The 115343-nt window shown below is 58.1% G+C and carries 109 protein-coding genes, 1 tRNA gene and 2 pseudogenes (2 of these 112 only partly in view); 59 read left to right on the top strand and 53 right to left on the bottom strand.

Going from position 1 to position 115343, the window contains the following annotated elements:
• Positions 1 to 1416 carry the 5' portion of a SulP family inorganic anion transporter gene (locus C8265_RS08690; RefSeq protein ID WP_108483598.1) on the bottom strand. Its footprint begins 189 nt before the window's first position, so only the first 1416 of its 1605 coding nucleotides appear in the window; its start codon is at positions 1414 to 1416; its stop codon lies off the left edge, out of view.
• A 229-nt stretch (positions 1417 to 1645) separates the two neighbouring features.
• Between C8265_RS08690 and C8265_RS08685 the strand changes: the two genes are divergently transcribed.
• Complete coding sequence (locus tag C8265_RS08685; RefSeq protein ID WP_108483642.1) at positions 1646 to 2518, top strand: S-methyl-5'-thioadenosine phosphorylase; 873 nt, start codon at positions 1646 to 1648, stop codon at positions 2516 to 2518.
• Between the two features lie 23 nt (positions 2519 to 2541).
• A complete protein-coding gene (locus C8265_RS08680) occupies positions 2542 to 3075 on the top strand; it encodes an adenine phosphoribosyltransferase (protein WP_108483597.1) in 534 nt (177 codons plus the stop codon).
• 9 nt (positions 3076 to 3084) lie between these two features.
• On the opposite strand, the gene C8265_RS08675 is transcribed toward C8265_RS08680, so the two are convergent.
• The 10 genes from C8265_RS08675 to coxB all read right to left on the bottom strand — a co-directional run bounded on the left by C8265_RS08675 (position 3085) and on the right by coxB (position 12031).
• Complete coding sequence (locus tag C8265_RS08675) at positions 3085 to 4503, bottom strand: FAD-binding oxidoreductase (RefSeq protein WP_108483596.1); 1419 nt, start codon at positions 4501 to 4503, stop codon at positions 3085 to 3087.
• 36 nt (positions 4504 to 4539) lie between these two features.
• Entirely contained in the window at positions 4540 to 5124 is a 585-nt protein-coding gene (locus C8265_RS08670; protein ID WP_164512303.1) for a GNAT family N-acetyltransferase, read from the bottom strand.
• The gene (locus tag C8265_RS08665; protein WP_108483594.1) at positions 5124 to 6386 is read right to left on the bottom strand and encodes a M16 family metallopeptidase; all 1263 of its coding nucleotides are present in this window, start codon (positions 6384 to 6386) and stop codon (positions 5124 to 5126) included. The genes C8265_RS08670 and C8265_RS08665 overlap by 1 nt, the downstream gene beginning before the upstream one ends.
• Positions 6383 to 7765 (bottom strand): threonine synthase, encoded by a 1383-nt coding sequence (gene thrC, locus C8265_RS08660; RefSeq protein WP_108483593.1) that lies wholly within the window; start codon positions 7763 to 7765, stop codon positions 6383 to 6385. Before thrC ends, C8265_RS08665 begins: the two co-directional genes overlap by 4 nt.
• Before the next feature lie 5 nt (positions 7766 to 7770).
• Positions 7771 to 8448 carry an SURF1 family protein gene (locus C8265_RS08655; protein WP_108483592.1) on the bottom strand — a complete coding sequence of 226 codons (678 nt, stop codon included), beginning with the start codon at positions 8446 to 8448 and terminating at the stop codon, positions 7771 to 7773.
• A gap of 98 nt (positions 8449 to 8546) precedes the next feature.
• Positions 8547 to 9347, bottom strand: coding sequence for a cytochrome c oxidase subunit 3 (locus C8265_RS08650; RefSeq protein WP_108483591.1), 801 nt, complete (start codon positions 9345 to 9347; stop codon positions 8547 to 8549).
• Between the two features lie 38 nt (positions 9348 to 9385).
• Complete coding sequence (locus C8265_RS08645; RefSeq protein ID WP_108483590.1) at positions 9386 to 9934, bottom strand: cytochrome c oxidase assembly protein; 549 nt, start codon at positions 9932 to 9934, stop codon at positions 9386 to 9388.
• Entirely contained in the window at positions 9931 to 10131 is a 201-nt protein-coding gene (locus C8265_RS08640; RefSeq protein ID WP_108483589.1) for a hypothetical protein, read from the bottom strand. The genes C8265_RS08645 and C8265_RS08640 overlap by 4 nt, the downstream gene beginning before the upstream one ends.
• Positions 10131 to 11057: a heme o synthase gene (gene cyoE / locus C8265_RS08635; protein WP_108483588.1), complete on the bottom strand. Its 927-nt coding sequence runs from the start codon at positions 11055 to 11057 to the stop codon at positions 10131 to 10133. The genes C8265_RS08640 and cyoE overlap by 1 nt, the downstream gene beginning before the upstream one ends.
• 101 nt (positions 11058 to 11158) lie before the next feature.
• Positions 11159 to 12031, bottom strand: a complete 873-nt coding sequence (gene coxB / locus C8265_RS08630) for a cytochrome c oxidase subunit II (protein ID WP_108483587.1) — start codon at positions 12029 to 12031, stop codon at positions 11159 to 11161.
• Between the two features lie 181 nt (positions 12032 to 12212).
• On the opposite strand from coxB, the gene tldD reads away from it, so the two are divergent.
• The gene (gene tldD / locus C8265_RS08625) at positions 12213 to 13634 is read left to right on the top strand and encodes a metalloprotease TldD (protein WP_108483641.1); all 1422 of its coding nucleotides are present in this window, start codon (positions 12213 to 12215) and stop codon (positions 13632 to 13634) included.
• On the opposite strand, the gene cueR is transcribed toward tldD, so the two are convergent.
• Genes cueR through C8265_RS08575 form a run of 10 tightly spaced genes read right to left on the bottom strand, consistent with a single transcriptional unit; the run spans position 13631 to position 26840 of the window.
• Positions 13631 to 14014: a Cu(I)-responsive transcriptional regulator gene (gene cueR / locus C8265_RS08620; protein WP_108483586.1), complete on the bottom strand. Its 384-nt coding sequence runs from the start codon at positions 14012 to 14014 to the stop codon at positions 13631 to 13633. The two genes, tldD and cueR, sit on opposite strands and share 4 nt — an antisense overlap.
• Positions 14015 to 14053: 39 nt before the next feature.
• The gene (locus C8265_RS08615; RefSeq protein ID WP_164512302.1) at positions 14054 to 15061 is read right to left on the bottom strand and encodes an alginate lyase family protein; all 1008 of its coding nucleotides are present in this window, start codon (positions 15059 to 15061) and stop codon (positions 14054 to 14056) included.
• Positions 15058 to 17805, bottom strand: coding sequence for a tetratricopeptide repeat protein (locus tag C8265_RS08610; RefSeq protein ID WP_108483585.1), 2748 nt, complete (start codon positions 17803 to 17805; stop codon positions 15058 to 15060). The genes C8265_RS08615 and C8265_RS08610 overlap by 4 nt, the downstream gene beginning before the upstream one ends.
• Positions 17806 to 17810: 5 nt before the next feature.
• Positions 17811 to 19133, bottom strand: coding sequence for an alginate O-acetyltransferase AlgX-related protein (locus tag C8265_RS08605; protein WP_108483584.1), 1323 nt, complete (start codon positions 19131 to 19133; stop codon positions 17811 to 17813).
• Positions 19134 to 19148: 15 nt separating this feature from the next.
• The gene (locus C8265_RS08600; RefSeq protein ID WP_126623158.1) at positions 19149 to 19907 is read right to left on the bottom strand and encodes a hypothetical protein; all 759 of its coding nucleotides are present in this window, start codon (positions 19905 to 19907) and stop codon (positions 19149 to 19151) included.
• A gap of 11 nt (positions 19908 to 19918) precedes the next feature.
• Positions 19919 to 21460, bottom strand: coding sequence for a right-handed parallel beta-helix repeat-containing protein (locus tag C8265_RS08595; protein WP_164512301.1), 1542 nt, complete (start codon positions 21458 to 21460; stop codon positions 19919 to 19921).
• Positions 21444 to 22922 (bottom strand): mannose-1-phosphate guanylyltransferase, encoded by a 1479-nt coding sequence (locus C8265_RS08590; RefSeq protein ID WP_108483581.1) that lies wholly within the window; start codon positions 22920 to 22922, stop codon positions 21444 to 21446. Before C8265_RS08590 ends, C8265_RS08595 begins: the two co-directional genes overlap by 17 nt.
• Before the next feature lie 25 nt (positions 22923 to 22947).
• Positions 22948 to 24000: a hypothetical protein gene (locus C8265_RS08585; protein WP_108483580.1), complete on the bottom strand. Its 1053-nt coding sequence runs from the start codon at positions 23998 to 24000 to the stop codon at positions 22948 to 22950.
• A 31-nt stretch (positions 24001 to 24031) separates the two neighbouring features.
• Positions 24032 to 25507 carry a glycosyltransferase gene (locus tag C8265_RS08580; protein WP_240611022.1) on the bottom strand — a complete coding sequence of 492 codons (1476 nt, stop codon included), beginning with the start codon at positions 25505 to 25507 and terminating at the stop codon, positions 24032 to 24034.
• 13 nt (positions 25508 to 25520) lie between these two features.
• Positions 25521 to 26840, bottom strand: a complete 1320-nt coding sequence (locus tag C8265_RS08575; protein ID WP_108483579.1) for a nucleotide sugar dehydrogenase — start codon at positions 26838 to 26840, stop codon at positions 25521 to 25523.
• Positions 26841 to 27134: 294 nt separating this feature from the next.
• Here C8265_RS08575 and C8265_RS08570 point away from each other — a divergent pair, with 294 nt between their 5' ends.
• Positions 27135 to 28040 carry a heparin lyase I family protein gene (locus C8265_RS08570; protein WP_126623157.1) on the top strand — a complete coding sequence of 302 codons (906 nt, stop codon included), beginning with the start codon at positions 27135 to 27137 and terminating at the stop codon, positions 28038 to 28040.
• A gap of 33 nt (positions 28041 to 28073) precedes the next feature.
• Here C8265_RS08570 and C8265_RS08565 read toward each other — a convergent pair whose 3' ends face one another.
• From C8265_RS08565 to C8265_RS08545, 5 genes are read right to left on the bottom strand one after another with little or no spacing between them, the layout of a single operon-like run.
• Positions 28074 to 28760, bottom strand: a complete 687-nt coding sequence (locus C8265_RS08565; RefSeq protein WP_108483577.1) for an ABC transporter ATP-binding protein — start codon at positions 28758 to 28760, stop codon at positions 28074 to 28076.
• The gene (locus C8265_RS08560; protein ID WP_108483576.1) at positions 28757 to 29500 is read right to left on the bottom strand and encodes an ABC transporter ATP-binding protein; all 744 of its coding nucleotides are present in this window, start codon (positions 29498 to 29500) and stop codon (positions 28757 to 28759) included. The genes C8265_RS08565 and C8265_RS08560 overlap by 4 nt, the downstream gene beginning before the upstream one ends.
• Positions 29493 to 30470, bottom strand: a complete 978-nt coding sequence (locus C8265_RS08555) for a branched-chain amino acid ABC transporter permease (protein ID WP_108483575.1) — start codon at positions 30468 to 30470, stop codon at positions 29493 to 29495. The genes C8265_RS08560 and C8265_RS08555 overlap by 8 nt, the downstream gene beginning before the upstream one ends.
• Complete coding sequence (locus C8265_RS08550) at positions 30467 to 31387, bottom strand: branched-chain amino acid ABC transporter permease (RefSeq protein WP_108483574.1); 921 nt, start codon at positions 31385 to 31387, stop codon at positions 30467 to 30469. Before C8265_RS08550 ends, C8265_RS08555 begins: the two co-directional genes overlap by 4 nt.
• 45 nt (positions 31388 to 31432) lie before the next feature.
• Positions 31433 to 32569 carry an ABC transporter substrate-binding protein gene (locus C8265_RS08545; protein WP_108483638.1) on the bottom strand — a complete coding sequence of 379 codons (1137 nt, stop codon included), beginning with the start codon at positions 32567 to 32569 and terminating at the stop codon, positions 31433 to 31435.
• A 173-nt stretch (positions 32570 to 32742) separates the two neighbouring features.
• On the opposite strand from C8265_RS08545, the gene C8265_RS08540 reads away from it, so the two are divergent.
• A complete protein-coding gene (locus tag C8265_RS08540) occupies positions 32743 to 33657 on the top strand; it encodes a Gfo/Idh/MocA family protein (RefSeq protein ID WP_108483573.1) in 915 nt (304 codons plus the stop codon).
• Here the strand turns inward: C8265_RS08540 and C8265_RS08535 are convergent.
• Complete coding sequence (locus tag C8265_RS08535) at positions 33644 to 34657, bottom strand: LacI family DNA-binding transcriptional regulator (RefSeq protein ID WP_108483572.1); 1014 nt, start codon at positions 34655 to 34657, stop codon at positions 33644 to 33646. The genes C8265_RS08540 and C8265_RS08535 overlap by 14 nt on opposite strands.
• Positions 34658 to 34769: 112 nt before the next feature.
• Here C8265_RS08535 and hisD point away from each other — a divergent pair, with 112 nt between their 5' ends.
• From hisD to C8265_RS08500, 7 genes are all read left to right on the top strand, one after another.
• Complete coding sequence (gene hisD / locus C8265_RS08530) at positions 34770 to 36077, top strand: histidinol dehydrogenase (protein ID WP_108483571.1); 1308 nt, start codon at positions 34770 to 34772, stop codon at positions 36075 to 36077.
• Positions 36078 to 36080: 3 nt separating this feature from the next.
• A complete protein-coding gene (locus tag C8265_RS08525; RefSeq protein WP_108483570.1) occupies positions 36081 to 36833 on the top strand; it encodes an SDR family NAD(P)-dependent oxidoreductase in 753 nt (250 codons plus the stop codon).
• The gene (locus C8265_RS08520) at positions 36830 to 37825 is read left to right on the top strand and encodes a zinc-dependent alcohol dehydrogenase (RefSeq protein ID WP_108483569.1); all 996 of its coding nucleotides are present in this window, start codon (positions 36830 to 36832) and stop codon (positions 37823 to 37825) included. The genes C8265_RS08525 and C8265_RS08520 overlap by 4 nt, the downstream gene beginning before the upstream one ends.
• 5 nt (positions 37826 to 37830) lie before the next feature.
• Entirely contained in the window at positions 37831 to 38337 is a 507-nt protein-coding gene (gene comD / locus C8265_RS08515) for a sulfopyruvate decarboxylase subunit alpha (protein WP_108483568.1), read from the top strand.
• Positions 38334 to 38888, top strand: coding sequence for a sulfopyruvate decarboxylase subunit beta (gene comE / locus C8265_RS08510; RefSeq protein WP_108483567.1), 555 nt, complete (start codon positions 38334 to 38336; stop codon positions 38886 to 38888). Before comD ends, comE begins: the two co-directional genes overlap by 4 nt.
• Before the next feature lie 130 nt (positions 38889 to 39018).
• On the top strand, positions 39019 to 40143 hold the full coding sequence (locus tag C8265_RS08505; RefSeq protein WP_108483566.1) for an alpha-hydroxy acid oxidase: 1125 nt from the start codon (positions 39019 to 39021) through the stop codon (positions 40141 to 40143).
• Positions 40144 to 40374: 231 nt separating this feature from the next.
• A tRNA-Met gene (locus C8265_RS08500) sits at positions 40375 to 40451 on the top strand.
• Positions 40452 to 40970: 519 nt separating this feature from the next.
• Here the strand turns inward: C8265_RS08500 and C8265_RS08495 are convergent.
• The 3 genes from C8265_RS08495 to C8265_RS08485 form a co-directional block, all read right to left on the bottom strand.
• Positions 40971 to 41731 (bottom strand): IS5 family transposase gene (locus C8265_RS08495; RefSeq protein WP_420818854.1). Its coding sequence is split into 2 segments (ribosomal slippage): positions 40971 to 41404 and positions 41404 to 41731, totalling 762 coding nucleotides; the frame shifts between segments, so codons are not numbered across the junction.
• Between the two features lie 117 nt (positions 41732 to 41848).
• Positions 41849 to 42982: a Fic family protein gene (locus C8265_RS08490; protein ID WP_108483564.1), complete on the bottom strand. Its 1134-nt coding sequence runs from the start codon at positions 42980 to 42982 to the stop codon at positions 41849 to 41851.
• Positions 42983 to 43100: 118 nt separating this feature from the next.
• A complete protein-coding gene (locus C8265_RS08485; protein ID WP_108483563.1) occupies positions 43101 to 43379 on the bottom strand; it encodes a DUF4172 domain-containing protein in 279 nt (92 codons plus the stop codon).
• 514 nt (positions 43380 to 43893) lie between these two features.
• On the opposite strand from C8265_RS08485, the gene C8265_RS08480 reads away from it, so the two are divergent.
• The 4 genes from C8265_RS08480 (at position 43894) to C8265_RS08465 (ending at position 47802) form a co-directional block, all read left to right on the top strand.
• Positions 43894 to 44838 carry a polysaccharide deacetylase family protein gene (locus C8265_RS08480; protein WP_108483562.1) on the top strand — a complete coding sequence of 315 codons (945 nt, stop codon included), beginning with the start codon at positions 43894 to 43896 and terminating at the stop codon, positions 44836 to 44838.
• Entirely contained in the window at positions 44838 to 45830 is a 993-nt protein-coding gene (locus tag C8265_RS08475; RefSeq protein ID WP_108483561.1) for a GNAT family N-acetyltransferase, read from the top strand. Before C8265_RS08480 ends, C8265_RS08475 begins: the two co-directional genes overlap by 1 nt.
• Before the next feature lie 62 nt (positions 45831 to 45892).
• Positions 45893 to 47008 carry a glycosyltransferase family 4 protein gene (locus C8265_RS08470; RefSeq protein ID WP_108483560.1) on the top strand — a complete coding sequence of 372 codons (1116 nt, stop codon included), beginning with the start codon at positions 45893 to 45895 and terminating at the stop codon, positions 47006 to 47008.
• 11 nt (positions 47009 to 47019) lie between these two features.
• Positions 47020 to 47802 carry a YdcF family protein gene (locus tag C8265_RS08465; RefSeq protein WP_108483559.1) on the top strand — a complete coding sequence of 261 codons (783 nt, stop codon included), beginning with the start codon at positions 47020 to 47022 and terminating at the stop codon, positions 47800 to 47802.
• A gap of 12 nt (positions 47803 to 47814) precedes the next feature.
• On the opposite strand, the gene nusG is transcribed toward C8265_RS08465, so the two are convergent.
• Positions 47815 to 48327 carry a transcription termination/antitermination protein NusG gene (gene nusG, locus C8265_RS08460; RefSeq protein ID WP_108483558.1) on the bottom strand — a complete coding sequence of 171 codons (513 nt, stop codon included), beginning with the start codon at positions 48325 to 48327 and terminating at the stop codon, positions 47815 to 47817.
• Between the two features lie 262 nt (positions 48328 to 48589).
• On the opposite strand from nusG, the gene C8265_RS08455 reads away from it, so the two are divergent.
• From C8265_RS08455 to rfbA, 24 genes are all read left to right on the top strand, one after another.
• Positions 48590 to 50095: a recombinase family protein gene (locus C8265_RS08455; protein WP_276308497.1), complete on the top strand. Its 1506-nt coding sequence runs from the start codon at positions 48590 to 48592 to the stop codon at positions 50093 to 50095.
• A gap of 74 nt (positions 50096 to 50169) precedes the next feature.
• Positions 50170 to 51048 (top strand): ParB N-terminal domain-containing protein, encoded by an 879-nt coding sequence (locus tag C8265_RS08450; protein WP_206050313.1) that lies wholly within the window; start codon positions 50170 to 50172, stop codon positions 51046 to 51048.
• Between the two features lie 14 nt (positions 51049 to 51062).
• Positions 51063 to 52142 carry a plasmid partitioning protein RepB C-terminal domain-containing protein gene (locus C8265_RS08445; RefSeq protein WP_108483556.1) on the top strand — a complete coding sequence of 360 codons (1080 nt, stop codon included), beginning with the start codon at positions 51063 to 51065 and terminating at the stop codon, positions 52140 to 52142.
• A 392-nt stretch (positions 52143 to 52534) separates the two neighbouring features.
• Positions 52535 to 52903, top strand: coding sequence for a MarR family EPS-associated transcriptional regulator (locus tag C8265_RS08440; protein WP_108483555.1), 369 nt, complete (start codon positions 52535 to 52537; stop codon positions 52901 to 52903).
• Between the two features lie 40 nt (positions 52904 to 52943).
• Positions 52944 to 54248, top strand: a complete 1305-nt coding sequence (locus tag C8265_RS08435; protein WP_108483554.1) for a UDP-glucose dehydrogenase family protein — start codon at positions 52944 to 52946, stop codon at positions 54246 to 54248.
• A gap of 14 nt (positions 54249 to 54262) precedes the next feature.
• Positions 54263 to 55273: an NAD-dependent epimerase/dehydratase family protein gene (locus tag C8265_RS08430; RefSeq protein WP_108483553.1), complete on the top strand. Its 1011-nt coding sequence runs from the start codon at positions 54263 to 54265 to the stop codon at positions 55271 to 55273.
• Between the two features lie 8 nt (positions 55274 to 55281).
• Positions 55282 to 56544, top strand: a complete 1263-nt coding sequence (tviB, locus tag C8265_RS08425) for a Vi polysaccharide biosynthesis UDP-N-acetylglucosamine C-6 dehydrogenase TviB (RefSeq protein WP_206050312.1) — start codon at positions 55282 to 55284, stop codon at positions 56542 to 56544.
• Between the two features lie 28 nt (positions 56545 to 56572).
• Complete coding sequence (locus C8265_RS08420) at positions 56573 to 57328, top strand: N-acetyltransferase (protein ID WP_108483551.1); 756 nt, start codon at positions 56573 to 56575, stop codon at positions 57326 to 57328.
• The gene (locus C8265_RS08415) at positions 57325 to 57747 is read left to right on the top strand and encodes a sugar 3,4-ketoisomerase (protein ID WP_108483550.1); all 423 of its coding nucleotides are present in this window, start codon (positions 57325 to 57327) and stop codon (positions 57745 to 57747) included. The genes C8265_RS08420 and C8265_RS08415 overlap by 4 nt, the downstream gene beginning before the upstream one ends.
• Positions 57744 to 58841 (top strand): DegT/DnrJ/EryC1/StrS family aminotransferase, encoded by a 1098-nt coding sequence (locus C8265_RS08410; RefSeq protein WP_108483549.1) that lies wholly within the window; start codon positions 57744 to 57746, stop codon positions 58839 to 58841. The genes C8265_RS08415 and C8265_RS08410 overlap by 4 nt, the downstream gene beginning before the upstream one ends.
• A gap of 246 nt (positions 58842 to 59087) precedes the next feature.
• The gene (locus C8265_RS08405; protein WP_108483548.1) at positions 59088 to 61019 is read left to right on the top strand and encodes an acyltransferase family protein; all 1932 of its coding nucleotides are present in this window, start codon (positions 59088 to 59090) and stop codon (positions 61017 to 61019) included.
• A 71-nt stretch (positions 61020 to 61090) separates the two neighbouring features.
• A complete protein-coding gene (locus C8265_RS08400; RefSeq protein WP_108483547.1) occupies positions 61091 to 61885 on the top strand; it encodes a DegT/DnrJ/EryC1/StrS family aminotransferase in 795 nt (264 codons plus the stop codon).
• Positions 61882 to 63387, top strand: a complete 1506-nt coding sequence (locus tag C8265_RS08395) for an O-antigen translocase (protein ID WP_108483546.1) — start codon at positions 61882 to 61884, stop codon at positions 63385 to 63387. Before C8265_RS08400 ends, C8265_RS08395 begins: the two co-directional genes overlap by 4 nt.
• Positions 63372 to 64436 (top strand): glycosyltransferase family 2 protein, encoded by a 1065-nt coding sequence (locus C8265_RS08390; RefSeq protein ID WP_108483545.1) that lies wholly within the window; start codon positions 63372 to 63374, stop codon positions 64434 to 64436. The genes C8265_RS08395 and C8265_RS08390 overlap by 16 nt, the downstream gene beginning before the upstream one ends.
• A gap of 2 nt (positions 64437 to 64438) precedes the next feature.
• Positions 64439 to 65485: a glycosyltransferase family 61 protein gene (locus tag C8265_RS08385; protein ID WP_108483544.1), complete on the top strand. Its 1047-nt coding sequence runs from the start codon at positions 64439 to 64441 to the stop codon at positions 65483 to 65485.
• Positions 65482 to 66570, top strand: a complete 1089-nt coding sequence (locus C8265_RS08380) for a glycosyltransferase (protein WP_108483543.1) — start codon at positions 65482 to 65484, stop codon at positions 66568 to 66570. Before C8265_RS08385 ends, C8265_RS08380 begins: the two co-directional genes overlap by 4 nt.
• A complete protein-coding gene (locus C8265_RS08375; RefSeq protein ID WP_108483542.1) occupies positions 66567 to 67772 on the top strand; it encodes a glycosyltransferase in 1206 nt (401 codons plus the stop codon). Before C8265_RS08380 ends, C8265_RS08375 begins: the two co-directional genes overlap by 4 nt.
• Positions 67676 to 69766, top strand: coding sequence for an asparagine synthase (glutamine-hydrolyzing) (gene asnB / locus C8265_RS08370; protein WP_338065779.1), 2091 nt, complete (start codon positions 67676 to 67678; stop codon positions 69764 to 69766). Before C8265_RS08375 ends, asnB begins: the two co-directional genes overlap by 97 nt.
• Entirely contained in the window at positions 69763 to 70842 is a 1080-nt protein-coding gene (locus tag C8265_RS08365) for a glycosyltransferase family 4 protein (RefSeq protein WP_108483540.1), read from the top strand. Before asnB ends, C8265_RS08365 begins: the two co-directional genes overlap by 4 nt.
• The gene (locus tag C8265_RS08360) at positions 70842 to 71912 is read left to right on the top strand and encodes an EpsG family protein (RefSeq protein ID WP_108483539.1); all 1071 of its coding nucleotides are present in this window, start codon (positions 70842 to 70844) and stop codon (positions 71910 to 71912) included. The genes C8265_RS08365 and C8265_RS08360 overlap by 1 nt, the downstream gene beginning before the upstream one ends.
• Positions 71913 to 71940: 28 nt before the next feature.
• Positions 71941 to 72501, top strand: coding sequence for a dTDP-4-dehydrorhamnose 3,5-epimerase (rfbC, locus tag C8265_RS08355; protein WP_164512300.1), 561 nt, complete (start codon positions 71941 to 71943; stop codon positions 72499 to 72501).
• A gap of 6 nt (positions 72502 to 72507) precedes the next feature.
• Positions 72508 to 73569 carry a dTDP-glucose 4,6-dehydratase gene (rfbB, locus tag C8265_RS08350; protein WP_108483537.1) on the top strand — a complete coding sequence of 354 codons (1062 nt, stop codon included), beginning with the start codon at positions 72508 to 72510 and terminating at the stop codon, positions 73567 to 73569.
• On the top strand, positions 73566 to 74420 hold the full coding sequence (gene rfbD, locus C8265_RS08345) for a dTDP-4-dehydrorhamnose reductase (RefSeq protein WP_108483536.1): 855 nt from the start codon (positions 73566 to 73568) through the stop codon (positions 74418 to 74420). Before rfbB ends, rfbD begins: the two co-directional genes overlap by 4 nt.
• On the top strand, positions 74417 to 75289 hold the full coding sequence (gene rfbA / locus C8265_RS08340) for a glucose-1-phosphate thymidylyltransferase RfbA (protein WP_108483535.1): 873 nt from the start codon (positions 74417 to 74419) through the stop codon (positions 75287 to 75289). The genes rfbD and rfbA overlap by 4 nt, the downstream gene beginning before the upstream one ends.
• Before the next feature lie 43 nt (positions 75290 to 75332).
• On the opposite strand, the gene C8265_RS19955 is transcribed toward rfbA, so the two are convergent.
• From C8265_RS19955 to C8265_RS19735, 4 genes and pseudogenes are all read right to left on the bottom strand, one after another.
• Positions 75333 to 75461: a hypothetical protein gene (locus C8265_RS19955; protein WP_338065778.1), complete on the bottom strand. Its 129-nt coding sequence runs from the start codon at positions 75459 to 75461 to the stop codon at positions 75333 to 75335.
• 31 nt (positions 75462 to 75492) lie between these two features.
• Complete coding sequence (locus C8265_RS08330; RefSeq protein ID WP_108483533.1) at positions 75493 to 75750, bottom strand: hypothetical protein; 258 nt, start codon at positions 75748 to 75750, stop codon at positions 75493 to 75495.
• Positions 75750 to 75974 (bottom strand): annotated as a pseudogene (locus tag C8265_RS08325) (YcbK family protein); the annotation flags it as partial. The gene C8265_RS08330 and the pseudogene C8265_RS08325, both read right to left, overlap by 1 nt.
• Positions 75968 to 76243: pseudogene (locus C8265_RS19735) on the bottom strand (hypothetical protein); the annotation flags it as partial. The pseudogenes C8265_RS19735 and C8265_RS08325, both read right to left, overlap by 7 nt.
• A 128-nt stretch (positions 76244 to 76371) precedes the next feature.
• On the opposite strand from C8265_RS19735, the gene C8265_RS08315 reads away from it, so the two are divergent.
• The 5 genes from C8265_RS08315 to C8265_RS08295 are packed head-to-tail and all read left to right on the top strand — an operon-like array spanning position 76372 to position 78213.
• Positions 76372 to 76554, top strand: coding sequence for a DUF6900 domain-containing protein (locus C8265_RS08315; protein WP_108483636.1), 183 nt, complete (start codon positions 76372 to 76374; stop codon positions 76552 to 76554).
• Between the two features lie 33 nt (positions 76555 to 76587).
• Positions 76588 to 76800, top strand: a complete 213-nt coding sequence (locus C8265_RS08310) for a hypothetical protein (RefSeq protein WP_108483532.1) — start codon at positions 76588 to 76590, stop codon at positions 76798 to 76800.
• A 32-nt stretch (positions 76801 to 76832) separates the two neighbouring features.
• Positions 76833 to 77138 (top strand): hypothetical protein, encoded by a 306-nt coding sequence (locus C8265_RS08305; RefSeq protein ID WP_108483635.1) that lies wholly within the window; start codon positions 76833 to 76835, stop codon positions 77136 to 77138.
• Positions 77135 to 77587, top strand: coding sequence for a hypothetical protein (locus C8265_RS08300; protein WP_240611020.1), 453 nt, complete (start codon positions 77135 to 77137; stop codon positions 77585 to 77587). The genes C8265_RS08305 and C8265_RS08300 overlap by 4 nt, the downstream gene beginning before the upstream one ends.
• 44 nt (positions 77588 to 77631) lie before the next feature.
• A complete protein-coding gene (locus tag C8265_RS08295; protein ID WP_108483531.1) occupies positions 77632 to 78213 on the top strand; it encodes a DUF3489 domain-containing protein in 582 nt (193 codons plus the stop codon).
• Positions 78214 to 78222: 9 nt separating this feature from the next.
• On the opposite strand, the gene C8265_RS08290 is transcribed toward C8265_RS08295, so the two are convergent.
• The 12 genes from C8265_RS08290 to C8265_RS08235 form a co-directional block, all read right to left on the bottom strand.
• On the bottom strand, positions 78223 to 78429 hold the full coding sequence (locus C8265_RS08290; protein ID WP_281501377.1) for a DUF7220 family protein: 207 nt from the start codon (positions 78427 to 78429) through the stop codon (positions 78223 to 78225).
• The gene (locus C8265_RS08285) at positions 78429 to 79691 is read right to left on the bottom strand and encodes a site-specific DNA-methyltransferase (protein ID WP_108483529.1); all 1263 of its coding nucleotides are present in this window, start codon (positions 79689 to 79691) and stop codon (positions 78429 to 78431) included. Before C8265_RS08285 ends, C8265_RS08290 begins: the two co-directional genes overlap by 1 nt.
• Before the next feature lie 476 nt (positions 79692 to 80167).
• Positions 80168 to 80557 (bottom strand): helix-turn-helix domain-containing protein, encoded by a 390-nt coding sequence (locus tag C8265_RS08280; RefSeq protein WP_108483528.1) that lies wholly within the window; start codon positions 80555 to 80557, stop codon positions 80168 to 80170.
• Between the two features lie 84 nt (positions 80558 to 80641).
• Positions 80642 to 80902, bottom strand: a complete 261-nt coding sequence (locus C8265_RS08275) for a Txe/YoeB family addiction module toxin (RefSeq protein WP_338065780.1) — start codon at positions 80900 to 80902, stop codon at positions 80642 to 80644.
• A gap of 5 nt (positions 80903 to 80907) precedes the next feature.
• Complete coding sequence (locus C8265_RS08270) at positions 80908 to 81159, bottom strand: type II toxin-antitoxin system Phd/YefM family antitoxin (RefSeq protein ID WP_108483526.1); 252 nt, start codon at positions 81157 to 81159, stop codon at positions 80908 to 80910.
• Between the two features lie 146 nt (positions 81160 to 81305).
• Complete coding sequence (locus tag C8265_RS08265; RefSeq protein WP_126623156.1) at positions 81306 to 81713, bottom strand: Fic family protein; 408 nt, start codon at positions 81711 to 81713, stop codon at positions 81306 to 81308.
• Entirely contained in the window at positions 81710 to 81955 is a 246-nt protein-coding gene (locus tag C8265_RS08260) for an AbrB/MazE/SpoVT family DNA-binding domain-containing protein (protein ID WP_108483524.1), read from the bottom strand. The genes C8265_RS08265 and C8265_RS08260 overlap by 4 nt, the downstream gene beginning before the upstream one ends.
• Positions 81956 to 82072: 117 nt before the next feature.
• Positions 82073 to 82684, bottom strand: coding sequence for a hypothetical protein (locus C8265_RS08255; RefSeq protein ID WP_108483523.1), 612 nt, complete (start codon positions 82682 to 82684; stop codon positions 82073 to 82075).
• Between the two features lie 86 nt (positions 82685 to 82770).
• On the bottom strand, positions 82771 to 83736 hold the full coding sequence (locus C8265_RS08250) for a helix-turn-helix domain-containing protein (RefSeq protein ID WP_108483522.1): 966 nt from the start codon (positions 83734 to 83736) through the stop codon (positions 82771 to 82773).
• Positions 83733 to 84128 carry a VRR-NUC domain-containing protein gene (locus tag C8265_RS08245; protein ID WP_108483521.1) on the bottom strand — a complete coding sequence of 132 codons (396 nt, stop codon included), beginning with the start codon at positions 84126 to 84128 and terminating at the stop codon, positions 83733 to 83735. Before C8265_RS08245 ends, C8265_RS08250 begins: the two co-directional genes overlap by 4 nt.
• The gene (locus tag C8265_RS08240; protein WP_108483520.1) at positions 84125 to 84403 is read right to left on the bottom strand and encodes a hypothetical protein; all 279 of its coding nucleotides are present in this window, start codon (positions 84401 to 84403) and stop codon (positions 84125 to 84127) included. Before C8265_RS08240 ends, C8265_RS08245 begins: the two co-directional genes overlap by 4 nt.
• Positions 84400 to 84675, bottom strand: a complete 276-nt coding sequence (locus tag C8265_RS08235; protein WP_240611018.1) for a helix-turn-helix transcriptional regulator — start codon at positions 84673 to 84675, stop codon at positions 84400 to 84402. The genes C8265_RS08240 and C8265_RS08235 overlap by 4 nt, the downstream gene beginning before the upstream one ends.
• A 522-nt stretch (positions 84676 to 85197) precedes the next feature.
• On the opposite strand from C8265_RS08235, the gene C8265_RS08230 reads away from it, so the two are divergent.
• Entirely contained in the window at positions 85198 to 85875 is a 678-nt protein-coding gene (locus tag C8265_RS08230) for a hypothetical protein (protein WP_108483519.1), read from the top strand.
• A 22-nt stretch (positions 85876 to 85897) separates the two neighbouring features.
• Here the strand turns inward: C8265_RS08230 and C8265_RS08225 are convergent, their stop codons facing one another.
• A complete protein-coding gene (locus tag C8265_RS08225) occupies positions 85898 to 87157 on the bottom strand; it encodes a tyrosine-type recombinase/integrase (RefSeq protein WP_108483518.1) in 1260 nt (419 codons plus the stop codon).
• Positions 87158 to 87839: 682 nt separating this feature from the next.
• Between C8265_RS08225 and C8265_RS08220 the strand changes: the two genes are divergently transcribed.
• From C8265_RS08220 to C8265_RS08185, 8 genes are all read left to right on the top strand, one after another.
• Positions 87840 to 88565, top strand: coding sequence for an ImuA family protein (locus C8265_RS08220; protein WP_240611017.1), 726 nt, complete (start codon positions 87840 to 87842; stop codon positions 88563 to 88565).
• Positions 88525 to 90000 (top strand): Y-family DNA polymerase, encoded by a 1476-nt coding sequence (locus tag C8265_RS08215; RefSeq protein ID WP_240611016.1) that lies wholly within the window; start codon positions 88525 to 88527, stop codon positions 89998 to 90000. The genes C8265_RS08220 and C8265_RS08215 overlap by 41 nt, the downstream gene beginning before the upstream one ends.
• Entirely contained in the window at positions 90000 to 93329 is a 3330-nt protein-coding gene (locus C8265_RS08210; protein ID WP_108483515.1) for an error-prone DNA polymerase, read from the top strand. The genes C8265_RS08215 and C8265_RS08210 overlap by 1 nt, the downstream gene beginning before the upstream one ends.
• Positions 93330 to 93566: 237 nt before the next feature.
• Positions 93567 to 94469 carry an L-threonate dehydrogenase gene (gene ltnD / locus C8265_RS08205; protein WP_108483514.1) on the top strand — a complete coding sequence of 301 codons (903 nt, stop codon included), beginning with the start codon at positions 93567 to 93569 and terminating at the stop codon, positions 94467 to 94469.
• A gap of 3 nt (positions 94470 to 94472) precedes the next feature.
• Positions 94473 to 95732, top strand: coding sequence for a 3-oxo-tetronate kinase (gene otnK, locus C8265_RS08200; RefSeq protein ID WP_108483513.1), 1260 nt, complete (start codon positions 94473 to 94475; stop codon positions 95730 to 95732).
• Positions 95729 to 96379 (top strand): 3-oxo-tetronate 4-phosphate decarboxylase, encoded by a 651-nt coding sequence (otnC, locus tag C8265_RS08195; RefSeq protein ID WP_108483512.1) that lies wholly within the window; start codon positions 95729 to 95731, stop codon positions 96377 to 96379. Before otnK ends, otnC begins: the two co-directional genes overlap by 4 nt.
• On the top strand, positions 96376 to 97143 hold the full coding sequence (locus C8265_RS08190; protein WP_108483511.1) for a hydroxypyruvate isomerase family protein: 768 nt from the start codon (positions 96376 to 96378) through the stop codon (positions 97141 to 97143). Before otnC ends, C8265_RS08190 begins: the two co-directional genes overlap by 4 nt.
• Before the next feature lie 178 nt (positions 97144 to 97321).
• Entirely contained in the window at positions 97322 to 98806 is a 1485-nt protein-coding gene (locus C8265_RS08185) for an inorganic phosphate transporter (protein WP_108483510.1), read from the top strand.
• A gap of 7 nt (positions 98807 to 98813) precedes the next feature.
• Here C8265_RS08185 and C8265_RS08180 read toward each other — a convergent pair whose 3' ends face one another.
• The 5 genes from C8265_RS08180 to C8265_RS08160 all read right to left on the bottom strand — a co-directional run bounded on the left by C8265_RS08180 (position 98814) and on the right by C8265_RS08160 (position 103810).
• Positions 98814 to 100376: a phospholipase D-like domain-containing protein gene (locus C8265_RS08180; protein ID WP_108483509.1), complete on the bottom strand. Its 1563-nt coding sequence runs from the start codon at positions 100374 to 100376 to the stop codon at positions 98814 to 98816.
• A gap of 248 nt (positions 100377 to 100624) precedes the next feature.
• Positions 100625 to 101590, bottom strand: a complete 966-nt coding sequence (locus C8265_RS08175; RefSeq protein WP_108483508.1) for an SLAC1 anion channel family protein — start codon at positions 101588 to 101590, stop codon at positions 100625 to 100627.
• Positions 101591 to 101604: 14 nt separating this feature from the next.
• A complete protein-coding gene (locus tag C8265_RS08170; protein ID WP_108483507.1) occupies positions 101605 to 102090 on the bottom strand; it encodes a bacterioferritin in 486 nt (161 codons plus the stop codon).
• Positions 102091 to 102130: 40 nt separating this feature from the next.
• Positions 102131 to 102496, bottom strand: coding sequence for a DUF5368 domain-containing protein (locus tag C8265_RS08165; RefSeq protein ID WP_108483506.1), 366 nt, complete (start codon positions 102494 to 102496; stop codon positions 102131 to 102133).
• A 12-nt stretch (positions 102497 to 102508) separates the two neighbouring features.
• Positions 102509 to 103810, bottom strand: a complete 1302-nt coding sequence (locus tag C8265_RS08160; RefSeq protein ID WP_108483505.1) for an NAD(P)/FAD-dependent oxidoreductase — start codon at positions 103808 to 103810, stop codon at positions 102509 to 102511.
• On the opposite strand from C8265_RS08160, the gene C8265_RS19305 reads away from it, so the two are divergent.
• From C8265_RS19305 to C8265_RS08135, 5 genes are all read left to right on the top strand, one after another.
• Positions 103809 to 104189, top strand: coding sequence for a hypothetical protein (locus tag C8265_RS19305; RefSeq protein ID WP_126623155.1), 381 nt, complete (start codon positions 103809 to 103811; stop codon positions 104187 to 104189). The genes C8265_RS08160 and C8265_RS19305 overlap by 2 nt on opposite strands.
• A 94-nt stretch (positions 104190 to 104283) precedes the next feature.
• Positions 104284 to 112710 carry a glycoside hydrolase family 94 protein gene (locus C8265_RS08150; protein WP_108483503.1) on the top strand — a complete coding sequence of 2809 codons (8427 nt, stop codon included), beginning with the start codon at positions 104284 to 104286 and terminating at the stop codon, positions 112708 to 112710.
• A 97-nt stretch (positions 112711 to 112807) separates the two neighbouring features.
• Positions 112808 to 113149: a zinc ribbon domain-containing protein YjdM gene (locus tag C8265_RS08145; RefSeq protein WP_108483502.1), complete on the top strand. Its 342-nt coding sequence runs from the start codon at positions 112808 to 112810 to the stop codon at positions 113147 to 113149.
• A 111-nt stretch (positions 113150 to 113260) separates the two neighbouring features.
• On the top strand, positions 113261 to 114715 hold the full coding sequence (locus tag C8265_RS08140; RefSeq protein WP_108483501.1) for an MFS transporter: 1455 nt from the start codon (positions 113261 to 113263) through the stop codon (positions 114713 to 114715).
• A 110-nt stretch (positions 114716 to 114825) separates the two neighbouring features.
• A protein-coding gene (locus C8265_RS08135) for an MBL fold metallo-hydrolase (protein WP_108483500.1) crosses the window boundary here: on the top strand, positions 114826 to 115343 show its 5' portion. Its footprint extends 388 nt past the window's final position; only the first 518 of its 906 coding nucleotides appear in the window; it begins with the start codon at positions 114826 to 114828; the stop codon falls past the right edge of the window.

Here is a 115343-nt window from a genome sequence, read left to right as displayed (position 1 = left end):
GGTCAGGGCGGATTGGTCGGCAACCCGGCTGTCGGCAAAATCAACGATCACCACTTCAGGGTCGGCCTGCGGCGTGAACAATTCGGTGAACCCATCGGTCGAGCCAAAAAACAGCGGCCCCTGCACCTGATATACCTTGGCCCCTTCCGGCGTGACATAGGTTTTGGCGTGAATTCGGCTGGCATTCTGCCAGGCATAGGCCAAGGCCGACACGATCACACCCACCACAACCGCCGTGGCCAGATCGGTCAGCACCGTAACCACCGTAACCAGCACAATCACAAACGAATCGGTCAGCGGCACCTTGCGCAGGATCATCAGACTGTTCCAGGCGAAGGTGCCAATCACCACCATGAACATCACCCCGACCAAAGCGGCCAGAGGGATGATTTCAATTACCGGGCTGGCCACCACGATAAACGTCAGCAAAAACAGCGCCGCCGCCACCCCGGCAATGCGCGTGCGCCCACCGGATTTGACGTTGATCATCGACTGCCCAATCATCGCACAGCCGCCCATGCCACCGAAAAAGCCGGTCACGGTATTGGCCACACCCTGGGCCACACATTCCTGACTGGCCCCGCCGCGGTTGCCAGTGATTTCACCCACAAGGTTCAGGGTCAGCAAACTTTCGATCAGACCAATCGCCGCAAGGATCAGCGCATAAGGTAAAATAATCGCAAAGGTTTCATAGGTCAGCGGCACCATGGGAATGTGAAAGCTGGGCAAACCGCCCTGAATGCTGGCCAAATCACCCACGCGCGGCACGTCGATGCCAAAAATGATCACGATTCCCGCAACAATCCCGATCCCGGCCAAAGGCGCGGGAATGGCCGAGGTCAGGCGCGGCATCACCCAGATGATGAACATGGTCAGCGCGGTCAGACCCAGCATCACAACCAGGGGCCAGCCTGACATCCACTGTCCACCGGTCATCCCATGCGCGCCCACCTCGGCCGTGCCTGGCACCTGAAACTGGGTCAACTGGGCCAGAAAAATCACGATGGCCAGCCCGTTCACAAAGCCCAACATCACCGGATGGGGCACAAGGCGAATGAATTTGCCCCATTTCATCACCCCGACGAAAATCTGGATTGCCCCCATCAACACAACCGTCGCGAACAGATATTCCACCCCGTGTTGCGCCACGAGTGATACCATCACCACCGCCAAAGCGCCCGTCGCGCCCGAAATCATGCCAGGCCGCCCGCCGATCAGCGCCGTGATCAGCCCGACGATAAACGCCGCATAAAGCCCCACCAACGGATGCACCCCTGCCACAAAAGCAAAGGCCACCGCCTCGGGGACCAGGGCCAGGGCCACGGTCAAACCTGACAAAACCTCGATCTTGATGCGGTTGGCGTTCAGATCGACACTGGTTTCGTCACGTTTGAAGGCTTCGCCAAATGCTGCCATGAGTGATCGCGCCACAGATGTACCTCGTCATGAATTTCGGGATTTTTTGATATGTTGCGCCGCCATATCAACACGGGGCGCAAAAGGCACGGCCTTTTTTCACAGTTCCCGGCGCTGTATCCCACGTTTCAACTGCCGAACGTATTTTCAGCGGTTGAGCAACCCAAGGTTTGCATCCGCCGCCCGGCGCGCTAAACCGGTCAACGGATCACATCGAATGGGAGAGATCATGGCGCAGACAATGCTGGGAATCATCGGCGGTTCGGGCCTGTATGACATCGACGGGCTGACCGATGCCAAATGGGTCACTGTCACCGGCCCCTGGGGTGCGCCATCCGACGATATCCTGACCGGCACCCTGGATGGCGTGGCCATGGCGTTTTTACCCCGCCACGGGCGCGGTCATGTCCATTCGCCCAGCACCGTGCCCTATCGCGCCAATATCGACGCGCTGAAACGGTTGGGCGTTTCCGATGTGATTTCCGTATCGGCCTGCGGGTCGTTCCGGGAAAACATGGCACCGGGCGATTTTGTGATCGTCGATCAATTCATCGACCGCACCTTTGCGCGCGAGAAATCGTTTTTTGGCACTGGCTGTGTTGCCCATGTCAGCGTGGCGCACCCCACCTGCCCCCGTCTGGGCGCAGCCTGTTTGCAGGCGGCGCGCGATCAGGGCGTAACCGTGCATGACGGCGGCACCTATCTGGCGATGGAGGGGCCGCAATTTTCATCGGTTGCCGAATCCAAGATGTATCGCGAATGGGGCTGTGACGTGATCGGCATGACCAATATGCCCGAGGCGAAATTGGCCCGCGAGGCCGAGCTGTGCTATGCCTCAATCGCGATGATCACTGATTATGACAGCTGGCATCCCGATCATGGCGCGGTCGACATCACCGCGATCCTCACCACATTGCAGGGCAATTCGGCCAACGCCAAAGGTCTGGTTGCCCGCCTGCCCGCCCTTCTGGGGGGCAACCGCGCGCCCTGCCCCCATGGGTGTGACCACGCATTGGAATATGCGATCATGACCGCGCCAGAAAAACGCGACGCCGCACTGGTTGGCAAACTTGATGCGGTCGCGGGCCGCGTTCTTGCCTGATTCACCCTTTGAAAGATTGTACCATGGCCAAAACTGTTCGCGATTACATTCGCACCATCGTTGATTTCCCCCATGAAGGTATCCTGTTTCGCGATGTCACCACCCTGTTTGCCGACCCGCGCGGGTTTCGCATGTGTGTCGATCAGATGCTGCATCCCTACGCCGGGCAAGACATTGATATGGTGATCGGGCTTGAGGCCCGGGGGTTCATTTTGGGTGGTGCGATTGCGCACCAATTGGGCACCGGGTTTGTGCCAGTCCGCAAAAAGGGCAAATTGCCCGGCACCACGATCAGCCAGGATTACAAACTGGAATACGGTGAGGCGATTGTCGAAATTCACGACGATGCGCTGAAACCCGGCGACAAGGTGTTGGTGGTGGATGATCTGTTGGCCACCGGCGGCACTGCCGGGGCCGGTATTTCGCTGATCCAACGTCTGGGGGCCGAAATCGTCGGCTGTGCCTTTATCGTTGATCTGCCTGAATTGGGCGGGCGCAAGGTGCTGGAGGATCTGGGCATGGATGTCCATGCCCTGTGCACATTTGACGGAGCGTAAGGCAGAGCCCTAACCGCGCAAAACCGCGCCGGGGTTCATGATGCCCTGGGGGTCAAGCGCGGCCTTGATCGCGCGCATGGCGGCCAATTTTGCCGGGTCGCCATAGCGTTCCAATTCCGGCACCTTCAACCGGCCAATGCCATGTTCGGCGCTGAATGATCCATCCATTTCCGCCACCAGATCGTTGATGCAATCCTTTAGGGTTTGCACCTGATTTGCATGATCGCCCGCACGCCCGCCTTTGGGCGCGAAGATGTTATAATGCAGGTTTCCATCGCCAAGATGGCCAAAACTATTGATCCGAAATTCGCCGATTTTGGCGATCTCCGCCTTTGCCCGCACCACAAATTCCGGAATCGCCGAAAGCGGCAGGGAAATATCGTTGGAGATAATCGCGCCGACGCGTTTGTTCGCCTCGGGAATGGTTTCGCGGATCGTCCAGAATTCATCGCGCTGTGTCAGCGAACTGGCAATTACCCCGTCTGTCACCAAATCCTGCTCGGCGCCCGCCTCAAAAATCGTTTCCAACAGCGCCGAGGGGTCTTGCGCCGCGCTGGTGCCCAGATCAATCAGCACCATCCATTCCGGGATTTCGGCAAAGGGTTGGCGGACCGGCAAATTGGCCTCGGCCAGAAACTCTAACCCCATGCTGTTGATCAATTCAAACGCCGATACGGTGCCGCCGCTGATGTCTTGTGCCAGAGATAGCAGCGTCAGCGCGGCGGCGGGGCTGTCAACCACCATCAGGGCCGCACCCTGGCGCACCGGGCGCGGCGACAGGCGCAGCGCGGCGGCGGTAATCACGCCCAACGTGCCTTCGGCCCCGATAAGCAGATGGCGCAGATCGTATCCGGTGTTATCCTTGCGCAATCGCCGCGCCCCGTGAAAGATGGAACCGTCAGGCAGCACCGCCTCAACCCCAAGGCACAATTCGCGCGCATTGCCATAGCGCAGCACATTAACCCCCCCGGCATTGGCCGACAGATTGCCACCGATACGGCACGTCCCCTCTGATGCCAAAGACAGCGGAAACAATCGGTCTTCCGCCTCGGCCGCGGCCTGAACATTGGCCAGAATCGCGCCCGCCTCAGCCAACAACACGTTTTCTTCGGGATAGATCGCGCGGATCGCGTCCATTTTCTCTAGCGACAGCAGGATCGGCGGCGCACCATCGGGCATGACCTGACCCCCAACCAATCCGGTGCCCCCGCCCCATGGCACAACGCCAATGCGGTGCTGCGCGGCAAAGCGGATCACCTGAGCCACCTGTTCGGTGTTGGCGGGCCGCACGGCACAGCCCGCGTGCCCGTGCCATTTGCCACGGGGTTCTTCCAGCTCGGCCGGGGTGGCGGGACGCACCGCGCCCGAAGGCAGCAACGCGGCAAGTTCGGTGGCAAGAGCCGGTGTCATCGGGGTAAGCATGGGCATATCAAATCCTACATGGTGCGGCGCTGCAACTGTTGATTATCCAACGGTGGTGCGGCCCCGCCGGTCACTGCGCAAATTGGAATAGAGCACGTGGTTGCACCATCTGCCGTTGATCTGCAGATAGCTTTGCGCGACACCTTCGTATTTGAAACCACTGCGTTCCAATGCCGCGCGCGATGCGGCGTTTTCGGCCAGGCACGCCGCCTCGACCCGGCTGATATCAACAACGTGAAACGCGTGATGTACCAATCCTGCGATGGCTTCGGCCATGTATCCCTGTCGGGCGTATTCGGCCCCGATCCAGTATCCCAATGTGCCCGATTGGGCCGGGCCGCGCCGGATGTTGTCCAGCGTGATCGCACCCAGCAGGGTGTCATCATCGCGCCGGATCAAAAACAATGGCATCGCCGTGCCATTGTGGATTGATCGCTGCGCCCAATAGACACGATTGGTAAAGCTTTTCCGCGTCAGATGGTCGGGCGACCAGGTCGGCTCCCATGGGATGAGAAAATCGGCGCTTTCCCGGCGCAGCGCGCTCCACGGGCGGTAATCGCCATGGTTTGGGGCGCGCAAGGTCAACCGTTCGGTATCGATGCGAACCTTGCGCCGCGACAAAAGCATCAGGCGGCAAGCCTTGCCGTGAGGGCGTCAAGCGTTGGCGCATTCTTGACAGGACCATAAAGCGCCATCGCCGCCGCCTTTTGCCCGGCCAGTTGCGCCGCGAAATCGCGCACATCACCGGTCGTCACCGCATCGATCCGGGCAATCGTTTCATCCAGATCAGGCACCCGATCCCAGATCGCAATCAACCGCGCCAGACGTTCGGCGCGCGACGATGGGCTTTCCAGCCCCATCAACAACCCGGCCTTCATCTGGGCCCGGGCACGGGCCACTTCCTCGGGGGCCATATCGGCGGCGGCACGGCCCAGTTCATCAACCGTCAGTTCGGCCAATTCGCCGATCTGGCCCGCACTTGTGCCGGCATAGACCGTGATCATGCCGGTATCTTCATAGGCGCCGGCCTGTGCAAAGATCGAATAGCACAGCCCACGCTTTTCGCGCACTTCCTGAAACAGCCGCGATGACATGCCGCCGCCCAACGCACTGGCATAAATCTGCGAGGTAAAGAACGCCGGGTCGCGATATCCCGGTGCCTCAAAGGCCAAGGTGAAATGCACCTGTTCCAGTTCACGCGCCTCACGGCGTTCCCCGCCGGAAAAGACCGCCGGCACAAAAGGTTTGGATTTGCGCGGTGCCAGATCGCCAAACAGTTTTTCCGCCGTTTTGACGATGGCATCATGATCCACAGCGCCGGCCGCGGCCAGGATCATCTCACCGGGGGCATAGCGTTCTTTGACAAATCCGGCGAGATCCGATTTCGAAAATGCGCTGACCCGTTCAGCCGGGCCCAAGATTGAGCGGCCAATCGGTTGATCGGGATAGGCCACCTCTTGCAACCAATCAAACACGATGTCGTCCGGCGTATCCAGTACCTGACCGATCTCTTGCAGGATCACGCCGCGCTCAATCTCGATCTCTTGGGGGTCAAACACCGGGTTCAGAACGATATCGGCAATCACATCCAGTGCCAAAGGCACGTCAGGTTCCAACACCCGGGCGTAATAGGCTGTCATTTCGCGGCTGGTATAGGCGTTGATATAGCCGCCGACATCCTCGATCGCCTCGGCAATCTGCAAGGCACTGCGCCGTTTGGTGCCTTTGAAAGCCATATGTTCCAGAAAATGCGCGATGCCGTTTTGTTCGGCCCGTTCGTGCCGCCCGCCCGCCGTGATCCAAACCCCGACCGAGGCTGACATAAGCCCCGGCATATGTTCTGTCACGATACGCAGTCCATTGGACAAGGTGTGGATTTGTACGGTCACTGGGAAATACGCTCGCGAATCAGGGATTGGATGGCAGACAGGGTGTTTGGCACCCGTGTCACGCGTTCGGGCCGGTCAAACAGATCGGCCATGCGCGGGGGCAGCGGCGGACGTGTGCCTGTGGCCGCCTCAACCGCATCGGGAAACTTGGCAGGATGGGCCGTGGCAAGGGTGATCATCGGAATCGCCGGATTCAGATGTTCACCGGCCACCTTGACCCCAACGGCGGAATGGGGGCACAGGGTTTCGCCGGTGGCGACGTGGATGGCGCGGATTGTGGCGGCGGTTTCTGCCTCGTCACACCGGCCCGAATCGAAATGTTCACGCAGGGATTGCAGCGCGCCTTGCGACACGGTGAACCCGCCTTGGGCCAATTCATCCATCAACTGGCGCACTGCCCCACCATCGCGGCCATAAGCATCAAACAGCGCCCGTTCGAAATTCGACGATACCTGAATATCCATCGACGGGCTGATCGTGGGTTCAACCCCCTGTTTCATATGCGCGCCACTGGCCAGGGTGCGATGCAAGATATCATTGCGGTTGGTTGCCACCACCAGACGATCAATCGGCAGACCCATCTTCTTGGCAATATAACCGGCAAAAATATCGCCGAAATTGCCAGTGGGCACAGTGAAACTCACCTTGCGATGCGGCGCACCCAGCGCCACAGCGGACGAAAAGTAATATACCACCTGCGCCAAAACCCGCGCCCAGTTGATTGAATTGATCGCGGTCAGCCCCACGCCATCACGAAACGCGAAATCGTTGAACATGGCCTTCACGGCGGCCTGACAATCATCAAAATCGCCATCCACCGCCAAGGCATGCACATTCGCCTCATCCGGGGTGGTCATTTGGCGGCGTTGCACATCCGACACCCGGCCATGGGGAAACAGGATAAACACATCCACCGCATCCAGACCCCGAAATGCCTCGATCGCGGCCGATCCGGTATCGCCCGATGTGGCGCCAACGATTGTGATCCGCTCGCCCTTGCGCGCCATCGCTTCCTGAAACAACTGGCCGATCAATTGCATGGCGAAATCCTTGAACGCCAAGGTCGGGCCATGAAACAGCTCTAACAGAAAATGACCGCTGCCCAGTTGCACTAAAGGCGCACGCGCCGCATGGCCAAACCCGGAATAAGCAGTCCCGATCAAACCGCGAAACACATCGTCGGGCAGGTCGACAAACGGGCGCATCACCCGAAACGCCACCTCTTCATAGGACAGGCCCGCCAATGCGGCAATATCACCCTGCGACATCTGCGGCACATCGCGCGGCACATACAGCCCGCCATCCCGCGCCAGCCCGGCCAACATGGCCTGTTCAAACCCCAATTCGGGCGCTTGGCCCCGTGTCGAGACATATTGCAACTGTCTTATCCTTCTGTCCGCTGGCGCGTCATACGCCAAAGGAAAAATCCTGTCATCCCCGCCCACACCAGAGCCAGCGAAAACCAGGTGATGGCATATCCTAAATGATCGTTGGGAATGCCAGTAGCCCCAACAGGAACCGGGCGGATCGGTGCATCGTCAAAGGCGCTTTCGCGCAACACGATCAAAACCGGCTCGGTCCCAAAATGATCGGCCATCGCTGCCAGATCACGCCCGAACCAAATGTTCTTTTCCAAATCAGGGTCGGGGGTGAATCCATCAATCTCATCGGGCCATAACAGATTGCCGGTTACAACCACCCGCTCGGTGGGGGCATCGGGCACCGCGCCTGCCACTGGCATGATGCCCCTGTCCAACAGCACCACACGGTCACCCAGATCAAAAGGCGATACAATCCGATAGCCCGCGCCAATGCCTTTTTGACTGACCAGAACACGCAACATATCAGGCAAAACCGTTCCGGCCGCGGTCACCGCAAGATACTGATCCACCTCGGCTGTCGGCGATACAGGCAAATCAACCGGCGCATCCGAAATACGCGCGGAAATCTCGGCCAGAACCCCCTCTTTCCAGGTCAGTCTTTGCATTTGCCACAGGCCTAGGGATAGCAATATCCCAAACCCGATCAGACCAAATCCCAACGGAAGGACGATACGCCCCATACACCCTGTCTCCAAAACCAAGGGGCGCCTGGGTTTCCCCGCGCCCCTCATTTCTGTTTTTCAAATATCCGCGCCGCAGGCCGCCTGCGTCAGCAGGCTCAGCTGCCCCAGACGTAGATCGCGGCGAACAGGAACAACCACACCACATCAACGAAATGCCAATACCAGGCGGCGGCTTCAAATCCGACGTGCTGTTCCTGGGTGAAATGCCCGGCCCGCACCCGCATATAACAAACAAACAGGAAGATCGTGCCGATCGCCACGTGAAAGCCGTGAAATCCCGTCGCCATAAAGAAGTTGGCGCCATAGATATTGCCCGAGAAACCAAACGCCGCGTGGCTGTATTCATAGACCTGGAAGATGGTGAATAGCACACCCAAGGCCACGGCCAGGATCAGGCCCGTCGCCATATCCTTGCGGTTGTTTTCATGGGCCAAGGCGTGGTGCGCCCATGTGGCGGCACAGCCAGACAACAACAGGATCAATGTGTTGATCAACGGCAAATGCCATGGATCGAATGTTTCAATGCCCGCGGGCGGCCAAACACCGTCCACGGCGGGGCTGTCGGGGCCCATGGGATACATCGCGTGTTTGAAGAACGACCAGAACCAGGCGGCGAAAAACATCACCTCGGAGACGATGAAAAACACGATGCCGTAACGCAGACCGATGCGCACAACCGGCGTGTGATCGCCTTGGTTGCCTTCGGTCACAACCTCGGACCACCAGCCGTACATCACGTACAGCACGCCCGCGAGGCCAATCAGAAACATCCAAGGGCCCATGTCATGAAACATCAGCACAGCGCCAAATAGCATGACAAAGCCAGCCAGCGCGCCAAAAAGCGGCCATACGGAGGGCGGCAGGATGTGGTAATCGTGGTTCTTTTCGTGCGCCATGGGCGTTCCCTCGTCTTGGGCCCTCTCGGGGCTTGCTATTATTGGCTAAGGCTGGCCTGCTCTTCGGGCAGGTCAATTTCGTAGAACGTGTACGACAATGTGATGTGTTTGACAAACTTCCCTTCGCGGTCGTCCACAATTTCTGGATCGACATAGAAAGTAACCGGCATCATCACACGTTCGCCGGGTTGCAGAATTTGCTCTTCAAAGCAAAAACAATCGATTTTGGTAAAGAAACCGCCAGCCTGAAACGGCGCAACGTTGTAGCTGGCCGATCCGGCGACCACACGGTCGGTGGGGTTATACGCCTCGTAAAAGGTCAGGCCGGTTTCACCGATGCGAATCTCCATCTGCCGTTGTACCGGCTTGAATTCCCACGGCATGCCCCGCTCGACCGAGCCGTCAAACCGCAATGCAATGGTCTGATCCAACACCTGATCCGCGCCAAGGCCAACGGCGGTCACACCGCCAAAGCCGGTCACGCGGCAGAACCAATCGTAAAATGGCACCGAGGCCCAGGCCAACGCGCCCATGATCACCACCAAACCGGCGGCTTGGGCGGCCGTTCTGGTTTTACCATCCGTCATTTGTCTGCCTCACCTTCCTGGGGCGCGATCAATTCGGGCCGCACCACATGATCGAACCCTTGAATGGCGCCCAGCTGTTTCACTTTTACAACGGTCAAGCCGAAAATGATCACGACAAACCCCACCAACAAAAGCCCGACGCCCATGTTTCGCGAGAATCGCCGTTTGTGCAGTTCATGTTCTGTCTTCATTGCCATCACAAAAACCCCACGGCGCGCAGGCTGGCATCGGCCAGCAGCGCCAGGAAATGTAAAAACAGGTACAGCAACGAGAACTGGAAAAACGATTTTTCGGTGCGGTATTTATCGGCTTCGGCCATGTTTTCATCGCGGCGCCAGATGTCATAGGCCCCTTTGACAAACCAGCCATTGGCCAGAACCGCCACCGTCAGATAAACAGGGCCGCCGATCTGGGTAAAACCCAGCCAAACCGCCAAAGGTGCCAACAGCAGGGTATAGACCAGAATGTGTTGGCGGGTCACCTTGCGGCCATGGGTAACGGTCAGCATCGGCACCCCGGCATTGTTGTAATCTTTTCTCAGGAACAGCGCCAAAGCCCAGAAATGCGGCGGCGTCCACATGAAGATAAGTGCAAACATCAACACCGCTTCCAACGAAACACTGCCCGTGGCCGCAACCCATCCGATCGCCGGGGGAAACGCCCCCGCCGCGCCGCCGATCACAATATTCTGTGGCGTCGAACGTTTCAGCCACATGGAATAGACCACAGCGTAAAAGAATATCGTGAACGCCAATAACCCGGCGGCCAAAAGGTTTGTGGCCAGACCCAGCATCACCACCGAAAACCCCGACAATGCCAGACCAAGCGACAGTGCGTCCTGGGCGCTGACCTTGCCGGCCGGAATTGGGCGGCGGGCGGTCCGGCTCATCACCGCGTCAATATCGGCATCCCACCACATGTTCAGCGCGCCCGAGGCCCCGGCCCCCACCGCAATGAACAAAACCGCGCAAAAGCCGATGATCGGATGCACCTGCACCGGCGCAACCATCAGTCCGACGAATGCCGTAAACACCACCAACGACATCACACGCGGTTTAAGCAACGCAAAGTAATCGCCAAATTGCGCTTCGTATTCTGCATCGATGATCGTGGCGTCAGTCATGTCATTCCCTATGGTTCGGGCGGTCCTTACGCGGGCGGCGGATGGCCCGCCGCCCAACGGTTATCGAATCGATGGCGGGCAGACCCCGCCGCGAATATCGATCAGTCGGCCAATGCCACCTGAACGCCGCTGTTCAGGGCGGGCGTACCGGCATATTCTTCGATCGCGCCTGTCAGCCATTGATCATATGCCTCTTGGCTTACCACTTTCACGGTGATTGGCATATAAGCATGGTCTTTGCCACAAAGCTCGGAACACTGGCCGAAATAGATACCCTCTTTTTCGGCCTTGAACCACAGTTCGGCCAAACGTCCGGGAATCCCGTCCTGTTTTACGCCAAAGGCGGGGATGGTCCAGGAATGGATCACGTCGCCACCGGTAACCTGCACCACGACGGTCTTGTTGACCGGCACGACCATGGCTGTGTCGGTCGCCAACAGATATTCCGCCTGAGTATAACCATAGTCTTCCAGCTCGTCGCGCTTCAACATGAAGCTGTCGAACACAAATTCGCTATCGGGATATTCATACGACCAGTACCACTGATACCCTGTCGCCTTGATCGTGACATCGGCTGTGGGAATCTCTTGTTGCTTGAACAAAACCGGCAGGGAAAACGCGCCGATGAACACGAGAATCACGATCGGCAGCACGGTCCAGGCAATTTCGACCGGTGTGTGATGCGAGAATTTCGCAGGCACCGGATTGGCCCGGCGATTGTGGCGAATTGCGACATAGGCCAGCAATACCGTGACCAGAACGGTGATCGCGGTGATGATCACCAGAATCATTCCATCCAACCAGTGAAGATCACGGGCCAATTCCGTAGCGGCGTATTGAAACCCCATTGCGCCATTTGTTGGCTTGCCAACAATTTCTAACCCATCAAGCCCGTCCTGGGCCCATGAGGCGGCACCCGTCAGGGCGGTGGTGCATCCGGCCAAAAGGCCCGCAACTTTGGTGTGAAAGCGCATATCCGGTTCCTGTTTATGGCTATGGGGGCGGCGTTGCCCCCGTTCGGGCCCCCCTTTGCAGGCAGTATCCCGTTGTGTTCCGCTGTTCTGAAACCATATTACAAGCAAAGGGACAAGCCAATCCAATGCGGCAATCAGCCACTTGGCCTGTTTTTATAGCGATTTTTTTGCAGGAGCGTCCATGTCCGACACAGTTTTCCGCCCGTTCGAAACCCATCTGGATCAAAAGACCGCCCTTGCAACCCTGCGCGCGGCCGTCGCCGGGGCCGATGACGGTGAATTATTTCTGGAGCGCAGCCGCGCCGAAGTGATCTCATTTGATGATGGGCGGGTGCGCACCGCCAGCTATAACGCGTCCGAAGGATTCGGGCTGCGCGCCGTGCGCGGCGAAACCGCCGGATATGCCCATTCCAGCGAAATATCAGAGGCGGCCCTGAAACGCGCCAGTGAAACCGCGCGTCTGGCGGTGGGTGATGGCGGCGGCACCCTGGCCGATGCCCCACGGGCCACCAACGTGAAATTGTATTCCGACAATGACCCGATGACTGACGCGGTATTTTCGGTAAAATTGGACACGCTGCGCGAAATCGATGCCTTTGCCCGCGCGTTGGACCCCCGCGTCGTGCAGGTATCGGCGACCCTGGCCGCGTCGATTCAGGAAATCGAAATCCTGCGCCCTGAAGGGCACAGCGTGCGCGATATTCGCCCGATGACCCGGCTGAACATCTCGGTGATCGTCGAACAGGACGGGCGGCGCGAATCCGGTGGCATGGGCGGCGGTGGGCGCACCGGCCTGACCGGCCTGATCACCCGCGACCATTGGCAAGGCGTGGCGCGCGAAGCCTTGCGAATCGCGCTCGTCAATCTTGAGGCCGAACCGGCCCCGGCGGGCATCATGGATGTGGTTCTTGGCCCCGGCTGGCCCGGTATTTTGCTGCACGAGGCGGTGGGCCACGGGTTGGAGGGCGATTTCAACCGCAAGAACACCAGCGCCTTTGCCGGGTTGATCGGCCAACAGGTGGCCGCCAAGGGCGTGACCGTATTGGACGACGGTACGATCCCTGACCGGCGTGGATCAATCAGCATCGATGACGAAGGCACGCCATCGGCCAAAAATGTGTTGATCGAAGACGGCGTTCTGGTGGGCTATATGCAAGACCGCCAAAACGCCCGGTTGATGGGGGTATCGCCCACCGGAAACGGGCGGCGGCAAAGCCATGCCCATACGCCGATGCCGCGCATGACCAACACCTATATGTTGGGGGGCGATGCGGCACCGGGCGAAATTCTGGCCGATCTGAAAGATGGGATTTATGCCGTGGGTTTTGGCGGCGGTCAGGTTGATATCACCAACGGCAAATTCGTGTTCTCCTGTACCGAAGCGTACCGGGTGAAAAACGGTGTGGTCGGCGCACCCGTCAAAGGCGCGACTTTGATCGGCGATGGGGCCACGGCCATGCGCAATATTCGCGCCATCGGCAATGATATGGCGCTTGATCCGGGCATCGGCAATTGCGGCAAGGCAGGCCAATGGGTGCCGGTGGGCGTGGGCCAACCCAGCCTGATGATTGGCGGGCTGACCGTGGGCGGCAGCGCCGCCTAGGCCAGATGATCGATGATTGGGCAATCGGGCCGCGCATCGCCGTGGCATCGATTGACCAGATCGGCCAGGGTATCGTGCAGCGATTGCAATTCGCGCTGTTTCGCCTCGATCTGTTCCAGACGCGCGCGGGCGATACGCTTCACCTCGGCGCTGGTGCGGCTTTGATCCTGATACAGACCCAAAAGATCGCGGCATTCGTCGACCGAAAAGCCAAAGGCGCGGGCGCGGCGCACGAACACCAGTTTGCGCAAGGCGCTGGCGTCATAATGGCGATACCCGGCGGCGGTGCGCCCCGCCGGTTCAACCAGACCGATATCGGCATAATAGCGCACGGTTTTCACCGTCAGATCCGCCGCTTTCGCAGCTGCCGAAATGTTCATGGCACACCCTCCTGTTGTGGGAGAGTACGCCAGATCGCATCACTTCGTCCAGATCGCCGTCTGATCGCCCCCCAGCTTTGAATGGCTCAGCGGGCGAAACGGTGCGGCGCGGGCCTCAAGTGCGGGATCGCGATACAGGGTGAGATAGGATTCGATCCACGCCAGGTTGAACCCCTCAATCTCATCCGAGCCATCGAAAAACGTTTGTATTTCACCGGTAATCGCTTGGCTCTGCGCGCCATTTTCCAGATCGCGCGCGGCAAATTCCACCACCCGTTTCAATGCCCCGTCGCATTGATCGGCGATTGGCATGCCCTGCCGGTGCAACAGCGCCGCCGTGACGCTGAGCGGGGCAATCGCATGTAATTGATAATGCAACGCAAAACGGCCCCGGCTCATTTCCTGTGGCAGGCTGCCATCGGGGGCGGCAGTGCAGAGTATATATGTTGCCGACCAGGCCGACCAGCCCAACATCACCGCATCATTGGTCAGCTCGCCAATGGTATTGGCCCCCAGCGCCGACCACGCGCGCAGATTGCCCTGCGCCGCCCCATTTGGCGCGGTTTCCCAAAAAGTCATCTGGGCGCGCTGGCGGCGGTTCAACCAATCCTTGACCTGTTTCAATTCGCGGGCGCGGGTGCTGTAGGGGGCCACTTGCAAGGCCGCCATGCCAAAGGCCGACAGCCGCGAACCGATGGTCAGGTTTGCGGTGCGCGACACCAGATCGCCCATGGCATCGGCCTGTGCCCATGTGGCCATTTGCCCGATCACACAATCGGCAATGGCGCGCCGATCCACGTCATCGGCGAATACCTCGTTGGCTTTGGCGGTCAGGGATCGCAAGAAATCGTCGATCGGGCCAAGCGCCTCATCCACATCCTCGCTTGCACTTTCATCCAAGGTAGAGCTGCCCGATCCTGCATCGGAATAGCGGCTGCCATAGGCCAGACTGTACACCGGCTCGGGGGCCGGTTCACAATCGGCGGCCAGGGCCGCGCCCTGCCCCGCCATGATCAACAACGCCGCCAGCGCCCCGCGCCCGATCATTGCTGACCACTCAGACGCAGCAATGCTGCCACTGACGCCGCGCGTGCCTGACCCAACTGATCGGCCCGCTCCAGCCATCCCAATGCCTGATCCAGATTGCGCGGGATGCCGATGCCATATCCCAAGGCATATCCGAACTCCAACATCGCCATGCCATTGCCTGCCTCGGCCGCTTCCTCAAGCAATCTGGCGGAACTGGCCAAATCGCCGGGGGTGCGCGCCGTATCGCGCAGCAGCATGGCGAATTCTACCTTGGCGTCGGTGTCGCCTTCGCGGGCAACCTGTTGGTACAACTGATTGATATCAAACCGCCCCGAGGCGAAATCACGCACCTCGTCCACCGCCTTGCGATAATTGGCCAATACCCAAGCCTGATCGCCGGGCACCGAACTGCCGGCAAGGGCGGCCAGATGATCGGCGGCCTTGCCGGGGTTATAGGTACGCAGATCGGGATCGCCGGTCAGGCGGTACAGCCGACGATGGGCCGTTTGATCGCCCTCGTCCAAGGCGCGCTGATACACCTGCATTTCCGAGGGCGCGGCACCCTCGTCAAACACTTCCATCTGTAAATCCGACAGGCGCAGTTTCGACAACACATGCCCACCATCAATGTTCAGTGACACCTGTTGCCAATGGTACGCCATATCAGGCGCGTTGCGCAGAGCATGGGCATCGCCCAATTCGGCCACATCCTTGGTGCCGCAATTCATCAACGACACGGCGCGGTCGAAATAATCGGCAGATTTTTCCGGGGCCACAAACGGCAGCGCGAACATCAGCGCCAGGAAATCGCCGCGGTCCTCGATGATCTGGGCGTATTCCTCATATACTGCGCGGTGGCTGATCGCCGGGGCCAAGTGGCGCGCGCGCAGCCGAATTGCCGCACCTTCGCCGCGATTGCCCGCGCGTACCAACAGATCCAGGATCTCTTTCGCAATGGCCGGGTCTTTGGCGTTATCTTCGGTCAGGGCAATCGCCAGATCCAATGCCGTGGTCACGCCATTGTTCAGATATATCCGGCGGAACAATTCCACCGCCAGGGTGCGTTCAAACGGGTTGGTGGCCAGTTCAAATTCCAGTTCGGCAAACGCCTCAAGCGCCTGATCGGAGTTGTCCAGACGATCCGCCCACAAACGGTGCGCGCCGTCGCGGGCAAACGGATCAACCTGCACCCGCTCAAGATAATTGGCCAGGGATTGCACACGCCCCTGCAACGCCTGGGTTTGGATTTGTGCAATGCGCAGCGGTTCCTTGAACGGATCAAGCGCAATCAGATCGGTGGCCGATACGCCAACTGTTTGATGCAGGGCGGCACGATAATTCCGCGCCCATGTGTTTGCCTCGCGCAGGCGCGGCGCATCGGGGGCCTGACAACGGTACAGCGCATCAAGATCGTCCATCGCTTCGCTTAACCCATGGCGGGTTACCGCCTCGGTCAACAGATCAATCGCGCGGTTCAGGCGGGCGGGATCATCGCGGTATCGCACCAGCATCTTGCCCAAAATCTGTGTGCCTTCGCCATCACGCAGGGACACGGCGGTTTCCAGATGGCTTATCGCTTCGGCCTCACCGGCCCAACGACCCCGGCGCACAAGAATGTCTTTGGCCAGATTGGTATAAACGAAACCGGGGGTGCCGGGCAGCGCGATCAGTTCGCGCAGGTATTTCATATAAAGCGAATCGTCGGGATCGGCCTCAATCCCGTCGATATTCACCGCAAGGTTGAAATAAGGCGACACAGCCGGGCGATGACGCCCTGTGTCTTCAGAGTAATTATAACCCAGAATGCGCTGCAATTCAGCCTCGTCAATCGCGCCACTGGATTTAAGCGAGTCGACCTGACCTTCGGAAATGGCGATGCCGCGCTGTGCCGCCAGCCGCAGATATTGCAGCATCACGGCATTGTCTTTTTCAATCGCATCCGCCGCGAGGTGGTATTCCACCACCCGCCAGGCACCCGTGGCACTGCCCATATCGGCGGCAAATTTGTACCAGGCATAGGCGATCTGGCCATTTTGGCTGACCACGTCGCCCTGTTCATACTGGCGTGCAATGCGTTCGGCCCGGCCACAGACCGTGGGCGTCAATTGCCCCAACAGCCCGCCAAAGGCCATCGTCACGGTCAGATCAAGCGGCGCATCCCAGCCATCAACCGGCTTGCCCTCAAGCTCCAGCTTGGCCAGTTGCAACAGGGCGTTGGCATTGCCGCCAAAGGCCGCCGCCAAAATCAGTTCGCGCGCAAAATCTTCATCGCGGGCGGTGCCGATGCCGGTCATGAAATATTGTGCCACGATCAGGCGTTGGTTGTTGGTCAACTGATCCGACATCTGGCGCAGTTGATCGACCAGTTTCGCGTCGCGCAGTTCATCCAGCCGCCCGGCATCGATATGCAGCGCAACACGCGCCAGCAATTCTTCGCTGCCGACGAAATTTTCATCGACCACCGCCATGCGGGTGATCAGGGTGTCGATCCAATCAAACCAGCGGTCGGCATCATCGGCCTGATGGCGGCGAATATCGCGACCCAGATATTGTATCCGCAACCGGTCGGTCAGCTCTTCATCGCCGCCTTCGGTGGTCAGGTCATCTTCGGTGGCATCGCGCGGGGTGCGGCAGATGTCTTGCGGCTCTAACGCGGGGGGCAGGAACGCCAATTCAATGGTGCGCGCCTGGGCGGGCGCGGTGCCCATGACAGACAGGAAAACAGCCACAGACAAGGCGGCAGAGGTCAGGGATTTCAGCATTTCAATCAGCCCTTCCCGGCGTAAAAACAGGCGACAACACGGGGGCTGCTGCCAAAGGGTTCGCTCAACTCAATCTCGACGCCCGACACACCATCAGGCCACAGGCCCGACATCGGCATGGCAAAGCGCCCGGTGTGGCGTTGATCGGGGTGGCGGATGACGGTGCGTGACCGGGTTTCGCCATTGCGCGCCTTAAACGTGAATGTCGCCTCGGGGCTGGTGGCGCCCGCGCCATCGACAAACAGGGTATAATCCAACCCTGCATCCAATGAGTTCAGATCAACACTCACCTTATTCGGTGCGCCGGTTGAAAACAGGTTCAGCGGCACACGGCAGGTATTGCCCCCCGCCGCGATCAATTCGCGCATCGGCTGATCGCCCCACTGGGCCAGGTTTGCCTCGACCGGGACTTCCCAGATCAAAACCGACGGGCGCGCCGTCTGAAAGGCATCCGAAGTCAGATAGGACGAGATCGCGCCAAAGGCACCGCCGTCAGTGACATTATATTGCACCACATCGAGGCCCGTGGATTCCGACAGGAAACCGGCAAAATTGCTGGCCGGTTCGCCGGTAAATTCGGTGCCGACCACTGCAATCCGGCGGCTGCCTTGGGCGCTGCCGAAAATCGAATTGTCGCCCGGTTGCACCACCCCACCGCTGCGCGCGGTGGCATAGCTGGCGGTGATCACCGGCGGCAGGGCCAATTGGCAATGCTGCTGAATCTGCGCAAACATATCGGATTCCAACGTCACGCTGCCCGACGGGGCCGAGGTAAAGCCCGATCCGGCCACACCGCTAAATTCCGGCACCTGCGCCAGACGGGTTGCCACCGCCTGTGCCGCCAAACGCGCGCCTGCCGGGGTCCAGCGGTGATCGGCCTGAAAGAACGCCGGATCGCTGAATTGCGTGCCAATCATCGGTTTGCGCACATCCGCCGTCGCCACGCCGCGCTGTTCCAGACGTTTGACGATATCCAGATACACCGTGGTGGCCATATCCGCATCAAACCCGAAATCCTCGGCCTCGGCGGTCAGGAACCCGGGCATGGCCAGGCTTTTGGTGGGCACCGGCAGATAAATCAGGGTTGTGCCGGTGGCGGCCAGCGCCTCGGACAGCTCGCCCACCTGATCCACGGTGTCATCCGAAAACGGATAGAAATTATGCATATCGGGGTGAATGCGGAAAAATACGCCGCCCCGCCCCTCGATCACCGGCATATCGTTGAGCCCTGCAAGATTGGAACACCCATAGGCCGATTGGGCCTGTGCCTGAAACGCTCCGATCATGCCCGTACTCAATGCAAAGACCAGCCCCACCAGTCGCTTCATCACTGTCTCCAAACCTCAGTTTTGTATGCCGCCTTGCGCTGTATCAGCGTTCATCAGGGCGATCAGATTTTGGGCCGTCGTCATGACGGCCAGATTTTTCGATGCTTGCGCCTTGGCAAGATAACTTGTGGCGCGCGCCTTTTCGGCCTCGCTCAGGTCGTCCTTGGCCAGCAGATCCAGCGCAAAGCGCAGTTCGACCCGCCCATCCATGGTTTCGGCCTGCTCCAATATCCGCGCGCGCGTGGCGTCGGACAGGGCGCCAAACAGCCGCCCTTCGCCGTTAAACGAAATCACCGCATCCAGGGCCACGGAGTTTCCCACCCAGGCATGGGCATAGAGAACCGCAATCAGATGGTTCAACCGCGCGCCGGTCACCTGCCCCGGTTCCAGACGATGCATCGCCTGTATCATATCGTTCAGCGCATAAACCCGCCCCGCCGCCGCCGCCGTCGCCGCATAATGGGCCACATCGGCAGGTGCGCCGCCGTCAACGCGCAGCCGTTTCACCAATTTCCAGGCGGCAACGCTGTCGCCGCGGTCGGCCAGGGCGCGCAGATCGTCATCTTCCAACACGGCGCCCTCGTTCATCGCCCGGCGCAGATCACGCAGGGCGGTTGTGGGCAATTGCGCGGTGCTGGTGATGCCTTCGTCGGTCACAACACTGATTTTCGCGGTTTCGGGATCAACCGGCATGGTCAACGGCACGCTTTGCGCCAAGGCGCCGGTGGTAAACACCACCACAGGCACCATCAGAATCAAGGAACGAAGGGTCACGGCGCGTCCTTTCAATGGGTTGCACAATTGCCGATGGCGCTGGGTACCACCGACACACCCGACGCGGTCAACAACATCGGCTGTGTGCCCTGCATGTTTTCGGCAATATGGCGGCTTTGCCCGGCCACATCCCCCGACAAAAACTGTGGGAATTGGCCGCGAAAATCATTGCCTTGCAAGATCACCTCTTGCGCGGTGGCCGTGGCCAGGCCCGAGCGGTTGGCATGCAACACGTTTTGCACCACGAATGTGCGTGCCTCTGGCTCTTGGGCTGAAATCCAGATGCCGGCACTTTGGTTTTGAATCAGGTGATTATCCCGCACCAAGGCCCCATCCGAGGAGCGGACTTCGATGCCTTTCTGGCTGTTGTCCAACACGAAATTCGCCTGAACATTTGCGCAATTGGCATGATCCACCGTGATGCCGCCGCCTTTGCGGTGCCAGACGATGTTGTTGGCCACATGGGGCCGATGGCTGTTTGAACGCACGACGATCCCGGCTTTTTCACCGTTCAACACCACGTTGCCCGACACCACCGCATCCACCGATCCTTCGACCACCTGCAAGGCGTTGAATTTTGAATCGCCCACAATGATGTTGGACACCATGTTGGCGCGCGGGCTGCCCGCCACGATCATGCCTTCGCCGCGCGCATCAAACACCCGGTTCCCGGTCAGTGCGACGTCGGACGCGCCGCTGACCACCACCGAAACGGTGCCCCGGAACAGACTGTCGCGAATAAAGCTGCGATTGCGCACCACCATCAGGTTGTTCCGCATCATCGAAAACCCGGCAAAGGCACGGGTGCGGCCAAAGCCAAGGTCGTGAAACTCACTGTTTTGTATATAAAACGTGCCGCTGCCTGCCGTGGTCATGAACGGGGCAAAGCGGGCAAGGTATGGGTTTACGTCGCCCTCGATACGGGCGGTCGCGCCTTCCATGGTGATATGGCCGAAATTCACCATAAATGCCCCATCCGGGCGTGACAGGCGCAGGGTTTCACCGGGCTTCAGGGTCAGGGTCGCGCCTTCCCAGATCACCAGCGGCACGCGCAGGATCAGATCGCCCGCTGCCGTGTCTTGCAACCGATAATGCGACAAAAACAGCGCCACATCAGTCAAAGTGGCATCGCCCTTGCGAATGACCAGCGCGCGCAGATCGCTTTCGGGCCCTTGGGCGGTCAGCACCGCCTGGGTGTCACGCGCACCGGCGATCTGGGTCAGCATCGTCAGCGCCAGCCGCATATCGAGAGGCTGTGCCTCGACCGGGCTGTTGCTGCGCACCGGGTTGGCGGGCGGGCGAATTGGCCCGGGCGGGGCCGTGGGCGCCACCAAACTGGCCAGACCCGCCTGTTGCAACAATGTTTGCGCCGGGGCCGATGCCTGTGCTGGATCGGCCACCATGGCGGCCAAGGCGGTGATCCCATCGCGCAGGGCGCGGTCTTCGACGCGGTCGGTGGCGGCCAGGGCCACACCAGCGGTCAAGAAACCACCAACCAGCGCCAGCACCGCGCGCCGGACCATGGGTTTCATGCGATCAAGCAGGTCGAACATTGTGCACCGTTTCATGGGCCAGGGTGCGCGCCGGGGCATCCGGGCGCTGGGGTTCGGGGGCGGCACCGGCAGGCACCACCGCCAAACTGTCGATCAGGCCCAAATCGCCCGATTGCGTCATGATCAGCATCTCGACCGGTTCATCCGTACGGTTTGACAGGCGGCTGATCACCTTGCTGTCCAACAGCGCGCGTTCGCCTTCGGTCAAAATGGTCTGGGTTTTGCCATTGCTGATCATCAATGTGCCCGCAACAACGGTAATTTCACGCAGCGTTGCCGGATCGATATCCAGCACGGCACCTGCCTTGAACATGACCGACGACATGTTCAGCCCGTTCTTGTCGACCAGGGTTTTATAATTGCCCCACTCGGCGGTTGATCCGTTGTGTTTTTCCGCCTCTTGGCGATGCGCCGCCTTAAGGTGATTGGCCACCTTTTTGACATTCTGGCAATGGCCCACCTTTGTCACCAACAATGCGTCGGGTGTGTCGATGATGATCACATCGCTCATCCCCACCACCGAAACCAGCCGTGTATCACTGCGCACCATCGAGTTTTTGGTTTCCACCGCGATCACATCGCCCTGCAACACATTGCCATCGTGATTCGGTTTGGAAATGCCATACATCGCCGACCAACTGCCCACATCGGACCAATCCACATGCAGCGGAGCAAGGGCGATTTTCTTGGTCTTTTCAAATACCACCTGTTCGGTGGGCAAATCGGCGGCGTGGCGAAAATGATCGGGGTTCAACAATGTGCCGCGCGCATTGCTGGTGGCGTGGGCCAGGGCCTGTTGCACGGCAATGAAACTGTCAGGATCGAATTTTTGATATTCTTCGATGATCGTCGCGGCAGCAAACATCGAAATGCCCGAGGCCCAATAGGCAATTTCGGATTCCACCAATAATTTGGCTTTGCGCAGGGGCGGCTTTTCGACAAAACGATGCACGCTGTGCAGCCCGTCAAACCCGGCAATCGGGCCGCCATCGGTGATATAGCCAAATCCGGTTTCGGCATAACGCGGTTTAATGCCAAAGGTCACAACATATCCCGCCTCGGCGGCATCGCGCATGGCCAGGATGGTGGTATTGATATCGCCCTCGATCACATGATCGGCGGGAATGACCAGCATCAGCGCCTTTGGATTCTGGGCGTAAAGATGCAATGCTGCGGCCAACACCGCCGGGCCGGTGTTACGGCCCATCGGTTCGTAAATGAACTGCGCCGGGCTGTCGATTTCGCGCAATTGGCTGGTCACCGTATTGCGGTGACGCACCGATGAAACGATCACCGGGGGTTCAAACCCTTCGCCGCAGTGACGTTCGACCGCGGATTGGAAAAACGTGTGCGAATTTTCATCCCCAATCCGCTGAAACTGCTTTGGGCTTTGGGTGCGCGACATCGGCCAAAGCCGTGTGCCATTGCCACCGCAGATGATAAGAGGATGAATATTCGTCATAACGTAAAGTTCCCTTGGCTCTAAATTAGATAAAACCACCGAACAACTGCTTGGTCAGGCGAACGCGGGCGGGTTTTCCGATATCATCGGCCCCCAATGCCCCCGGCTCGGCTTTCAGAACGACGGGCATATAAAGATCTCCTCGCAACGCGGCTTCGGTGGTGGCCGAGGTTTGAATAACCTGAACCGGAACCGAACGTCCGTCACTGAGATCAAGATATACTTGTTCGCCGTTCACTGCCTTGGTCAGTCCTTCGATACTCATCTGCGATTGCACTCTGACATCAGTGTTATTGTCGAAAATTGTCAGAATTGGGTCCGAAGGAAGAACAGTTGCGCCTTTATATATGCCATCTTTAAGGCCAAACTCACAATCGCAGGGCAACATGAAATTCAATGTGTCGCCGGTATTGGCGCTGATTGCGTATAAGACATCGCCTTCTTTGGCATCGGGGTTAATGAATGAAATCTGGCCTGCCGATGTGGCGCGCATGTCATTGCCACTGCGGGCCACGAAAACCGGGCGCGGTTCATAGCTGGTGGTATAGCGTTCCCAGATTGTGGCCCCCGCCGCCGCAATCAAAACGACGGACAAGGCAATTGCACCGATTCGGCGGATCGAACGCACCCCGACATTGCCCGCGCCAATATCGCTTTTGGCGGCTTTCGGTTTGGCCGGCCCCGTATACGACAGCATTGAGCCAAGAGAAACAAAGTCACCCGCGATAAAACTGTTCAGGATATAACGCAGTTGCGGCAAATGTGCCCCGGCCGGGTCAATGAATTGCATGACCACATCTTCGCCTTGTACGCCGCTGATCCGCACTTCGGGGAACAGATCAATTGTGAAGCCTTCGAAATTGAATTCCAGTTTCACGATATGCTCGCTGCCGACTTCGACCGCGCCGCCGGGCACTTTCAGATAAAAGGCGGTCAGCGACATGCCGGTGCCATAATATTTGCCATCGCCAAATCGGGCGGTAAACGGCACCGGCAAAATTGGATGCTCTTTATCAAACAGGAAATCCGAAGGAATTTCGGTGGCGGTATCGGTCATAATTTCAGCATGGTCATTCATTGCAAATCTCCGGGGATTGCGAAATCTGGCATCAGACTTTGGTTAAAAACATGATGGCCAAAGTCAGCCACACGAGAGCAAGGACGTGATGCGCCGTGGATTCTTTGGCTCGTATTTTCTGTTCGGCGGTCATCAGAATGCGCGACCCTTCGCCTTGTCGGGTCCACTTTTGTTTATCGAGACGGAAGAAAACATAGGTTTTCACCGCCGCCCCCACCACCTGTGAGAAGTACAGGATCGGCGGGTGTGTCACCGGGAACCAGGTTCCGCGGAACAGCGAAATGATGACGCAGAACAAATAGCGGGTGGTCATCACCCAGGCGATATACAGCGGGATCACACCGGGATCATGCAAAAGTGCGGCCAACAGAACGGTCAGTGGCCCAACCAAAGTTGTCCACATGGACACACGTTGGTCAAGAATGCTCCACCAGGTGAAATAGCCGGTGATTTTCGGGCTGAGTTTCAGCGCGCGACCGTTGGTGCGCATCATGTTGCCAAACCAGCGGGTCATCAACACCTGTGAGCTGTCAAAGAACCCCGGGCGCGGCTGGGTTTCTGCCGACCACGACCGGACATCGGGAAGATACAGCATTTCATAGCCGTTTTTCAGCAGCCAGAACCATGTTGATTTATCATCGCCGGTCAAAAATTTGACCCGGCCCAAACGCCAATGATCCAGGAAATCATCGCGCACTTGATCCATGAAATCGGGGTTCGTGGCCAATGATGCGCGAAACACCGACATTCTGCCGGTCAGGGTCAGCACCCGTTTTGACAAGCCCATGGAACACATCATTGTTTGCCGCTGATTAAAGCGCAGGATGAACCAGTCGCGAAACAGGTTTTTCTTTTCAATCACAACACCTTCGTCGGTGGTGAGCGCGCCAACCTTCGGGTCGACAAACCACGGCGCGGATTGTTCGGCAATATCCAGCGGCACCATGGTATCGCCGTCGACAAACACCAGAATATCACGCTCTGACGGTGCAAAACTGGAAATCAGGCGCAGCGTGCGCGCCAGGGCATCGCGTTTGCCGTTGGCGGGAATCCGGTCGATGACCAGCTTCACATCATCCATCGGCATTGCCATGGTTTCATACACTGACCGGATCAGGCGCTCATCGGCCCCATCCACGACCGACGCCACAATCGTCGCCCCATCGCGCGCATTTGCCCCGGCCTCAAACACCGACCGATACACCGGAACCGTGGTTTCGGGTTCGACCATATAGGACGTGACCAGAAAATAGGAATGCGACCGCCGCCCATCATCGTGAAAGGCACGAATCGCCCGCGCCTTGCGCCGCGGATACGACACCCGGCGAAACCACAAGGCGCGGGAAAAGTTCAGGGTTGCCCAGCTGTACCGCCAAGCACCCAAAAAGCCGATAATGAAGATCGATGCCTCGGCCCCCTCAAGGGAGCCAAGGTAACCTTGGGGCACAGTGTTTGCCAAAAGGACAACGACTGCAAAATAGGCGATGTGTGTCAGTATATTGAACACGACAAATCCTATCTTACCAACAGATGCCTTCGTAATTGCCGCCCGACACCATTTTGCGATTCAACCGGGTCAGATCGAAAACCGGGCGTGTCTTTGCCGCCTCTTCAAGTTTCTGAACCGTTTCACCATAAAAATTGCCGACCAGAACGGCGCCGGATTCGTCAATCAACGCATCCAGGCTTTCGACCATGCGATCGGCCAGATCGGGAATCACGTCATTGCCCCGCCCGGCAGTGGAATTGGCGTTTGCATAGGCTTCGAATACAAAGGGGTCAAAGATTTCGACCTGCACGCCTTGGGCAATCAACCGCGCGGCCAATTCGGCCAAGGGGCTTTCGCGCATATCATCGGTGCCGGGTTTGAAGGAAATTCCGACAAACCCAACCTTTTTCGCACCTGATGCCAATACCATGGTTTCGGCGCGCTTGATCTGGCTTTCATTTGCCTCAAGCACGGCATTCAGAATATGCGCGGGCGTATCCAGTTCGGCCGCCAAATGGCGCAAAGCACGCACATCTTTCGGCAAACATGATCCGCCAAAGGCAAAGCCGGGGCGCATGAAGTAAGACGAGATGTTCACTTTTTTATCGGAACACAGGATTTCCATAACGGTTTGCCCGTCAAGACCGCTGGCCTTGGCGATATTCCCGATTTCATTGGCAAAGGTCACTTTGACCGCGCGCCAGGTGTTGGAGGTGTATTTCACCATTTCCGCCGTGCGCAGATCGACAACGTGAATCTTGCACCCCAGATCCTGATTCAATTCGGTCAGGATTTCGGTTGTATAATCATCCAATGCGCCAAATACGATCAGGCCGGGATCATAGTAATCTTCGATCGCGGTGCTTTCGCGCAGGAATTCGGGGTAATAGCCAACGCCGAAACCTTCACCGGCTTTTTTGCCCGATGCTTTTTCCAGTGTCGGAATGCAGGTGTTCTCACACGATCCGGGCACGATGGTCGAACGGATCACAACCGAGTGGTTGCTGTCCTTGTTGGCCAGTGCCTTGCCGATGTTTTCACATACGGCGGTGACATATTTCAGACCGACCGATCCGTCAGGTGCGCTGGGGGTGCCCACGGCGATGAAGGACGCGTCGGAATTGTCGATGGCATATTGCACATCATCCGTCGCGGTCAGTTTGCCTTCGGCGACCACTTGCGCGATCAGCGGGTCAAGACCGTTTTCAACGATGGGCGACTTGCCGCTGTTGATTGCTGCGATTTTACCTGGGTCAACATCGACCGCGATCACCTGATGGCCATCTTTCGCCAAACAAGCCGCGGAAACCACGCCTACATACCCAATGCCAAAGACACTGATTCTTGCCATTTTCTGCCTCTTTCACGTTTATTATTAATTTACGTTTTTTATGTACTGCTTTGGCAGCAAGAGCTAAGTCGCGCTAACCACTGGGTAAAGCGTTTCTGACCATGGGCGGAAGTTTGCCAAAAACAGGTTGCATATCTGCTACAACGGCATTTTCAACCGGAAGATGATCAAATCTGGGGGTTATATTCGCCAAAATGGCATCCCCGCCGTGCTCTTGTTGATGGGTTCCTTGTCACGTAAAACGGCACCGAAAGGCCCAGTATTGTGGGCGATGAGCAGGATTGGGTGAGTGATATGACACAGCGACGCGGGCGAATAAGTGTTCTTTTCGGGCTGGTACTGGCGGCGGCGGGCTGTGGCGGCATGGCTCTTGGTGTGGGCGGATTGCCGCGCGGTTACGATTTGCTGTTCAGCCCCAGCGCCCATGCCTTTCGCTTTGCCGAATCGCCGGAACCGGTGCGCCGCGGCATCAAAAGCGAACGATTCGAATTGCGCGATGGCGATTGTGGCGGGTCCGATTGCGCCAATCCACGCTATCGGGCCGAGATTCAGGATACATCCCCCCGCGCCCGCATCAATCAGGACATCTGGTATGGCTGGAGCTTTCGCAACCAGACCATCCCCGATTTCACCACGGCAAACAGTCTGCGCATTGTTGTCGGGCAGTGGAAACTGGCCGGTGCCACGCCTCCGGCGTTTCGTCTGATCCAACTGGGCAAGAACGAAGGCAACTGGCGCACCTGTGATATAGAGGTCTGCCGCCGCACCAATGACACCCGCACCGATGTGGCCATTCAATTGTCCGATATGGCGCAAACTCTGGGGTGGGACGCGGCGAAGAATGACGGTTATATCTGCAAACTGTTTTCCATGGCCGATGCGCGCAACGAATGGCAGGATATCACCCTGAACACCAATTTCGGCACCGGCCCGGATGGCTATTTGCGGGTCTGGGTGAATGGTGAGATGAAATGCGATTATCGCGGTCAGGTCGTGGCCAGCGGCATCGCCCAGACCGATGCGCGCCCCAACGTGCGGCGCGGCATCTTCTCGAGCTATACAAAACGCTGGGACGATACCCAAGGCGGCGCGCCCAAACCCACGCTGATTGCCTATTACGATGAATTTGCCGTGGGCACATCGCGCGAGGCAGTCGATGTGCGCCTGCGCGAGGCCGCAGGCGACCGGCCCGAAAACTGATCCCTTGGGGCCGGTTTCCTGTGCCGGCCCCGCCTAAACGCCCAGGTATTGTTCGCGCACCCCACTATCCACTGCGCCCATGGGGCCATGCCAAACGCTGGTGCCACGCTGGATAATCACCGCGTTATCGGCAATATCCGACAGTTCCCTTAACGATTTATCAACCACCAGTATCGACAGCCCGCTGTCGCGTTTCAGGATGCGAATGGCATCCCAGATTTCGCCGCGCACCAGGGGGGCCAACCCTTCGGTTGCCTCATCCAGAATCAACAGGCGCGGATTGGTCATCAGCGCGCGGGCAATCGCCAACATCTGTTGTTCGCCCCCCGAAAGCGACCCGGCGATTTGCCCCTGCCGTTCAGCCAGGCGCGGAAACAGCGCGCCAACCGCCGCCATATCCCATGGGCCGGGGCGCGCGGCGGCGGTCAGGTTTTCGGCCACGGTCAGCGGCGCAAAACACCGCCGCCCTTCCGGCACCAGCCCCACGCCCAAACGCGCCACCTTGTAAGACGGCAGGCGCAACACATTTTGCCCCGCAAATTCGATCACGCCCTTGGCCATGATCATCCGGCAAATTGCCTTGATCGTCGTGGTTTTTCCCATGCCGTTGCGCCCAAGCAAGGCCAAAACCTGCCCCTCGGCCAAGTCCAGCGAAATATCGAACAACGCCTGCGACACACCATACCGCGCCGAAAGGTTTTGCACGCGCAACAGGCTCATGCTTCTTCTCCCAGATAGGCGCGGCGCACTTCGGGGTGGGCGCGAATTTCGGAGACTGTGCCGGTGGCGATGATCTGACCGTAAACCAAAACCGAAATCCGGTCGGCCAAGGCAAACACCGCATCCATATCATGTTCAACCAACAGGATTGGCGCTTCACTGCGCAGCCCGTCCAAAAATCCGGTCAATCCCAGACTGCCCCTTGTGCCAAGCCCGGCCATGGGTTCATCCATCACAAACGCTTTCGGCGTCAGGGTCAGGGCCACTGCCACCTCTAATTGCCGCCGTTGCCCGTGTGACAAATCGCCAACCCGCATGGCGGCCCGATCTGACAGGCCCACACGCTCCAGCGCCGCCTCGGCCTTGTCGCGGATTTCGCCCTTGGCCAAAGCTGCGCCAAACAGGGGCAACCGCCCGCTTGCGCCCAGCGCGCCAAGAACGGCGTTTTGCAACACGCTGTCTTCCATCGCGAGCGCCGAGATTTGGAATGTGCGCCCCAAACCGGCCCGCGCCCGCGCTGCCACTGACAGATTGGTGATGTCTGCCCCGTCCAGCAAGACCGAGCCGGAATCGGGCTTCAACGTCCCGGCAATTTGGGCGATCAGCGTGGATTTTCCCGCCCCGTTCGGCCCGATCAGCGCGTGAATTTCCCCCGACCGCAAGGTTAGCGATATATCGCGGCTGGCCTCAAGTGCGCCAAACCGTTTGCTGATACCGATGGTTTGCAACACATTATCCATGGCCACCCCGCCCCGCGATCAGCCCGATAATTCCGCCCCGCGCGAACAAAACGATACCCAGCAAAAGTGCCCCCAGATAGATGTGCCAATAATCGGAAAGCCCGCCCAGCACGTGTTCCAGCATGATGAACACAATCGCCCCCACCACCGGGCCAAACAGGCGCGCAACCCCGCCGATGATGACAAACACGATGATCTCACCGCTCAACTGCCAGGAAAACATCGTGGGGCTGACGAACCGGTTCAGATCGGCAAACAACGCGCCGGCCAACCCGGTGATCATCCCGGAAATGGTAAATGCAATCAGGCGCAGGCGAAACGGCGCAATGCCCACGGTTTGCGCCCGCACACTGGATTGACGCGCCGCATTCAAGGCCAGCCCGAATGGCGAGCGTGCGATCTGCCAATGCAGCGCCAGCGCGATCAGCAGGATTGCAAATGTCAGCCCATAAAATTGGATCGGGACCAAGGTATTCAGCCCTGGAAATCCGTTGCGCACATAAATAGAAAGCCCGTCTTCGCCGCCATAGGCAGGCCATGAAATGGCGAAATAATAAAACATCTGACCAAAGGCCAAGGTGATCATGATGAAATAAACACCCGAGGTGCGCAGTGACAGCGCACCGATGGCCAGCGCCGCAAGGCCCGACACCACAATCGCCACTAACCAGATCACCGGCATGGATTTCGTGCCCTCAATCAGGATTGGCGCGGTCATGATCGGATCATACATCTGGGCATGGCTGGCCAGAATGCCCATGGCATAACCGCCAAGCCCGAAAAACGCCGCATGGCCCAGACTGACCAAACCGCCCAATCCCAAGGCAATGTTCAACCCCACACCGGCAATGGCCAGAATCACCGCGCGGGTCGCCAGGGTGATCAAAAAAGGCTCATCCGCCCAAAGCGCCCACAGGGGAAAGGCGATCAGCCCCAACAGGACCAGCGCGTTGAAACTCCGCTCGCTCATGTGCGCACCCCGAACAGACCCAAGGGCCGCCACACCAGAACCGCCGCCATCAGCAGATATATCCCCATTGAGGCAAGCGCCGATCCGGCGGTGGCGGCGGCGCTGGGTTCCATGAACAGCGCAAACAGCGGCGGCAATAACAGCCCGCCCATCGTATCGGTCACCCCGACCAAAAGCGCGCCAACCAACGCACCTTTGATTGAACCGATGCCGCCAATCACGATCACGACAAAGGCCAGGATCAGCACAGGTTCGCCCATGCCCACCTGTACCGATTGGATCGCCCCGACCAACGCGCCCGCCAACCCGGCCAAGGCCGCGCCCAGGGCAAACACCACCGTATAAAGCCGCGAAATATCAACGCCCAAGGCGGCAATCATTTCACGATCCGCCGCACCGGCACGAATACGCACGCCAAGCCGCGTGTGGTTGATCAACAAATACAGGCCCAGCGCCACCGCCAGCCCGACGCCGATCAGCGCCAGCCGGTACATCGGATACTGAATGCCACCGGGCAACATCACCGGCCCCGACAGCCACGCCGGAATGTTCAGATACAGCGGAAACGATCCAAACACCCACCGCGTGCCTTCGGAAAAAATCAGGATCAGGGCAAAGGTCGCCAACACCTGATCCAGATGATCGCGGTCATACAGGCGGCGGATCACAAACCGTTCCACCAACGCACCCGCCGCCGCCGCCGCCGCCAACGCGGCAACCAGCGCCAACAGAAACGATCCGGTCGCGCCCGCAACCGCCGCCGCCGCGAACGCGCCGATCATATAGAGCGATCCATGGGCCAGATTGATCAGGCCCATCACCCCAAACACAAGGGTCAGGCCCGCCGCCATCAAAAACAGCATCACGCCGAACTGAAGCCCGTTCAACACCTGTTCGGCCAGTAATATCAAACTCATACGTGGTTACCCGGCCCCAGGGCGCGTGCCTTGGGGCCAATGCACTTACATTTTGCAATCGGCAGCATATGCATCACCGTGGTTTTCCAGCGCGGTGGCGATGATCTTGTTGGTGAAAATGTCACCTTCCTGGATCACTTCGCGCACATAGATGTTTTGGATCGGGTGATGGTTGTTGTTGAACTTGAAATCGCCCCGGGTGCTGGCAAAATCCGCCTCTTTCAATGCGGCGCGAAATGCGTCGGCATCTGTGACATCGGCCTTTTCCATGGCCGAAAGCAGCAAGTTGGCCGTGTCAAACCCTTGGCTCGCATACAGCGATGGCAGGCGACCATATTCGGATTCGAAACTCTCAACAAATGCGGCGTTGGTGGGGTTGTCCAGATCCTTGGACCACTGGCTGGTGTTTTTCACACCAAGGGCGGCGGCCCCCACGGCTTGCAAAATCCCCTGATCAAAGCTGAACGCCGGGCCGACGACGGGCAAATCCACGCCGCTGTCGGCATATTGTTTCAGAAATGAAATTCCCATGCCGCCGGGCAGGAAGAAAAACACCGAATCCGCCCCCGACGCGCGGATTTGCGCAATTTCGGCGGCATAATCGTTTTGGCCCAGTTGGGTGTATAACTCACCGGCCAACTCACCTTCGTACATACGTTTGTATCCGGTCAGCGCGTCCTGTCCGGCGGGGTAATTTGGCGCCAGGATGAATGAATTGGTAAACCCGGCAGAATTGGCATAGGCCCCCGCCGCCTCGTGCAGGTTATCATTCTGCCAGGCAACGTTGAAATAATTCGGGTTGCACCCTGCCCCGGCCAGCGCCGAAGGCCCGGCGTTGGGTGACAGATAGAATTTGCCCTGTGCCACCGCCGAAGGAATCACCGCCATCGCGAGGTTGGAAAAGATGATGCCGGTCATCACGTCCACCTTTTCGCTTTGAATCATCTTGTCGGCCAGTTGCACGGCGATATCGGGTTTCTGTTGGTCATCTTCGATTACCATTTCGATATCGGCATTGCCCGATTGTTTGACCGCCAACAAAAAACCGTCGCGCACATCAAGGCCAAGCCCCGCACCGCCGCCCGACAATGTGGTGATCATTCCCACCTTGACCGGTTCGGCATAGGCGGCGGTGGACAGGGCGGCAATGGCAGCCCCGAAAGCAAGTGATTTCAACGACATGGTTCTCTCCCGGGTGGTCTGTTTTGATCTGGCCGGCTTTTTGGCATCCGGCATCTCAGGCAGTTGTATCGCAGTTTTTGCGACGACAGAAGCCGTCATTTTGCATCCCGCCAGACTGGACATCACGAAAAATTCTGTTGATGTGCACCGCATCAGACAAAAGGAGCCGCCACATGGCCACGAATATTGCCCTGGTGGGCATTGGTAAGATCGCGCAGGATCAACACGTGCCCTCCCTGACCGCCAGCCCCGATTGGGCCCTGGCCGCCACGGTCAGCCGGTCAGGCACGGTTGATGGCATTCAATCCTTTACCGATTTTGATCAGATGCTGGCGGAACGGGGCGATATCCCGGTCGTATCCCTGTGCCTGCCGCCGGTGCCGCGTTTTGATTACGCGCAAAAGGCACTGCGCGCGGGGCGGCATGTGATGTTGGAAAAGCCCCCCGGCGCGACCCTGGCCGAGGTACACGCCCTGGCCGATCTGGCCGCCAACCACGGCGTCACACTATACACCACATGGCACAGCCGGATGGCCGCCGGCGTTGAAACCGCGCGCGCGTTTCTGGCCGATAAAACCGTGGACCGCGCCCATATCACATGGAAAGAAGACGTGAAAAAATGGCACCCAGGTCAGGATTGGGTGTTTGAACCGGGTGGCATGGGGGTGTTTGATCCGGGCAGCAATGCCTTGTCGATCCTCACCCATATCTTGCCGGCACCCGTTCATGTGACCAAGGCGGTGCTGGAATACCCCGAAAACCGCCAAACGCCGATTGCCGCACAGGTACAGTTCAGCGGCAATATTTCGGGTGATTTCGATTGGCGCCAAACCGGGCCGCAAAGCTGGAACATCGATGTTGAGGCGGGCGGTCACACCCTGCGCCTGTCCGATGGCGGCGCCAAGGTCGTGATTGACGGCACGGCGCTGGATGTGGGGCCGAACCGCGAATATCCAAATCTTTACGCTGAAATGGCGCGGCTTGTGGCGGCAGGGCAAAGTGATGTCGATCTGGCCCCGATGGTACATATTGCCGATGCGCTGACCCTGGGGCGGCGCGTTACGGTGGCGCCGTTCACCTGGCAATAGCCGCCAGCGAGCCGCGCATCACAACCTCGGTCGGCAGCGCGACTGATTGCAGATCAGGCGCGCCCGCGACCCGCGCCAGCAATAACCGCGCCGCCGCCTGCCCCATCCGCGCCTGTGGCACATGCACCGTGGTCAGGCCGGGAAACACGACCGAGGCCAGACCGATATTGTCAAACCCGGTGATCGAAATATCATCGGGAATTGACAGGCCGCGCGCCCGCGCCGCCACCATGGCCCCCGCCGCCAACACATCGTTGCCACAGATGATGACGGTGGGCGGTTCGCCCTCCATGACCTTGGTAAAAGCTTCGGCGCCGGGGTCTAACAGATAAGGCGATTCAACCACCCGGGTCAGGCGCGCATCGGGCTGGGCATTGATCGCGGCGCGCACGCCATCGATTCGCGCCCGCGCCCGATCATTGCCCGCAGATATGCCGGCGATCATCGCGATCCGGCGATGCCCCATGTCCAACACACGCTGTGCCATCATCTGTGCCGCGGCGTGGTTATCAAACCCGGCGCATAGCTGGCTGGCATCGTCCGACAGGCACCAGCCCAAAACATAGGGCATCTGCCGCAGCGTCAGTAAATGGTGGGTTTCAACAGGGCGTTCGGCCCCGATCAACAGCAATCCATCCGCCCCGCGCGCCATCAGGGCGCGAATCTGATCCAATTCGCGCAGCGGATCATAGCCATTGGTGGCAATCAACAGAGTGATGCCGTGGGCGTCCAGCTCCTCTTGAAAGGCCTGAATGCCGTTTGCAAACATGGCATTGGCAAGGGATGGAATGATTGCCCCCATTGTATTGGTCCGGTTTGACGCCAGAACCCGGCCGCCGAAATTGGGGGTATATCCCAGTGTCGCAATCGCGCGGTCAATCCTTTCGCGCGTGGCCTTGGCCACCTTGGCCGGTTCATTCAACGCGCGCGAAATTGTCGCCGTCGAAACCCGTGCGGCGCGGGCGACATCTTGCAATGTGGGGGGGGACTGTCGTTTCATGGTGACGGCATATCATGGAACAATCCGCAATGTAAGCGCTTGCATTTTTGCATGTAAGCGCTTACACAACGTCAATCGCCCTCAGAATCGTCACAAAATCAGGATCCCGACCATGGCCCGAGAGTATTTGAAGAAAGCCACCAAAACCGCCCAGACCGACGCCAGCGATGTGCGCGCCACGGTTCAGGGCATCCTTGACGAGATCGAAACCGGTGGGGATGCGGCGGCCATGGCCTATGCCGCGAAATTCGACAAATACGATGGGCCAGTGTTGCTGAGCGCCGAAGATATCGCCGCCGCTTCGGCCCTGGTGCCGCAAAAGTTGAAAGACGATATCGCCTTTGCCCATGACAATGTGCGCCGCTTTGCCGAAACCCAGAAAACAACCATGACCGATGTGCAGTTGGAAATCGTGCCGGGCCTGATTGCCGGACAGCGGGTGATCCCCTGCCGCGCGGCGGGCTGTTATGTGCCGGGCGGGCGCTATTCCCACGTGGCCAGCGCGATCATGACTGTCACAACCGCCAAGGTTGCCGGTGTGCAACATATCACCGCCTGTTCACCGCCCCGCCCCGGTGTCGGCATTGCCCCCGCCATCGTTTATGCCGCCCATCTGGCCGGTGCCGATAACATTCTGGCCATGGGCGGGGTACAGGGTGTGGCCGCCATGACATTCGGCCTGTTTGGCCTGCCCAAGGCCGATATTCTGGTCGGCCCCGGCAACCAGTTCGTGGCCGAGGCAAAACGGATTCTGTTTGGCCGTGTCGGCATCGACATGATCGCGGGCCCGACCGACAGCCTGATCTTGGCCGATGCAACCGCCGATGCCCATATCGTGGCCACCGATTTGGTATCGCAGGCCGAACACGGTTATAACTCGCCGGTCTGGTTGGTCACCGATGACCGTGCCTTGGCCGAAAAGGTGATGGAGATCGTGCCCGGCCTGATCGCCGATCTGCCCGACTTGAACCGCGAAAACGCCACTGCCGCCTGGCGCGATTACGCCGAGGTGATCCTGTGTGCCGACCGCGAAGAAATGGCCGCCGTATCCGATGATTACGCGCCTGAACACCTGACCGTTCAGGCCGAAGATCTGGATTGGTGGCTGGAGCGGTTGCAATGCTATGGCTCACTGTTTCTGGGCGAAGAAACCACCGTGTCCTATGGTGACAAAGCATCCGGAACCAACCATGTTTTGCCCACGTCACAATCGGCAAAATACACCGGCGGCCTTTCCGTGCATAAATACATGAAAATCGTCACCTGGCAGCGCGCCACCCGCGAGGGTTCAAAACCCGTGGCCGAAGCAACCGCGCGGATTTCCCGCCTGGAAGGCATGGAAGGCCACGCCCGCGCCGCCGATGTGCGGTTGGCCAAGTATTTTCCCGGTGAAAACTTTGATCTTTCCGGTGCGGAGTAATTGATGGACCCGCTGTTTGATCTGAGTGGCCGCGTGGCCTGTGTGACCGGTGCCAGCAGCGGCCTGGGCCGGGCTGCGGCCACCGCATTGGCCGCACGCGGTGCGCGGGTGGTGGGCGTGGCGCGCCGGGCCGATAAATTGACCGAGTGGGTTGAAAACACGCCCGGCCAAACCGCCATGGCGGTCGGCGACGTGGCCGATCGTGACGCGCTGTCTGATCTGGTGGCGCGCGTTTCCTATCCGTTTGGTGCGCCTGATATCCTAATCAATGCCGCCGGGATCAACACCCGGCAGGCCGCCGATGATGTCACGGCTGAGGGTTGGGATGCCACATTGGCCCTTAACCTGTCGGCACCGTTCTTTCTGGCCCAGGCCTTTGTGCCGGCGATGAAGGCGCGCAAATGGGGCCGGATCGTGAATTTCGCCTCACTGCAATCGCGCCGCGCCTTTGCGGGTGGCATCGCCTATGGCGCGACCAAGGGCGGTGTCGAACAGTTGACCCGCGCCATGGCCGAGGCATGGTCACGCGATGGCATCATGTGCAATGCCGTGGCCCCCGGTTTCGTGCGCACCGAATTGACAGGCCCGGTGTTTGCCAACCCCGACATTGCCAACCACCACGCCAATGCCACCTGTATCGGGCGCAATGGCGAAGTGGACGATATGGAAGGGCCGATGATATTTCTTTGCTCACCCGCCAGTAATTATGTCACCGGCCAGGTTTTGTTCGTTGATGGGGGATATACCGCAAAATGAAAGCACTGATTTATACCGGCCCCGAAGCCATGGACTATACCGACGCCCCGATGCCCACAGCAGGGAAAGGCGAACGCCTGATCCGGGTTGATGCCGTGGGCATTTGCGGGTCTGACATGCACGCCTATCTTGGCCATGACGAACGCCGCCCTGCCCCGCTTATTCTGGGCCATGAGGCCGCAGGCGTGGTTGTGGGCGGGGTTGACGATGGCCGCCGCGTCACGGTGAACCCTTTGGTCACCTGCGGGGAATGTCGCGATTGCAGATCGGGGCGCACCAACCTGTGTGCCAAACGTCAGATCATCTCGATGCCCCCGCGCGAAGGCGCGTTTGCCGAATATATCGTCATGCCCGAGGGCAATCTGGTAACCGTTCCGGATGACATCCCCCTGCCCAAGGCGGCGCTGGCCGAACCATTGGCCTGTGCCTGGCACGGGGTAAAGATGGGCGCGCGCGCCTTGCATGGCCCGTTATCAGATCAGGTCTGTGTGGTGATTGGCGGCGGCGCAATCGGTGTGGGGGCGGCACTGTCGCTGATTGCCCAGGGGGCCACGGATGTCACCGTGATCGAACCCAACGCAACCCGCCGCGCGACATTGCAAACTATCGCCGGGTTCACCACTGTCGCCCCGGAAAACGCGCCCGATGCCGCCGATCTGGTGATTGACGCGGTGGGGTATGAGGCAACGCGCGAACAGGCCAGCACCCTGGCCCGTCCCGGCGGGGTGATCGCGCATATCGGTTTGGGCTCATCCGCGCCGGGTCTGAACATCCGCCGCATGACATTGCAGGAAATCACCTTTATCGGCATCTATACCTATACCGCCCAGGATTTCCGCGACACCGCCCAGGCGATTTTCGACGGCAGGTTCGGATCGCTCGATTGGATCGAAACCCGCCCCCTGTCCAATGGACAAAAGGCGTTTGCCGATATTCGCGCCGGGCTGACCGCCGCGCCCAAAACCGTTCTTATCCCCGCCCATCAGGAGTAACCAAAGTGTCCATAGACAAACGGATCGTGGATGATTTTGTCGCCAATGACATATCATTCGTTACCACCGTGCCCTGCAAACAGCTTGCCGGTGTGATTGAAGAGGTCGAAGCGCGAAATGAGATTTTTCACATCCCCGCCAACAAGGAAGACGAAGGCATGGGCCTGTGCGCCGGTGCGTTCATGGGCGGCAAACGCCCCGCGATCATCATGCAAAACACTGCCATCGGTGTCACCATCAACACCCTGGCGACCCTGACACAGTTTTACCGCATGCCCCTGCCGATGCTGATTTCGTATCGCGGTGAATTGCGCGAACCGGTCGCCTGTCAGGTGGAAATGGCCGTGCATACAAAGGCACTGCTGGCGCAACTGAACATTCCAACGTATCATTTCCATTGGCAAAAAGATGTCGAGGAATTGGATAACATCCTGAAATACACGTTTATGTGCAACAAACCTGTGGCAATCCTGACCGATGCCAACTTCTGGGGAGGCTATGGCGACCAATGATCCGTTCAGAAATCCTGCGCGAAATCGCGCCGATCCTTCGCGACCAACTGGTCATCTGTAACATCGGCCTGCCCAGCCAAGAACTGCACATGATCGACGATCAGCCCACCAATTTTTATATGTTGGGCACTATGGGGCTGTCATCGTCTATCGGGCTTGGCCTGGCTTTGGCGCAAGAAAAAACCGTCATTTCCATTGATGGCGATGGCTCGGTTCTGACCAACCTTGGCTCACTGCCCACCATCGCCAACAACGTCGCCGATAATTTCATTCTGCTGATTATCGACAACGGCAGCTATGGTTCCACCGGCGATCAACCGACCTATGCCGGTAAGAAAACCAAGCTGGAAAAAGTGGCGCAGGCTTGTGGCTGTGAAAACGTCGTGGTGTGTCAGGATGTGGACACCGGGAAGGTGCTGCAAGCTGCCATCGACAGTAAAAAGATGACCGTGATTGTGGTGAAATGCGACAGTGGCAATATCAAACTGCCAGTGATCACGCTTGATCCCGTGGTGATCCGCCACCGGTTCATGGAAGCCGTGAAAGCCTGATGAAACTGAAACGGACATCCTCCTTTGATGTCTCGCCCGGCGGCAACGCCGGGCAGCGCCCGAACCGCCCCCACGGGGCGGGCGCTTTTCGCCCACCCCTCGGTTCGGGCACAGCCCTATGTTGCAAACCATGACCCAAATTCACTCTGCCGAAGACGCCCGCCGCCTGGCCAAACGCCGCCTGCCCTGGATGGTGTTTGATTATATCGACGGGGCCGCCGCCACCGGCCACGGTCAGGCATTAAACCACGCCGCATTGCGGGATATTCGCCTGCAACCGCGTATCTTGGTCAATGTGCGCGAACGCTCCATCGCCAAACAAGTGTTCGATCACGACGCCGCCCTGCCCTTTGGCATCGCGCCCATGGGCATGTGCAACCTGTCGGCACCGGGGGCCGATCTGATGCTGGCGCGCCTGGCCGCAAAGCACAAAATCCCCCATGGGGTGTCCACCGTCGCCTCAACCAGTCTGGAAAAAATCATTGAGGTTGCCGAGGGCCACGCCTGGTTTCAACTGTATTTCTCCGGCGATGGCAGCGGCATGGGCGCATTGATTGACCGGGCCGAGGCTGCAGGATACCGCACCCTCGTCGTTACCTTGGACGTGCCCGAAGTGGGCCGCCGCCCCCGCGAATTGCGCCGCGGGTTCAAAATGCCATTCCGCATCGGCCCAAAACAATTCGTCGATTTCGCCCTGCACCCCCGCTGGTCGCTATCCTCGCTGTTTCACGGCAAGCCGGGCATGGCCAATTTCGGCCCCGATAATCCGTTTGACCGCACTGAAAGCCGCGCCAGCGCCGATTGGTCGTATCTCGCCAAACTGCGCGCCCGCTGGCCCGGAAACCTGGTCATCAAAGGTGTGCTCAGCGTCGAAGATGCTCTGCGCCTCAAATCCGAAGGCGTCGATGCCATTCAGGTGTCCAGCCACGGAAGCCGCCAATTGGACAGCGCCCCACCGCCGATCCTGATGCTGCGCGAAATTCGCCGCGCCCTCGGCCCCGAATTTCCCCTGTTCTATGACAGTGGACTGCGCAGCGGCGAAGACGTGGTCAAGGCCTATGCCATGGGGGCCGATTTTGTGTTTTTCGGCCGATTGTTGCAATATGCCATGGCCGCCGAAGGGCGCGATGGATTGGCACAAATGACCCAGGTTTTGGCCGATGAGGCATCGCTGACGCTCGCCCAAATCGGACGGCGCGATATGCACGATCTGCCCAGCACCCTTGCGACGGTCCAACAGCCTCCCCTACCCTGATCACTACACTGGCCCCATCGCCGCATCGGCACCGATCCCCCTCGCGACCGTCTGGTCGCATCGTTTTCACACGACGTTTCCACCGCACGAAATGAGCCGAACCAAGAACATGACAGCCACCCCATAGGCCCCCAATATCACCGGGGATATGAAAAGTTGAAAAATACCCAAAATAATCAACACCACCCCCTTGCACTCCCCCCCCCGCTATAATACCTACTCCCTACTTGGCGCGGGATGGAGCAGCCCGGTAGCTCGTCAGGCTCATAACCTGAAGGTCGTAGGTTCAAATCCTACTCCCGCAACCAAAATACCGAATAATATCAAAAGCTTAATTCCCTAGTAAAACACTGGGGAATTAAGCTTTCGCGTTTGCGTCAACACTACGTCACCAAAACGGCCGGGGGCGCGGTTTTGGGCATATCGATTCCCGACGATGGCAACAGGTATCCGATCGCAGTCGCATTGCGCGGATGAAGTCATTCAAACAAGGCTCCCCGAGTGTCTCGGCGCTGATCGGGTCTACCTCGAAAATCTGCTCGATCCGAAGCGACAAAGACATCGCTCTTGCCACGGAATTACAATCCGTCATGACGGCGTCGATCGTTTCTTTAGCCGCCTTTTGACCGACGGAGGGATCATCTCTGGGCAAGCAAGAGTGCCGGTCACATAGCCGCCGAGATCGCTGGGTGTCATGGGCAGGATATCAACCGGCAGCGCATGTAGGATTTCGCTCAAACGATCTTGCCGTTTCGATTCTCTGGCCTTGCCCCTCCTTTTGTGGCGAGCCGTTCTGAAATCCACATTGCGCTAGGCGGCGTCTTCATTTAAGTTAGCCAAACCATTGCACACGCGAGGGATACGAACGCCCGAAAGGATGAGACGGTCTTCTCGCAGCGTAGCGCTATCCTGCGGAAGCGTTTGATCCTGTTGAAGAAACACTCGACCAGATGGCGCTCCTTGTAGAGCATCCAGTCGATGGCTTGCGTGGTCGAGCGGGTCGGGTTTTGCTTGATTTGTGCCATCGCACCAAGATCATCCGCGATGAACCGGCGCAGATGATCGGCGTCATAAGCCGCGTCTGCCATGACGTGCCCGACGCCCACCATCCCTTCGATCAAGCCGCGGGCTTGCGGGCAATCGCCCCACTGGCCAGGCGTGATGACAAAGCGGATCGGTAGACCGAGCGCATCCACAGCAGCATGAATCTTCGTTGTCAGGCCGCCCTTGGAACGGCCAATTGCGTGAGCTTCAGCCCCCCTTTTGCGCCACTGGCGTCCGCGTGAGCCTTGCAGATCGTCGCATCCACAAGGACGTATTCGAAGTCCGGCTCCACGCTCAAGGCTTTGAAAAGGCTCTCCCAAACCCCGGCCAACGTCCACCGCCGGAACCGGCAATGGGCTGTTCGCCAGTTGCCCAGTTGCGGCGGCAGGTCACGCCAGGGCGAGGCCGTCCGCGCCAGCCAAAGGATTGCATCCACGAAAAGCCTGTTGTCCGATCCGGTGCGCCCACGGTCGCCTTTCTTGCCCGGAACAAGCGGTTCAATACGCGCCCATTGCGCATCGGTAAGGGTTCGTCTGCTCAAGATCGCCTCCGTTTTCGATCTTGAATCAGAACCAAGTCAATTTGGGAATCCCCTAAATGAAGACGCCGCCTAAGGGTTGAAGCATGAGAGCGCCGACAGCAATTATCGGCATCATGGCCATCAAACCTTCAAAAGATCCAACAGTGGGTCGAAGGCATAAAGGGCGGCTCTGCGCCCAGCGGAGGGCTGCAATGTCCTTAGCAGTCCTGCTTCAACAAGCCGCCGCGACAATAAGCGGGCTGATGTCGCGGGAATGCCCGATCTCTCGACGAACCGGTCATTACGGAATACGGGGCTCGCAAACACGAAGTCCAGCGCCTGATCGTGAAACTGCGAGTTCAGCTCCTCACGGAAGCGCTCTCGCATTTGGGTGTGCAGATTGAAGATGGCATCGGCCGTCTGGATGTTCACCGTGGCCTGTTCATGCATGGCCTGTAGAAAGAAGATCACCCAACCGGTCCAGTCTCCCTCTGCGGAGACGGCCCGCATCCGTTCGATGTATTCGTCCTTATGGGTCTCGAAGTATCCAGAAACAAAAAAGTTGGGCTGACTGAGCACGCCCAGTCGCCAGAGCATGAGCGTAATCAACATGCGCCCGATCCGGCCATTACCATCCTCGAACGGATGAAGCGCTTCGAATTCAACATGTGCGAGCGCTGTGCGTATGAGCGGGCGTGTCGCGCTTGCGTTGATGAACTGCACAAGGGCCGCCATCGCAGGTTCAAGCTGTTCCGGGGCGATTGGGACATAGTAGATCTTTCCGCGGCGCTCGTCCCCGATGTAGTTCTGCTCGATCTTGTAGCTTCCTGGGCGCTTGGTGGCGCCGCGCCCTACGGAGAGCAACTGTTGATGTGCAGAACGGATTAGGTGTTCGCCGAGCGGCATGCCTTCAGCGAGGGCTTCCTGCGCAGTCCGCAGAGCTCGCGAATACAGGTAAGTCTCGACATCGTCGTTTCGTGCGTCGCGATAGAGGTCGGCGCTCCCGGCATCCTCCTCTGCTTCCAACCGGTAGAGCTCTTCGATCGTTGAGATCGTGCCCTCCATCCGGGACGAGGTCACAGCATCCTGACGGCGCAGCGGGGCGAGAAAAAGCTCGCCATTTACCATGCCCGATATTTTTGCGTCATATCGCGCAAGGGAGGCGGCAGCCTCTTCGAGAGGGCCTAGCAGTCGTTCGTAGTCAAGCGCCTCGGGAGGGAAGGCGTCCTTGTGGTAATGAACTGCCTCTGTCAGATCGAAGGGGCTGGCGACCATTTTTTGCCTTTGGCTGTTGTAAAATAATTTGATAGCAGATTAGCCGCAGCAAGCCATTTTGACAACCGAATCCATACACATATTGCCATCAACGGGATTTGATTGCTCCCCGCTGTCATCAAGGCGTTTTGGCGGCAAAGATAGACAGAACTCTGCCGTCAAATAATTTAAAGTTGCTTTCTGGAAGTGCTTGGCCAAAGTTGCTTCCCAATCGTGGCAGCCGCGAAGCTCGAACCTGTTGTGTGTCGAGTTTCTCTCCCTTGATCTTACCGGTCTTAACAACGTCCGGTGTCGGGGTCTCGAAAACAGCCTTTTTGCGCAGCTTGAAGCGCAGTGCTTCCATCCGACTCAACAAGCGGACCTGCAGATGACGGGGCGCGGCGAGCTTCGCGCTCAGACCTGCTTCCCCTCAAATGAAGTGCGGCAAGTTCGCGTTTTCCTAAATATACATCTCAACCTCTGCAGATTGCGCGGTGGTTGTGGGCTCCATCCGATACAGGCACACGGCTTTTCTCAGTGCAAAATGCGGAGAAAGAGCGCGTATTCTCCGCACGACAGCGAACCCAATTGTTTGCTTTCGGGCTGAACCTGAAGGTCAAAACGGGCTACGGGCATCATTCTGCCGGTGTCAAAATCGCTGAAAATATCCTGAAAACGACTTTCCGTTCGCTTCGCAATGATTATCCAAGAACCAGACTATGATCGAAGCGTGCCGGGCGGCGTGCCCCTGGCTGCAAGTCTTCACTTCGGCCACGTAGAATCCCCTCCGTGCCAATGATCGCTACGAAGGTGACTTCGAAGACTGGAAGCCAGGCTGGAAGTCGTGCACAAACGTGGCACGACCACGAAAGGTCGTCCTTGCGGCCTTTGAATGGCCGAGCGATCTAAAATGTGACGGGAACAATAGTCGAATGAACGGTCAGTTTGTTATTTCTCTGGATTTCGAGTTGCTTTGGGGCGTTCGCGATCATTCCGACCGGGACCGCTACGGGAAAAACGTCCTTGGAGCGAGGACTGCCGTGCCAAAGATGCTGGAGCTTTTCACCAAGAATGGGATTAGCGCGACATGGGCGACAGTCGGTTTTTTGTTTTGTGAAACCAAGGAGGAGTTGCTGGCCTCTCTTCCCAGTGAACTGCCGACCTATTCCAATACGCGTTTGTCAAACTTTTCCTACCTCGACGAAGTTGGCAAGGATGAGCGCTCCGACCCGTATTACTTTGCGCCATCATTGATCTCGGCGATTCACCAGACACCGGGCCAGGAAATCGCGACGCATACGTTGTCCCATTTTTACTGTCTGGAAGATGGGCAAACACTTTCAGCCTTTGAGGCTGATATTGTAGCTGCCAAGAAGCTCGCTGACGCACGCGGTATCGAACTGCGCTCAATCGTGTTCCCGCGCAACCAGTTTGCAGCGGAGCATCTGACCGTTTGCGCCAAGCATGGCATCACCCATTATCGGGGGAACCCCAGCCCTTGGGCATTCCGGGCCGCGAAGGGCGTTGAGCAGACCTCGATGCGGCGGGCCCTCAGGTTGCTTGATGCCTATTCCGGGGTGCTGGGATCACAAGCCTTCGAGGCTGTCAGCGGTCAACCAACGGATATTCCTGCCAGCCGTTTCCTGCGGCCCTGTGCCGGTCGCTTGGCCGCGTTCCATCCTTTGCACATTGCCACAATCAAGCGCGGCATGACGGCCGCCGCCCGGGACGGCAAAGGCTATCATCTGTGGTGGCACCCGCACAATTTCGGACAAAACCTCGAAGCAAACCTCGACGGGCTAAGTCAAGTCATCGCGCATTTTGCAAAGCTGCGCGACCGCTTCGACATGAAATCCCTGACGATGGGAGAGTTTTGATGACCGATCCGATCATCTCCATCGAGCCGCTGAGCGACGAGTTGATGGACGCATATCTGGCGTCAGGCATGGAACGCGGAAAAGCAGGCCGGTTCGCGGTTGAGTGGGCATTTGGCAATAACCCAGCTCCTTTTGCCGTTGCACGAAATAAGGGGCAGATCGTCGGGATTTCGGGGTACATTCAATCCCGCATGCAGTTTGGGTCGGAAACCGGTATCGCATTTCAGGCGGTGGATTCCTTCGTGTCGGAGAGCATGCGCGGCAAAGGTATCTTTACTCAGCTGGCCCGGGCCTATGACACGCATGCTACAAGTTCAGGTGGCGACCTCGTCTGGGGTTTTCCGAATGACAATGCCGCACCGGCCTGGTTCGGCAAGCTTGGATGGCATAGCCACGGGCAGGTTCCTTTTTTGATTAAGCCGCTACGCGCTGGTTTTTTCTGCCGTAAATTCCGCCTGCCACTCGACTTCCCGCTGACCCGCGCGTGTGACCAGAACTTGTCTTCTATCGCCGAGGTTGGTGAGTGGGGCGATGCCCTTTGGGACTCCGTTGCACCGACTGTTGGTGTGGGCACGGTTCGTGACCGAGCATTTCTGAACCATCGTCTCTTCAATGGCCCACAAGCCGAGCAATATCGGGTCGTTGCGTCCCCTGATCAAACTGCGCCGTCCATTGTTGCCACACGGGAGGCGGAAAAGCATGGGGGACGTATTGCCTATGTCATGGAGGCGTTGGGTGGATCGTCTCTCGAACCACTGGTGATGTCTGAATTGGGACGCCTTGCGTCGCGAGGTGTCGAGCTGGCGCTGGCTTGGTCGTTTCCATGGTCTCCGAACTATCGCACATTACGCAAGGCAGGCTTCGTGCCCTTGCCGGAACGCCTGCGCCCTATACACATCTGGTTCGGCAGCAGACCCAAGTCTGGCCTGGCCGCGTCTGCCGACCAGCAGGGCCAATGGTATCTTAGCTATCTCGACAGCGATACGGTGTGATTTTTGAGTAAGTCTTCAATTTCGGCGAATGGCGGCCATACGCGCATCGGAAAGGCGACCCCATGCATATTCTGATGACGGTGAACGCCGCCTGGAACATCTGGAATTTTCGGCGACCGTTGGTCGAAGCCCTGTCTGCTGATGGTCACCAGATTACGGTTCTGGCACCGCCCGACGACTCCGTGGCTGACCTCGAGCGGATCGGCTGCCGTTTTCGGCCGCTGGAAATGAGCGTGAAAGGCCTGAATCCGATTGAGGACCTGAAACTGCAGCGTAGGCTGAAGCGGATTTTCCGTGAGGAACAACCGGATGCCATTCTGAGCTTCACGATCAAGAATAACATCTTCGGAGCTCTGGCTGCGCGCGCGGTCGGCGTGCCCTTCGTTCCGAACGTGACAGGGCTGGGCACCGCCTTCCTGTCGGGTGGGCTGTTGCAGACCGTCGCCGAGCAGCTCTATCGCCGAGCCTTTGGCAAATTGCCGATCGTCTTCTTCCAGAACGAGGACGACCGGGATCTCTTTCTTGACCGCAAGCTTGTGCGCGCGGATCAGGCCCGATTACTACCCGGATCCGGCATTGACCTGGTCCGCTTTGCCGCCGCGGAAATGCCGTCCGCCGACGCGCCACCCGTTTTTCTGATGATTGCCCGGCTCCTGCGCGACAAAGGCGTGATGGAATTCGTCGAGGCAGCACGGTTGATCAAGGCACGCCATCCGAGCACACGGTTCCAGTTGCTTGGGGCAGCCGGATCAGAAAACCGTAGCGCCATCGACACTACGACGGTCGAGGGCTGGGTGGCCGAGGGCGTGGTCGAATATCTTGGCACCACCAATGACGTGCGCCCGGCGATTGCTGCGGCCTCTTGCGTCGTCCTGCCCTCCTACCGGGAGGGCGCGCCGCGCACGCTGATCGAGGCGGCCGCCATGGCGCGGCCACTCATTGCCACCGACGTGCCCGGCTGCCGCGCGGTCGTCGACACGGGCGTCTCTGGCTTTCTGTGCGAGGTACGAAATGCTGATAGCCTTGCCATGGCGATGGGGCGCTTCCTTGCACTCTCCCCCGATGCCCGCACTGCCATGGGACAAGCAGGGCGCGCAAAGATGGAGCGGGAGTTCGATCAGGGCCTGGTCGTCGCAGCATATCGGGAAGCCCTTTTGACCCTCACCGGCAATCGGTAGAGATAGCAGCAATGGACACAGTTTTCTTCATTGCGTCGAAGCTAATCGGGGCACTCCTGCGCCCGGACACCTGGATCGTTATCGCATTGGCATGCATCGTACTTGCGTTGATCCTGCAACGCAGGCGTGTCGCACTTTGGATCAGCAGCATCACCCTGGGCATGCTCTTTGTGTTGAGCGTCCTGCCCCTCGGAGACCTCCTGCTTCAGCCCATTGAGCGGCGCTATCCAGCCAACCCAAGTCTTGACGTTGTCGATGGCATCGTTGTGCTTGGCGGTGGCGAGGACGCCCGTGCCAGCGCCTATTGGGGCCAAGTGCAACTCAAAGAGGGCGCAGAGCGTTTCACGGCCGCGATGGAGCTCGCGCGGCGCTTTCCCGAGGCAAAGGTCCTCTTCACCGGCGGCAGCGGGGCTCTGCGCGATGTGGCGGGCGCAGCCACTTCAGAGGCCTCCATTGCCGAGGGTTTCTTTCTCGCGCAGGGCATTGCACCTGAACGCCTGCTGCTCGAGGGCCAATCGCGCAACACCGCGGAAAACGCCCGTCTCAGCCTGCCCCTTGCCGACCCCGTGCCGGATGAAACCTGGGTTCTGGTCACCAGCGCTTTTCATATGCCGCGCGCAATGCGCAGCTTTGAAGCGGCAGGCTGGGACGGTCTTGTGGCCTGGCCGGTTGATTATCGCACGTCAGAGTTTGGCGACGGCATCGGCTGGGACCTCATCCAGAACCTGTCTGTCCTGAACACCGCAATCCGCGAGCACGTCGGGCAGCTCGCCTATCGATTGACCGGGCGGTGAATGATCGCGCAACTATACTGCGCGCAGTTGGCTGGCATCCACTGCAACGCGGGTCTGCCCACCCATGATGTCCATCAGCACCCAGACGCGTCGGTCCGGTGTAACGGATTGGATTGTGGCAATAACATCCGCAAACGGTCCCTTGGTCATCGTTACCTCGTCGCCGGGCTTGAGAAGCTTTGGCGGCAGCAACTTGCCCTCCTGATCGCAGCGCAGCATCAGCTGGCTGACCAGATCAAGCGGGACTGGCGTCGGCTCTTTGCCAAGGCTGACGATCCGCGTGATGCCATAGGTGGAATTGACAGCGCGCCAGCGCCCCTGCAACATATCGAGGGCCACAAAAAGATAGCCGGGGAACAGCGGGCGCTTCTGAACGGTGAACTTGCCCCGGACGCGCGTGGTCTCTTCATGCAGCGGCAAAAATGTTCTGAACCCCTGTCGGACCAGATTGCGTTCAGCGATCCTGTGGCTATTGGGTTTGAACTGCGCCAAAAACCAGGTCGTTCCTCTGTCGTGATAGCTCATTCAGGCCCCCTCGCTCAATTTTGAGCGGACGTTGCCTTCAAATTCACCCACGTTCAACCCTGAACTTCCTGCATCAGCGAAAGACCTTAATGCGCGCCCTGTTAAGAAAACGCAAAACCTATTGAAAACATGAGATAAAAGACACTCTCGCCTTGATAGCCTGGGAAACCTACGCAAACGTCACCCCGACTTGAAACGCGGGGAGAACAAGACGTTGGACGGCGGGAGTGGCAAAGTTACAGAGTTCCGGGCGGCGCAATATGTGCGCATGTCGACCGAGCATCAGCAATACTCAACCCACAACCAAGCCGACAAGATCCGCGAATATGCAGACAAGCGCGGCATCGAGATCGTGAAAACCTATGCGGACGATGGCAAAAGCGGCCTTTCGATCGGGGGCCGCGCCTCCCTGCAAAAACTGATCTCGGATGTTGAAACGGGTCTGGCGGATTTTAACGTCATTCTGGTCTATGACGTCAGCCGCTGGGGCCGGTTTCAGGATGCTGATGAGAGCGCCTATTACGAATACATCTGCAAGCGCGCGGGGATAAACGTCGCCTATTGCGCCGAGCAGTTTGAAAATGACGGCTCGCCCGTTTCGACCATCGTCAAAGGCGTCAAACGCGCCATGGCGGGCGAATACAGCCGCGAGCTGTCGGTCAAGGTCTTTGCAGGGCAATGCCGGTTGATCGAGCTGGGGTTCCGACAGGGTGGAACAGCAGGCTTTGGTCTGCGCAGGGTGCTGGTCGATGAGCGCGGCACCATCAAGGCCGAGTTGAAACGCGGCGAGCACAAGTCGCTCCAGACCGATCGCGTCATCCTGATGCCCGGGCCCGAGGAAGAAGTGGCGTGGGTCAACAAGATGTATCGCTGGCTGATCGACGAGGATCTGAGCTTTCGCGAAATTGCCGACCGCCTCAACGAGGCAGGCATTGCCACCGATCACGATCGACCATGGACCTCGGGCACGGTGCGCACGGTTCTGACGAATGAGAAATACATCGGCAACAACGTCTACAATCGCAGCTCCTTCAAGCTGAAGAAGCTGCATGTCGATAACCCGCCCGATATGTGGGTGCGCAAGGAAGGCGCGTTTGACGGCATTGTGCCGCTCGAGTTTTTCCTGACCGCACAGGAAATAATCACCGCGCGCTCGGCCCGACTGTCAGATGAAGAGCTGCTTGAGCACCTCCAGCGTCTCTATGCCGATGCGGGCGAGTTATCGGGCGTGCTGATTGATCAAGCGGCCGACATGCCGGGGGCCTCCACCTACCGCTCGCGTTTTGGATCCCTGACCCGCGCCTATGAGATGATTGGCTATCGCTCGGACAGGGATCAGGAGCGGATCACGCTGAACAAGCGACTGCGCAAAATGCACCCGGAGATCATTGCGCGCACAGAAGCCGCCATCGCAGCCGTTGGTGGGAAGGTCGCACGCCACCCCAAGACCGACCTGCTCAATATCAATGATGAGTTGCGTGTCAGCCTGGTGCTGGCACGTTGCCAGCCGATGAACGACGGTCGGCATCGCTGGCGCATCCGCTTTGACCCCTCTCGCTACAAGGCTGATGTGACGCTGGCGATCCGCCTCGATCATGCAAATGAGACCGAGCTTGATTACTTCCTGCTGCCTTGGCTCGATCTGCCCAGTCAGGAAATCCGCATGTGCAACAGCAACAGCATCGCCTTCGAGGCCTTCCGCTTCGATGATCTCGACTTTTTCTACGGCATGGCCGAGCGGGTCGGCATTTGGAGAAAGCTGAAATGATCCATCACCCCCATCCCAACCCCCACAAGGAGCACAAAACATGAACGATACGCATGCAGACAGGAGGCTCGCCCATGATGACTGACACACCCGACAGCGTCACCATGGTCCCGATCGAGCGTGTCGAGGTTCTGAACTCGCGCGATCGCAACATGAAGGTCTTCGAGGAGATCGTGGAAAACATCCGCACCATCGGCCTCAAAAAGCCGATCACGGTGACAGAGCGCGACGGCGCTGACGGCAAACCCGCCTTCCTGCTGGTTTGCGGGGAAGGACGACTGAATGCCTTCCGCCTCTTGGGTGAGACCCACATCCCGGCACTGGTCGTGAACGTCAGCGATGAAGACGCCTTAATCATGAGCCTTGCGGAAAACATCGCCCGGCGCGGCCACCGTCCGCTGGAGATCCTCGCCGACATCGAATTGCTGCTGGCGCGGGAATACACAATCGATGACATCATCAAAAACACCGGCCTGTCGCAGAAATACGTGCGCGACATCGTCTTCTTGCTGGAAAAGGGTGAGGAGCGGCTGATCGAAGCCGTTCAACATGGCACGATCCCACTGACCACCGCCCTCGAGATCGCCCGGGCCAAAAACGATGACGACGATTTGGGCGACATGCTGGAGGAGGCCTACAAGACAGGCCAGCTCAAGGGTCACCAAATCACGGATGCCAAACGGCTGATCGAAAAACGCCGCGAAAAGGGCCCGAAATCGGCCACGCGTCCGAAGCTGCCCAATTCCGCCCATTCACTGGTCAAGACCTATCAGAAAGAGGTCGCCCGCCAGCACAAGATGGTGCTGAAAGCCGAACATGCGCAGCAACAACTGCTGCTGGTGGTTCAGGGTCTAAAATCCCTCTTCGCCGATGAGCACTTCGTCACCCTGTTGCGCGCGGAAGGACTGGACAGCTTGCCCAAGTACCTCGCCGACCGCGTTGAAATCGTCTGAGAAAGGACAAAACCATGACCCTGCACAACACCGTCAAGCCGATCTACCCCGGTGCCTTTCCGCCACCGACCGCCGAGGAGGATAGCGATCTGACCTATCCCAAGGGGCCATTGAACCTGACACTCGGCTTTGATCTCGAGACCTACCAGATCCCGCTCGAAGAGCTGATGCCTAGCAAGAAAGTGCCCGATGGTGTCATGACCACCCGCAAGTTCAAGCAGATCGTATCCTCGATCCGCGAGATCGGGCTGATCGAGCCGCTCTCGGTGATCAAGCCGGATGCCGATGCGCCAGGCTTTCTGCTCCTTGATGGCAATCTGCGTGTTCTGGCGCTCAAGGAGTTGGGACAGGAAACAGCCCCCTGCCTGATCGCCAAGGATTTCGAGACCTACACCTACAATCACCGGATCAACCGGCTTTCGACGGTGCAAGAGCATTACATGCTGCGCCGGGCGATCGACAAAGGTGTCGCCAAGGACCGGCTGGCGCGCGCCTTCAACGTAAACCTGTCGACCATCAACAGCCGGATCAACCTGCTGCACGGGATTTGCCCCAAGGCGGTCGAGTTGCTTCAGGACCATCAGTTCGCGCCGGATGTCACACGTCATCTGCGCAAAATGAAGGCCGCGCGCCAAATCGAGGCCGTGGAGTTAATGATTGCCGCCAACAGCATCACGGCCTCCCACGCCGACGCGCTACTGAAAGCCACCCCGTCCGAGCAACGCAGTGACACCCCAGCCCCGAAACCGGATCAGCCCAAGGGTGATCCGCTGGAGCAGATCGTGCGCCTCGAGCGCGAAATGAGCCAGGTCCAGACAAAATACAAGGATGCCGAGCAGAACTACGGATCGGAGCTGCTGAACCTTGTCGTCGCCAAGGGCTATTTGACGAAGCTGATCGGCAATGACGCCGTCAAATCCTACATCGGTCGCCACGCCCCGGAGATTCTTGAACAGTTCGAACTGGTGGTGAACACGCTCAGCATGGAAGAGGCTCTGCAACAAGAAGCAGCCTCAACATCGGATAACCCGCCGCCGGACGCTGTGGTGGGTCCAGCAGGCCAAGTCGACTCGAGTAACGCACAGGACGATTGAACGCGGCCGACACCAAAAAGCAGCGCACTCGACCGGCGCCTGCCTGTCACGATCAGTCAGCGCGGCCGATCATCTCTTGCGCCCCCGCGTCCGCTCATTTACGAGCGGCTTATGATCGATGCTACGGCACCGGCGGTGATGGCTCTGGGCTGCGGGTCGGCCCCGCGCCATTAAGAAGCGACCTGATCCTAACGACTGCCGTTCTGCAGTCTGGGCGTCATAAAAAAATCATATCATTTGAGCAATTCGGGCTTTTCGCGGGTGCAGCATTGTGCTACCGCTCAATCCTGAACGATTATGCTTAAATTAAAGCAACCCATTCGAAACAGAGCAGACCCGAGAAGAGCCAACGGCACTTCTTGTGCGGCAGCCTGCGAAAAGGACCCCACCTAATGGCCGGACAGCGCAGTAAAGCGCAAGAGGACGTGCGTTTCCGCGTCCTGCGCCTCCTTCAAGAAAATCCCGAAATGTCCCAGCGTGATATTGCCTCTGCGGTCGGAATTAGCGTTGGCGGGGTCCATTACTGCCTGAACGCGCTGATCGACAAAGGCTTGGTCAAGTTGGGGAACTTTTCGGCCGCACAGGACAAAAGGCGCTACGCTTACATCCTGACGCCAAAAGGTCTGTCCGAAAAGGCCGCGCTCACATCTCGTTTTCTCAAGCGGAAGATGGAAGAATACGGCGCGCTCAAAGAAGAAATTGAAGCGCTGCAGAAAGAAATGGAACTGGGTGCCGACATGGCGCCTCGTCCACGTAAGTAAGTTTCATGCAAATCCAATTTGAATCAAAGGCCCTCTATCAATGAAGATTGCAATGATTGGCACGGGATACGTCGGGCTTGTTTCCGGCGTGTGCTTTTCTGACTTCGGTCATGAGGTCGTATGCGTCGACACCTCAGCTGACAAAATAGCCAAGTTGCAGTCTGGCGAGGTTCCAATCTACGAGCCTGGTCTCGATGTTGTCATGGCGCGCAACGTTGCTGCGGGGCGCCTTAGGTTTTCCACGGACACAACCGATGCTGTGGACGGAGCCGATGCGGTGTTCATCGCAGTAGGCACACCGACGCGGCGTGGGGACGGACATGCCGATTTGACCTATGTGATGGCTGCTGCAGAAGATGTCGCCCGCGCTCTGACCGGATATGCGGTGGTTGTGACGAAATCAACGGTTCCGGTCGGCACCAATCGGCGCGTGGCGGATGTGATCCGGCAAACGCGCCCAGACGCCGATTTTGACGTGGCCTCCAACCCCGAATTCTTGCGTGAAGGCGCCGCAATTGAGGACTTCATGAAACCTGACCGCGTGGTCGTCGGTGTCGAGACCGATCGCGCCGAACAGGTCATGGGAGAGATCTACCGGCCGCTGTTTTTGCGGGATTTTCCGATCATTTACACCGATTTAGAAAGTGCCGAATTGATCAAATACGCGGCCAATGCATTCTTGGCGACAAAGATAAGTTTCATCAACGAGATCGCAGCGCTCTGCGAACGCGTGGGCGCTGACGTAAAGTCTGTTGCCAAAGGCATGGGGATGGACGGACGCATCGGAAACAAGTTTCTGCACGCCGGTCCAGGTTACGGTGGATCATGCTTCCCAAAAGATACGTCTGCCCTTGCACGCATCGGCCAAGAACACGGGATGCCGATGCGTATCACGGAAACCGTCATCTTGGTGAATGATGCCGTCAAGCGGCGCATGCTCCATAAGGTGATGGAGCTATGTGACGGCACCGTGAACGGAAAGCAGATCCTTGTTCTCGGCGTGACCTTCAAGCCGAACACAGACGACATGCGTGACGCGCCAGCTCTCACGATCGTCCCCGCGCTTGTTGGCGCAGGGGCAAAGGTTCGCATCGTCGATCCACAAGGCAAACGCGAAGGCGAAGCTTTGCTACCAGGTGCATCCTGGCACGACGATCCCTACGAGGCCGCTATCGATGCTGAGGCGATAGTCATTCTGACCGAATGGAATGAATTTCGGGCGCTGGATCTCAGCCGCTTGGCAGGCGCAATGACAAAACCAAAAATGGCAGATTTGCGCAACATCTACGATGAAGCGGACGCGGTCGCGGCCGGGTTTACCGCCTACGTGAGTGTTGGGCGATGAAAGAAAGTAACAATATGCAACGCGTTCTGATCACAGGCACCGCCGGGTTTATCGGCTTCCACCTTGCCAAGCTGCTGCTTGCCGAAGGGTTCATCATCCACGGCTTTGACGGGATGACAGATTACTACGATGTGGCCTTGAAGCAGAGGCGCCATCAAATGCTGCTGCAGAACCCGAACTTCGCAGCGACCGAAGGCATGCTTGAGGACCAGGCGCTCTTCGACCGTGTCGCGGATGACTTCGCGCCTGACGTGATCATCCACCTCGCAGCCCAGGCAGGCGTGCGCTACAGCCTTGAGAACCCGCGCGCTTACCTCGATAGCAATGTCATTGGTACGTTTAATGTGATGGAGGCAGCGCGGCGTCTCGAAGTGAAGCACCTGATGATGGCTTCGACTTCCTCGGTCTATGGTGCGAACGTAGAAATGCCATTCATTGAGACCGAAAAAGCTGACACGCAACTGACGATCTATGCTGCCACCAAGAAAGCCTCGGAGAGCATGGGCCATGCCTATGCCCACCTCTACGATCTGCCGACCACGATGTTCCGGTTTTTTACCGTCTATGGACCGTGGGGTCGGCCAGATTTGGCCCTGTACAAGTTCGTTGATGCCATGCTCGATGGTCGTCCAATTGATATTTATAACAATGGCGACATGTATCGCGACTTTACCTACGTCGATGATCTGGTCCGCGCGATCCGTCTGTTGATTGATGCGGTGCCTGTGCGTCCCGAAGACGGCGTTGTGCCTGAGGGCGACAGCCTGTCGCCTGTTGCACCCTACCGCGTGGTGAACATCGGTAACTCCGACAAAGTGCGCTTGCTGGATTTCGTGGACGCCATCGAAGACTGCCTCGGGCAAAAAGCTGAGCGGAATTACATGGGCATGCAAACCGGCGATGTGCCCGCGACATGGGCCAATGCAGAACTGCTGAAAACACTGACCGGCTATCGTCCCCAGACGGATTTCCGGGATGGGATCGCGCGGTTTGTCGAATGGTACAGAGAATATTCGGGGAAATGATACAAGATATGAAGAAGATAGCAATTATTGGACTTGGCTATGTCGGCCTTCCGCTTGCAGTGGAGTTTGGCAAGATCCGTCCTGTGATCGCCTTTGATATAAACCAAATCCGCATCGATGCGCTGCGCGAGGGCCGCGACAGCACACTGGAAGTCTCCGGGGATGAGCTTCGTGATGCCGCGCATTTGTCGTTCACGACTGACCCTGCAGATCTGGCAGAGGCGAACATCTATATCGTCACCGTTCCCACGCCGATTGACGCGCACAAGCGGCCGGATCTGACGCCCCTGATCAAGGCCTCCGAAACCCTCGGCAAAGTACTGAAGCGTGGCGATATCGTGATCTACGAATCCACTGTTTATCCTGGTGCCACAGAAGAAGATTGCGTCCCTGTGTTGGAGCGCGTCTCGGGTTTAACCTTCAACAAGGACTTCTTTGCTGGATATTCCCCCGAACGGATCAACCCAGGCGACAAGACCCACCGCCTGCCTGACATCCGCAAGGTGACGTCTGGATCGACTCCCGAGATCGCCGAAGAGGTGGACAAGCTTTATGCCAGCATCATCACTGCAGGCACATATAAGGCCGAAAGCATCCGTGTGGCCGAGGCAGCAAAGGTGATCGAGAATACCCAGCGCGACCTCAACATCGCGCTGATCAACGAGTTGGCAATCATCTTCAACAAGATGGGTATCGATACCGAGGCGGTGCTGAAGGCGGCAGGTACCAAGTGGAACTTCCTGCCCTTCCGGCCCGGTCTGGTCGGCGGGCACTGTATAGGGGTTGACCCCTACTATCTCACCCACAAGGCCGAGGCGATGGGCTATCACCCGCAAGTGATCTTGGCGGGGCGGCGCATAAATGACGGAATGGGCGCCTATGTGGCTGGGCAACTGGTGAAGGCCATGCTGAAACGCCGCATTCAGGTGGACGGTGCGAGAGTGCTGGTTCTCGGTCTGACCTTCAAAGAAAACTGCCCTGACCTGCGAAATACCCGTGTTGTCGACGTTGTGCGCGAGTTGCAGGATTACGGCATTCAGGTTGATGTGCACGATCCGTGGACGAACGCGGATGAGGCGCGGCATGAATACGGGCTGGACCTCGTGCAGACACCGCAAGATGGCGGTTACGACGGGATCGTTCTGGCCGTCGCGCATGACCAGTTCAAGGCGATGGGGGCGGACGTGATGCGTGGTTTTGGCAAGGCTGATCATGTCCTTTATGACCTGAAGAATGTTCTGGATACGCAAAAAAGCGATCTGAGACTGTGACCTCATCAGCACAACATATGGAGCCCAAATGATACACCCAACTGCTATTATTAGTCCTGACGCAAAGTTAGGTGCAGGTGTGAAAATCGGAGCCTACTCGATTATCGGGGACATGGCCGAAATTGGCGCAGGTTCAGAAATTGGATCACATTGCGAAGTTGGCGTACACGCTGGCGTACTTCCTCCTGGACCCTTGGTTATCGGCGCAAACTCATTGATCCGTTCCGGGAGCATAATTTATCAAAACTCCACTTTTGGTGAAGGTCTTACAACCGGGCACCGTGTAACTCTTCGTGAAGGGATAATTGCACTGGAGCGATTGCAAGTTGGTACATTGAGCGATTTGCAAGGCCATTGCTCCATCGGCCGACATGTTCGACTGCACAGCAACGTCCATATTGGTCAAAACTCCAAGATAGGCGATTTTGTTTGGATTTTTCCGTACGTTGTCCTGACCAATGACCCGCACCCTCCAAGCGAAGTAATGCTGGGCTGTATTGTAAAAGATTTTGCAGTCGTCGCCACAATGTCAACGATACTCCCCGGAATAACAGTTGGCAGTGGTGCGTTGGTGGGAGCAATGACACTTGTTCGTGAAGATGTGCCCGCGGATACAATTCACGTAGGCGTTCCAGGGCGCAACGTCGGAAGTACATTAAAAGTGAAATTCAAAGATAGTGGGGAGCATGTTTATCCTTGGAGGCGACACTTTCACCGCGGCTATCCTGCAGAAGCCGTTAAAAAATGGAGAGATGAATTCCCTCAAGGAGAGTTGAATACGTGACAGATCCAATCAATAGCATTCGAGAAATCTCATTGCCACAAATCCACGACCCACGTGGTGACCTGACCTTTGTTGAAGGTGAGCGGCATGTCCCGTTTCCGATCCGACGTGTGTATTTCCTCTACAACGTGCCGGTCGACGCGGAACGTGGCGGTCACGCACACCGTGATCTGGAACAGGTGGTTTTTGCCCTGTCCGGCAGTTTTAGAATGAAAATCGACGATGGAAAGACGAAGTCTGAATATTGGCTGCGCGATCCGCGCAAGGGCCTCTATATCAATCGCTTAATTTGGCGAGAAATGGACAGTTTTAGCCAGGGAGCGGTTTGCATGGTTTTGGCATCGCACCCCTATGACGAATCTGACTACTTCCGCGCCTATGAAGATTTCATCGTCGCGGTAAACGAGGGCGTAAAATGAAAATTTCCTTCCTCGATCTTGGCGCATCCTACCGGGAACTGAAGCGTGAAATCGACACGGCAGTCTCGCGCGTGCTGGATAGCGGCTGGTACATCCTCGGACCAGAGGTTGAAGCCTTTGAAGCGGAATGGGCCGAATATTGTGACGCCAAACATGCCGTGGGGCTGGCCAACGGACTTGATGCGTTGATCCTTGCGCTGCGCGCGCTTGAAGTGGGTCCGGGTGACGAGGTAATTGTGCCGTCCAATACCTATATCGCCACATGGCTAGCCGTTTCTGCAGTAGGCGCTAGGCCGGTGCCGGTCGAACCCGATCCAGCTACCCACAACATTGACACGACGCGGATCGCCGCAGCGATCACGCCGCAGACCAAGGTGCTGTTGCCGGTGCATCTGTACGGGCAACCCGCCGATATGGATCAGATCCTAGCCCTCGCGCGGCAGCACGGCATTGCGGTGGTCGAGGATGCGGCACAGGCCCATGGCGCACGTTACAAGGGCAAACGCATCGGCGCACATGGCGACATGGTATGCTGGAGTTTTTACCCCGGCAAAAACCTCGGTGCCCTGGGCGATGGTGGTGCAATCACCACAAACCGTCCCGATCTGGCTGAGAAGGTTCAGTTATTGCGCAACTATGGCAGTCGTGTGAAATATGTGAACGAGGTGCAGGGCGTGAACTCGCGCCTTGATCCGATCCAGGCGGCAGTGCTGCGGGTGAAGCTGAAGCATCTCGACGACTGGACCGACCGTCGCCGGACGATCGCGGACGTCTATACCAAAGGGCTGGAAAACAGCGGGCTGGTCCTGCCTCATGTGCCCGACTGGGCCGACCCTGTGTGGCACCTGTATGTCGTGCGCAGCACGGAACGGGATGCGCTGCAACAGCGCCTTGGGGCGGCAGGCGTTGGCACATTGATCCACTATCCGATCCCGCCGCATATGCAGGAAGCCTATGCAGGGCTGGGCATTGCCGAGGATGATTTCCCCCTCGCACGCCGGATGGCGGATGAGCTAGTGAGCCTGCCGATTGGGCCGCAGATGCCTGCTCAGCAGACGACAGCCGTCTGTAATATCGTTTGTGCTGCAAGTTGACACAGCCTGTGTTCGATAACTCTTGCGGCCTGATCCGTTCCATGGCGTTTATTGGCAACGCGCAAGCAGTCAATACCATGATTTCGATTTCGTCGATGAAAGTGTTGGCAATTCTATCAGGACTTTCCGGCGTTGGCCTGATTAGCATGGTTTGGTGCCGGTCAATCGCGGCACAATCCCTTTACCGCAGTTCTGTCGATCTTCGCCCAGCAGTTTCTAAACGGAAATGATAATGTGGTATTATAGATGATTTATCGCCCAGAGATCGACGGACTACGCTGCGTAGCAGTAATTCCTGTCATTCTATTTCATGCAGGTTTACCTTTGTTTTCCGGTGGTTATGTTGGAGTAGACGTCTTTTTCGTGATCAGTGGTTATCTGATCACTTCAATAATTCTATCCGATCTGGAAGCAGATCGCTTCTCAATTAGAAATTTTTATGAGCGTAGAGCGCGCCGCATACTGCCTGCACTAGTTTTTGTTTTGATATTCAGCCTTCCCTTCGCTTACATTTGGATGCTCCCAGGGGAGCTTATCGCCTTTGGTAAAAGTTTGATCGCAACGGTGTTTTTTGGCTCAAACATCTTATTTTGGCGGGAGTCCGACTATTTTGGTGCTGCTGCCGAGCTTAAGCCATTATTACACACTTGGTCTCTAGCGGTAGAAGAGCAATTTTACCTTTTCTTTCCACCGATTTTTGCGTTTCTGGTTCGACGAAGGAAGATGCTGCTTATCCCTTCAATGCTGGTAACAATCCTAGCCAGCCTTGCTTTGGCTGAATGGGGCGCGCGCCATGCGCCTAGTGCCACTTTCTATCTGCTGCCAACACGGCTGTGGGAACTTCTCATCGGCTCATTGCTGGCAGTTTATAGTATTCATTCGGTCCGTCAGGTTCCAAAATTGCTTGCAAACTCTTTAAGTTTTGTCGGACTTTCACTAGTTATGTTGGCTATTTTTGGGTTCAATTCTTATACTCCAATGCCAAGCGTTTGGACACTCGTGCCAGTAGTGGGCACTGCGCTAATTTTAGGATTTGCACACAAACAAACATGGACAGCTCGTTTGCTTAGTATGCCGCCACTCGTCGGAATTGGTTTGATTAGTTATAGCGCTTATCTATGGCACCAACCTGTATTAGCTTTCGCACGAATTCGTCTAATCACTGAACCGGACGGGGTTCTACTAATTGGCATATTAGTGCTAACGTTTTTTTTGGCATGGCTAAGTTGGAGATTTGTAGAGCAGCCCTTCCGAGGGTCGTCACCTTTACTTGAGGGAGGCCAGAGCATCGGCTTAGCGACCGTTGCTACAATAGCCATTGTTACCATAATAGGCGCAACACTTATCATAGGGGACGGTTTAGACGGACGTAGAACACCGTCCGGGAGTAACTTTAGTGATTTTGCAGATTTCGATGATGTCTTAGCTCCTAACTATGGCCTTCACCCCGATTGTGATGTCGGCCAATTCACACTTTCACCCAACTGTCGCACATCAGACGAGCCGGTACTGGCACTTTGGGGTGACAGCTTTGCGATGCATCTCGCGCAAGCTCTTCAAGTCCGCACCTCGTCGCCTTCAATGGTTCAACTGACACTCAGCCAATGCGGTCCTATTCCCAACTTAGCGGCCCAGGGTAGCATCACATTATGGCAAGACTGTCTTGGCTTCAATGACTCGGCGTTGAATTGGATATTGAACCAACCATCTATTAGAACTGTTGTAATTAGCTCTCCTTTCGACCAGACGCTGCGTGACTTGCGGGATCGAAATGGAAACATCATCGCAGATCCGGATGTACGCAGGGACGCAATTTCTAATGAATTGACGTCGCTATCTACTTTGTTGGCTAGCGTCGGCAAGAACTTGATTGTAGTGTCGCCACCTCCAAGAACTGGTGCAGATCTAGGATTATGCTTTGTGCGCAATCATCTGATGGGTAACGCTGTTGACACATGCGATTTCCCCGTGGAGGACCATCACATTTTTAGCTTTGCCTCCCGCCTTTTATTACAAGTCGTTTCACAAACAGTACGGGTGGTGTGGTTGGAAAATTTTCTCTGTGAGGCTGGCACGTGTCGAGTAACGCTAGACGGTGTTCCAGTTTACAGAGACGTAGGGCATTTGTCGGTTGATGGCTCGACAAAACTTGGAGCAACGTTTGATCTACTCGAATAGTCGATATCGATATCGATGTCATTCAATTATCCTACCTAATATAAACGAAATATGATCAATGAGTTTTCAAAATGAGTCCCTGCCTCGACTGCAGCGCCGCTTACTTAGAACTTAGGGCTGACATTGACACAGCCATTCGCCGCGTTCTTGGGTCAGGCTGGTACGTCCTCGGGCCTGAAGTCGATGCATTAGAGGAAGATTGGGCCGATTATGCGGAGGGTGTTTCAAAAGGTCTTGACGCATTGATCCGAACACTGCCATCGCTGGACATCGGGCCGGGCGACGATTTGCTCGATCCGCCTAACTCTTACATTGCTAATTGGCTGGCGGTGACGGCAGTAGGACCGCGATCCGTGCCGGTTGAAAAGTACAACGCCGATCTTTCTAACCGCTCCCGTGTGCTGATTAAATATGGAAGCCGCAAAAATTATGTGAATAAGCTGCAGGGCGTGAACTCTCGCCTTGACTCAATTCAAGCCAATGTGTTGCGGGCAACGCTGCCGGATTTTGACGCTTGGACCGATCGACGCAGGCCGATTTCCACGGTCTACTCCGAGGGGCTGTTGGAAAGCAGACGGCTCTTACCGCACGTGCTAAATCGGGAAAATTCAACTTGGCATCGATACGTCATCCGCTCACCCGATCGCGATAGATTGAAACAAATACTGGCGAAAGTAGGGATGAGAACGCTGAACCAGCGCACAATACTTTCCCACATACGGGCGGCGTATGCACGCCTTGTGCCTGGAGCGCTACCACTGGCCTATAAGATGAAAAATGAAGAAATAATCCTGCCTATGGGTCCACATCTTAAGCCTGCCGATGCGGCAAAGGTGGTCATTGCGGTGAACGCGGTGACGGTATGACCGGACCCTCGTCCTATCGCACGATCCTGCGGTCCTCCTCAATTATCGGTGGCGCACAAGTTATTAACATCGCGGTCGGACTTGTGAAAATAAAATTCGTAGCGGTGTTGCTAGGGCCAGCAGGTGTTGGGCTATTAGGCCTCTATTTGATACTTATCCAGACAGCGTCATCCATTGCGGCCTTGGGAATAGGCAGTGTCGGAACTCGTCAGATCGCGTCCGCCCATGCCTTGGGCGGCGACGAAGCGGTAGGTCGCACACGTCGGGCGCTGTTCTGGGGAACGATGGCGCTCGCACTGATCGGCGCTGTGATATTTTTTCTTTCGAGCGGTTTGATCGCTCGAATGATCTTCAGAGACGAGAGCAAGACTACTGCAGTCGCTTGGCTCTCACTGGGCGTGGCGCTAACGGTTGCGGCTGGATCACAGAGCGCACTCTTGACTGGTCTGCGCCGCATCGGCGATCTGGCGAGGATAAACGTGGGCGCGGGTATCTTGGGAGCGACACTTGGCGTGGTGGCCCTCTGGCTATGGGGCGCTCAAGGCCTAATAGCCATGGTGGTCTTAGCGCCACTTACATCATTTCTCTTGGGCCATCTTTACGTCTCTCGCCTTGGTCCTCCCGCAGGGCCGAACGCGCGCTTTCCCGAAATGTTGAGCGAATGGAAGACGATGGCCACCCTGGGCTTTGCCATTATGCTCAGCGGTCTCGTAAGCACATCGAGCAACCTTGCCGTCCGAACACTGGTGCAGCATGATCTTGGGTCCGAGGGAATGGGCCAGTTCCAAGCAGCATGGACAATTGGAATGACATATCTTGGCTTTGTGCTTGCCGCAATGGCAACAGATTATTACCCAAGGTTGAGCGCCACAATCAATGACCATGCTAGCGCGACCCGTCTGGTCAACGAACAGACAGAAGTGGCGCTACTGCTGTTTGCACCGGCGCTTCTGGCCATGCTAGGACTTGCGCCATGGGTCATCCAACTACTGTATTCGGCTGAATTTGGGTCAGCAGTCGATGTACTTCGCTGGCAGCTTCTAGGCGATATCCTGAAGGTAATGAGTTGGCCACTTGGCTTTGTGCTGTTGGCTAAAGGGGCAGGCAAAACCTTCGTTGCTATAGAAAGCATTGGAGCGAGTGTTTTCGTACTGGGCGTCGTAGTCCTGCTGCCAATCATGGGCGTTTCGGCAACGGGCGTCGCGTTCCTTGCCTTATATGTGGCGTACCTACCGCTCGTCTGGTGGCTGGCATCGCGAGCAATCCGATTCCGCTGGACACGCGCGGTCAAGATCCAGGGGCTTGCGTTGATAAGTGCCGCGCTGACCATAATGATCGCCGCTTATTGGAGGGAGATCGCAGGTGCCGTGCTTGGGATTACGTTAGCTGCCGCCGCTGCTCTTTGGGCGCTCCTAAGATTGTCGGAAATGTCAGGGGCAGGTGGCAAACTGCGTAGCGTTGTGTTAATTGGAAAGCAGGTAAGGCGATGGATAATCAGGTAAAGATAAAGAACTGCGATAGCGCTGCGCCGTTATTAAGTACGGAAGATCACCCACTCGTCACCTTTGCGATCTTCGCTTACAATCAAGAGCGGTACATTCGCGAAGCGGTAGAAGCCGCTTTTGCGCAAAGCTATTCCCCTCTAGAAATTATTCTTTCGGATGATTGCTCCAGTGATCGAACTTACGAAATCATGGAGAGCATGGCAGGAGATTACAATGGAATTCATAGGGTGCTACTTAATAGAACTAAAAATAATTGCGGGACGATAGATCACATCTTGACTGTAAGTAGGCGGGCGCAAGGGGACCTATTTATTGTAGCTGCTGGTGATGATATTTCGCATATTGATAGAACTATGGAAACCGTGAAGGCTTGGAGGAGTAGCCGAGCTGAAGTCATTCAATCTCATTATGATGAGTTTAATGATGCGGGTGATTTAGTAGCTAAAAATCTCGGTCAAAGAAGATCTGCAACCATACAAAAGTGGTTTAATGGTTGTGATTTTCAGGAGCGGAGCGATTATCTTCCAACCATAATAGGTTGCTCGGCTGCTTATGAAAGGAGTAAGCTTGATAAGCTTCCCTTAAATAATAGAAAATGCCTTAACGAAGATGCAATGATGACAATTTTAGGAATTTTGGAAAATTATAAAATTGAAACTATCCCTAAAGTCCTGATGTTTCATCGACGACACCAAGAAAATGTGTCATCTGATGAAAATGCAAGAAGCTTTAAGGGAATAAAGAGAAATGAATTTATAAAATCTAGGTTTGCACAGTCAACCGCCGACTTCATTGATTACTTTTCTGAGTTTCTATTGATGGAAGGTTCGCGTGAGCGAGGGCGTAATTGGTCTATTGTCGCACAAAATTTGCTAAATGATCGAGATTTTTTGAATCTACACGCAGATTTTTGGAGTCTCCATTTTGTCGGGAGAGTAGAGAGCCTAGTGCGCTCAAGAACGTCAAGCGAGGTGCGATTTATTCTACCTCGATTATTTGGAGTGAACTTTTTTTCCCTGATTAAGTTGATATTTGGTAGGAATTGAAAGTGAGTGAAAGTCATAGAGTTTACTCTAAGCAAATCGGTTTTAGTTCTAGGAATAAAATTTTCGAAAAATTCGATTATAATGAGTATACTCCTAGCGCAAAATATATTAGCCGCAAAATCACATTCGTCAGACTCGGGCTTTCAGTCTCGAATTTTGAGTTGAATTTGATGTTAAGTTATTGGTACCCTATTGTTCTAATGAAGAACCTTTTCCTCCCTTACCTTTCTTTTATGCGGCGCGGAGCAGAGAAAGTTGAAGCTCCTATTGGCAAAACACCAGCAATCATTCACAGTGGTTGGGCGAGTGGTTATTACCATTGGGTAACCGAAACTCTTCCGCGCGCAATTATTTTAAGGGATCGTTTTCCTGATGCATTGCCTCTTATTCCGCTGGACGTGTATGGGCGCTATATAGCAACACTTGAAGCAGTTGGTTTTCAGGAGGTGTTGCCCTACCCTGACAATAAGAATGCAGTATGCGATCGCATCGTGCTTACGGATTGCCCCAAAATATTTGGAACGACTTCCCCAAGCCTTATGTGCCGAGTGCGAAAGGAAGTATTTAAAGGTCTAGGAATAAACACCGCAGATGGAGCTGATTTTGTATATGTCTCAAGATCAAAGTCACGCGGTCGCAAAATTGCCAACGAAGATGAGATCATTTCGCTAGTGAAAAGATTTGGTGGTGAGGTAATTAATTTTGAAGACTATGATTTTCCTAGTCAAGTTAAGCTTATGTCTTCCTGTAAAGTTATTGTCGGCATTCATGGCGCTGGTCTTACAAATATGGTTTTCATGCCCCCTGGTGGAACAGTGATTGAGCTACTTCCTGTAAGAAATGGTTTGCGCGATTACCGCAAAATTGGGAACTCATTCAAGCATCAAGCATGCTACTGGCGGCTTTCGGAGGCGATGGGGCACACCCATGATTTCATTCTGGGAGAGCCCACTACCTCATGGTTTCAAAGGACAGACATGGCAGATGTAGCGATCTGCCGATCTGATTTCAAATCAGCCTTAATTAGAAGTGGTCTTGTAGAAAGATGACTATTTCGATCATTCTTCCTGACCTCCGCGGCGGTGGCGCAGAGCGAGTCATGCTGGACATAGCCCATGAATTCGCACGGCTTGGGCACGAAGTTGAATTGGTACTCATGCAAGGAGTGGGTGATTATTTGCCCGAGGCGCAGAAAAACTTCACCATCGTTGATCTGGCAATCCCACGCGCGCGTTCCATTACCTCTCCTTTGGCACGTTACCTTCGTCGGCGGCAACCTGCGGCGCTGATTGTGGCAATGTGGCCGCTGACTGCCGTTGTCCCGATTATTGCGCGTTTGTCTGGTTATCGGGGAAGAATCTTGGTGACCGAGCACGGTATATTGTCAAAGCAATATGGAGATTGGGGTGTTTTGCATAACCTGATACTGCGTCTGTCCACATTTGTTGGTTATCGGTTTGCACACTGCCGTGTGGGCGTATCGCAGGGTGTTTGTTTAGATATGTCTAATGTGGCCTGCCTAAAGAGAGATCGCATTGTTACGATATACAATCCAATCCGTCGGGCAATATCCCCCAAAAGCGTGGACGTCAAAGTGGCTAATAGTATTTGGAGGGGGGAGGGGCCTCGCATCCTGACCGTCGGTAACCTAAAGCTTGTAAAGAACCACCCCCTCCTTCTGCGCGCGTTCGCCGCGTTGCCCCTACACGAAGCGCAATTAATGGTGCTTGGGCAGGGTCATAATTTGGCTGAATTGCAGGCACTTGCGGTTGAACTGGGAGTAAGCGATCGGGTAATATTTGCTGGTTTTCATCCTGACCCGTCGTCGTTCTATGCCACAGCTGACTTATTCGTTCTTTCGTCCGACCGCGAAGGTTTCGGCAACGTGATTGTCGAAGCACTGTCTTTTGGCCTACCTGTTGTATCCACTGATTGCCCATCTGGTCCCGCCGAAATCCTTCAAAAAGGGCAGTTCGGTCGTCTGGTTCCGGTAGGAAATGCGTCAGCGCTAGCCTTGGCGATGACGGAAGCGCTGGAAGCTCCAGTTGACCAAAACGCTCTCATCTGCCGCGCGGAAGAATTTGCGCCTGAGATTGCGGCTCAAAAGTATCTTGAATTGTTAGGCTTGACATGATCTCCAGTCTCTATCTAACCAGAAACGGCCTGCTTGAACCACTCGGGCAAAGTCAAGTATTTGGTTATGTGCGCGGGCTTTCCCGGGATTATTCCATCACACTGATCACATATGAAAAATCGGAAGACTGGGCCGATACTGCAGCAATAGCGCGTGCCCATGCCGACTGCGCTGCGCATGGGATCCGCTGGCTGCCGCAACGCTTCCGACCGCATCCAAAGATCATCTCCCCCGCACTCGGCATGATGCGGATGATGTGGCTGGTCCGGCGCGAAGTGCGTCGTGAGGGGATCAGGTTGATTCACGCCAGATCTTATATCCCAGCGGCAGTCGCATTGGTCGTCAGCCGGATGACTGGAGTGCCATTTTTATTCGACATGCGCGCCCTTTGGCCGGAAGAGCTGATTACCGCTGGCCGGTTGCGGCGTGGGTCATTGATCCATAGCGCCATTGCGGGGGCAGAGCGGGCCTGTCTGGTTAAGTCAGCCGGGGTGATATCCCTGACCCATGCGGCGGTGAAGCATCTAAAATCAGTGTATCCTAGGGAATTGGCCAACCAGCGCCTTGTCGTGATTCCCACCTGCGCCGATCTGGATCGCTTCACGCCCAAGGCTGAAACGCGGACAGGCCCCACCGTGCATGGCTGCATTGGCACAGTCCTGTCTGGCTGGTTCCGCACGGATTGGTTGGCAAACTGGATGCGTGTCGCGGTAGCACGCGATCCCGACGCTCGGTTCGAGATCGTAACGCGCGATGACGCGCAACGCGTGCGCGCGGAACTTGACCCGACAAACGAACTGGCGGGAAGGCTCATTATCGGTCCGCGGCCTTCCAAGGACATGCCAGACGCCGTGCGAGGTCACGATCTTTCCGTGATGTTCTATGCGGGTGGCGAAATATCAGAGCTTGGACGATCACCGACCCGAATGGCCGAGGTTCTGGGATGTGGCCTTCCTGTAGTGGCAAATGAAGGGGTCGGTGACGTGGCCGATATTGTTCGCAAAAACAATGTCGGCGTGATTGTCGAGGGGGCTAGCGTTCAGCAGATGGGAACAGCATTCGATGCACTCCAGAACCTAATGAAGGATCCTGATTTGCCATCACGATGCCGCGCCACGGCCGAGGCTGTATTTTCTCTCGAAACAGGGACCCAGGCGTACCGCGAAATTTATGCGTCGATCCTCAACATGAAAGACGCCTGATGTGTGGCCTGACAGGACTTCTCCGCTCCTCACCGAGGGATGACATCATTGGTCAGGTGGCCAGGATGACTGCCCTCCTTGTCCATCGTGGTCCCGATGATGAAGGGGTCTGGTCCGAGGGCCAAATCGGCTTGGGCCACAGGCGACTTGCAATACTCGATTTGAGTGCCACTGGTGCGCAGCCAATGCACTCGGATTGCGGGCGCTATGTGCTGGCTTACAACGGCGAGATTTACAACCATCTCGACTTGCGTCACGTACTTGAAATCGAAGATGCCGCTCCGCCATGGCGTGGACAATCCGACACCGAAACCCTGCTGGCCGCAATTGAGCATTGGGGGCTCGACGACGCACTGTGCCGCGTGCACGGCATGTTTGCGATCGCATTGTGGGACCGGAGCAAGCAACGCCTCAGCCTTGCTCGTGATCGGATGGGTGAAAAACCGCTTTACTGGGGTTGGGCAGGGAAAGATCTGGTATTTGGGTCTGAACTCAAGGCGCTCCGCGCCCATCCCGACTGTTCGCGGGAAGTTTGCCGCCAAGCATTGGCTCAATATCTGCGGTTTATGTATGTGCCCGCCCCACGCAGCATCCATCCAGGTATATATAAGCTGGAACCCGGCACGATCCTCACGGTTGACGGTGCACCTCCCGCCGAAGCACCCAAGGAACCAATCCGCCCAGGTGAGCATCATGCCAGTCTCAGCATCCGCCGCTATTGGGACCTGAACGCAGAGATTGAGGCAGGAGCATACAACCTAATTCAGGACGAAAGCGAGGCTGTTTCAACGCTGGGCCAAGTTCTGGGCAAAGCGGTCCAGCGGCAGATGATCTCGGACGTGCCTCTTGGTGCCTTCTTATCGGGCGGTGTGGACAGTTCCGCGATCGTCTCGCTGATGCAGGCTCAAAGCGCACGGCCTGTGCAGACCTTTACCATAGGATTTGATGAAGCTGCTTTTGACGAGTCACCCCACGCGGCAGCCGTAGCTCAGCATCTGGGCACCGATCACACCAAATTACGCGTGACAGATGCGGATGCGCGCGAGTTGATCCCAGATCTGCCGCAGCTTTACGATGAGCCATTTGCGGATTCATCGCAAATTCCTACTCATCTTGTCTGCCGTGCTGCGCGCCAACATGTGACTGTCGCGCTTTCGGGAGATGGTGGTGACGAGCTGTTTGGCGGCTATAATCGCTACATTCGCGGCCCCGGTCTGTGGCAACAGCTCTCTCAAATCCCGCGTCCGATTAGGCGGCTTGTGGGTCAGGCTGCCCAGGCGTTACCTGAGCACGGCTGGAACAAGGTTGGGACGGCTTATAACCGGATCAGAACTGGAGGTGCGGGGATTTCTGACTTAGGCACCAAGGTTCATCGACTGGGCGAGAGGCTGCGCCTGACAGACAGTCTTGATGATCTGTACCGCAATATGGCGAGCACATGGATCGAGCCCGAAATGTTGATCGTGGGCGATGTAACCGAACCCTCCTCCCAACTTGACGATCCGATGCCCGAATTCGGCGCTGGCGATCCGGCGCTGCGGATGATGGCGCAGGACATGCGCAGTTATCTGCCTGACGATATTCTTTGCAAGGTCGACCGCGCCGCTATGGGGATCAGCTTGGAAACGCGCTCGCCTTTCTTGGACCCGGAAGTTATCGCGCTCGCCATGCGACTGCCGATGGGCATGAAAATTCGCAACGGCCAAGGCAAATGGGTACTGCGGCAGGTGCTTTACCAGCACGTGCCACGCGAGATCATTGACCGCCCCAAGGTGGGCTTTGCGATTCCGATCGGGCTTTGGTTGCGCGGCCCATTGCGAGATTGGGCCGAAGACCTGCTGTCACACAAGCGCCTCGCTGAGGACGGGCTGTTCAACCCCGACATCATCCGCCAGACATGGTCTGAGCATCTTTCGGGAAACTGGGACTGGTCAGCACGGCTCTGGACTATTTTGATGTTCCAGGCGTGGCACGCGGCGCAGGCGCACGCATGAACATTCTGCTGTTGTCGCGTTACACTCGCATGGGTGCGTCTAGCCGGTTGCGAACGATGCAATATCTGCCTGCTTTGACGAGCGAAGGCTTTAACGTTCATGTCGCTCCTTTTTTCGATGAAGCCTATTTGCATGCACTTTATTCCGGGCAAGGAGCAAAAGGATCAAAAGTAGGATACGTTTCCCAACGCATCAGGCAGATGCGGACGCACCCCCAGCCTGATTTGATTTGGCTGGAGTATGAAGCCTTGCCATGGGTTCCATGGACGATCGAACGCTGCTTTCTTCCGAGAGGAGTACCTATTGTAAGTGATTACGATGACGCCGTCTTTCATCGTTATGACAAAAACCGACGCGGGACGGTTCGCAGCATTCTTGGTGACAAAATAGGACAGGTAATGGCGGCCTCGGCCCTGGTAATGGCGGGCAATAGATATATTGCGAATTACGCCGAACGCTTTGAAGTGCCAAGGTTAGCAACGGTGCCAACGGTTGTAGACCTTGACTTATACACCGTTGATCCAAAAGCTAGAAATACGGACGATCTGCGCGTAGGCTGGATCGGCACTCCTGAAACTTGGCAGGCGTTTGCCAACCCCATTCACTATGTGCTGGACCAGATCCTTGCAGAGCACCGGGCGCTGTTTCGCGCAGTTGGAGCAGGTATGCAGCCCACAGCCAGTGGAACGCTAGAAATTCTCCCCTGGACGGAAAACACTGAAGTTTCTTTGATACAGAGCATGGATATCGGCGTCATGCCACTACCCGACACGGATTGGGCGCGGGGCAAATGCGGCTACAAGCTGATCCAGTACATGGCTTGCGGTCTGCCAGTGGTCGCGTCGCCGGTTGGGGTTAACAAAGATATCGTCGAGGATGGCGTGAACGGGTTTCTCGCCGAAACCGATGCGGAGTGGCGATCAGCAATCGAAACGCTTCTGGCCGACGGAGAATTGCGGCGCCGAATGGGAGCCGCAGGACGTAGGAAGGTAGAAGAACACTATTCTCTACAGGTCTGGGGGCCACGCGTGGCACAGATGTTGCGCAGTGTCGCGGATGAGGGGCGGCGCGCGTAATGCTCTATGTCGGGTTGACCAATTTGCTGTTCCTCTTGCGCTATGCGCTTGCGCGGAATGGAGGATTGCGCAGGCAGATTTATTTCATGGTTCTGGCAACCCTCTTTGTGTTCTCGGCCTTCCGCTATCAGGTTGGCTGCGATTGGTCTGGGTATTATTACCAGTATCTGCGCGCTCCGAATTTTGAATGGTCATCTGTTACAGAAATCCGAGAACCAATCTGGTGGGCGATCCTTGGGTGGATACGAGACATGGGTTTGCCTTACCCCGTTGCCAATATTGCCTCTAGCGCGATTTTCTTTCTCGGCGTTCATGTTCTGGCGCGACGGCAGCCTGATCCACTAGGTTTTCTGGTTCTTCTGTTTCCAATTCTGATCATCAACTTGCCGATGTCCGGAATCCGCCAGGGCGCGGCGATTGGTTTGTTGTGTATCGCCTTCGTGGCCTTCATCGATCGCCGCCCGTTGTGGTTTGCGTTCTGGGTTGTGCTGGCCGCCGGGTTGCATTCGAGCGCGCTGATATTCATGTTGCTCTTGCCAGTTGCAGCCGGACGCTACACTCGAAGCCGCTTGATGCTTGCCGCGTTCCTTGCCGTCCCAGGCGCGCTCTTTCTCGCCTCGGGCGACGCCGCAGACGTTGCCACCAGTCGCTATGTTGGGACAGGGGTTGACGCAGCAGGCGCTGTATTTCGCGTCGGCCTCCTTGGACTTTCAGCGCTGTATTTCTTCCTGTTCGTACGCAAAAAATGGCTGCGGACATGGCCTCAGGATTATAGCCTGGCCAGCATCGGAGCGATCGGGATGGCACTGGCGATACTTCTCGTCCCGGTCTCCTCAGTGATCGGCGACAGGTTTGGCTACTATCTAATCCCGATCCAAGCCATGATCTTCGCGCGGCTTCCCTTTTTGCCATTTCGCGCCAACGCGGCGATGCATGCGGCTCTGCCATATCTGGGTCTGTTGCTGGTTTTCACAGTCTGGTCGCAACTGTCCGGGCATTTCAACCAATGCTACATCCCATATCAAACTTGGTTGTTTGGCTTCCCTGGCGGTGATCCGTTTGGTTTCTAACATCGACAGCAGAAGAGGGTATTGAGTAGTGCAAGTTCACAAGACCAGTCTGGCGGGGGTATTTATGATCGAACCCCATCGCTTCGGTGATCATCGAGGCTTCTTTGCGGAGACCTACAGCCAGCGCGTTTATGCTGAATTGGGGATCAATGAAAATTTCGTGCAGGACAACCACTCGCTTTCAGCCGAGATTGGCACGGTTCGGGGGCTGCATTTCCAAGCACCGCCTGCAGCGCAGGCCAAGCTGGTGCGTTGTGGGCGCGGTGCGATCTTTGATGTCGCCGTCGATATCCGCAAGGACAGCCCGACATATGGCAAATGGGTTGGCTACGAACTCAGCGCCGAGAATGGTGCGCAGCTGTTCATCCCTGCAGGCTTTGCTCATGGGTTTGCCACGCTGCTGCCCGATAGTGAGATCATCTACAAATGCTCGGACTATTATGCACCAGAAACCGAGCGCGCGCTACGCTGGGATGACCCCGCCATCGGCATAGACTGGTCCCTGAAGGGCAAGGCGATCCTGAGCGACAAAGACGCCGCGGCACCGATTTTGGCCGATCTTGACAGCCCGTTTCACATGGAAGGATAGAAACAGATGAAGATCCTTGTGACAGGAGGTGCGGGCTTTATCGGCTCTGCGGTGGTGCGGCTGGCGGTGGCACGGGGCCATCGTGTAGTGAACCTTGACGCGCTGACCTATGCCGCCTGCCTGTCTAATGTGGCGTCGGTGGCAGACAGCCCGCTTTATGCCTTCGAGCAGGCTGATATCCGCGACCGCGCGGCGCTGGATCGTGTCTTTGGCACCCACCAGCCCGATATCGTCATGCATTTGGCCGCCGAAAGCCATGTCGATCGCTCGATCGATGGGCCTGCTGATTTCATCGAAACGAATATCACCGGCACGTTCAACATGCTGGAAGCGGCCCGCACCTATTGGATCGCGCATGGCCGACCTGAGGGCTTTCGCTTTCACCATATCTCGACCGACGAGGTGTTTGGCTCACTCCCCGCCGACCCGGCGATGCTGTTCACGGAAACCACACCATATGACCCGCGCAGCCCCTATTCGGCCTCCAAGGCCAGCTCGGATCACCTCGTGCGCGCCTGGGGTGAAACCTATGGCCTGCCTGTGGTCCTTAGCAATTGTTCGAACAATTACGGCCCGTATCACTTCCCTGAAAAACTGATCCCGGTGGTCATTCTGAACGCGCTGGCAGGAGAGGCACTGCCGATTTACGGCGACGGCAGCAACATCCGCGATTGGCTTTATGTCGAGGATCACGCCGATGCGCTGCTTTTGGTGGCGCAACAAGGCCAGACCGGGCGCAGCTATAATATTGGCGGCGAGAACGAACGCACGAACTTGCAACTGGTGCAAACGATCTGCGCTATCCTCGACCGGCTACATCCGCGCGAGACTGGCAACTACGGTGATCTGATTACCTTTGTCACCGACCGTCCCGGCCATGATGCACGCTATGCGATTGATCCTTCGCGCATCCGCAGTGAGCTTGGCTGGAGCCCCTCGGTCACCGTCGAAGAGGGGCTGGAGCGCACCGTGCGCTGGTATCTGGAGAACGAGGACTGGTGGCGCCCATTGCTGGCCCGTGCGGGTGTGGGTCAACGGCTGGGCACCACTGAGAAAGCCACTTCATGAGTGCTATTTTGGTCTTTGGCCGCAGCGGGCAGGTCGCGACCGAACTACAACGGTTGGGCGATGTTGTGGCGTTAGGGCGTGATCAGGTTGATCTTTCAGATCCTGCGGCTTGTGCAGCAGCAATTAACGCCTATCGGCCCCGCGCGGTGATCAATGCTGCCGCCTACACCGCCGTGGATCGTGCCGAAGAGGAAGAGGCGCTGGCCACCCTCATTAATGGCGAGGCCCCCAGCGTCATGGCGCAGGCCTGTGCGGCATTAGGCATTCCACTGGTGCATATCTCAACCGATTATGTCTTTGCCGGTAGCGGCACCCATACTTGGGCGATTAATGACAGCGTCGACCCACAAAACGCCTATGGTCGCTCAAAGCTAGCGGGCGAGGCAGGCATTCGCGCCGCGGGCGGGGTCCATGCAATTTTGCGCACCTCTTGGGTGTTTTCCGCCCATGGCGGCAATTTCGTCAAAACCATGCTACGCCTGTCGGACAGCCGCGATGAGTTAAGCGTGGTAGATGATCAGATCGGCGGCCCAACCCCCGCCCGCGCGATTGCCGCGGCCTGCCTATCTATTGCCCAGCAACTGTGCGATGCGCCTACCAAGACCGGAACGTATCATTTCAGCGGCGCGCCCGATGTCAGCTGGTGCGAGTTTGCCCGCGCGATCTTTGCCCAGGCCGGGCGTGGCACTCGCGTTACCCCCATTGCCACGCGCGATTATCCAACACCCGCCGCGCGGCCGCTGAATTCACGGCTGGACTGCCATACAACGGAACAGGTTTTCGCCAACCCGCGCCCCGATTGGCGCGCGGGCTTAGCCAATACATTGACAGAGTTAGGTATTACCCCATGACGACACGCAAAGGCATTATCTTGGCAGGTGGATCCGGCACGCGGCTTTATCCCATTACCATGGGCGTGTCGAAACAGCTCTTGCCGATCTATGACAAGCCCATGGTCTATTACCCGCTGACGGTGCTGATGCTGGCCGACATTCGCGAGATCCTGATCATCACCACTCCGCATGACCTGGAACAGTTCAAGCGGACGCTGGGCGACGGCAGCCAATGGGGTGTGTCGCTGAGCTTTATGGTGCAGCCCAGCCCTGACGGACTGGCGCAGGCTTTTATTCTTGGGGAAGAGTTTCTTGATGGCGCGCCATCGGCGATGGTGCTGGGCGACAACATCTTTTTTGGCCACGGCCTGCCCGACCTGTTGCAAGAAGCCGGACAGGCGCAGGCGGGTGCCACTGTCTTTGGCTATCGCGTTGCAGATCCGGAACGCTACGGCGTGGTGGATTTTGACGAAGATGGCACTGTGCAGTCGATCATCGAGAAACCTACCGTGCCGCCATCGAACTACGCGGTGACCGGGCTTTATTTCCTTGACGGCACAGGACCAGCACGGGCCAAAGAGGTGCGGCCATCGCCCCGCGGTGAATTGGAGATCACCAGCCTGCTTGAAAGCTATCTGGCCGACGGCACACTATCGGTCAAAAAAATGGGCCGCGGCTATGCCTGGCTGGATACTGGCACCCACGCCAGTCTTCTGGACGCCGGAAACTTCGTCCGCACCCTGACTGAACGCCAAGGTCAGCAAGTGGGCTCGCCCGACGAGGTCGCCTTTGAGATGGGCTGGATTGACGAAGACCAACTGAGAGCCCGTGCGGAACAGTTCGGAAAGAACGACTATGGCTCATATCTCAAGGGGCTCGCCCGGTGATCTGTGATTTGACGGTGACGCCCCAGTACAAAGCATGTACATCTTACTGGCACACGCGCAGTTGCCCCCGCAGCACCATATAATCCGCGAGCCAGCCGACGATGACACTGCCTTCGGGCAGGGCGTCGACCTCATCAGCCACACGGCGCTGCTCTTCCAGAGTGTACGCCAATACCGGCGGACAGACAGAAGTTGACAGATGCTCAGAACTCCCCGTCGCGCAGCCTGTCAATGAGATCATTGCGGTTGCGAGGACGGCGGCTGGCTTCGTCCAGCATCTGGCGTTGTACGACATTGTCGCGCTCCAATGTTGCCAGTCGCCCAGCGGCACGCCCAGCGCGCTCACCGGCCCGACGAAGGTTAAGAATGAAGAGCGCAACGGTGAGGGCGGCAAGGACCACCCCGGCTGCCCAGCGCGCCCAAGGCCGGACGATGAACCCAGCGAGAATTGTGCTCCACATCACCGCGTCCCCCGCTTCCAGTCATCAATTCGCGCCCAGATCGCAACAGCGATCCCCGCCAGCGCCAGCGCAATGAACACCCAGCGGAGGGTGTCGAGATGCGGCACCAAGGGCAGGATCGCCCCCTGCGCTTCCGCCAGCGCCTCTTGCGCAACTTCGACCCCGGCGGCACCAAGCGTGGCAACCCCGGCTGCGCCAGTTCCACGCAATGTCCGGCTTCCTGCGCCTGATAGACTGTCAGTGCGGTGCGGGCCTTCAGATAGGACGTACTGTCGCCGGAGCCGGAGACGGCACTTTCGCCCGGGCTTGACCCGCCTCGCGACCGCATCTGCTGATCGGGATCCGTCATGGCCCCTCGTCGCGCATCCGACGCGGCAGCGTTGATCGACCCATCTGAAAACAGCACTAACCGCCCGGTTTTGCGCGCCTTTTGCACGGCCCCGCGCGAAAGGCCGGAATGGGCGGCATAGGCGCGTTCAGACAGTCCTTCCATGGCGCTGTGAATATCCTCAACATATTGGAACTAAATGAGAATAAATATCTTATTCAGTTGATTACACTCCCACATAGAGCGACTCTGGGTGCAGGAAAACGATGCAACCCAGCCCCGGAGACGACGCCATGACCACCAAGACCAAAGCCCCCAGCGAAGCCCTGCTGCTGGAGATCGCAGCGAAGCATTTCCACAGCATCGAGACGCTGGAAACCCGCAACCGCGATCGCCTCGACTTCCACGATGTCGCTGTCTGGTCCATCCGCGCGGCGCTCAAGGAGGCTTTCGAGGCCGGACGCCGCGCCGCTTAAACCCCCACACCCCACTCCTGAAAGGACACGCACATGGCCATCGCCACCACTTCCGATACGACACGTATCTTTATCGACCGCAGCCGCTTCACCCAGGTCATGACCGTGCCCGCGCTGCAGGGCCACTTAAACGACATCAGCCTGAACGCTGAGGTTTTCGAGATGGCGGGCCGGATCGGGATCGACTGCCTGACGATCGAGCTGGCCGATGTCGTCCTCCTCCTGAAACAGCACGGGTTCATTTGAGCCCGCACCAACCCCGCAACAAGGAGACAGTCATGAGCACGCGCGCGCAGATCGCCATCGAGATCGGACCGGATCAATGGGCTCACATTTATTGCCACTTTGACGGCTACCCCTTGCACATGCTTCCCGCGCTGGCGCCGTGGACGCCCGAGGACATCCTCGCGGCAAAAGAAATCCGGCAGGTCCGCGCGGACGCGCTGGACTGTTTTGATCCGCCCCGCGAGCCGCCGATCCTGCCGCGCCCGACCTGCCAGCTCTGCCACCTCTACGTCTGGCGGGACGGGGGATGGATTGAACTCGATCCCGAAGCCCACGCCCCCGAAGGAGCGGCCCAATGACCAATCCCTCCCTGAACTGCCTGTCCGAAGGCCACGGAGCCACCACCATGACAACGCACCCCATTCTGCCCAGCCGCAACGAGGACTACGGGTTCTTCCGGACCCTGACTGTTTGCCCGCATCGCGACCGCCGCAGCGCGGACGTCTGGACGCTTGCCTCGCGCCTGATCGCTGCTGCCATCGGTGCCGACAGCGAGGACGAGATGATCGGCATCCGCGATTTCCTCGACAGCCGCATGGGTCGCCACTTCGCCGACGATGTTGTCGGCAACATGACGGGCTGCAACATCGATACCGAGACTGCGATCGCATCCGCGATCCGCCGCTGGCAGGACTGGCGTATCAGCCGCAAAACCGAGCGCTGCGACGGGATCCCCGCTGGGCTGCCCTACCTGACGGGTTGGGTGCAGCACTTCGCAGTCGCCGCCGCGATGGTCGAGACCGACTGACCCAGACCCCAACCCCGACATCCCCATCACGACAGGAGGCCCAGATGCCTAAACTCACCGATACCCAGACCATCATCCTCAGCCGCGCGGCCGCGCGCCCTGACAATCTGGCCATGCCGCTGCCCAAGGGGTTGCATGGGGCGGCCGCACAAAAGGCGGTGACCGCGATGATCACACGCGGCTGGCTCGAGGAGGTCGAGGCCAACCTTCGGCGCGGCGAGCCGCTTTGGCGCGAAACCGGCGATGGTCACGGCACTACGCTAATTGCGACAGAGGCCGGGCTTGCGACGATCGGCATCGAGCCGGTGGCGACGAGCACGACGATCAATTTGCGCAAGGCGAAGCTAGAACTGGCCCCGAAGCCGAAAGACGCGTCTGCTGCACCAACTAATTTTGCCACGCCCAAGTCTGTTGCCATCCGCGCTGGCACCAAGCAGGCGGAGATCATCGCGCTCATTCAGCGGCCAGAGGGCGCATCCATAAGCGAAATCGTTGAGGTGACCGGCTGGGCTGCACATTCCGCCAGAGGCATGATCTCGGGCGGGTTGAAAAAGAAGCTTGGACTGGCGATCATCTCCGAGAAGGTTGATCAACGGGGCACCGTGTATAAAATTGATGTGGCCTGACCCCAGCCATTACCTCAAGCGAGCGAACAACCTACGCAGCGCGTAGCTGCGCAGCAGGGATATCCCCACGAAAACCGTGCCCAGCGCCAGGTTGTCACCAAGGTTCGTGTGCAAGCCGAACCACGGGAACACGATGATCTGCGTGAACACAGCCAACACATACCCAAGCGCGACATTGGTGATGGCCTCGATCAATGACATACGGCGGGACTGCATCACGCGGTCAGCCGTTGCGACTTGAGTGCCCTGAAGGTCTCTCCACTTTCTGACAAAACAGCCTCTTTGCCGGTAAAGGCCTGCCAGCGCTCGATGGCCACATCGACATATGCCGGGTTCAACTCGATCCCGTAACACACCCGCCCGGTGGTCTCGGCGGCGATCAGCGTGGTGCCGGACCCCATGAAGGGTTCAAACACGGCCTGACCGGGGCTTGAGTTGTTCAGGATCGGTCGACGCATGCATTCCACCGGCTTTTGGGTGCCGTGCACCGTGTCCGCATCCTGATCCTTGTTTGGGATCTGCCAGAGCGTCGTCTGTTTGCGATCGCCCGCCCAGTGGCCCTTGCCGGTCTTCTTCACCGCATACCAGCAAGGTTCATGCTGCCAATGATAATCGCCCCGACTCAGCACCAGCCGGTCCTTGGCCCAGATGATTTGAGACCGGATGTTGAAGCCCGACGCCAGCAAGCTCTCGGCCACCTCTCCCGCATGTAGTGCACCGTGCCAAACATAGGCGACTTCACCAGGGAACAGCGCCCATGCCTCGCGCCAGTCGGCGCGGTCATCATTCAGCACCTTGCCAGTGCGCTTGGTCTTGGCTGCACCCGCCTGGTTGCGCCATCCGGGATCGTATTCCACGCCATAGGGCGGATCGGTGACCATCAGCAGCGGTTGCACATCACCCAATAGCCTCCCAACCACATCGGCTGCGGTGCTGTCGCCGCAGATCAAGCGGTGCGACCCGAGCTTCCACAGATCGCCCGCCACCGATACCGGCGTGACCGGTGGTTCGGGAATGTCGTCTTCGCCCTCAACTGGCCCGTCGCCGCCCAGCGCATCTGGATCGCGCAGCAGCGCATCCAGATCTTCGTCAGTAATCCCGAGCAGCGACAGGTCGAAATCCTCAGCCAGCAGCCCTGCAATCTCGTCGCGCAGGATGGCCTCGTCCCATTCCCCCATCTCGGTTAATTTGTTGTCGGCGATGCGGTAGGCGCGGCGTTCCGCTTCGTCAAGATGCCCAAGCCGGATCACCGGCACGTCTGTCAGCCCCAGCATCGTGGCAGCTAGTATCCGGCCGTGGCCCGCAATCAACTCACCATCGTCAGCCACCATGCAGGGTACGGTCCAGCCGAACTTCGCCATGCTTGCGGCGATCTTGGCCACCTGATCGTCGCCGTGGATTTTGGCGTTGTGGGCGTAGGGCCGCAGCCGATCAATCGGCCACGTCTCGATCTCGCTTGGCGCGAAGACAAGGTCCATGGGGCGGTTCTCGTTTGAGGCAGAGCGGACATTCCGATGCGCGCGGGCAACATAGCCAGCAACACAATCGGATCCGCGATGTGGGGAAAACAAAAACGCCCGCGAGGTATATCCTCCGGGCGCAACTCTTCGATGATCAAGGGGTACGTCAAGGGGGCTAGAAAAGTCAATCTGATTTTTGTTTTGAATCAGCGGGTTCTGCAAAGCCTAAAACGTGCTGCCACTGGGGTGGCTTCCCAAGCTGGCCAAACTGGTTGGATTTTGGCCAAGCTGGATTCTTGACTAAACCACTCAAGAATCCAGCTTGAGAGCCAGCTTTATACTCCCAAACATCTGTAATCTAATCATTTTAATCCCGCTGCTGGCCAAGGTGGCTTCCAAGTGGATTCCCCGGTGAAAAAGCCACGCGCTAGCGAAATGGCGCGCTAAGCCCCCCCGTATACGAATAGCGCCGGGGAGGAACCATGGGAGGGGGGTCAGGCCCCCTCGCTGTTGGCTTCGAGGTGATAGGGCACGATCAAAGACGCTGCCGGGATTTTCCAGCTGCTGTTGATCTTTTGGATCATTCGCAGTGTCAGCGGGCGCTTGCGGTTCATGATTTCAGACGCCCGGGGTTTGCCGCCAACCAGCTCTGCCAGATCGCTCTGCTTCTTCTTCTTGATGTCCATGAACACTTTCAACGTCTCGATAGGATCAAGCGCTTCGATTGGGTATTCGCGGTTTTCATAGGCTTCGATGAGGTCGGTCAGAATATCGAAGCGGTCGGCCTCTGCTGTCCCGGGTGCGGGCGGAGCATCGAAGTATTGCTCGATGTCTGCAAGCGCCCAATCCAGATCTTCATTGGTTCGAATGGCACGGAGTTCCATGTGTTTCTTCCTGATTTACTTAGACCTCTGCGCGTCCTCTTCCTTTACTGGTTTAAGCCCGTCCAAAACTAACGGAGTCCATGATCAGTAATGATACCTAAGCTGGGCGATTTCCAGACTCTGAGCTTCTCCTTTACCGCTAACACGGTATACGAAACGGTGTTCATCCGTAATCCGTCGCGACCACCATCCACTGAGATCGCCTTTGAGAGGTTCAGGTTTTCCGATCCCGCTAAAAGGCATCCTCCGAGCCGTCTTGATGAGTTCGTTGAGACGAGCCAGGCCCTTCTCGTTGCCTGAAGACTGCCACCAGAGATAGTCTTCCCATGCGTTATCTGAAAACACGAGTTTCAAAGATCGATTTCACGTTCTCTGCCTTGGCCAGCAGTGAGCTGGGCGATCGACGAATGCAGGCGTTGTACGTTCTTGGGGCTTTTCTGAAGGTGTAGTGTTTCTTGAATGGAGTTGTACTCATCAAGCGATATCATCACAATCGCCTCGCGGTTTTTGCGCGTCACCACAACCTCGACGTGGTCGTGGATTACACGGTCCATTACGTCTTTAAACGAAGCGCGCGCATCAGTATAAGTCATGACATCCATATTTAGCTCCTAGTTAGCCGCCCATTTATGCACAATATTCTGTACAGGTCAAGCTGTGAGATAGTCAATGTGCAACGTGCTGGATGCAGTCGATGAGTCCATATTCGCAGCGGAGATTAGCTTTGCGCGGCAGAATGTTGCTGTGGTCACTCAACATCAGGGTAAGTGTTGACGTGGAAGTAGGCTGCCAAATCGCCAACGCTTAACTGATCAGCGACACGCGCTCGCAACTTAGCTTCCAGCTCGTTTTCTGAAACGTCGAGAAATAAACCATTCATTCCGATAAATGTGAGCGCGGCAATCGCGCCAGCACGTTTATTCCCATCCATGAGTGCATGCCGCGTAGCGATACCATCGAACATCAACGCCGCTAAGTGTGCTACGTTTGCCTCTGGTTGGTATTCCGCTGCTGATTTCGCCCTTTCAAGTCCCGCTTCGAAGGCGTCGCGGTCATTCAAGACCATGCGATGCCCCATCGATTCCATAAAAGCTGAGGTTTCATCGAGGATCGCGTCGGCGTTTGGCCAGCTGTACCCGTTGCTTTCAGCTATCACGCAACTTCGCCTTCACGACCAAGCTTGATGAGGGTGCGCCTGTACCTTTGGGTTACTTTCGAAGCAGCTTCGCGCGTTTTGGCGTAATCATCGTCGACCGTGCGCACGACCAAAGTGCCGTGATCTGTAGAGAGCGTGACTTGTTGCCCTGCTCGAAGTTGCAATGCATCCATCGTCACGCTGGACAGCGGTATGAAATGGCCGTTTCCGATCTTCTTGATCTTGTTGGTCGTGGTAACCATGACGCTCTCATTTCGTGTGTGTTGTTTCATTGGGATGTTTATACGTCATGTTTATACACCTCATCGTTCGAAGTCAATTACGCGCAATCAGCTGTCAGCTAACATTCCTGATCGGTATCATACCCAAGGCAGGTCTTTTGGCATCCTTTCAGTCACCTGAACCTCCCGCAACATCCCGCCTGCTAGCAGCCCATCGCGCACCCAATCCAGCGCTGCCCACCAATCCTCATAGCCGCGCCGAGCGGACGCGATCTGTTCCGGATACGGCCGCCATGTCACCGGACAGGCCCGAACGTCGATCGTCCGCCACTTCCCTTTGATTAGAACGCGCTCGGTGCCGACAACTACGCTGACAGCGCGATCACCATGGCGGTTACGTTTGATGTCGACCGGAACGCAACGCGGCACAGCGCCTGGCATCCAGTCCGGGGTCAGCCCAGCGCGCGCGAGCTCTGCCACACGAATGGCCATGCGCTTGCCGCCGAGGTGGTCGGGCATGCCAGCAACCGTGGCAGCTATCACCTCAGCATCCTCGTGGGTGTAGCTGCCGATCTTGTGCTGTCCGCCGTCCACTTTGCAGCCCAGCGCTGCGCGTTGCATCAGCACGTATTCGAGACCAAAGCCGTGGCCTTGCCCGAGATCGGGATCAGGGCGCTCCGGAAGCTCTAGTTGCGCCTGTTCTTTGCCGAAGGCCCATTCCAGTGCCTGCTGCACGCTCATCATACGCATGGGGCGGCCCTGCTTGGAATGCGATTGCTTTCCTGTTCCGGGAGAGCGACCGCTTGTCTGCCCATGGAGCCTGTGATCAAACCTGCTCATAGCACGCCTCGGGCGCGCAGCCGCTCGGTGGTCACAAGCTTGCGGGCAAGCATTGCTTTGCACATGGCATTGCTGATCATGCTGGCGGGCAAATATTCGTCGGAGTTGACCTTGGCCGCATAAAACGCCGCCAGCTCATCCGGGTTGGGCGGTGCCTTTCCTTGGATCTTGCGGCTGCGCTTGGCTTTCTGCGTCCGGCCCGTTGCCGTCGTCTGGGCGTCGCGCTGGGCTGCACGCTCCATGAACCGATCCAGCGCCTTGGGCCCATCTGGCGGCCTCGGATGATCCTGCCGGGTCTCAGCAGCGATCTGGATGATCCGATCCTCGGAAAGCCCGAGGTCCTCGCTCCAGCGGCGAGCGTGCAGCCGCGCAGGCTCACCCTGCCACCAGGCTGGAAGGCTGGCAGCTGCCGCAAAGCCCAGCGCCCCGAGCAGTTCGGCAAAGAACATTTCAAAACCTGGCTCTCGCGCCTGCGCGTCCTCCTCCTCCTTTACAGGTTTCCTTAAAGGTTCTCTTACAAGGTTAGTCTCCGGATTTCGGAGATGGCTTTGGGCAAAATCAGGAGATGGCTTTGCCGAAAATCCGGAGATGGCTCCATGTCCGGAATCAGGAATTGGGTTAGTATGTTGTTCTTCCTCTGTTCCATCCTTTCCATCTACGGTTTCCGGAGTTGGCTCTTGTGGAAAGCCCTCTTCAAACCCCAAGATGTAGCGTGTCGCCTGACGCTTGTGGGTGCGTGGATCATGACTGCGCACGCGGTGGATCAAACGCAACTCTTCCAGTTTGGCCAGGTGCGCGTTCAGCGCCGAGACTGACATTTCGGCATCCTCGGCAAGCCGGGCCTGCGTTGGGAAACAGCCGAAATCCGGGTTGTGCCGGTCGCACAGGAACCACAGCACGATCTTTGTTGCAGGCTTGAGCCCGCGCTGCTGGATGGCCCAGTTGGTTGCCTTGTGGCTCATGGTGCTGCCCTCCCAACAGGGGCAGCGATGCGCGAAGTGAACCCATGATCAGCCAGCGCGCCCAACGCATCATCGAGCGAGCGGATCAAGGCCCATCCGAAGCCCTGAGCCAGAACAGCGTCGCGAAACACCTCCTGCGCGGGGCTGAGCTTGCCCTTGAGCGATTTCAGCTCCAAAAACAGCACGCGCCCGTCACACAGTATCACCAGATCGGCAAAGCCGGGATGGACGCCCATGCCGACCAGGATCGCCTGGCGCTTGGCACCGCGCGGACCGGCTTCGGTCACCTCATTGGCGCAGTGATGGATGATCGCGCCTTTGGGCAGCGCAAAGCGCAGCGCCACGACGACAGCGCGCTGCAGATCTGCCTCGGGTGTTCCGCGCCGCTTCATGAGCGGCCCTCCGGTTCTGGCCGGTGGCGTTGGTCACGACCTGGCGCTTTGGCATCAACGATCACGAGCAGTATGCGCGCGTCCTCGCGCTCCTCAGGCGTCTCGCCGTGCTGCACCAGCACTTTGCACGCCATGCGCAGCATGTGGTCGGAATGGTGCACAACATCGGCCACAACGATGCGAGCTTCGCGCCGACGCTCGTCGATCCAGTCCTGGCGGGCTTTATCGCGTTCAGCGCACTGGCTGCGCTTGCTAAAGGGGAGGGGCACGCTCATCGCCGCCCCCGAGGGTTTTTTCCTGCGCACCGGGAGGAGGCATTGCGATCCTGTTCCTGCGCCAGAAGCCAGGCGCGCACGGTCTCGCGTCGGTAGAGCACCTTGCGCCCGACCTGGGTCGGCGCAGGACCAATGCGGCGGGCGGTCCAGCGGCAAAGCGTTTCTGAGGTCAGGTCCAGTTCAGCGGCGAGTTCCGCGCGGGTCATCCATTCCGACAGCATGGGCCGGGTGCCAACACCGCCCATTGAGCTGTCCAATTCGAGGTCAGACATGTGCATCTCCTTGCAACATCCGAGGACAGCCCCCGGACGCCGCAAAGAAAGCAGACGCGCCCCACCGGAATTTAGGAATAAGCCGGAATAACTACGCCGGGATTTATTCCGGTTATTGAAAGTCAATGACTTACACAGCTTTCCGGGTGCTGCAGTGACCGCTCATATTGCCTGAGTAGGCAGAATCAATCCCCGGTCACCGTTTGATCCGATAGGTCGGCCCGGGCCTTATGTTGCCGGAGGCGTATATCCTTGCTGTTCACCGTCGAGTATTGCGCTCGGCGCGTTCTGCACATTGGTTTGGATTTTGCCGCTCTTTTGTGTGACCGCCAGCGACAGGGCGAACGTCAGCCGTGATTTTCTCGCGCGAGAACAGATGGTTGAGGTCCGATCCGGAAAATACCATTCGGGACTTCACGCACTTCCCAAAGGGTCACTGGCCGCAGGGCCGTGCCGCTGTGCTCGACTGCTTCCGGCTTCGGGCCGGAGCCGCATTCTGCGATCCGGCACGCTGATACTGCAGTGGCCGGAATTGCCGAGCGCACCGGCGCTGCGGAGAAAGAGGAAACTGACATGCCAAAGATTTCGAGGGCATTTTTCTATTTGACCGAGTTGCCAATTCGCTGGGGGCGCAGCCTACCCGAGATTACGGGCTGGGCGCTCGCCGGGCGGCTGAACATCATGGTCCCGATCGCACCCGTGCAATGCGGGATTGAGCGCGCGAGTGGGATTGTCCGCGTGCGGGCTGAGGACGTTGCGCGCCTGTTTCACCCGGACCATCCAATACACTTGTCTTGTGCGGTCATTCGCATCCTGCCGACGGGTGCGTTGGACCCCGTGTATGTGACGGACCCCGTAGGCGGAATCGAGGTCCAGCTGCGTGATCTGATGCTAGACGCTGGAGAAGTCAGCGATTTTGAGCAGGTCAATGACTTACTGGGCATCGGCACGCGATCCACACGGAAAAAGACCGGTGGGAATTCTGGCCAGGGGCGCCCTGCAGCATACGAATGGGAAACCATGCTGGTGGATGTAATGATCGATATTTCCGAAAACGGGTTGCCAGACAAGCAGGACGACTTCTTGAAGCTGATCCTCGATTGGTTCACCGAGAACAGCGCTGATGGCATGGTGCCGGAGGTCAGTACGGTTCGGAAGCGCTACGCCCCGATTTGGTGGCGGCTGCAGGACCGGCTCTGAAAAATCGAACCGAGGGCTGCGATCACGCAGTCCTCGGCGTCTTATCGCTTGAATGCACAAGTTTTGGGCGCGCGCTAAAGATACTTGCCACCGCATTGACGCCTTCTCTCAGTGGGGTGTCCATCAGATGGGCATAGCGCTGCGTGGTGGTCATCTGCGTGTGCCCAAGTAGTCGACCAATCATTTCCAGCGACGCCCCACCGCTCACGAGGAGCGAGGCAAACGTGTGGCGCAGGTCGTGGATGCGGACGCCCTCGATTTGCGCGGCCCTTTGCATCCTGATCCAGAAACGGCGGATTTCCTGCACCGGCTGGCCCGGTGTGTCTCCGGGAAATAGCCATGGGCTACCTTTTGGAACGATCAGGCGCTGTTGCCGGACCAACTTGGCTGCGTCGTTAGAAATCGGGATGCGGTGAATTTTGCGCTGCTTGGTGGTTGCCGCGGGCTTCGACCAACTGCCAAACTCGAGGTTAAAATCCTCAAACCGCGCTGTGCGCACCTCACCGACGCGTGCGCCTGTTAACATGCACATGCGAATGATCGCAGCGCCCCGTTGATCCTCGGCAATATCCAGGGCTGCCGCAAGGCGTTCTATCTCCTCAAAGCACAGAAAGCGCTCTCGGCTGTTTTCTGTGCGCTGATGGAATTTTTGCGCCGGATTATCGCTACGCCATTCCCATTCGATCGAAAGGTTGAACATCTTGCGCAGGGCTTGCCCCAGGCGATTGGCGCGGATCGGTGTGGGCTTCGCACCCTGCAGCTTGCGCGCCCGATTGTTTGGTTTTTTCTTGTGAGGCCGCGCCCGGCCCTTGGCCACCTCATCGAGTAGAAGCGCGACATCGCGCTTGGAAATCTCTGTGACCAGCCGCGTTCCCCAGGCCGGTTCGACCATTTTGCGCATCATCGAGATCTGGTCCGCCTGTGAGCGTGGCGCCAAGCGTGGCAAGTGCTCTTCGATGTAACGATCGACCATGTCGCTCACCGTGGGTGCCGTGCGCTGCTGATCCCGTGCACAGTGGGGGTCTATATCTGCATCAATCTGGCGGCGCAGCTCTTTGGCGCGTTCACGAGCCGCGGCAACTGTCCATTCCGGCCACGGCCCAATCCGGTATCGGCGCTGCCGCCCGTTGATGCGGTAGTCCATAGTGAACGCGCGACTGCCAGAACGATAGATCCTGATCGCGAAGCCTGCGATATCGCTGTCGAATATCTGGTAGTCGCGCCCCGCTTTTGGCGTTGCGCTGCGAACTAGTTTCTCGTTTATTTTCAATTTTGTAGGCATCTGAACTCCCTTGTTGAAGTTGCTATCAGGCGTAGATTCGCGCCTCTATCAAGTTCAACCACGCCCAGCGCGCCGGAATTCAGGAATAAACCGGCGAAAAAATGGATGGGATTATTCCGCAAGGCGCGCCACCGCGATGAAAGAGTGCCCTTTGGCCAGCGAACGTACTCACGACTGGCAGGCCTTGTTTAGCCGTGCACTTTGGAAGGCGCTCTGCGGTTCTTGGGCTTGTTCGGAAGCGATTACTGCGATTATGATCGTCGCAATCCACGTCAACAATACGTCAACCAACTGATCACATGCCGGAGCCTGCTGACGCCGTTTCAACGCACTCAGGCGCAATCAAGATCAAGAGCCAAAGTTGCAAGATATCAAAGGGTTGTTGGTAAATAGTTGAAAAATAAAGATTGTTTAAAAGCAAGGGGTTACGGCTCATAACCTGAAGGTCGTAGGTTCAAATCCTACTCCCGCAACCAAAAACAACAAACATATCAGTCACTTAATTACCTAGTAAAACACTGGGGAATTAAGTGTTTGCGTTTACGTCAACACTACGTCACCAAAACGGCTGTTGGAGTGGCGGACGGCTACCCCCCCGCAGATGCCCATTGAGCGCTTGAGCTACTTGATGGAAACCTAGTTATTCCAAATAAGAACAAAGTGTGAACATATGGGGGTGTGTATGGAAAACGATTCTTCATATGGGCAGGTCATTCGCCTGCCAAGGCGCGCACAGTCCCAGCCACGGGATGTGGGTGTTTTAGCGTCACGCGCGGCGCTGAGCGACGTTATTGCGACCCGGCCCACCGACCCGGCGGCGACGGGATTCGTGTTGTCGTTGCTGACGCAAGCGGATGGGCCGATCCTGTGGGTGCAAGATTACCGATCGCGGCGGGAAAACGGGCACTTATATACCCCCAGCCTGCAAGCTTTTGGCATCGATCAGGCGGTGTTGAAAGTGGCCGTCAGCCATCCGCGCGATGTGTTGTGGGCGATGGAGGAAGGGGCGGCATGCGCGGGATTGTCCGCTGTTGTTGGCGAAATCCATGGCGGGCCTGCGGCGCTGGATTTTACCGCAACCAAACGGCTGGTGATGCGGGCCGATGCCACTGGCGTGCCGCTTTATCTGATTCGCAGTGGCGATTGCGGCGGGTTAAGTGCGGCGCGAATGCGTTGGCGTGTGGCCACCCTGCCCTCGCGGCCGCACCCCCACGACGCCCGGTCGCCCGGACAGCCACAATGGGATGTCGATCTGTTTCGCGCACGGGGCCATCCGCCCGGTCGCTGGGTGGTGCATTATGACCCAAGCGCAGACAGGGCCGCGGATCGTCTCCGTCTGGTTTCCCGAATTTCCGATAGAGCGGTGGATGCGCCGGACCAGCCAATACCGAACCTTACCGGGAAATGATGTGCCGGTGGTTTTGTCGCGCGACGGGGCGCATGGGCCGGTTGTTCACAGCCTGAACAACGCCGCTTTGGCCCGTGGTATCCGCGCCGACAGCCGGGTGGTGGATGTGCAGGCGATTCACCCCGATCTGCATGTCGAAACGGCAGACACAGAGGGCGACCGCGCCTTGATCCTTCGGTTGGTTCATTGGGCGCGGCGATGGTGCCCCTGGACAGTGCAGGACGTGGATCACGGGCTGATCCTGGATGTTACCGGCGCGGCGCATCTGTTCGGGGGCGAGGCCGCCCTGCTGCGCGACATGTATCAACGGTTCGCCTTGCAAGGGCTGACGGCGCGTCTGGCGCTGGCCCCCACGCGCGGTGCGGCACAGGCGTTGGCGCGCTATGGCACGGCACACACCATCTGCACCTCGGGCGATGTTGCGGCGGCTTTGGCCCCCTTGCCCGTGATCGCCCTGCGACTGGATCCGCAAGCGGCGCGCCTGCTTAATCGGTTGGGGCTGAAAACCATCGGCGATCTGGCCCATGTGCCCCGCACCGCCCTGATGCGCCGGTTTGCCAGTACGGCGGCAGATCACAATCCGCTGATCCTGCTGGACAGGGCCTTGGGACAGGCACCCGACCCGTTGAATGCGCCGCCCGACCACCGCCGTTTCATGGCCCGTTCGCGGCTGCCAGAGCCGGTTGTTGATCCGGTGCCACATCTGAAAGGGCTGATCACCGATCTGTGCGACACGCTGGCACAGGCCGAATTGGGCGCGCGGCAGTTGCGGTTTACGATCTATCGCATTGATGGCGAATGCCGCACCATTCGATTTGCCACAGCCCGGGCCAGCCGCGATCCGGCCCATATTCTGCGCCTGTTTGATGGCAAGCTCGACACCCTTGATCCGGGGTTCGGGTTTGATCTGCTGACGCTTGAGGCCACTGTCACCGAACCTGTTTCGTTGATTCAGGACAGCCTGAATGGCAAACGCGACCCAAGCGGTGATGTTGCAGGCCTGTTGGACAGGCTGACCGCGCGGCTGGGCCCGGACAAGGTGACATGGTCGGCCTGGATCGAAACCCACAAACCCGAACGCGTCGAAGGGCGCATTTCGGCCCTTCGGGGCGCCCCCACGGCCCCGCCCACATTGACACGGGAAAGGCCCCTTCGCATTCTTGACCCTGCCGAAGAGGTCAGGGTGATTTATGCCGTCCCCGAAGGGCCGCCATCACAATTTCGCTGGCGCAGGGTGGTGTATCAGACACTTCGTCACGCCGGGCCGGAAAGGATTGCGCCGGAATGGTGGATGGACCGCCCCGGCACGCGGCTGCGCGATTATTACAAGGTCGAGGTACAGGGCGGGCGGCGGTTCTGGTTGTATCGCGAAGGCGTGGTACAGGATGGGCGCGGCGATGAACCGCGTTGGTTTTTACACGGGTTTTTTGCCTGATGCCGTTGCAAGAGGGCCATAAGCGGCGCACCCTGGGCGATAATCCGGGTTTTGTCTGGCACGCCCCTGCTGCCTATGTTGAATTCGGGCTGGCCAGTTGTTTTTCGTTTCTGCGTGCGGCTTCGGATGCTTGCGATCTTGCGGCGACTGCGAATTTACTGGGCTATGACCGGATCGGAATTGCCGATCACAACACGCTGGCCGGTGTCGTGCGGCTTCATACCGAAGCGGCCAAGGCCTGTGTGCATCCGCTGATCGGGGCGCGTCTGGTTTTGCTGTGTGGCACCGAAATTCTGGCCTATCCTCAGGACCGTGCGGCCTATGCCCGGCTGTCAACGCTGCTGTCCAAGGGCAAGATGCAGACGGTTGGCGGCGGCTGGCAGGACAAGGGCGAAACACATCTGACGCTGGAAATGCTGGCCGATCATGCGCAGGGGCTCCACCTGATCGTGATGCCGCCGGAAAACCTTGATCTGTTTGCGGCGGGCCTGGCGCGTCTGGTGCACGCCTTGCCGGGGATGCGCCATATCGGGGCGACGTTTCTGTACCGCGGCGACGATCGCGCGCGGATCAATCGGCTGGATACACTGGCGCTGCGCCACGGTCTGTCGATTCTTGCCACCAATGACGTGTTGTACCACGCGCCCGACCGCCGCCCGCTGCACGATGTGATGGTGGCCATCCGCACCGGCGTGATCGTATCCCGGGCCGGTTTCCTGTTGGCCGCCAATGGAGAGAGATATCTGAAATCACCCGCCGAAATGTGCCGCCTGTTTGCCGATTGGCCCCATGCCATTGCCGCAACACGGGCCCTGGCCGATACGATCACATTCAACCTGAGCGATCTGAAATACGAATACCCCCACGAAATCGTGCCACAGGGCCGCACAGCCATTCAGGAGCTTGAGCGGCTGACATGGGCCGGTGCGGCAAAACGGTATCCCGGCGGTGTGCCCGATCACGTCATCCAAACCATTCACAAGGAATTCGCCCTGATCCAAAGCAAGAAGATCGCCCGCTATTTCCTGACCATCAACGATATCGTGCGTTTTGCGCGCCAGGAGGCACAGCCGCCGATCCTGTGTCAGGGGCGCGGGTCGGCGGCCAATTCCGCGGTGTGCTTCTGCCTTGGCATCACCTCGGTTGATCCAAACGAACACAACCTGTTGTTTGAACGGTTTCTCAGCGAAGCACGCGATGAACCGCCCGATATCGACGTCGATTTTGAACATGAACGGCGCGAAGAGGTCATTCAATACATGTATCGCAAATATGGCCGCCACCGCGCCGGGCTGTGTGCGACGGTAATTCATTATCGCCCCCGCTCGGCCATCCGCGAGGTGGGCAAAGCGATGGGCCTGTCCGAAGATGTGACATCAAAACTGGCCGGCACCATCTGGGGCAGTTTTGAGGGGCAGATGGACGATGACCGCGCCAAAGAGGCCGGTCTGAACCTGTCTGATCCCTATCTGCGGATGGTTCTGAAACTGGCCAAACAGATGATCGGGATGCCGCGCCATTTGTCACAACATGTGGGCGGTTTCATCCTGACCGAACGGCCGCTGACCGAAATTGTACCGATCGGCAACGGCGCCATGCCCGAGCGCAGCTTCATCGAATGGGACAAAGACGATATCGACGCGCTGCAGATCTTCAAGGTTGATATCCTGGCCCTTGGCATGCTGAGCTGTATCGCCAAATGTTTTGATCTGATCGACGCCCATTACGACCGGCGGCTGGATCTGGCCACTGTGCCCGTTGAAGATAACATGCCCGACGATCAGCGCCCCACCTATGACATGCTGTGCCGTGGCGACAGCCTGGGCGTGTTTCAGGTGGAAAGCCGGGCGCAGATGGCGATGCTGCCAAAATTGCGCCCGCGCCGGTTCTACGATCTGGTGATCGAGGTCGCCATCGTGCGCCCCGGCCCGATTCAGGGCGACATGGTGCATCCCTATCTGCGGCGCAGACAGGGGATGGAAACGGTGGAATATCCGCGCCCCGGCCCCGAACATCCGCAAGACGAACTTGAAAAAATCCTTGGTCGCACTTTGGGTGTGCCGATCTTTCAGGAACAGGCGATGAAAATCGCCATGGATGCGGCAAAATTCACCCCCGCCCAATCAAATGAACTGCGCAAGGCGATGGCGACGTTTCGATCCCGTGGCACCATTGAGAAACTGCAATCTGAAATGGTCGATAGCATGATAAACCGGGGCTATGATCCGGTGTTCGCGCAGCGCTGTTTCGATCAGATCAAAGGGTTTGGCGAATACGGCTTTCCCGAAAGCCACGCCGCCAGTTTTGCCAAACTTGTCTATGTTTCAAGCTGGATGAAATGCCATTATCCGGCGGTATTTGCCTGTGCCTTGCTCAATTCTCAGCCGATGGGGTTTTATGCCCCCGCGCAAATCGTACGCGATGCGCGCGATCACCATGTGGAGGTGCGAACCGTCGATGTGAATTACTCGGACTGGAACTGTACGTTGGAGCCCTGTGGGGGCGGATTTGCCCTGCGGTTGGGAATGCGGATGGTCGATGGGCTGCAGGAAACAGCGGCTTACCGGATCATGGCGCGCCGTGAAATGCCCTATGGCGATGTTGGCGATCTGAAATCCCGCGCCACGCTGGATGTGAAATCAATCCGGCAACTGGCCGCAGCAGATTGCATGCGCAGTATGGGCATCGACCGGCGACAGGCCCTGTGGCAGGCGCAAGCCCTGAAAGACGCGCCCGCCCTGCCCATTTTCGACCATGCCAACGCCTCGGGCGACGGGGCCGATCCCGAAACCATACTGCCTGACATGCCCAGGGCGGAACATGTGGTGGCCGATTATCAAACCCTGCGCCTGTCGCTAAAGGCGCACCCGATGTCATTTTTCCGCGCCAGCCTGCGCGCCCAACGTTTTGCGGCGGCGGCTGATTTGCGCGCGCTGCGCCACGGGGCGCGCGTTTCGGTTGCCGGGCTTGTTCTGGTGCGTCAGAAACCCGGCAGCGCCAAGGGCGTGTGTTTTATCACCCTTGAGGATGAAACAGGTGTGGCCAATCTGGTGATCTGGCCCAAGATGTTCAAAACGTACCGCCCCACGATCATGTCTGCCCGCCTGATGGTGGTGCATGGGCGCGTTCAGACAGACGGGCGCGTGATTCATGTGGTGGCCGATGATCTGCAGGATCGCAGTGACAGGTTAGCGGGGCTGTCAGACGCATCTTTGCCCGCCACCGCGGTGCGCGGCGATCATCCGACCCATCCGATCCCCGGTCAGGTCAGCGCGCGGGGGCACCCGCGCACCGTGCGCGTCATACCCAAATCTCGGGATTTTCATTAAACCTTTGGCCGGGGCATCCGTTACCGCCGCCCACCTTTGCCGTTTCACAAATGCGGGGGTCATGGGGCCAAGCCGGGTTGCAATTGTCGCAGGCTTTGTGAAATTGATATGGGCACAGATCCACCCGATCCGTTTTATTGAAACGCACGATTGCGGCGCCGTGTTTTGCGACTAGGATTGCGGTTGCTGTCTGGCCGCGCTTTATTGGCCCGCACACCACTGAATGAAAGAGGCTTCATGTCTGCAGCTCAAAAAATCGCCGTCATCGGCCTTGGCTCCATGGGCTATGGCATGGCGCAATCCGTGCTTCGCGCCGGGCATCAGACCTTTGGGTTTGATATCAACCCTGACGCCAGCGCGCGGTTTCAGGCCGAAGGCGGCTTGGCGGGCGTGCTTGGCGATGTTGCGGGCGATCTGGACGCGGCTGCGATTGTGGTGCTGAACGCGGCGCAAACGGAAACGGTGCTGTTTGGACCGGATGGCATAGTTCAGGCCATGCGCCCGGGTTCTGTGGTGGTGGCCTGTGCAACCGTACCCCCCGAATTTGCCAAAACGATGGAGGCCCGCTGCGCAGAACACGGCGTGCACTATCTTGATGCGCCAATTTCGGGGGGGGCTGCAAAGGCCGCAACCGGTGAATTGTCGATCATGGCGTCGGGCACGCCTGACGCCTTCGCCGCCGCGCGAGGTATGTTAGATGCAACCGCGCAAACCGTGTTTGAACTGGGCGATGGGGCCGGGGCCGGTTCGGCGATGAAAGCCGTGAACCAACTGTTGGCCGGCGTTCACATTGCAACGATGGCCGAGGCGCTGACATTTGGCATGACCCAGGGCGTCAGCCCGGACAAGTTTGTCGAGGTCATATCGAAATGCGCCGGCACCAGCTGGATGTTGGAAAACCGCGCGCCCCATATCGTAGAGGGCGATTATACCCCGCGCAGTTCGGTGAACATCTGGCCCAAGGATCTGGGCATCGTTCTGGATATTGCAAAATCCGCCGATTTCGACGCGCCGATCACCGCCGCCGCCCTGCGCCAGTTTCTGAGCGCCGCCGAACAGGGCCTGGGCGGTGAGGATGATGCCGCCGTGGCCAAGGTCTATGCGCGCTCTGTCGGCCTGAAACTGCCGGGCGAGGGGTAAGCCATGACAATTCTGGGATGTATTGCCGACGATTTCACCGGCGCGACCGACCTTGCCGGATTACTGGCCCGTTCGGGTGTGCGGGTTTCTTTGCGGATTGGCGTTCCCAAGGGGCCGCCATCTGACACCGCCCCGTTTGAAATCATCGCGCTGAAATCGCGCACGGCACCAAAATCCGAGGCCGTGGCCGAAACCACCGCCGCCCTTGATTGGTTGCGCCGCGCCGGGGCACAACGGTTTTTCTGGAAATATTGTTCAACCTTTGATTCCACCGCCGAGGGCAATATCGGCCCCGTCGCCGAGGCGTTGATGGCTGAACTGGGCACCGATCAAACCATGTATTGCCCGGCCTTCCCCGAAAACGGGCGATCAATCTTTATGGGCAATCTGTTTGTCGGCCGCCTGCCTTTGGCCGAAAGCCCGATGAAAGACCACCCGTTGACGCCGATGCGCGACAGCAATCTGATGCGCCTTCTTGAACCACAGGTCACCCGCCCCGTCGGGTTGGTTGACCGGTTGTGCGTTGCCCGGGGCCCAGACGCAGTCAAGGCCGAGCTTTCCGCGCTGAACGCCAAAGGGGTGGCGCATGTGGTGATTGATGCGGTCGCCAATGACGACCTTGCGATCATCGCCAAGGCCTGCCGCGATATGCCGCTGATGACCGGCGGCAGTGCGGTGGCGATGCCCCTGCCCATGCTTTATGTCGCCGATGGCACCCTGTCTGCGGATGCGCCAAAAGCGCGCGCGCCCGAATTGGCAAACGGCACTGTCGTGCTCTCGGGCAGCAGTTCGGCGATGACCAACGCACAGGTGGCCGATTATATCGCCCGGGGCGCCCCTGCCTTCCGGCTTGATCCGCTGACCCTGGCCACGGATGGCGCACAGCCCGCGATTGATTGGCTGACCGCGCAGGATCTGTCGCGCGCGCCGCTTCTTTATGCCACCGACGATCCTGCTAATGTTCGCACCGTTCAAGAAAAGTTGGGCACCGCCGCCGCTGGCGCACTGGTGGAACGGGTTCTGTCGGATTGCGCCGTGGCCGCGCGCGACGCTGGCGCGCGACGGTTTATCGTGGCGGGTGGTGAAACCTCGGGCGCGGTGACACAGGCCCTTGGCGTGACCCAACTGGACATTGGTGCCGAAATTGCGCCCGGCGTTCCGTGGACCTATTGCCAGTCGGACGGGCATCAGATTGCGCTGACGCTGAAATCCGGAAACTTCGGCGCTGAAACCTTCTTTTCCGACGCACAGGAGGCGTTATGAGCAGCGAATCCAATCTGCGCGAACTGATCTGCGTTTTGGCGAAATCCATGTTCGACAGAGGTTTGACCGGCGGTTCAACCGGCAACATTTCGGCCCGCACCGACGATGGCGGCCTGTTGGTCAGCCCCACAGGCACCAGTTTCGGGCGGCTTGATCCCGGACGCCTTAGCCGGTTTGACACCCAGGGCACCCTGATCGACGGCGATCCCCCCACAAAGGAAATGCCGCTGCACAGTGCGTTTTACGACACCCGCAGCACTGCGGGCGCGGTTGTGCATCTCCATTCCTGCCATTCCGTGGCCCTGTCGATGATGCCCGACGTCAACGAGGACGATTTTCTGCCGCCACTCACGCCCTATGGCCTGATGAAACTGGGCCGGGTCAAACTGTTGCCGTTTTTTGTGCCCGGCGATGCCGCCATGGGCGACGCGGTCCGGGGATTGGCGGGCAAACGCAGTGCGGTCATGTTGGCCAATCACGGTCCGGTCGTGGCCGCCAAGGATGTCGAGGCCGCGTGCAACGCCATCGAAGAGCTGGAAGACACCGCGCGTCTTGCAATTCTGACGCGCGGCCTGTCGCCACGGGCCTTGTCGCCTGCGCAGATACAGGCCGTGGTTCAGAAATTTGATGTGGAGTGGGACGGATGAAATTTTCGGCAAATCTGGGCTTTCTTTGGGCGGATCTGCCTTTGCCCCAAGCCATTCATGCGGCGAAAGCGGCGGGGTTTGATGCGGTTGAATGCCACTGGCCGTTTGACGTGCCGCCCGCCGATGTTCGCGCGGCGTTGCAGGAAACCGGGCTGACCATGCTGGGCCTGAATACCCGGCGCGGCGATCTTGACCGCGGCGAAAACGGGCTGGCCGCCCTGCCCGGTCGCGAGGCCGACGCCAGGGCGGCGATTGACGAAGCCCTGGAATATGCGGTGGCGACAGACACACAGGCCGTGCACGTCATGGCCGGGTTTTCGGGCGGGCCGCGCGCCCACCGCACATTTTGCGACAATCTGACCTATGCTTGTGAAAAGGCCGCAGCAAACGGCATTACCATTCTGATCGAACCATTGAACCACTACGATGCGCCGGGTTATTTTTTGACCACTGCGGCACAAGCGGCGGCAATCATTCACGAATTGGGTCATTCCAATCTGAAACTGATGTTTGATTGTTATCATTTGCAGATCATGGGTGGCGATCTGACGCGCCAGTTTGAAAAGCATCTTGCCATCATCGGGCATATCCAATTCGCTTCGGTCCCCGACCGTGGCACGCCCGATCACGGCGAACTGGATTACGCTCACGTTTTTACAGCAATCGACACGCTGGGCTGGGGGCTTGCGTTAGGGGCCGAATACAAACCCAAGGGTGCAACGGATACGACACTGGGCTGGATGAAAACCCTGAAACACAGCTAAAATGTGATACACCCCCGTTACACAGCCCGCCCGCGCATCGGCACAGGCCCGGACAACGCGCCACGGCTGCGTTGCCCATGCCCGGTTCAACAATAGTTTCACCCGGCGTGCATTGAGCTGTTGATTTTGCCGCCCCAACCCCGCTACTCCTCCGTCGCAAACGCGGGAGAATACAACAGTGACTGAGGAACAAGGCGACCCACGCCACCTGGAGACCCTTGATCGGGATCTGGCGCGCTTTTCCAACCTTGAAATGGCGACAAGCTATGCCGCGCGCCCGATGGTGGGTATTGGCATTTCTCTGGTTTTCGTTCTGTTGGCGGGCATCGCCGCGATGCTGTTTTTTGGACAGCAAAGCAACGCAGTGATTGTCGTGGTTGCGGCCTGTCTTGGGGCCTATATGGCGCTGAACATCGGGGCGAACGATGTTGCCAACAATATGGGGCCTGCGGTGGGGGCCAATGCCCTGTCCATGGGCGGCGCCATTGCCATTGCGGTGATTTTCGAAAGTGCCGGCGCGTTGATTGCCGGGGGCGATGTGGTGTCGACCATCGCCAAAGGCATCATTGCCCCCGAAAGCATGGGCACCGCTGCGGTTTTCATCTGGGCAATGATGGCGGCGCTTTTGTCTGCCGCGCTGTGGGTCAACCTTGCCACCTGGATCGGGGCGCCGGTTTCGACCACACATTCGGTTGTCGGCGGCGTCATGGGGGCAGGCATTGCCGCAGCGGGGTTTGGCGCGGTCAATTGGTCAACGATGGGCGCAATCGCCGCAAGCTGGGTCATATCGCCCGTTCTGGGCGGAATCGTTGCCGCGCTGTTCCTGTGGCTGATCAAATCGCGGATCATTTACCGCGATGACAAGATTGCCGCCGCGCGCATCTGGGTGCCGATCCTTGTGGGCATCATGGCGGGCACTTTCGCCACCTATCTCGCCCTGAAAGGGCTGGGCAAGATCGCCAAGATCGATCTGACAACCGCCGTTCTTGTCGGCGCGATCATCGGCGCGCTGGTGTGGGTTGCGATGATCCCGTTGGTTCGCAAGCAATCTGAGGGGCTTGAGAACCGTAACAAATCGCTCAAGGTGCTGTTTGGCATTCCGTTGGTGGTGTCTGCCGCCCTTCTCAGCTTTGCCCATGGGGCCAACGATGTGGCAAACGCGGTGGGGCCGCTGGCCGCCATCGTGCAAGCATCGCAAACCGGCGACTTTACCCATGCGGTGTCATTGCCGTTCTGGGTGATGGTGATCGGCGCCTTCGGGATTTCCTTTGGCCTGTTTCTGTTTGGCCCGAAATTGATCCGCATGGTCGGGGGTCAGATTACGAAACTGAACCCGATGCGCGCCTATTGCGTCGCGCTTTCGGCGGCGATCACGGTTATTGTGGCCAGTTGGCTTGGCCTGCCGGTCAGCTCCACCCACATTGCAGTGGGCGGCGTGTTTGGGGTTGGGTTTTTCCGTGAATGGGATGCCGAACGACGGATTCGCAAGGCGCGTCTGGCCATGCCCGATCGTACAATTTATGCCCCCGAAGAACGGCACAGGCGCAAATTGGTCCGCCGGTCACATTTCATGACCATCATCGCCGCATGGATCATCACTGTTCCTGCCGCGGCATTCCTGTCGGCGATCATTTTCTATCTGCTCAACGTGGCCATGGGTTAACAGCGGGTCAGCCTTCGGGCCCACCGCGACCGCCCCATTTTCGCCAGGCGAGCCATCCCAACACAGCCCCCCCAAGAGCAAACACAAGATGACGCGGGCGCAGCCCCTGCCCGGCTGATGTCACCTCACCGGGGTGATAGCGCGGGTCCAACAGGCGGGTCTTGGCAAGAAACCCGCCAACCATGGTTTCCGCATCGCGGGATACAACGCGCAAACCCCGGCCTTTTGGCGCATTCAGCCGTTGAATTGTGGGAATAAGGCGCCCCTTCTCCGTCGAGGCATCGCCAAACTCTTGTGGCGAAACGCCAAGGTGTTCTGACAAAAGCCGGGTTCGAAAATCAGTGATCAGCGCGCCGGGGCCTTCAATTGCCACGTCACATTCCGTATCAAACCCCATCGAGCGGTCATTGATATTGCTTGACCCAAGCCGCAGCAAACAATCATCAATGATCATGATCTTGGCATGCACATAGATCGGCTGATCGGCCTTTGTGACCGGGTAATAAATGCGAAATCTGTCTTGGTGGTCGGCGTCTCTCAGGTGTTCAATCATCCGCTCGCGCAGCACATGCATTGCGTCATCTTCTAATTGCGACTGCGCGGTTTTCGGGTTGATCACAACGATTTCGGGGCCATCATGTTCCTGCAGGCGCTGCTTGAGCGCCGCACAGATGGTTTCGGCGGCAAAATATTGAGATTCGATATAGATCGTGTGTTTGGCCGCTCGGATTCCGTCAAGATAAAGCTGTTCAATCTCGTTTATCAACGGATCGCCATCAAATGGCGGCTCGGTGCGCGCGATCGCAACATCGGTATCGGTGGCATCCACGCTCAGACCGTCGGGCCAGGCGGGGCTTGTCATCTTTTGCGGCCGTTCCAGCGTTTCACCCGTGGCGCGATGCCAACGTTTGCGCGACAATTCCGCCAGTGCCGATGCCACCGGTCCGAACAAGGCCGAGGTCGCATCATGCCAGGGGTCAGACGGGCTTCCGTCTTTTCGCACCCGTCGCGGATCATCTGGCAAATGTTCGGACGTGTCCCATCGATCTTCGGTCGCATCAATGCCGCCACAAAAGGCAAGCGCATCATCGGCCACCACAATCTTTTGATGATGGCAGGCCCCGAATGGATGATGCCCATCAAGCGCAAAGTGAACCCGGTCATTGCTGAAAAATCCCAAGGCAAGCGAAGGGATAAGCCGCCCCGGCGCCGCCAGCACCGCGCCGTTCCATTTTAATAGATAGACATGTAGTTCCGGCGACCGCTCGACAATCGCTTCGACAAATGCGCCAAGCTGATTTGGAAACCCGTCCGGTGCCAACCCGTCGGCATCGCTTTCGCCCGGCAACATTTCCAGTTCGAAATCAAAGTCCCAGCCGATCAGCAGCAGTTCGCGTTTGGCGGCAACGAACACCTTGCGCAGAACACGAAAGTAATCTGCCGCATCAACAATCAACGCCAACTTGTCAGCCCGCGCCACGCGCCAGCAATTTTCACCCGGCTGAAAGATTGAATCGGGCGAAACCGCTTCCGAAACTCGATCCGGCTTCGCGTCAGCGTCTTTCAACATTACGTCAATCCCCCAAGAGTTTCTGTTCAAGGCGCGCGCAGTCGTTCGGCTTTACAATAGCTTATCAAGGCAACCCGCGCCAACGCTGCCCCGCCACGTTCCAAGAACGCGCACCCGCGCCGATTGTTCATTTTCAAATTTGCTGCGCAATCGACCAGGCCAATGGGATGAAATCCGGGCAGGCATATTTTGAGTAAGCCCGACCGTGATGATAGCGCATCCAACCACGGCCCTGCCCGGCCAAGGTATTATTCCGGCTGGCAGATTTCATTGGCCATGGCCGCGCGGATCGTGCGGGCGATAAGGCCCAGTATCGTCAGAACCAGCACGACAAGCAGACCATAGCCCAGCGCCCGGTGAAACCCCGAGTCGACAAGAGCGCCATAGCGAAAGCTGGCCGTTGTGATTGCCGCAAGCGGAAACGACAGCGCCCAGAACGACAGGGCAAAGGGGAGTTTCGCCAAGGCCGGAATTTGCAGCGCAATCAGCGCGGTAAAGAAATAACCGATGTTCAGAAGCACGCGGGCGAATGAATCAACCTCGCCACCATTCAGCAACAGCCACGACAAAAAGCCAACCGATGGCGGCGCCACAAGGATCACCAGTGTCGGGCGCAGCTTGCCCGGCAACGGATCGTGAAACACCAGTCGGTTGAACACCAGCGTCAGCAGCACGATCCAGAAAATCAGCCCGGTGGCAAAGAAATACCAGCTCAGCTCGACAAAGCCCAACTCAGCACCGGCCAGCGGCGCAATCAAATTGCCCACTGCCGGGATGAACCACGCGGGAGAAAGCTGCCCTGGACCAAAAGCGCGGTGCGATATCCAGGTGTTGATCACCGCCAGGGTCAAAACCGCCTGCCCCAATGCGCCAATGATCCAGATCGGCGCCGCCAGACCGGGATTGGTTTCGCGCAGAAAGGCGGCAAGCAACATCAAAGATATGGAAATCGCCGGGAAAAACGCCATCCGCACCGGATGGGCCCATTCCGCCACCACCGAACCGGGATGCCGCACCGCCTTGAGCGCGAAAAACCCGCCCAGCAGGATCAGCACGCCGGTTGCGATAACGGCGGCAATCGTCGCCGTCAGGCCAAATCCGCCGGTGCGCAGGGCAAGGGTCAGACCGAACAGGCCCATGGTCATGCCAAAAATGCTGATTGGGAAATGTTCCAACCGGGTCGGCAACGGGGTCTGATCGGTCTGGGGGGGCATGGTTTGCGGCTCCGCTAGGCTTGTGTTTCGTCGCCGAAGGATACGAGCTTGGCGCTATATGTCTTCTCGCCAAGTCGTTCGATCAGGTCAAGCTGAAGCTCAAGCCAGCCCTTGTGGCCCTCTTCATCAAGCACGATCTTTTCAAACAGGGTGCGGGTGCCGATATCGCCGATTTCACCGGCATGCATCGCCGCCTTGGTATAATATGCGATGGCGTCTTCTTCATCGGCAAGATCGGCCTTGAACATGGCGGGCAAGGCGTCGGCCTTTTGCGGGGCCTTGTCAAAGCCCAGTTCCGGCGCGGCCTTCAGAAACATCAGCCGCGCGATGAACATATCGGAATGGCCCAGTTCCTCGGCCATTTCCTCGCGCATCTGATCGGCAAGCCGGGTCAGCCCCCAATCATCCAAGGTGTGGGCGTGAAGCTGGTATTGGTGCGCGGCCGTCATTTCCATTTTCACGGCACGCTGCAGATATTCGATGATTTTTTCGTTCGACATGGTTCGTCTCCATTTTATCGGATTCAGGGTTGGATTGCCGTTAGTCGGGTTCGCCCGTGGTCCGGCCGCTGCCGATCAGCGCCTCGGCGGTATAAACAAGGATCGCCATGCCAATGGCCCCGGCTGCCCCAACCCCAAGCAGAACGATAATATCAATCGGCCCCCCCAGATCGGACAGGGCCGAATTTGTCATGGCCATCAAAAACCATACCGCCGCGACAGCCCCGACAGGCATCGACAGTTGCGCCAGCAGAAATTTCTTCCAACTGACCGACCGGTCGCGGATCAGCACGTAAAGATAGGCCAGCGTCACAATGACGGCCACCGCCACCATAAGCCAGAACAACCAACGACCAAAGATTTCCTCGAAAACGGCAAGCAAGGTGCCAAACGTAAGATCTTTCATATCGTGCCCTCCTCAGGCTTCGCCGCGCAACATGGCGTTATAGGTGGCCTTCAGCGCCACTTCCTTCATCAGCCAACTGATCCAAAGCTCTTCAAGCGGGGCAATGATGCCCGGAAAAGAGGGGGTCAGGTTGTTGTGATAATCGAACTCAACCAACATGGCGCGACCAATCCGGGTAATCATCGGACAGGAGGTATAGCCGTCATAGGTTTCGGTGCCTTCCCGCCCATCAATATTGGCAACTATGTGATCTTCGACCACCGGCACCTGCCATTTGACCGACGCGGCGGTTTTGCCCTTGGGCACGCCGGCCACATCGCCCAGCGCAAAGATTTCCGGGTGGCGCAGATGGCGCAGGGTGGCCATGTCAACCTCGACCCAGCCCTGATCGGTCCATTTGTCGGCCCAGGACAGGCCCGATTGACGGATGAAATCCGGCGCACGCTGGGGTGGAACAACGTGCAGGTAATCATAATCGATTTCTTCGGTTCCGTCGGCGGTGGCAAAGGTGGCGCGTTTCGCGCCTGCGTCAATCGAGGTGAGCGTGCGGCTCATCATTGTGTCAACGCCGCGATCCGCAAACAGCATCCGCACCTTTTCGGCCACGATCGGCACCCCGAAAAGGGATGTCTGCGGCGCGGCATAGATCATGTTCATCTTGCCCGCATTTCCCGCACGCCGTGCAATGTCATCAATCAGAAACGTGTGTTTCAGCGGCGCACCGGCACATTTCATTTCCGTCGCGGGGCGGGTAAATACCCCTGTGCCGCCTTCTTGTGTAAATTTCTGCGCCGCATTCCAGGTGCGCGCGGCATGTTCCGGCCCACCATACAGCGCGCCAATACCGTTTTCGCCAATCATATCGGTCGAAAACCCGTCAATCGCGCCATAATCCAAAATCAGACCGGGCGCGAGAACCAACCAGTCATAGGGGATTGTCGTGCCGCCTTCGGTTGAAACGGTTTTTGCCTCTGCATCAACAGCGGCAACTTTTTCCGCGATCCATTCAATCCCCTTGGGCAACCAGCGGCTTTCATCCGAGGTGACGTAATTGGCCGCCTTCAACCCGGTCGCAACAAGTGTCAGGCCCGGCTGATAAATATGCGTGGTGCGCGGATCAATGATGGTAATCCGCGCGCCGTCCAAACGCTCGGTCAACCGGTTGGCAAGGGCCGTCCCCGCCGCACCGGCCCCGACAATCACGATTTGCGCGGCGGTTTTTATTGGCGCGGGCGCTGCCTGTCCCCGGGCCACCGGCAGGGCCGAAGCGGCAGACCCAAGAGCGGCAATCGTCAGGAATTCTCTTCTTTTCATGGTCTTTCTCCTTCATAGCGACGAAAACGCCAACGCTCTCGCAACAAGGGGCAATTGGCACTGGCTTTTGGCACCGGCGGTTGTTTTGCCCCCTGACCACCATGGTATACCACGCCATACCGTTGCTTTCAGTGACTTAGTCACAATCCATTTGCCGCGTCACTTTGCCCGGCCCGGTGACACGACCCTTTTCAACATCAAAAACCTGAAAAAACCTGCCAATACCGGCGGCGTTCTATTTGAATTGAACCGCGCAACCCATTGCACCATCTGCCCTGCCCCGCCCGGTTCAGGAACTTTGTGCGCAGTTGCGGGTTTTGCTGTTACCGTTCCCAACATGATCGCCATCGCACCAACACGGGCCATGGCGCCCACCTGATCCCGACACCACGCACCGGTGAGAACATAAGATGAACAGCCTACCTCAAGACCAGTAGAGAAAAGATGAAACCAATGCTCGTATAGGTGTCTGTATGAAATGGTTTGCCTCAGTCGTTCCAACGTCGGCCGTTCGTGCCGCCAGCCCACCGGCAACGGAGAACGAGTATTTCTCGCTTGAGCAATTGCATGACTGCGGGCGGGAAATTTCATCGACTGGCGTTATCGAACCCCCGATCCGCGACAAGGCTGCGTTTCGCCAAAGGGTCGAACGCGCGCGCGAAATGATCTCTGACACCTATCGTGCCAACCTTGCCGCCAGCGCCGCCGGGGGCATTATTCCGCCCGCCGCAGAATGGTTGCTCGACAACTATCTGTTGGTTGCGGAAAGCGTGGAACAGGTGCGCCGGGATTTGCCACCCGCCTTTTTTGGTCAGCTTCCGGTGATGTCAGTCAAGCATCGCACCCGGATTCCCCGTGTTATGCAGATCGCCCAAAGCTGTGCCGAGCATTCGATGTACGAGGTCACGCAACCGCGGATTTCGGCAATCGTCGAGGGGTTTCAAGACATAACGCCCCTGAAAATCGGAGAGCTGTGGGCGATGCCTGCCGTGCTGCGCTTTGTTCTGATTGACGAACTGGCGCGCATCGCTGACGGCATCGAACAGGCCCGCATCATGCGCAACCATGCCGATACGATGGCCGATCTTCTGGCGCGCACCAACGGCGACGAAGGCGCACAGGCGATCAACCCCGACTATGACGCCCACGCCCGCGACGATGCCTTTGCCGGACAGCTTTTATACCGGCTGGGCGGTGGGCGCGCCAGAATGCAGGAAACCGTGACCTGGCTTGAGACACACCTGCAGGCGCGCGGCAGCGACACCGAAGAAACCCTGATCGCCGAACAAAACCGCCAGACCGCCGCCAATGTGCGGATCGGCAATGTAATCCGCAGCCTGCGCACCCTGAACGATATCGACTGGGCCGAGTGGTTGGTTTCTGTTGGCGTGGTCGATGCACAACTGCGCGCGCGGTCGGATTTTGCCGCGCTCGACCCCCGGTCGCAAAGTCAGTATCGCCATGTGGTAGAGGATTTGGCGCAATGGTCCGGGCGCGAAGAATCCGATGTGGCAAAGGTGGCGCTGGATTTGGCCGACGCGGCCAATTCTGACACGGCGATTTGCGATGTCGGCTCGTTCTTCATCGGGCCTGACCGCGCGCGTCTGGAAACCGCGTTGTCGGCGCGGGTGCCTTTGGCCGTGCGCCTGCGCCGCCGGATTACCGCCTTGGGCTGGCTGGCGGTGGCCGGTCCGGTGGCCGTGATCACACTGGCGTTGGTCGGCGCCGCGTTCGGCGCTTTGGAACGCGGCCCTGCCGGGGGTGTCGCGGCAATTTTCCTGACGCTTCTGGCGCTGCTTCCGGCAAGTGAGGCGGCAACCGGGCTGTTCAACACCCTAGTGACGATGGTCACAAATTCAACCCGGCTGGTCGGTTATGCCTATGATGACGGGATTCCGGCCAATGCGCGCACCATGGTGGTGGTGCCGTGCCTGATCGGATCACGCGATACGATTGATGATCTGGTGCGCACGCTTGAGGTGCATCACCTGTCAAACCCCAAAGGCGAAATCAGCTTTGCCTTGCTCAGCGACTGGCCCGACAGCGCCCATGAAAAGACCGACGAGGATGAGGCCCTTCTGACCTATGCCCGGCGCGCCATCGCCGATCTGGCGGCGCGCTATGCCCATGATGGCAAGACCCGGTTTTTCCTGCTGCATCGCATCCGTCTGTTCAACCCCGGCCAGGGTGTGTGGATGGGATGGGAGCGTAAGCGCGGCAAGCTGATGGAGCTTGACGCCCTGCTGCGCGGCGACACCGACACAACATTTTTGCCACCCGACACGCCGTTGCCTGAGGATGTGAAATATATCATGACGCTGGACGCCGACACCCGGATCACGCGCGACGCGGTGACCCGGCTGGTCGGCAAGATGGAACATCCCCTGAACCAGCCCCGGATCGATCCCGAAACCGGCACCGTGCAGCGTGGCTATGGCATCATGCAGCCCCGCGTCACCCCATCGCTGACCACCGGCAAGGAGGCGTCGGTCTTTCAGCGGATATTCTCGATGAACCGGGGGTTTGACCCCTATGTATTTACCGTTTCCGATGTTTATCAGGATCTTTTGGGCGAAGGATCATTCACCGGCAAAGGTCTGTATCACATTGACACCTTTCGCGCGATGGCGGCCGAGGGGATCGGCGAAAATACCGTGCTCAGTCACGATCTGTTGGAAGGCGGGCTGTTGCGCTGCGCGCTGGTCACCGATGTTGAACTGGTCGAGGATTTTCCGATCCGGTACGACACCGAAGTGGCGCGCCAACACCGTTGGACCCGGGGCGATTGGCAATTGCTGCCCTATCTCATCGGCACCGCGCTGCCGCTGTCGGCGCTGCAACGCTGGAAGATGTTTGACAACCTGCGCCGCTCTTTGGTGCCGGTGGCGTGGCTGGCCGCGTCGATCCTGGGTTGGATTGTGCTGGATGTGAAGGAGGCGACATTCTGGCAGATCCTTCTGGTGCTCAGCCTGTTTGTATCGCCAACACTCACCCTTGTGCGGGATATGACCCTGCTTCCCGAAGGCACGGGGTGGTTGGCCAACCTTCATTGGCTGACGAACCTGATTGCCGACAACACCGCACAGGTCGTTTTGCGGATCGTGTTTATCGCCCATACCGCCACGGTGATGGCCGATGCGATATTGAGAACACTGTATCGTCTGTTTCTTAGCCATCGCAATCTGTTGGAATGGCAGGCGGCCAGTGCGGCACCAAAGGTCGTGCGCACCTCACCGTTTGCCTATTGGTCCTCCATGCGCTGGTCCGTCGCAATCAGCCTGAGCGCCGTGGCGATCACGCTGGCTCTGGATGGTGCCTGGCCGGTTGCCGCGGTTCTGGCGGCAATGTGGACGGTGGCGCCGTTTGTCGCCTGGTCGGTCAGCCAATCAGCCGAAACCGAAGATCAACTGGTGGTGTCGCCAACGGATCGCGATGTGTTGCGACAGGTGGCGCGCCGCACCTGGACATATTTCGAAACCTTTGTCACCGAAGATCAGAACTGGCTGCCGCCTGACAATTTTCAGGAAATTCCAACCCCGGTGATCGCCGAACGCACATCGCCCACCAATATCGGGCTGTACCTGCTTTCGGTCGTGGCGGCGCGTGATTTCGGATGGATCGCGATGGCCGATACCGTCACCCGTCTGGAACAGACAATGGCGTCGGTCGCCCGGTTGGACAAACACAAGGGCCACCTGTTCAACTGGTACGATACCCGCCGCGCCGCCCCGCTTGAGCCGCGCTATGTGTCCACAGTGGACAGCGGCAACCTTGCCGGGCATCTGATTGCCGTGTCGGCCGCCTGTGATGACTGGACCACAGCCCATGTCACGCAGTTCAAGCCCGATTTTGACGGATTGCGCGATTGTGCCGGCGTTCTGGTCAACGAAATCGCCACCATCCCCGATGATCGCCGCACTCTGCGCCCGCTGCGCCATCATCTGAGCGAACGTATCGCAGAATTCCGCCGCGCCCTTGCCCGAATGGAAGAAGAACATGAACTGGCCTCGGTCCGGGTGATCGGCCTGTCGGTGATCGCCGCAGATATTGAAACATTGGCAAGGGATTATGACGCCGAAATAGACACACCAAACAGCCAGTCGGTGATTGACTGGGCCATGGCATTGCGCCGGGGATGTGAGGCACGCATTGCCGATGCCACCCTGACCCGCGAAGCGCGCGATGATTTGCGCGCCCGCCTGCAATCGCTGGCGCAACAAGCCCGAGAAATGGCGTTCAAGATGGATTTCGGTTTCCTGTTGCACCGTGACCGGAAATTGCTTTCAATCGGGTACCGCGTGGATGACGATGCGCTTGACGCTTCGGCCTATGATCTGCTGGCCTCCGAGGCGCGACTGGCCAGTTTCTTTGGCATTGCCAAGGGTGATCTGCCCACCGAACATTGGTTCCGTCTGGGCCGCCCGATCGTGCCGGTCGGGGCGCGCGGATCACTGATGTCATGGTCAGGCTCGATGTTCGAATACCTGATGCCGACCCTTGTAATGCAGGAACAACAGGGCGGCATCCTGAATCAAAGCAACCGATTGTCGGTGCGCCGGCAGATCGAACACGGCAAACAACGCGGCTTTCCATGGGGTGTTTCGGAAAGCGCGTTCAACGCCCGCGATCCTGAAATGACCTATCAATACATGACCTTCGGCATCCCGTCGCTGGGGTTGAAACGGGGGCTGGCCAGTCAGGCGGTCGTCGCCCCCTATGCCACCATCCTTGCCAGTCAGTTTCAGCCAAAGGCAGCCGCCGCCAATCTGGCGCGGCTACAGGACATGGGCGCGCTTGGCCGCTATGGGTTTTACGATGCGATCGATTTCACCCCGGCGCGGGTTCCGGAAAACGAATCCCATGTGCTGGTGCGCAATTTCATGGCCCATCACCACGGCATGTCCATCGCCGCCATTTCCAACGTCGTGCACGAGGGGCGGCTGCGCGAAAGGTTTCATTCGGACGCCGTGATCGAGGCGGCAGAACTGCTGTTGCAGGAACGCGCGCCCCGCGCCGTACCGCGAAAAATCGCCCGCGTCGAAGCCGAGCCTGTCAAGGGCCGTGCCGAACTGGCGGTGCAGGAAGACATCATCATCGACAATCCTGCCACACGGCCGAACGCCGCGGCGCTGTTGTCGAACGGGCATTATTCCCTGCTTTTGTCCTCGCGCGGGTCGGGACGGGCGTCGTGGAACGGTCAGGCTGTCACCCGGTGGCGGCCAGATCCGGTGGAACCGGGGGCCGGGCCATATGTGTTCTTGCGCGACACCGGCACCGGTGAGTGGTGGTCGGCAACCGCCGATCCCCGCCCGGCCCCGGGTGAAACGGCACAGACTGTCATTTCCGATAGCAAGGTTGAATACCACAAAACCGTCGGCACCCTGCGGTCGCAAATCGATATCATCGTCGCCAGCGACCGCGATGCCGAAGCCCGGCGGCTGACCCTGACCAACACCGGATCACGCGACCGGCTGATTGAGGTGACATCATATTCAGAACCGGTTATCGGGCCTGCCGATGCTGATTTCGCCCATCCGGTGTTTTCGAAAATGTTCGTGCGCACCGAGATTTCGCGCAACCGACAGGTGATACATGCCCACCGCAATCCGCGCCGCCCCGATGAACCGGCGATGCGCGTGGCGCATATGTTGGTTGATTGCGGCGCCGGTGTGGGCGCCGCCGAGGCAGAAACCGACCGGCGCCGATTCATCGGGCGGGGCCGCACATTGGGCAATGCGGCGGTCTTTGACGCCGGTGCCGCGCTGGAGGGCACCGATGGATTTACCCTTGATCCGATCTTTGCCCTGCGCCGGACGCTGCTGGTGCCTGCAGGGGGCAAGGCGCGGCTGATTTTCTGGACCATCGCCGCCCCCACCCGCGGCGAGCTTGATACATGTGTGCAGCATTTTCTACCGCAAGAGATGTTCACCTATGAGGCGATGCAGGCCTGGACCAGATCACAAATCCAGTTGCGCCATGCCGACAGTGATCTGAGCGAGGCGGTGTTGTTCAAACGGCTGGCCTCTTATCTGATCTGGCCCGATCCCGGTCTGAAACCGACAGATGGAAAATATGACGCGGCCCCGCAATCGGCCCTTTGGCCGATGGGGATTTCCGGCGATTATCCGATCATGGTGTTGCGCATCGATACGGTCGATGACATCGCCGTGGCGCGCAAGGCCCTGCGCGCACAGAATTATTTTTATGGCCGTGGATTGAACACCGACCTCGTGATCGTCAACGAAAGGGCGGCATCCTATGTTCAGGATCTTCAGACCGCCCTTGAAGATATCGCCGATATCACCCGCGCCCGCAGTCAGATTCCGTCGGCGCGCACGCATATCTTCACATTGCGGCGCGACACGCTGGCCGATCAATCCTATGATGCGTTGCTGGCGGCAGCGCGGATCGTTCTGCATGCGCGCAACGGCATGTTTTCAACCCAGATCGACCGCGCCGAGGCATTGGCCGCGTCACACAGGAACATCCCGCCGTCTACCGGGTTGGTGCCGCACGTGCGCAACCCGCTGGTGAACCTGACCAAGCCACGCGGCCCTCAGGATGACCTGCAATTCTGGAACGGATATGGCGGATTTTCACAAACCGGGCGCGATTATGTTGTGCGGCTGCGCACTGGCCAATCAACGCCGCAACCGTGGATCAACGTCATGTCAAACGGCGATTTCGGTGCGCATATCTCGGCCGAAGGCGCGGGATTCACCTGGAGCCGCAATTCGCGCGATCATCATCTGACACCCTGGTCGAACGATCCGGTGATCAACCGGCCCGGCGAAACGATACACCTGACCGATCTGGACAGTCACGAGGTTTTCACCCCCTTCGCCGCCCTCTCCACCCGGCCCGATGCCCGGTACGAGGCATCGCACAGCGCCGGGATCACCCAATTTACCTGCTCTGACACGCCGCTGACGATCAGCGCGTCACAGGTTGTGCACCCTAACGATCCGGTCAAGATCACACAGATTTCCGTCACCAATGACGGGCATGCCCAACGGCGCCTGCGGCTGTATGGCTATGCCGAATGGGTGATGGGCAACAGCCGCGACAAGACCGCGCCGATGCTGCGCAGCTTTGCCGATGACGGTGTGCTGATGGTGGAAAATCCGTTTTCCACCCAGTTTCCCGGGCGCACGGCGTTTTTGTGCAGCGATGCGCCACTGTCGTCTTTTACCACCAACCGGGGTGCGTTTTTGGGCCGGGGCACGGTGTTCCTGCCCGACACGGTGGCGCGCGGTGCGGCGTTGGCCCATGATGCCGGCGGCCATGGCGACCCCTGCGCCGCGCTGGCCATCGATCTGAGCGTTGCGCCGGGTCAGACCCGCGTCGTGACCCTTGTTCTGGGCGATGCGGCCGGGCGGGACGCCGCGCTGACATTGGCGCGGCGTCATCGGCGGGGCACGTTTGATGCCGCCACGGCCGCCACGACCAAAACATGGGATGATTTCCTGAACGTTTTGCAGGTGTCAACGCCCGATCCGGCCTTTGATCTCATGATCAACCGCTGGCTGCCTTATCAGACACTCGCCTGCCGGATTCAGGCGCGTTCGGCGTTTTATCAGGCCAGCGGTGCCTTTGGGTTTCGCGATCAGCTTCAGGATACCCTGTCATTGCTGCTGCACGATCCGGGTTTGGCGCGCGCGCAGATATTGAACGCCGCCGCGCGACAATTCCCCGAGGGCGATGTGCAACACTGGTGGTTGCCCGAAACCGGGGCCGGGGTGCGCACGATGATTTCCGACGATGTCGTCTGGCTGACCTATGGCATCATGCAATACATTGACTGCACCGCAGACCGGTCAATTCTGGACGAGGCCGTGCCATTCCTGACCGGCCCCGCGTTGGACCCGGGCGAGCATGACAGGTTTTTTCAGCCCGAAACATCGCAGGAAACCGCGAGCGTTTACGAACACGCCACCCGCGCGCTTGATCTTGCAATCGGGCGCACCGGCACGCGGGGCTTGTCCCTGATCCTTGGCGGTGACTGGAACGACGGGATGAACCGCGTGGGCGAGGCCGGGCGCGGCGAAAGCGTTTGGCTGAGCTGGTTTCTGGCGCATGCGCTGAATGTTTTTGCACCGGTGGCCGACGCCCGGGGCGACGCCGCGCGCGCCCAACATTGGCGCGATCATCTGAGCGCGCTGAAACAAGCCATCGAAAGTGCGGGATGGGACGGCACCCAATATCTGCGCGGATATTATGACGACGGCACACCGCTGGGATCGCAGGACAGTGTTGAATGCCGCATCGATTCGATCGCGCAATCCTGGAGCGTGATGTCGGGCCAGGGCGATCCGGCCCGCCAGAACGCGGTCATGGATCAGGTGTTGCAACACCTTGTCGATGAGGATGCACAGATCGTGCGCCTGTTCACGCCACCCTTTGCCAACACCGAAAAGGAACCGGGCTACATCAAAGGTTATCCCCCCGGCGTGCGCGAAAATGGCGGCCAGTACACCCATGCCGCAACCTGGACTGTTTATGCGCTGGCGATGCTGGGGCGCGGCGACGATGCAAAACGGTGTTTTGACATGCTGAACCCGATCAACCACGCGCTGACGCGCGAGGCCGCCGATCTGTACCGGGTCGAACCCTATGTCGCCGCCGCCGATGTTTACGGTGCCGACGACAAGGCCGGGCGCGGTGGCTGGACATGGTACACCGGGTCGGGCGGTTGGCTGTACCGGGCCGGGGTTGAGGCGATTCTGGGCATCCGGCGACGCGGCGACCGGTTGTTCGTGGCGCCGGCGCTGCCGTCGGATTGGCCGGGGTTCAAGGCCCGGCTGACGCTGGAGGGCAAGACATTCGATATTGTCGGCACCGGATCGGAAATAAAAATCAACGGTACGGTGATCGACCCGAAGGCCGGCATCGCCCTGTGATCTGCGGTGCGCCGTTTTTGGGTGCAGTTGCCCATGGCTGGACCGTCTGCCCAAATATGCTCTGGCCACTTTGCGGGGCGAACGGTAACACTGCGCCATGACCGATACATTGCCCCCCTGCCCCGAATGCGCCTCAACCTATACCTATCAGGTGGATGCTTTGCTGACCTGCCCGGAATGCGGCCATGAATGGTCGCCAGACCAGGGCAATAGTTCCGAGGATCAGGTGCGCGACAGCGTGGGCAACATCCTGTTGGACGGCGATACCGTGACGGTGATCAAGGATCTCAAGCTCAAGGGATCGTCATCGGTGGTCAAGGTCGGCACAAAGGTGCGAAATATTCGGCTGGTCGCGGGCGATCACGATATCGATTGCAAGGTTCCGGGCTTCGGGCAGATCGGGCTGAAATCGAAATTCGTCAAAAAACTCCTGGATTAAGGCCGCACGATGGCGCGATGGGTCTTTGCCGTACCTTGCCTGAAAAATTGTACTTGTCCCGCCTTTGGGTTACACGATCTGACGGGCATCGCATAAAGAGAGTCGTGGATTATGGTTTCGTCAAAGACCGATGTGAAAACATCCAACGGGGCAGAAACCGATCCAACGGCAGATCCGGTAAGATGGCGCATTCTTTTCGTTCTGTTGGTCACGATTTTCATGACACTTGTCGGGGTCAGCATCGTCAACGTTGCGCTGCCGTCCATCCGGCTGGGGCTTGATGCGTCGCAATCCGATTTGCAATGGGTGCTGTCGGGGTATGCTCTGACCTTTGGTGTGGTGTTGGTGGCGGCCGGGCGGGCCGGTGATATCATGGGGCGCGGCGGGCTGTTTTTGATCGGGGTCAGCATTTTCACCGCCTCATCGGTGGCGGCGGGGCTGGCGCCCAATGCCGAATGGCTGAACGCGGCGCGTTTTGCCCAAGGGATCGGATCCGGACTTCTCAATCCTCAGGGTTTGGGGATGATCCAGCATTACTTTCGCGGCGATGCCCGTGGTCGTGCCTTTGGCTATTTCGGCACCACCGTTGGGTTTTCGGTTGCCATCGGCCCGGTTCTGGGTGGATTTCTGATTGAACTTGGCGGTCCTGAATTGGGCTGGCGGTTGACATTTCTGGTAAATGTGCCGATCGGGGTAACGGCGATTGTTCTGGGGTTGCTGTGGTTTCCGCGCCCTTTGATTGTTCGCCTGCCGCGCACGGGCAGTGGCCTGCGCTCGCTTGATCCGGTGGGGGCCGTGCTTTTGGGCCTTGCCGTTCTTGCCGTTCTGTTTCCCTTTGTAGAAGGTAGCGGGCGCGCGATCACATGGGTGTTGCTGCCCTTTGGCTTTGTCATGCTCTGGCTTTGGGTCAAATGGGAACAACGCTATGTCCGACTGGGATTCAGCCCGATGGTTGATCTCAAGATATTTTCGACACACAGCTATACCAACGGCATCACGATCATGACCCTGTATTTCATGGGCATCACCAGCGTTTGGGTGCTGGTCGCGCTCTATGTTCAGGAAGGCGGCGGCAAAACCGCGCTGCAATCGGGTTTTTTCGGCATTCCCGCCGCATTGCTGTCGGCTTATGCCGCCTATTGGGCCGGCAGCCGGGTGTTGGCAATGGGTCGCAAGCTGGTGATTGGTGGGCTGCTGTTGGCACTGTTCGGTCTTGGGCTGAGCATTTTCGTGGTGATCCTGCACGAGGCTGGCCATATCAGCATCTGGTGGCTGATGGCATCGCTGTCCTTTATCGGTCTGGCGCAGGGGGTGGTGATCAGCCCAAACCAGACATTGACCCTGGCCGATGTGCCGCTGGATTACGCCGGCAGTTCCGGTGCGATCATGCAAACCGGTCAGCGGATCGGCACGGCAGTGGGCATTGCGGTGATCACGGCGGCGGTGTTTTCCACGCTTGCCGTCACATCCTGGCGAACGGCAATGGTGGTTGGTTTTGCCCTGATTGCCGTTGTTGTCGTTCTGGCGCTTTTGGTTTCATTCCGCGATTTGCGTCAGCGCGATTAAGGGTGCGCCGCGGCTGAACAGCGCGCGTCCTTGTCACAGGGTTTGCAGGTTACTACGTTGTAAGTAACCGCAAACACCGGCTTTGCCAGTGTCAGAAAAAGGAGCCCGCCATGTCTGATTATCAACACCTTACCCGTCACAGCCCATCCACCGGCGCCGGATCGCCCGATGTCTGGGGGATTTACGAGGCTGATACCGGGTCGGTTCAATATGTCATGGCCTGCCCCGAAACAAAAAAGGCGGCGCTGATTGATGTGGTGCTGAATTTCGATCCGCGTTCGGCGCGCACATCGACCGCCAGCGCGCAAAAGGTGTTGGATCTGGTCAAGGAGAAGGGGCTGGAGCCGGTGCGCATCATCGACACGCACCCCCACGCCGATCACATGATGGCGTCGGCCTGGCTGAAACAGCAGACGGGCCTGCCCAATGCCATTGGCGTGCGCACCAAAAAAATTGCCGAGCTGTGGCGCGAGTATTATAACCTGCCCGATCTTGACCCGGCGCCGCATTTCGATGAGTTCTTTGAAGATGGCGATACGTTCGACATTGGCAACCTGACGGTCACGGTCGAATTGTCCACCGGCCACACATTGGGGTCGGTCAGCTATTTTGCCGGGGATGCCGGATT

The sequence above is a fragment of the Oceaniglobus ichthyenteri genome (assembly GCF_003057885.1).
In the GTDB taxonomy this organism is placed as follows: domain Bacteria; phylum Pseudomonadota; class Alphaproteobacteria; order Rhodobacterales; family Rhodobacteraceae; genus Oceaniglobus; species Oceaniglobus ichthyenteri.
Note: the sequence above shows the minus strand (reverse complement) of the source record. Positions and strands in the feature narration are given on the sequence as shown.

Coding starts and splice junctions, on each gene's coding strand:
- C8265_RS08305 (WP_108483635.1), top strand. CDS start 76,833: ATGAGCACGCGCGCGCAGATCGCCATCGAGATCGGACCGGATCAATGG.
- ltnD (WP_108483514.1), top strand. CDS start 93,567: ATGTCTGCAGCTCAAAAAATCGCCGTCATCGGCCTTGGCTCCATGGGC.
- C8265_RS08255 (WP_108483523.1), bottom strand. CDS start 82,684: ATGCGTATGATGAGCGTGCAGCAGGCACTGGAATGGGCCTTCGGCAAA.
- comE (WP_108483567.1), top strand. CDS start 38,334: ATGATCCGTTCAGAAATCCTGCGCGAAATCGCGCCGATCCTTCGCGAC.
- C8265_RS08260 (WP_108483524.1), bottom strand. CDS start 81,955: ATGGTTACCACGACCAACAAGATCAAGAAGATCGGAAACGGCCATTTC.
- C8265_RS08590 (WP_108483581.1), bottom strand. CDS start 22,922: ATGACGAATATTCATCCTCTTATCATCTGCGGTGGCAATGGCACACGG.
- C8265_RS08190 (WP_108483511.1), top strand. CDS start 96,376: ATGAAATTTTCGGCAAATCTGGGCTTTCTTTGGGCGGATCTGCCTTTG.
- C8265_RS08470 (WP_108483560.1), top strand. CDS start 45,893: ATGCATATTCTGATGACGGTGAACGCCGCCTGGAACATCTGGAATTTT.
- C8265_RS08150 (WP_108483503.1), top strand. CDS start 104,284: ATGAAATGGTTTGCCTCAGTCGTTCCAACGTCGGCCGTTCGTGCCGCC.
- C8265_RS08395 (WP_108483546.1), top strand. CDS start 61,882: ATGACCGGACCCTCGTCCTATCGCACGATCCTGCGGTCCTCCTCAATT.
- C8265_RS08490 (WP_108483564.1), bottom strand. CDS start 42,982: ATGGTCGCCAGCCCCTTCGATCTGACAGAGGCAGTTCATTACCACAAG.
- C8265_RS08380 (WP_108483543.1), top strand. CDS start 65,482: ATGACTATTTCGATCATTCTTCCTGACCTCCGCGGCGGTGGCGCAGAG.
- C8265_RS08175 (WP_108483508.1), bottom strand. CDS start 101,590: ATGCCCCCCCAGACCGATCAGACCCCGTTGCCGACCCGGTTGGAACAT.
- C8265_RS08605 (WP_108483584.1), bottom strand. CDS start 19,133: ATGAAGCGACTGGTGGGGCTGGTCTTTGCATTGAGTACGGGCATGATC.
- C8265_RS08250 (WP_108483522.1), bottom strand. CDS start 83,736: ATGAGCCACAAGGCAACCAACTGGGCCATCCAGCAGCGCGGGCTCAAG.
- nusG (WP_108483558.1), bottom strand. CDS start 48,327: ATGAGCTATCACGACAGAGGAACGACCTGGTTTTTGGCGCAGTTCAAA.
- C8265_RS08670 (WP_164512303.1), bottom strand. CDS start 5,124: ATGCTTTTGTCGCGGCGCAAGGTTCGCATCGATACCGAACGGTTGACC.
- C8265_RS08300 (WP_240611020.1), top strand. CDS start 77,135: ATGACCAATCCCTCCCTGAACTGCCTGTCCGAAGGCCACGGAGCCACC.
- C8265_RS08165 (WP_108483506.1), bottom strand. CDS start 102,496: ATGAAAGATCTTACGTTTGGCACCTTGCTTGCCGTTTTCGAGGAAATC.
- C8265_RS08640 (WP_108483589.1), bottom strand. CDS start 10,131: ATGGCAATGAAGACAGAACATGAACTGCACAAACGGCGATTCTCGCGA.
- hisD (WP_108483571.1), top strand. CDS start 34,770: ATGGCCCGAGAGTATTTGAAGAAAGCCACCAAAACCGCCCAGACCGAC.
- C8265_RS08410 (WP_108483549.1), top strand. CDS start 57,744: ATGAAAATTTCCTTCCTCGATCTTGGCGCATCCTACCGGGAACTGAAG.
- C8265_RS08615 (WP_164512302.1), bottom strand. CDS start 15,061: ATGATCGGGCGCGGGGCGCTGGCGGCGTTGTTGATCATGGCGGGGCAG.
- C8265_RS08555 (WP_108483575.1), bottom strand. CDS start 30,470: ATGAGCGAGCGGAGTTTCAACGCGCTGGTCCTGTTGGGGCTGATCGCC.
- C8265_RS08655 (WP_108483592.1), bottom strand. CDS start 8,448: ATGGGGCGTATCGTCCTTCCGTTGGGATTTGGTCTGATCGGGTTTGGG.
- C8265_RS08240 (WP_108483520.1), bottom strand. CDS start 84,403: ATGAGCGTGCCCCTCCCCTTTAGCAAGCGCAGCCAGTGCGCTGAACGC.
- C8265_RS08440 (WP_108483555.1), top strand. CDS start 52,535: ATGGCCGGACAGCGCAGTAAAGCGCAAGAGGACGTGCGTTTCCGCGTC.
- C8265_RS08565 (WP_108483577.1), bottom strand. CDS start 28,760: ATGAGCCTGTTGCGCGTGCAAAACCTTTCGGCGCGGTATGGTGTGTCG.
- C8265_RS08650 (WP_108483591.1), bottom strand. CDS start 9,347: ATGGCGCACGAAAAGAACCACGATTACCACATCCTGCCGCCCTCCGTA.
- C8265_RS08160 (WP_108483505.1), bottom strand. CDS start 103,810: ATGAAAAGAAGAGAATTCCTGACGATTGCCGCTCTTGGGTCTGCCGCT.
- tldD (WP_108483641.1), top strand. CDS start 12,213: ATGTCCGACACAGTTTTCCGCCCGTTCGAAACCCATCTGGATCAAAAG.
- C8265_RS08405 (WP_108483548.1), top strand. CDS start 59,088: ATGATTTATCGCCCAGAGATCGACGGACTACGCTGCGTAGCAGTAATT.
- C8265_RS08390 (WP_108483545.1), top strand. CDS start 63,372: ATGGATAATCAGGTAAAGATAAAGAACTGCGATAGCGCTGCGCCGTTA.
- C8265_RS08675 (WP_108483596.1), bottom strand. CDS start 4,503: ATGCCCATGCTTACCCCGATGACACCGGCTCTTGCCACCGAACTTGCC.
- C8265_RS08550 (WP_108483574.1), bottom strand. CDS start 31,387: ATGAGTTTGATATTACTGGCCGAACAGGTGTTGAACGGGCTTCAGTTC.
- C8265_RS08145 (WP_108483502.1), top strand. CDS start 112,808: ATGACCGATACATTGCCCCCCTGCCCCGAATGCGCCTCAACCTATACC.
- rfbB (WP_108483537.1), top strand. CDS start 72,508: ATGAAGATCCTTGTGACAGGAGGTGCGGGCTTTATCGGCTCTGCGGTG.
- C8265_RS08225 (WP_108483518.1), bottom strand. CDS start 87,157: ATGCCTACAAAATTGAAAATAAACGAGAAACTAGTTCGCAGCGCAACG.
- C8265_RS08310 (WP_108483532.1), top strand. CDS start 76,588: ATGGCCATCGCCACCACTTCCGATACGACACGTATCTTTATCGACCGC.
- C8265_RS08575 (WP_108483579.1), bottom strand. CDS start 26,840: ATGGCAAGAATCAGTGTCTTTGGCATTGGGTATGTAGGCGTGGTTTCC.
- rfbD (WP_108483536.1), top strand. CDS start 73,566: ATGAGTGCTATTTTGGTCTTTGGCCGCAGCGGGCAGGTCGCGACCGAA.
- C8265_RS19305 (WP_126623155.1), top strand. CDS start 103,809: ATGGTCTTTCTCCTTCATAGCGACGAAAACGCCAACGCTCTCGCAACA.
- C8265_RS08435 (WP_108483554.1), top strand. CDS start 52,944: ATGAAGATTGCAATGATTGGCACGGGATACGTCGGGCTTGTTTCCGGC.
- C8265_RS08235 (WP_240611018.1), bottom strand. CDS start 84,675: ATGTCTGACCTCGAATTGGACAGCTCAATGGGCGGTGTTGGCACCCGG.
- C8265_RS08570 (WP_126623157.1), top strand. CDS start 27,135: ATGACACAGCGACGCGGGCGAATAAGTGTTCTTTTCGGGCTGGTACTG.
- C8265_RS08315 (WP_108483636.1), top strand. CDS start 76,372: ATGACCACCAAGACCAAAGCCCCCAGCGAAGCCCTGCTGCTGGAGATC.
- C8265_RS08420 (WP_108483551.1), top strand. CDS start 56,573: ATGATACACCCAACTGCTATTATTAGTCCTGACGCAAAGTTAGGTGCA.
- C8265_RS08450 (WP_206050313.1), top strand. CDS start 50,170: ATGATGACTGACACACCCGACAGCGTCACCATGGTCCCGATCGAGCGT.
- C8265_RS08595 (WP_164512301.1), bottom strand. CDS start 21,460: ATGTTCGACCTGCTTGATCGCATGAAACCCATGGTCCGGCGCGCGGTG.
- C8265_RS08330 (WP_108483533.1), bottom strand. CDS start 75,750: ATGTGGAGCACAATTCTCGCTGGGTTCATCGTCCGGCCTTGGGCGCGC.
- C8265_RS08180 (WP_108483509.1), bottom strand. CDS start 100,376: ATGTTGAAAGACGCTGACGCGAAGCCGGATCGAGTTTCGGAAGCGGTT.
- C8265_RS08585 (WP_108483580.1), bottom strand. CDS start 24,000: ATGAATGACCATGCTGAAATTATGACCGATACCGCCACCGAAATTCCT.
- C8265_RS08685 (WP_108483642.1), top strand. CDS start 1,646: ATGGCGCAGACAATGCTGGGAATCATCGGCGGTTCGGGCCTGTATGAC.
- cueR (WP_108483586.1), bottom strand. CDS start 14,014: ATGAACATTTCGGCAGCTGCGAAAGCGGCGGATCTGACGGTGAAAACC.
- C8265_RS08430 (WP_108483553.1), top strand. CDS start 54,263: ATGCAACGCGTTCTGATCACAGGCACCGCCGGGTTTATCGGCTTCCAC.
- C8265_RS08610 (WP_108483585.1), bottom strand. CDS start 17,805: ATGCTGAAATCCCTGACCTCTGCCGCCTTGTCTGTGGCTGTTTTCCTG.
- asnB (WP_338065779.1), top strand. CDS start 67,676: ATGCCGCGCCACGGCCGAGGCTGTATTTTCTCTCGAAACAGGGACCCA.
- C8265_RS08360 (WP_108483539.1), top strand. CDS start 70,842: ATGCTCTATGTCGGGTTGACCAATTTGCTGTTCCTCTTGCGCTATGCG.
- C8265_RS08140 (WP_108483501.1), top strand. CDS start 113,261: ATGGTTTCGTCAAAGACCGATGTGAAAACATCCAACGGGGCAGAAACC.
- coxB (WP_108483587.1), bottom strand. CDS start 12,031: ATGCGCTTTCACACCAAAGTTGCGGGCCTTTTGGCCGGATGCACCACC.
- C8265_RS08445 (WP_108483556.1), top strand. CDS start 51,063: ATGACCCTGCACAACACCGTCAAGCCGATCTACCCCGGTGCCTTTCCG.
- otnK (WP_108483513.1), top strand. CDS start 94,473: ATGACAATTCTGGGATGTATTGCCGACGATTTCACCGGCGCGACCGAC.
- C8265_RS08210 (WP_108483515.1), top strand. CDS start 90,000: ATGCCGTTGCAAGAGGGCCATAAGCGGCGCACCCTGGGCGATAATCCG.
- C8265_RS08645 (WP_108483590.1), bottom strand. CDS start 9,934: ATGACGGATGGTAAAACCAGAACGGCCGCCCAAGCCGCCGGTTTGGTG.
- C8265_RS08560 (WP_108483576.1), bottom strand. CDS start 29,500: ATGGATAATGTGTTGCAAACCATCGGTATCAGCAAACGGTTTGGCGCA.
- C8265_RS08220 (WP_240611017.1), top strand. CDS start 87,840: ATGGAAAACGATTCTTCATATGGGCAGGTCATTCGCCTGCCAAGGCGC.
- C8265_RS08285 (WP_108483529.1), bottom strand. CDS start 79,691: ATGGACCTTGTCTTCGCGCCAAGCGAGATCGAGACGTGGCCGATTGAT.
- C8265_RS08280 (WP_108483528.1), bottom strand. CDS start 80,557: ATGGAACTCCGTGCCATTCGAACCAATGAAGATCTGGATTGGGCGCTT.
- C8265_RS08215 (WP_240611016.1), top strand. CDS start 88,525: ATGCGCCGGACCAGCCAATACCGAACCTTACCGGGAAATGATGTGCCG.
- C8265_RS08505 (WP_108483566.1), top strand. CDS start 39,019: ATGACCCAAATTCACTCTGCCGAAGACGCCCGCCGCCTGGCCAAACGC.
- C8265_RS08400 (WP_108483547.1), top strand. CDS start 61,091: ATGAGTCCCTGCCTCGACTGCAGCGCCGCTTACTTAGAACTTAGGGCT.
- C8265_RS08475 (WP_108483561.1), top strand. CDS start 44,838: ATGACCGATCCGATCATCTCCATCGAGCCGCTGAGCGACGAGTTGATG.
- tviB (WP_206050312.1), top strand. CDS start 55,282: ATGAAGAAGATAGCAATTATTGGACTTGGCTATGTCGGCCTTCCGCTT.
- C8265_RS08375 (WP_108483542.1), top strand. CDS start 66,567: ATGATCTCCAGTCTCTATCTAACCAGAAACGGCCTGCTTGAACCACTC.
- C8265_RS08295 (WP_108483531.1), top strand. CDS start 77,632: ATGCCTAAACTCACCGATACCCAGACCATCATCCTCAGCCGCGCGGCC.
- C8265_RS08170 (WP_108483507.1), bottom strand. CDS start 102,090: ATGTCGAACGAAAAAATCATCGAATATCTGCAGCGTGCCGTGAAAATG.
- C8265_RS08680 (WP_108483597.1), top strand. CDS start 2,542: ATGGCCAAAACTGTTCGCGATTACATTCGCACCATCGTTGATTTCCCC.
- C8265_RS08465 (WP_108483559.1), top strand. CDS start 47,020: ATGGACACAGTTTTCTTCATTGCGTCGAAGCTAATCGGGGCACTCCTG.
- C8265_RS08365 (WP_108483540.1), top strand. CDS start 69,763: ATGAACATTCTGCTGTTGTCGCGTTACACTCGCATGGGTGCGTCTAGC.
- C8265_RS08535 (WP_108483572.1), bottom strand. CDS start 34,657: ATGAAACGACAGTCCCCCCCCACATTGCAAGATGTCGCCCGCGCCGCA.
- C8265_RS08270 (WP_108483526.1), bottom strand. CDS start 81,159: ATGGATGTCATGACTTATACTGATGCGCGCGCTTCGTTTAAAGACGTA.
- cyoE (WP_108483588.1), bottom strand. CDS start 11,057: ATGACTGACGCCACGATCATCGATGCAGAATACGAAGCGCAATTTGGC.
- otnC (WP_108483512.1), top strand. CDS start 95,729: ATGAGCAGCGAATCCAATCTGCGCGAACTGATCTGCGTTTTGGCGAAA.
- C8265_RS08480 (WP_108483562.1), top strand. CDS start 43,894: ATGAACGGTCAGTTTGTTATTTCTCTGGATTTCGAGTTGCTTTGGGGC.
- rfbA (WP_108483535.1), top strand. CDS start 74,417: ATGACGACACGCAAAGGCATTATCTTGGCAGGTGGATCCGGCACGCGG.
- C8265_RS08245 (WP_108483521.1), bottom strand. CDS start 84,128: ATGAAGCGGCGCGGAACACCCGAGGCAGATCTGCAGCGCGCTGTCGTC.
- C8265_RS08540 (WP_108483573.1), top strand. CDS start 32,743: ATGGCCACGAATATTGCCCTGGTGGGCATTGGTAAGATCGCGCAGGAT.
- C8265_RS08545 (WP_108483638.1), bottom strand. CDS start 32,569: ATGTCGTTGAAATCACTTGCTTTCGGGGCTGCCATTGCCGCCCTGTCC.
- C8265_RS08525 (WP_108483570.1), top strand. CDS start 36,081: ATGGACCCGCTGTTTGATCTGAGTGGCCGCGTGGCCTGTGTGACCGGT.
- C8265_RS08520 (WP_108483569.1), top strand. CDS start 36,830: ATGAAAGCACTGATTTATACCGGCCCCGAAGCCATGGACTATACCGAC.
- C8265_RS08290 (WP_281501377.1), bottom strand. CDS start 78,429: ATGCAGTCCCGCCGTATGTCATTGATCGAGGCCATCACCAATGTCGCG.